General features: G+C 66.9%; 109 protein-coding genes (2 of these 109 running past the window's edge). 61 read left to right on the forward strand and 48 right to left on the reverse strand.

The window, feature by feature from the left end; translation table 11 throughout:
• The 4 genes in view from PGN37_RS06300 to PGN37_RS06315 are tightly spaced (at most 4 nt apart) and all read right to left on the reverse strand, a layout consistent with a single transcriptional unit that may run on beyond the window.
• A protein-coding gene (locus PGN37_RS06300) for an ABC transporter ATP-binding protein (protein ID WP_335330170.1) crosses the window boundary here: on the reverse strand, positions 1-223 show its 5' portion. It extends 584 nt beyond the left edge of the window; only the first 223 of its 807 coding nucleotides appear in the window; it begins with the start codon at positions 221-223; its stop codon lies off the left edge, out of view.
• 3 nt (positions 224-226) lie between these two features.
• A complete protein-coding gene (locus PGN37_RS06305) occupies positions 227-1,279 on the reverse strand; it encodes a FecCD family ABC transporter permease (RefSeq protein ID WP_335330171.1) in 1,053 nt (350 codons plus the stop codon).
• Positions 1,276-2,328 (reverse strand): FecCD family ABC transporter permease, encoded by a 1,053-nt coding sequence (locus tag PGN37_RS06310; RefSeq protein WP_335330172.1) that lies wholly within the window; start codon positions 2,326-2,328, stop codon positions 1,276-1,278. Before PGN37_RS06310 ends, PGN37_RS06305 begins: the two co-directional genes overlap by 4 nt.
• Before the next feature lie 4 nt (positions 2,329-2,332).
• Positions 2,333-3,145, reverse strand: coding sequence for a siderophore-interacting protein (locus PGN37_RS06315; RefSeq protein ID WP_335330173.1), 813 nt, complete (start codon positions 3,143-3,145; stop codon positions 2,333-2,335).
• Between the two features lie 192 nt (positions 3,146-3,337).
• On the opposite strand from PGN37_RS06315, the gene PGN37_RS06320 reads away from it, so the two are divergent.
• Positions 3,338-4,555, forward strand: coding sequence for an ankyrin repeat domain-containing protein (locus tag PGN37_RS06320; protein WP_335330174.1), 1,218 nt, complete (start codon positions 3,338-3,340; stop codon positions 4,553-4,555).
• Here the strand turns inward: PGN37_RS06320 and PGN37_RS06325 are convergent.
• From PGN37_RS06325 to PGN37_RS06335, 3 genes are read right to left on the reverse strand one after another with little or no spacing between them, the layout of a single operon-like run.
• Positions 4,533-5,513, reverse strand: a complete 981-nt coding sequence (locus tag PGN37_RS06325) for an SIS domain-containing protein (protein ID WP_335330175.1) — start codon at positions 5,511-5,513, stop codon at positions 4,533-4,535. The genes PGN37_RS06320 and PGN37_RS06325 overlap by 23 nt on opposite strands.
• Positions 5,510-6,727, reverse strand: coding sequence for a glucosamine kinase (locus PGN37_RS06330; protein WP_335330176.1), 1,218 nt, complete (start codon positions 6,725-6,727; stop codon positions 5,510-5,512). Before PGN37_RS06330 ends, PGN37_RS06325 begins: the two co-directional genes overlap by 4 nt.
• Positions 6,724-8,037 carry a glycosyltransferase gene (locus PGN37_RS06335; RefSeq protein WP_335330177.1) on the reverse strand — a complete coding sequence of 438 codons (1,314 nt, stop codon included), beginning with the start codon at positions 8,035-8,037 and terminating at the stop codon, positions 6,724-6,726. The genes PGN37_RS06330 and PGN37_RS06335 overlap by 4 nt, the downstream gene beginning before the upstream one ends.
• A gap of 61 nt (positions 8,038-8,098) precedes the next feature.
• Between PGN37_RS06335 and PGN37_RS06340 the strand changes: the two genes are divergently transcribed.
• Complete coding sequence (locus PGN37_RS06340) at positions 8,099-8,923, forward strand: alpha/beta fold hydrolase (protein WP_335330178.1); 825 nt, start codon at positions 8,099-8,101, stop codon at positions 8,921-8,923.
• Positions 8,924-8,928: 5 nt separating this feature from the next.
• Here PGN37_RS06340 and PGN37_RS06345 read toward each other — a convergent pair whose 3' ends face one another.
• The 3 genes from PGN37_RS06345 to PGN37_RS06355 are packed head-to-tail and all read right to left on the reverse strand — an operon-like array spanning position 8,929 to position 10,701.
• Positions 8,929-9,753 carry a PHP domain-containing protein gene (locus PGN37_RS06345; RefSeq protein WP_335330179.1) on the reverse strand — a complete coding sequence of 275 codons (825 nt, stop codon included), beginning with the start codon at positions 9,751-9,753 and terminating at the stop codon, positions 8,929-8,931.
• Positions 9,753-10,157, reverse strand: a complete 405-nt coding sequence (locus tag PGN37_RS06350; protein ID WP_335330180.1) for a nuclear transport factor 2 family protein — start codon at positions 10,155-10,157, stop codon at positions 9,753-9,755. The genes PGN37_RS06345 and PGN37_RS06350 overlap by 1 nt, the downstream gene beginning before the upstream one ends.
• A 37-nt stretch (positions 10,158-10,194) precedes the next feature.
• On the reverse strand, positions 10,195-10,701 hold the full coding sequence (locus PGN37_RS06355) for a GAF domain-containing protein (RefSeq protein ID WP_335330181.1): 507 nt from the start codon (positions 10,699-10,701) through the stop codon (positions 10,195-10,197).
• 188 nt (positions 10,702-10,889) lie between these two features.
• Between PGN37_RS06355 and PGN37_RS06360 the strand changes: the two genes are divergently transcribed.
• Together PGN37_RS06360 and PGN37_RS06365 are read left to right on the forward strand one after the other, a co-directional pair.
• Positions 10,890-11,801: a manganese catalase family protein gene (locus PGN37_RS06360; protein WP_241207531.1), complete on the forward strand. Its 912-nt coding sequence runs from the start codon at positions 10,890-10,892 to the stop codon at positions 11,799-11,801.
• A gap of 344 nt (positions 11,802-12,145) precedes the next feature.
• Entirely contained in the window at positions 12,146-12,406 is a 261-nt protein-coding gene (locus PGN37_RS06365; protein ID WP_335330330.1) for a hypothetical protein, read from the forward strand.
• An 80-nt stretch (positions 12,407-12,486) separates the two neighbouring features.
• On the opposite strand, the gene PGN37_RS06370 is transcribed toward PGN37_RS06365, so the two are convergent.
• Complete coding sequence (locus PGN37_RS06370) at positions 12,487-14,094, reverse strand: phytoene desaturase family protein (RefSeq protein WP_335330182.1); 1,608 nt, start codon at positions 14,092-14,094, stop codon at positions 12,487-12,489.
• The gene (locus PGN37_RS06375) at positions 14,084-14,563 is read right to left on the reverse strand and encodes an SRPBCC family protein (protein ID WP_335330183.1); all 480 of its coding nucleotides are present in this window, start codon (positions 14,561-14,563) and stop codon (positions 14,084-14,086) included. The genes PGN37_RS06370 and PGN37_RS06375 overlap by 11 nt, the downstream gene beginning before the upstream one ends.
• Before the next feature lie 88 nt (positions 14,564-14,651).
• Here PGN37_RS06375 and PGN37_RS06380 point away from each other — a divergent pair, with 88 nt between their 5' ends.
• Positions 14,652-15,479 (forward strand): peptidoglycan recognition protein family protein, encoded by an 828-nt coding sequence (locus PGN37_RS06380; protein WP_335330184.1) that lies wholly within the window; start codon positions 14,652-14,654, stop codon positions 15,477-15,479.
• On the opposite strand, the gene PGN37_RS06385 is transcribed toward PGN37_RS06380, so the two are convergent.
• Entirely contained in the window at positions 15,463-17,706 is a 2,244-nt protein-coding gene (locus PGN37_RS06385; RefSeq protein ID WP_335330185.1) for a molybdopterin-dependent oxidoreductase, read from the reverse strand. The genes PGN37_RS06380 and PGN37_RS06385 overlap by 17 nt on opposite strands.
• A 73-nt stretch (positions 17,707-17,779) precedes the next feature.
• Between PGN37_RS06385 and PGN37_RS06390 the strand changes: the two genes are divergently transcribed.
• Entirely contained in the window at positions 17,780-18,382 is a 603-nt protein-coding gene (locus PGN37_RS06390) for a TetR/AcrR family transcriptional regulator (RefSeq protein ID WP_335330186.1), read from the forward strand.
• On the opposite strand, the gene PGN37_RS06395 is transcribed toward PGN37_RS06390, so the two are convergent.
• Positions 18,364-19,353 carry an SDR family NAD(P)-dependent oxidoreductase gene (locus tag PGN37_RS06395; RefSeq protein ID WP_335330187.1) on the reverse strand — a complete coding sequence of 330 codons (990 nt, stop codon included), beginning with the start codon at positions 19,351-19,353 and terminating at the stop codon, positions 18,364-18,366. The two genes, PGN37_RS06390 and PGN37_RS06395, sit on opposite strands and share 19 nt — an antisense overlap.
• Before the next feature lie 170 nt (positions 19,354-19,523).
• Between PGN37_RS06395 and PGN37_RS06400 the strand changes: the two genes are divergently transcribed.
• Entirely contained in the window at positions 19,524-21,503 is a 1,980-nt protein-coding gene (locus tag PGN37_RS06400) for a DUF7064 domain-containing protein (RefSeq protein ID WP_335330188.1), read from the forward strand.
• An 8-nt stretch (positions 21,504-21,511) separates the two neighbouring features.
• On the opposite strand, the gene PGN37_RS06405 is transcribed toward PGN37_RS06400, so the two are convergent.
• The 3 genes from PGN37_RS06405 to PGN37_RS06415 form a co-directional block, all read right to left on the reverse strand.
• Positions 21,512-22,129 (reverse strand): flavin reductase family protein, encoded by a 618-nt coding sequence (locus PGN37_RS06405; protein WP_442932872.1) that lies wholly within the window; start codon positions 22,127-22,129, stop codon positions 21,512-21,514.
• Positions 22,130-22,270: 141 nt separating this feature from the next.
• Positions 22,271-23,602, reverse strand: a complete 1,332-nt coding sequence (locus PGN37_RS06410) for a hypothetical protein (protein WP_335330190.1) — start codon at positions 23,600-23,602, stop codon at positions 22,271-22,273.
• A complete protein-coding gene (locus PGN37_RS06415; protein WP_335330191.1) occupies positions 23,592-25,658 on the reverse strand; it encodes a hypothetical protein in 2,067 nt (688 codons plus the stop codon). Before PGN37_RS06415 ends, PGN37_RS06410 begins: the two co-directional genes overlap by 11 nt.
• Before the next feature lie 59 nt (positions 25,659-25,717).
• Here PGN37_RS06415 and PGN37_RS06420 point away from each other — a divergent pair, with 59 nt between their 5' ends.
• The 6 genes from PGN37_RS06420 to PGN37_RS06445 all read left to right on the forward strand — a co-directional run bounded on the left by PGN37_RS06420 (position 25,718) and on the right by PGN37_RS06445 (position 30,929).
• Positions 25,718-26,473 carry a ribonuclease T2 family protein gene (locus PGN37_RS06420; RefSeq protein ID WP_335330192.1) on the forward strand — a complete coding sequence of 252 codons (756 nt, stop codon included), beginning with the start codon at positions 25,718-25,720 and terminating at the stop codon, positions 26,471-26,473.
• Between the two features lie 132 nt (positions 26,474-26,605).
• Positions 26,606-27,433: a serine hydrolase gene (locus PGN37_RS06425; RefSeq protein WP_335330193.1), complete on the forward strand. Its 828-nt coding sequence runs from the start codon at positions 26,606-26,608 to the stop codon at positions 27,431-27,433.
• 83 nt (positions 27,434-27,516) lie between these two features.
• Positions 27,517-28,209 carry a DsbA family protein gene (locus tag PGN37_RS06430; protein ID WP_335330194.1) on the forward strand — a complete coding sequence of 231 codons (693 nt, stop codon included), beginning with the start codon at positions 27,517-27,519 and terminating at the stop codon, positions 28,207-28,209.
• Positions 28,210-28,303: 94 nt separating this feature from the next.
• A complete protein-coding gene (locus PGN37_RS06435) occupies positions 28,304-29,566 on the forward strand; it encodes a L,D-transpeptidase (protein ID WP_335330195.1) in 1,263 nt (420 codons plus the stop codon).
• A 71-nt stretch (positions 29,567-29,637) separates the two neighbouring features.
• Positions 29,638-30,015, forward strand: coding sequence for a BlaI/MecI/CopY family transcriptional regulator (locus tag PGN37_RS06440; RefSeq protein ID WP_335330196.1), 378 nt, complete (start codon positions 29,638-29,640; stop codon positions 30,013-30,015).
• Positions 30,012-30,929, forward strand: coding sequence for a M56 family metallopeptidase (locus PGN37_RS06445; protein ID WP_335330197.1), 918 nt, complete (start codon positions 30,012-30,014; stop codon positions 30,927-30,929). The genes PGN37_RS06440 and PGN37_RS06445 overlap by 4 nt, the downstream gene beginning before the upstream one ends.
• A gap of 25 nt (positions 30,930-30,954) precedes the next feature.
• Here PGN37_RS06445 and PGN37_RS06450 read toward each other — a convergent pair whose 3' ends face one another.
• Genes PGN37_RS06450 through PGN37_RS06470 form a run of 5 tightly spaced genes read right to left on the reverse strand, consistent with a single transcriptional unit; the run spans position 30,955 to position 35,654 of the window.
• Positions 30,955-31,662 (reverse strand): NADPH-dependent F420 reductase, encoded by a 708-nt coding sequence (locus tag PGN37_RS06450; RefSeq protein ID WP_335330198.1) that lies wholly within the window; start codon positions 31,660-31,662, stop codon positions 30,955-30,957.
• 17 nt (positions 31,663-31,679) lie between these two features.
• Positions 31,680-33,110, reverse strand: coding sequence for a wax ester/triacylglycerol synthase family O-acyltransferase (locus PGN37_RS06455; RefSeq protein ID WP_335330199.1), 1,431 nt, complete (start codon positions 33,108-33,110; stop codon positions 31,680-31,682).
• 51 nt (positions 33,111-33,161) lie between these two features.
• Positions 33,162-33,953, reverse strand: coding sequence for a coniferyl-alcohol dehydrogenase (locus PGN37_RS06460; protein WP_335330200.1), 792 nt, complete (start codon positions 33,951-33,953; stop codon positions 33,162-33,164).
• A complete protein-coding gene (locus tag PGN37_RS06465; RefSeq protein ID WP_442932862.1) occupies positions 33,946-35,493 on the reverse strand; it encodes an acyl-CoA synthetase in 1,548 nt (515 codons plus the stop codon). The genes PGN37_RS06460 and PGN37_RS06465 overlap by 8 nt, the downstream gene beginning before the upstream one ends.
• 5 nt (positions 35,494-35,498) lie before the next feature.
• The gene (locus PGN37_RS06470) at positions 35,499-35,654 is read right to left on the reverse strand and encodes a hypothetical protein (protein WP_335330201.1); all 156 of its coding nucleotides are present in this window, start codon (positions 35,652-35,654) and stop codon (positions 35,499-35,501) included.
• A gap of 262 nt (positions 35,655-35,916) precedes the next feature.
• Between PGN37_RS06470 and PGN37_RS06475 the strand changes: the two genes are divergently transcribed.
• The 6 genes from PGN37_RS06475 to PGN37_RS06500 all read left to right on the forward strand — a co-directional run bounded on the left by PGN37_RS06475 (position 35,917) and on the right by PGN37_RS06500 (position 42,679).
• Entirely contained in the window at positions 35,917-37,188 is a 1,272-nt protein-coding gene (locus tag PGN37_RS06475) for a PucR family transcriptional regulator (RefSeq protein WP_335330202.1), read from the forward strand.
• 178 nt (positions 37,189-37,366) lie between these two features.
• Entirely contained in the window at positions 37,367-38,782 is a 1,416-nt protein-coding gene (locus PGN37_RS06480) for a cytochrome P450 (RefSeq protein ID WP_335330203.1), read from the forward strand.
• A gap of 4 nt (positions 38,783-38,786) precedes the next feature.
• Complete coding sequence (locus PGN37_RS06485) at positions 38,787-40,430, forward strand: FAD-dependent oxidoreductase (RefSeq protein WP_335330204.1); 1,644 nt, start codon at positions 38,787-38,789, stop codon at positions 40,428-40,430.
• A 93-nt stretch (positions 40,431-40,523) separates the two neighbouring features.
• A complete protein-coding gene (locus PGN37_RS06490; protein ID WP_335330205.1) occupies positions 40,524-40,934 on the forward strand; it encodes a TIGR03618 family F420-dependent PPOX class oxidoreductase in 411 nt (136 codons plus the stop codon).
• A gap of 47 nt (positions 40,935-40,981) precedes the next feature.
• Positions 40,982-41,698 (forward strand): DUF3060 domain-containing protein, encoded by a 717-nt coding sequence (locus PGN37_RS06495; RefSeq protein WP_335330206.1) that lies wholly within the window; start codon positions 40,982-40,984, stop codon positions 41,696-41,698.
• Between the two features lie 42 nt (positions 41,699-41,740).
• Positions 41,741-42,679 (forward strand): alpha/beta fold hydrolase, encoded by a 939-nt coding sequence (locus tag PGN37_RS06500; protein WP_335330207.1) that lies wholly within the window; start codon positions 41,741-41,743, stop codon positions 42,677-42,679.
• A gap of 454 nt (positions 42,680-43,133) precedes the next feature.
• Here the strand turns inward: PGN37_RS06500 and PGN37_RS06505 are convergent, their stop codons facing one another.
• The gene (locus tag PGN37_RS06505) at positions 43,134-43,427 is read right to left on the reverse strand and encodes a hypothetical protein (protein ID WP_335330208.1); all 294 of its coding nucleotides are present in this window, start codon (positions 43,425-43,427) and stop codon (positions 43,134-43,136) included.
• A gap of 2,007 nt (positions 43,428-45,434) precedes the next feature.
• On the opposite strand from PGN37_RS06505, the gene PGN37_RS06510 reads away from it, so the two are divergent.
• The 6 genes from PGN37_RS06510 to PGN37_RS06540 all read left to right on the forward strand — a co-directional run bounded on the left by PGN37_RS06510 (position 45,435) and on the right by PGN37_RS06540 (position 55,086).
• On the forward strand, positions 45,435-50,681 hold the full coding sequence (locus PGN37_RS06510) for an Ig-like domain-containing protein (RefSeq protein ID WP_335330209.1): 5,247 nt from the start codon (positions 45,435-45,437) through the stop codon (positions 50,679-50,681).
• A 191-nt stretch (positions 50,682-50,872) separates the two neighbouring features.
• Positions 50,873-51,160 carry a hypothetical protein gene (locus PGN37_RS06515; protein ID WP_335330210.1) on the forward strand — a complete coding sequence of 96 codons (288 nt, stop codon included), beginning with the start codon at positions 50,873-50,875 and terminating at the stop codon, positions 51,158-51,160.
• Between the two features lie 286 nt (positions 51,161-51,446).
• A complete protein-coding gene (locus PGN37_RS06525) occupies positions 51,447-51,923 on the forward strand; it encodes a GNAT family N-acetyltransferase (RefSeq protein WP_335330211.1) in 477 nt (158 codons plus the stop codon).
• Positions 51,924-51,943: 20 nt separating this feature from the next.
• Entirely contained in the window at positions 51,944-52,960 is a 1,017-nt protein-coding gene (locus PGN37_RS06530; protein WP_335330212.1) for a serine hydrolase domain-containing protein, read from the forward strand.
• Positions 52,961-53,409: 449 nt separating this feature from the next.
• Entirely contained in the window at positions 53,410-54,312 is a 903-nt protein-coding gene (locus tag PGN37_RS06535; RefSeq protein WP_335330213.1) for a PPE family protein, read from the forward strand.
• 180 nt (positions 54,313-54,492) lie between these two features.
• A complete protein-coding gene (locus PGN37_RS06540; RefSeq protein ID WP_335330214.1) occupies positions 54,493-55,086 on the forward strand; it encodes a TetR/AcrR family transcriptional regulator in 594 nt (197 codons plus the stop codon).
• 91 nt (positions 55,087-55,177) lie between these two features.
• Here PGN37_RS06540 and PGN37_RS06545 read toward each other — a convergent pair whose 3' ends face one another.
• From PGN37_RS06545 to PGN37_RS06565, 5 genes are all read right to left on the reverse strand, one after another.
• Positions 55,178-55,942, reverse strand: coding sequence for a hypothetical protein (locus PGN37_RS06545; RefSeq protein ID WP_335330215.1), 765 nt, complete (start codon positions 55,940-55,942; stop codon positions 55,178-55,180).
• Positions 55,939-57,558, reverse strand: coding sequence for a phytoene desaturase family protein (locus PGN37_RS06550; RefSeq protein ID WP_335330216.1), 1,620 nt, complete (start codon positions 57,556-57,558; stop codon positions 55,939-55,941). The genes PGN37_RS06545 and PGN37_RS06550 overlap by 4 nt, the downstream gene beginning before the upstream one ends.
• Before the next feature lie 153 nt (positions 57,559-57,711).
• On the reverse strand, positions 57,712-58,131 hold the full coding sequence (locus PGN37_RS06555; RefSeq protein ID WP_335330217.1) for a RidA family protein: 420 nt from the start codon (positions 58,129-58,131) through the stop codon (positions 57,712-57,714).
• Positions 58,128-59,159, reverse strand: coding sequence for an acetamidase/formamidase family protein (locus tag PGN37_RS06560; RefSeq protein WP_335330218.1), 1,032 nt, complete (start codon positions 59,157-59,159; stop codon positions 58,128-58,130). Before PGN37_RS06560 ends, PGN37_RS06555 begins: the two co-directional genes overlap by 4 nt.
• A 146-nt stretch (positions 59,160-59,305) precedes the next feature.
• Positions 59,306-60,499, reverse strand: a complete 1,194-nt coding sequence (locus PGN37_RS06565; protein WP_335330219.1) for a benzoate/H(+) symporter BenE family transporter — start codon at positions 60,497-60,499, stop codon at positions 59,306-59,308.
• A 48-nt stretch (positions 60,500-60,547) separates the two neighbouring features.
• Between PGN37_RS06565 and PGN37_RS06570 the strand changes: the two genes are divergently transcribed.
• Together PGN37_RS06570 and PGN37_RS06575 are read left to right on the forward strand one after the other, a co-directional pair.
• On the forward strand, positions 60,548-61,075 hold the full coding sequence (locus PGN37_RS06570; RefSeq protein WP_335330220.1) for a helix-turn-helix domain-containing protein: 528 nt from the start codon (positions 60,548-60,550) through the stop codon (positions 61,073-61,075).
• Between the two features lie 43 nt (positions 61,076-61,118).
• Positions 61,119-62,795 carry a GMC family oxidoreductase gene (locus PGN37_RS06575; RefSeq protein ID WP_442932873.1) on the forward strand — a complete coding sequence of 559 codons (1,677 nt, stop codon included), beginning with the start codon at positions 61,119-61,121 and terminating at the stop codon, positions 62,793-62,795.
• A gap of 21 nt (positions 62,796-62,816) precedes the next feature.
• Here PGN37_RS06575 and PGN37_RS06580 read toward each other — a convergent pair whose 3' ends face one another.
• Entirely contained in the window at positions 62,817-63,479 is a 663-nt protein-coding gene (locus PGN37_RS06580) for a TetR/AcrR family transcriptional regulator (RefSeq protein WP_335330222.1), read from the reverse strand.
• Between the two features lie 177 nt (positions 63,480-63,656).
• Here PGN37_RS06580 and PGN37_RS06585 point away from each other — a divergent pair, with 177 nt between their 5' ends.
• The 10 genes from PGN37_RS06585 to PGN37_RS06630 all read left to right on the forward strand — a co-directional run bounded on the left by PGN37_RS06585 (position 63,657) and on the right by PGN37_RS06630 (position 71,409).
• Entirely contained in the window at positions 63,657-64,082 is a 426-nt protein-coding gene (locus PGN37_RS06585) for an MmpS family transport accessory protein (protein ID WP_335330223.1), read from the forward strand.
• Positions 64,079-66,964, forward strand: a complete 2,886-nt coding sequence (locus PGN37_RS06590) for an MMPL/RND family transporter (RefSeq protein ID WP_335330224.1) — start codon at positions 64,079-64,081, stop codon at positions 66,962-66,964. Before PGN37_RS06585 ends, PGN37_RS06590 begins: the two co-directional genes overlap by 4 nt.
• Positions 66,961-67,266, forward strand: a complete 306-nt coding sequence (locus PGN37_RS06595; RefSeq protein ID WP_335330225.1) for a DUF732 domain-containing protein — start codon at positions 66,961-66,963, stop codon at positions 67,264-67,266. Before PGN37_RS06590 ends, PGN37_RS06595 begins: the two co-directional genes overlap by 4 nt.
• A gap of 35 nt (positions 67,267-67,301) precedes the next feature.
• Positions 67,302-67,733, forward strand: coding sequence for a DUF5078 domain-containing protein (locus PGN37_RS06600; RefSeq protein WP_335330332.1), 432 nt, complete (start codon positions 67,302-67,304; stop codon positions 67,731-67,733).
• Between the two features lie 60 nt (positions 67,734-67,793).
• Entirely contained in the window at positions 67,794-68,702 is a 909-nt protein-coding gene (locus tag PGN37_RS06605) for an LLM class flavin-dependent oxidoreductase (protein ID WP_335330226.1), read from the forward strand.
• A gap of 78 nt (positions 68,703-68,780) precedes the next feature.
• Positions 68,781-69,389: a TetR/AcrR family transcriptional regulator gene (locus PGN37_RS06610; protein WP_335330227.1), complete on the forward strand. Its 609-nt coding sequence runs from the start codon at positions 68,781-68,783 to the stop codon at positions 69,387-69,389.
• A gap of 193 nt (positions 69,390-69,582) precedes the next feature.
• Positions 69,583-70,062, forward strand: a complete 480-nt coding sequence (locus PGN37_RS06615; RefSeq protein WP_335330228.1) for a Clp protease N-terminal domain-containing protein — start codon at positions 69,583-69,585, stop codon at positions 70,060-70,062.
• Between the two features lie 66 nt (positions 70,063-70,128).
• The gene (locus PGN37_RS06620) at positions 70,129-70,278 is read left to right on the forward strand and encodes a hypothetical protein (protein WP_335330229.1); all 150 of its coding nucleotides are present in this window, start codon (positions 70,129-70,131) and stop codon (positions 70,276-70,278) included.
• 173 nt (positions 70,279-70,451) lie between these two features.
• Entirely contained in the window at positions 70,452-70,841 is a 390-nt protein-coding gene (locus PGN37_RS06625) for a hypothetical protein (protein ID WP_335330230.1), read from the forward strand.
• Positions 70,842-70,845: 4 nt separating this feature from the next.
• On the forward strand, positions 70,846-71,409 hold the full coding sequence (locus PGN37_RS06630) for a GNAT family N-acetyltransferase (protein ID WP_335330231.1): 564 nt from the start codon (positions 70,846-70,848) through the stop codon (positions 71,407-71,409).
• Here PGN37_RS06630 and PGN37_RS06635 read toward each other — a convergent pair.
• Positions 71,396-72,094 carry a GntR family transcriptional regulator gene (locus PGN37_RS06635; protein ID WP_335330232.1) on the reverse strand — a complete coding sequence of 233 codons (699 nt, stop codon included), beginning with the start codon at positions 72,092-72,094 and terminating at the stop codon, positions 71,396-71,398. The two genes, PGN37_RS06630 and PGN37_RS06635, sit on opposite strands and share 14 nt — an antisense overlap.
• Positions 72,091-72,621, reverse strand: coding sequence for an HD family phosphohydrolase (locus PGN37_RS06640; protein ID WP_335330233.1), 531 nt, complete (start codon positions 72,619-72,621; stop codon positions 72,091-72,093). Before PGN37_RS06640 ends, PGN37_RS06635 begins: the two co-directional genes overlap by 4 nt.
• Positions 72,622-72,730: 109 nt before the next feature.
• Between PGN37_RS06640 and PGN37_RS06645 the strand changes: the two genes are divergently transcribed.
• The 6 genes from PGN37_RS06645 to PGN37_RS06670 are packed head-to-tail and all read left to right on the forward strand — an operon-like array spanning position 72,731 to position 78,412.
• Complete coding sequence (locus PGN37_RS06645) at positions 72,731-73,846, forward strand: TIGR03364 family FAD-dependent oxidoreductase (protein ID WP_335330333.1); 1,116 nt, start codon at positions 72,731-72,733, stop codon at positions 73,844-73,846.
• Positions 73,846-74,529: a phosphonatase-like hydrolase gene (locus tag PGN37_RS06650; RefSeq protein WP_335330234.1), complete on the forward strand. Its 684-nt coding sequence runs from the start codon at positions 73,846-73,848 to the stop codon at positions 74,527-74,529. The genes PGN37_RS06645 and PGN37_RS06650 overlap by 1 nt, the downstream gene beginning before the upstream one ends.
• Positions 74,530-74,532: 3 nt before the next feature.
• Positions 74,533-75,573 (forward strand): 2-aminoethylphosphonate ABC transporter substrate-binding protein, encoded by a 1,041-nt coding sequence (locus PGN37_RS06655; protein WP_335330235.1) that lies wholly within the window; start codon positions 74,533-74,535, stop codon positions 75,571-75,573.
• Between the two features lies 1 nt (position 75,574).
• Positions 75,575-76,744 carry an ABC transporter ATP-binding protein gene (locus PGN37_RS06660; RefSeq protein WP_335330236.1) on the forward strand — a complete coding sequence of 390 codons (1,170 nt, stop codon included), beginning with the start codon at positions 75,575-75,577 and terminating at the stop codon, positions 76,742-76,744.
• 38 nt (positions 76,745-76,782) lie between these two features.
• On the forward strand, positions 76,783-77,640 hold the full coding sequence (locus PGN37_RS06665) for a 2-aminoethylphosphonate ABC transporter permease subunit (RefSeq protein ID WP_335330334.1): 858 nt from the start codon (positions 76,783-76,785) through the stop codon (positions 77,638-77,640).
• Positions 77,615-78,412: an ABC transporter permease gene (locus PGN37_RS06670; RefSeq protein ID WP_335330237.1), complete on the forward strand. Its 798-nt coding sequence runs from the start codon at positions 77,615-77,617 to the stop codon at positions 78,410-78,412. Before PGN37_RS06665 ends, PGN37_RS06670 begins: the two co-directional genes overlap by 26 nt.
• Before the next feature lie 40 nt (positions 78,413-78,452).
• On the opposite strand, the gene PGN37_RS06675 is transcribed toward PGN37_RS06670, so the two are convergent.
• The 6 genes from PGN37_RS06675 to PGN37_RS06700 all read right to left on the reverse strand — a co-directional run bounded on the left by PGN37_RS06675 (position 78,453) and on the right by PGN37_RS06700 (position 85,022).
• Complete coding sequence (locus PGN37_RS06675; protein WP_335330238.1) at positions 78,453-79,748, reverse strand: sensor domain-containing phosphodiesterase; 1,296 nt, start codon at positions 79,746-79,748, stop codon at positions 78,453-78,455.
• A 185-nt stretch (positions 79,749-79,933) separates the two neighbouring features.
• Complete coding sequence (locus PGN37_RS06680; RefSeq protein WP_335330239.1) at positions 79,934-80,290, reverse strand: VOC family protein; 357 nt, start codon at positions 80,288-80,290, stop codon at positions 79,934-79,936.
• A 106-nt stretch (positions 80,291-80,396) separates the two neighbouring features.
• The gene (locus PGN37_RS06685) at positions 80,397-82,631 is read right to left on the reverse strand and encodes a catalase (protein WP_442932863.1); all 2,235 of its coding nucleotides are present in this window, start codon (positions 82,629-82,631) and stop codon (positions 80,397-80,399) included.
• A 186-nt stretch (positions 82,632-82,817) separates the two neighbouring features.
• Entirely contained in the window at positions 82,818-83,840 is a 1,023-nt protein-coding gene (locus PGN37_RS06690; RefSeq protein ID WP_335330240.1) for an LLM class flavin-dependent oxidoreductase, read from the reverse strand.
• Positions 83,841-83,904: 64 nt separating this feature from the next.
• Entirely contained in the window at positions 83,905-84,597 is a 693-nt protein-coding gene (locus PGN37_RS06695) for a helix-turn-helix transcriptional regulator (protein ID WP_335330241.1), read from the reverse strand.
• Between the two features lie 20 nt (positions 84,598-84,617).
• Positions 84,618-85,022: a nuclear transport factor 2 family protein gene (locus PGN37_RS06700; RefSeq protein WP_335330242.1), complete on the reverse strand. Its 405-nt coding sequence runs from the start codon at positions 85,020-85,022 to the stop codon at positions 84,618-84,620.
• Positions 85,023-85,110: 88 nt separating this feature from the next.
• On the opposite strand from PGN37_RS06700, the gene PGN37_RS06705 reads away from it, so the two are divergent.
• Positions 85,111-85,815 (forward strand): VOC family protein, encoded by a 705-nt coding sequence (locus PGN37_RS06705; protein ID WP_335330243.1) that lies wholly within the window; start codon positions 85,111-85,113, stop codon positions 85,813-85,815.
• A gap of 32 nt (positions 85,816-85,847) precedes the next feature.
• Positions 85,848-86,198 (forward strand): nuclear transport factor 2 family protein, encoded by a 351-nt coding sequence (locus PGN37_RS06710; protein ID WP_335330244.1) that lies wholly within the window; start codon positions 85,848-85,850, stop codon positions 86,196-86,198.
• A 17-nt stretch (positions 86,199-86,215) separates the two neighbouring features.
• Here PGN37_RS06710 and PGN37_RS06715 read toward each other — a convergent pair whose 3' ends face one another.
• Positions 86,216-86,365, reverse strand: coding sequence for a hypothetical protein (locus PGN37_RS06715; RefSeq protein WP_335330245.1), 150 nt, complete (start codon positions 86,363-86,365; stop codon positions 86,216-86,218).
• A gap of 162 nt (positions 86,366-86,527) precedes the next feature.
• On the opposite strand from PGN37_RS06715, the gene PGN37_RS06720 reads away from it, so the two are divergent.
• The 4 genes from PGN37_RS06720 to PGN37_RS06735 all read left to right on the forward strand — a co-directional run bounded on the left by PGN37_RS06720 (position 86,528) and on the right by PGN37_RS06735 (position 91,013).
• Positions 86,528-87,337, forward strand: coding sequence for an LLM class F420-dependent oxidoreductase (locus PGN37_RS06720; protein ID WP_335330246.1), 810 nt, complete (start codon positions 86,528-86,530; stop codon positions 87,335-87,337).
• A 131-nt stretch (positions 87,338-87,468) separates the two neighbouring features.
• Positions 87,469-88,746 carry a sensor domain-containing phosphodiesterase gene (locus PGN37_RS06725; RefSeq protein ID WP_335330247.1) on the forward strand — a complete coding sequence of 426 codons (1,278 nt, stop codon included), beginning with the start codon at positions 87,469-87,471 and terminating at the stop codon, positions 88,744-88,746.
• Positions 88,747-88,788: 42 nt separating this feature from the next.
• Positions 88,789-89,628, forward strand: coding sequence for a bifunctional hydroxymethylpyrimidine kinase/phosphomethylpyrimidine kinase (gene thiD / locus PGN37_RS06730; protein ID WP_335330248.1), 840 nt, complete (start codon positions 88,789-88,791; stop codon positions 89,626-89,628).
• A 110-nt stretch (positions 89,629-89,738) separates the two neighbouring features.
• Positions 89,739-91,013, forward strand: a complete 1,275-nt coding sequence (locus PGN37_RS06735) for a S1C family serine protease (RefSeq protein WP_442932864.1) — start codon at positions 89,739-89,741, stop codon at positions 91,011-91,013.
• 2 nt (positions 91,014-91,015) lie between these two features.
• Here PGN37_RS06735 and PGN37_RS06740 read toward each other — a convergent pair whose 3' ends face one another.
• Both PGN37_RS06740 and PGN37_RS06745 read right to left on the reverse strand, forming a co-directional pair.
• On the reverse strand, positions 91,016-92,050 hold the full coding sequence (locus tag PGN37_RS06740) for a zinc-dependent alcohol dehydrogenase family protein (RefSeq protein ID WP_335330250.1): 1,035 nt from the start codon (positions 92,048-92,050) through the stop codon (positions 91,016-91,018).
• 31 nt (positions 92,051-92,081) lie between these two features.
• Entirely contained in the window at positions 92,082-92,546 is a 465-nt protein-coding gene (locus PGN37_RS06745; RefSeq protein WP_335330251.1) for an SRPBCC family protein, read from the reverse strand.
• Positions 92,547-92,607: 61 nt separating this feature from the next.
• Between PGN37_RS06745 and PGN37_RS06750 the strand changes: the two genes are divergently transcribed.
• A complete protein-coding gene (locus tag PGN37_RS06750) occupies positions 92,608-93,165 on the forward strand; it encodes an FKBP-type peptidyl-prolyl cis-trans isomerase (RefSeq protein WP_335330252.1) in 558 nt (185 codons plus the stop codon).
• Positions 93,166-93,308: 143 nt separating this feature from the next.
• Here the strand turns inward: PGN37_RS06750 and PGN37_RS06755 are convergent, their stop codons facing one another.
• Entirely contained in the window at positions 93,309-93,980 is a 672-nt protein-coding gene (locus PGN37_RS06755; RefSeq protein WP_335330253.1) for a TetR/AcrR family transcriptional regulator C-terminal domain-containing protein, read from the reverse strand.
• Positions 93,981-94,034: 54 nt separating this feature from the next.
• On the opposite strand from PGN37_RS06755, the gene PGN37_RS06760 reads away from it, so the two are divergent.
• The gene (locus PGN37_RS06760; RefSeq protein ID WP_335330254.1) at positions 94,035-96,050 is read left to right on the forward strand and encodes an amidase; all 2,016 of its coding nucleotides are present in this window, start codon (positions 94,035-94,037) and stop codon (positions 96,048-96,050) included.
• A gap of 31 nt (positions 96,051-96,081) precedes the next feature.
• On the forward strand, positions 96,082-98,964 hold the full coding sequence (locus PGN37_RS06765) for an aminotransferase (protein ID WP_335330255.1): 2,883 nt from the start codon (positions 96,082-96,084) through the stop codon (positions 98,962-98,964).
• Positions 98,965-98,983: 19 nt separating this feature from the next.
• Here the strand turns inward: PGN37_RS06765 and PGN37_RS06770 are convergent, their stop codons facing one another.
• Positions 98,984-99,853 (reverse strand): MurR/RpiR family transcriptional regulator, encoded by an 870-nt coding sequence (locus PGN37_RS06770; RefSeq protein ID WP_335330256.1) that lies wholly within the window; start codon positions 99,851-99,853, stop codon positions 98,984-98,986.
• Between the two features lie 5 nt (positions 99,854-99,858).
• Positions 99,859-100,653, reverse strand: a complete 795-nt coding sequence (locus PGN37_RS06775) for a class II glutamine amidotransferase (RefSeq protein WP_335330257.1) — start codon at positions 100,651-100,653, stop codon at positions 99,859-99,861.
• Positions 100,654-100,780: 127 nt separating this feature from the next.
• Here PGN37_RS06775 and PGN37_RS06780 point away from each other — a divergent pair, with 127 nt between their 5' ends.
• From PGN37_RS06780 to PGN37_RS06805, 6 genes are read left to right on the forward strand one after another with little or no spacing between them, the layout of a single operon-like run.
• On the forward strand, positions 100,781-102,109 hold the full coding sequence (locus PGN37_RS06780; RefSeq protein ID WP_335330258.1) for a glutamine synthetase family protein: 1,329 nt from the start codon (positions 100,781-100,783) through the stop codon (positions 102,107-102,109).
• A gap of 16 nt (positions 102,110-102,125) precedes the next feature.
• Positions 102,126-103,640, forward strand: a complete 1,515-nt coding sequence (locus PGN37_RS06785) for an APC family permease (protein ID WP_335330259.1) — start codon at positions 102,126-102,128, stop codon at positions 103,638-103,640.
• Positions 103,637-104,944, forward strand: coding sequence for an aspartate aminotransferase family protein (locus PGN37_RS06790; protein ID WP_335330260.1), 1,308 nt, complete (start codon positions 103,637-103,639; stop codon positions 104,942-104,944). The genes PGN37_RS06785 and PGN37_RS06790 overlap by 4 nt, the downstream gene beginning before the upstream one ends.
• Positions 104,931-106,106, forward strand: coding sequence for an amidohydrolase family protein (locus tag PGN37_RS06795; RefSeq protein ID WP_335330261.1), 1,176 nt, complete (start codon positions 104,931-104,933; stop codon positions 106,104-106,106). The genes PGN37_RS06790 and PGN37_RS06795 overlap by 14 nt, the downstream gene beginning before the upstream one ends.
• Positions 106,107-106,111: 5 nt before the next feature.
• The gene (locus PGN37_RS06800; RefSeq protein WP_335330262.1) at positions 106,112-107,566 is read left to right on the forward strand and encodes an aminotransferase class I/II-fold pyridoxal phosphate-dependent enzyme; all 1,455 of its coding nucleotides are present in this window, start codon (positions 106,112-106,114) and stop codon (positions 107,564-107,566) included.
• Between the two features lie 3 nt (positions 107,567-107,569).
• A complete protein-coding gene (locus PGN37_RS06805; protein ID WP_335330263.1) occupies positions 107,570-108,049 on the forward strand; it encodes an AAA family ATPase in 480 nt (159 codons plus the stop codon).
• On the opposite strand, the gene PGN37_RS06810 is transcribed toward PGN37_RS06805, so the two are convergent.
• A complete protein-coding gene (locus tag PGN37_RS06810) occupies positions 108,036-108,473 on the reverse strand; it encodes a VOC family protein (RefSeq protein ID WP_335330264.1) in 438 nt (145 codons plus the stop codon). The two genes, PGN37_RS06805 and PGN37_RS06810, sit on opposite strands and share 14 nt — an antisense overlap.
• A gap of 35 nt (positions 108,474-108,508) precedes the next feature.
• On the opposite strand from PGN37_RS06810, the gene PGN37_RS06815 reads away from it, so the two are divergent.
• Entirely contained in the window at positions 108,509-109,279 is a 771-nt protein-coding gene (locus tag PGN37_RS06815) for a hypothetical protein (RefSeq protein ID WP_335330265.1), read from the forward strand.
• Here the strand turns inward: PGN37_RS06815 and PGN37_RS06820 are convergent.
• Positions 109,266-109,883, reverse strand: a complete 618-nt coding sequence (locus tag PGN37_RS06820; RefSeq protein WP_335330266.1) for a dihydrofolate reductase family protein — start codon at positions 109,881-109,883, stop codon at positions 109,266-109,268. The two genes, PGN37_RS06815 and PGN37_RS06820, sit on opposite strands and share 14 nt — an antisense overlap.
• A 138-nt stretch (positions 109,884-110,021) precedes the next feature.
• Between PGN37_RS06820 and PGN37_RS06825 the strand changes: the two genes are divergently transcribed.
• On the forward strand, positions 110,022-111,206 hold the full coding sequence (locus tag PGN37_RS06825; protein WP_335330267.1) for a lycopene cyclase family protein: 1,185 nt from the start codon (positions 110,022-110,024) through the stop codon (positions 111,204-111,206).
• Between the two features lie 6 nt (positions 111,207-111,212).
• On the opposite strand, the gene PGN37_RS06830 is transcribed toward PGN37_RS06825, so the two are convergent.
• The gene (locus PGN37_RS06830) at positions 111,213-112,640 is read right to left on the reverse strand and encodes an HNH endonuclease signature motif containing protein (RefSeq protein ID WP_335330268.1); all 1,428 of its coding nucleotides are present in this window, start codon (positions 112,638-112,640) and stop codon (positions 111,213-111,215) included.
• 192 nt (positions 112,641-112,832) lie between these two features.
• Positions 112,833-113,630 (reverse strand): YihY/virulence factor BrkB family protein, encoded by a 798-nt coding sequence (locus PGN37_RS06835; protein WP_335330269.1) that lies wholly within the window; start codon positions 113,628-113,630, stop codon positions 112,833-112,835.
• A 3-nt stretch (positions 113,631-113,633) separates the two neighbouring features.
• Here PGN37_RS06835 and PGN37_RS06840 point away from each other — a divergent pair, with 3 nt between their 5' ends.
• Complete coding sequence (locus PGN37_RS06840; RefSeq protein ID WP_335330270.1) at positions 113,634-114,365, forward strand: CDP-alcohol phosphatidyltransferase family protein; 732 nt, start codon at positions 113,634-113,636, stop codon at positions 114,363-114,365.
• Here PGN37_RS06840 and PGN37_RS06845 read toward each other — a convergent pair.
• Positions 114,268-114,479, reverse strand: the 3' portion of a protein-coding gene (locus tag PGN37_RS06845) for a phytoene desaturase family protein (RefSeq protein WP_335330271.1). The gene runs 1,333 nt beyond the window's last position; only the last 212 of its 1,545 coding nucleotides appear in the window; the start codon falls outside the window, past its right edge; it ends in the stop codon at positions 114,268-114,270. The genes PGN37_RS06840 and PGN37_RS06845 overlap by 98 nt on opposite strands.

Consider the following 114,479-nt stretch of genomic DNA (forward strand, 5'->3'; position numbering starts at 1 on the left):
TGGTGTGCAGGCTGGCGATGTCCGTGCCGTCGAGGACGACTCGTCCGGAGGCGGGGCGCAGCAGCCGGGCCAATCCGCGCAGCAGCGTCGACTTCCCGCACGCGTTCGGACCGACGATCATCGTGATGCGTCCGTCCGGGATCGCCAGGGTCAGGTCGGTGACGATCGCAGTGTCGCCGTAGCCCAGCGACACGTCGTCCGCGCCCAATCGGCTGTCAGTCATGATTCACCGCTTCCGTGACTGGGTGACGAGCAGGTAGATGAGATAGCAGCCACCTAGGGAGACGGTCACCACGCCGACGGGTAACTCGTTGTCCGCGAACAACTGCTGGGCGATGACGTCACTGACCAACAACAGTGCTGCACCCATGACCGCGGCGGGCACGAGCGCCACGCCTGGGCTCGCCGTCAACCGCCGGGCCAGCTGCGGTGCCGCGAGAGCGACGAACGTGATGGGCCCGGCGGCCGCGCACGCTACGGCGACCAGCCCGACGCCGACGACGAGGTAGGCCGCCCGCGCGCGGTCGGGCTTGAGCCCAAGTGCCCCCGCGGCGTCGTCGCCGAGTTGCAAGACCGGCAGCTGAGGACCTAGGGCGACGAGAGCCGACACCAGCAGTGCCACACAGACGGTCATCGGAATCACCTGTGCCCACGTCAGACCGCTCAGCGTGCCTTGCTGCCAGATGGCTGCGGTGACCGCGGTGTGGTGATCGATCTTGATCACGATCCACTGGTTGACCGAGTTCAGCACCGCACCGATCGCGATACCCACGACGATCAGCCGATAGCCGGCGACTCCGCGCTGAAAAGACAAGGCGTAGACCACGACCGCGGTCACCAGTCCGCCGACCAGCGCACCGGCGGCCACCGGGTAGTAGCCCGCTCCGACGGTGGCGATCACGGCGAGCGCGCCGGTGTAGGCGCCGAAGTTGACGCCCACGATCTCCGGACTGCCCAGCGGATTTCCGGTCACCGCCTGGAAGATGGCTCCCGACAGACCGAGTGCCGCACCGACCAGCAGGGCCATCAGCATGCGGGGCAACCGCCACTCCAGGATGACGACCCGGTCGAACGAGGTGTTGGAGCCGGTCAGCACCGACACCACGTCCATCGGTGCGACGTGATACTTGCCCAGACCCACAGCCAGCAGCGCGGTCAGCAGGATTCCGGCCAGCAGGAGGGCCACGGTGATCGCGGCCCGTCGAGAGGTGCGCACCGTGATCCCGCCGACGCGCACCACGTGGTGGCGCCGACGCTCCGCATTCTCGACCGTACTCATTCGCGGACGGTGGCCCGTCTGCGAATCAACCAGATCAGCACCGGGGCCCCGACGAAGGCCGTCACGATTCCGGCGGGTAGCTCCGACGGTGCGATCACCACGCGGCCGACGATGTCGGCGGCCAGCAGCACCGCAGGTGCGACCACGACGGCATAGGCCAGGATCCATCGCCAGTCGGGCCCGGTGAACCGGCGGACGGCGTGGGGCACCATCAGGCCCACGAAGCCGATGGGTCCCGCGCCGGCGGTCGCAGCGCCAGCCAGCAGCGTCACGGCCACGAGGCTGAGCCCCTGGGTCCGAACGACGTTGCCCCCCAAGCTCGTGGCCAGATCGTCGCCGACGGCGGCCACGTTGAGCGAACGGGCGACGACCAGGCACAGCGCCGCGCCCACCGCGATGAACGGGCTGATCGCCAGAGCCACCTCGAGCGGCCGGCCGTCGAGGGCGCCGGCGTCCCAGAACCGCATGTTGTCGAACGCCCGGGGATAGCGCAACCGCACCGCGAAACCGAGCCCGTCCATCACCGCGCCGATCGCGACGCCGGCGAGTAGCACGCGCACCGGGGTCGCGGCCGCCCGTCCGGTCATCCCGATCAGGTAGACCAGCATCATCGCGAACAGGGCGCCGGCGAACCCGAACCAGATGTAGGTCCAGATCCCCTGAAGTCCCAGCAGGGCGATCGCTGTGACGATGAAAAGTGCTGCGCCGGCGTTGATCCCGAGAACCTCTGTGTCGGCCAACGGATTGCGTCCCACGCCCTGGATCAGCGTGCCGGACAGTCCGAGCGCTATGCCTACGAGGACGGCCAGCACTGTGCGAGGGATGCGCAGGTCTCGCACGATCCACTCGTCGCCGGTCGCCTGGCCGGTGGCGGCGACTGCCTGCCACACCGTTGTCAGGGACACGTGCTGGGTGCCGATTGCGAGGCTCACCACGCACAGCACGCCAAGCAGCACGGTCGCGGCGGCGAGTCCGACAGCGTTGCGGCGCGCCGAAACTCGGCGGGGGAGCGGCCGGGGCGTGGGGCGCGCCGGGGCGTCGACGACCACGCGGCTAGAGCCCGATCCGTTCGCAGACCTCGTCGAACTCCTCGAAGGCGACTTTCTCGTCCTTGCCGGCGGCCAGGGCACGCTCGTAGACGGTCAGCGCCTCGTCGCCGCTCTCGGCAAACCGGGCGTCCCAGGCCTCGGAGTCCACCCGCCAGTAGCCGGTGATGTCGTAGCGGTCGCGCTGCCATCCCTTGGAGCGGAGGTCTTTGCGTACTGCCCGGGATTCCGCGGCCTCGCCGGCGAACCAGCAGTATCCACGGTCGGGGGGCATCGGGAGGGCGCGCACGGTGTCGGCCAACGCGCTGGGACGTGTTCCGTTTCCGGTGCCGACCAGCGGCACCACCGTGACGCCGTCGCGGCGGGGCAGGTAGTCGAGATCGTCGGACGTCGGCACCTCGGCGATGACGGTCGCCGCGATCCCCGTGGGCAGTTCCTCGACGATACGGGCCGCCGCCGGAAGCCCGGAGAGGTCGGTCACCACCACCTGCCACCGGGTGTCTGCGGGTGGCCGGTACCAGGCCCTCGCGTGATCGAGGACGACTCGCTGCCCCGCGTGCGCGGTCGTCGCCCAGGACGACCCGGGTCCGTGACGATGCAGCGCGATGTCGAGGGTAAGCAGTGCACCCTCGTGGTGGCGGACGGAGTAGTTACGGCCTTCGCCGTCCGGGTGATCTCGCGGCGAGAAGTAGACCCCGACCGCGGCATCGGCGTCCGACCTGACCTGCAGGGCGTCGGGATCGTCGACGTGCAGCACGATGCGCCGCAGCCGGGTGCTCAGCGTGCGGGTGTCGACGACGGAGGCGTAGGAGTGCGACACATAAGTGAGGCTAACCTATATTCCATTCTCCTGGATCGCCCGGTGGCCGCCCCCCGGTATGCTGGCCGCGGGCGCGCAGGACCGCCCGACGTCCGCTCGAAGAGGCTCAGCCTCCCTGCAGAACCACCGATCGGCCCCACCTCTTCTCTCGCCCGGTCTCGCGGACGTCGGGCCAAGTGAGAGGAGGCTGCCATGGCCAGCGCTCTACCCGACAATCCCTCGCTGCCTCGCCTGCGTGCCGACGCCCGCATGCTTCAGCGGCGCGCCAGGGCCGGTGACGCCGAGGCTGAGGCCGTCATCCGGCGCCACCACCCCCGCCCCGATCTCGCACTGCAGCGTGTGGCGCTGCACGACGCACAACTGGCTCTGGCCCGGCGGTACGGATTTCCGGGGTGGCCCGCCCTGGTTCACTATCTCGAGGCGGCCGGCGACCTCAGTGTCGATCCGAGCGGCATCGACGAGACGGCGCTCGACGCGGCCGGCCGGTTCTGCGCGCTGGCGGTGCTGACGTACACCACAGAAGATGCCCCGCCGCGGTGGACGCAGGCCGCAGACATCCTCACCGCGGTGCCCACGGTGCCGGACCAGCACGTGTGGGCCGCAGCTGCGGCCTTCGACGTCGACGCTCTACGACGTCACCTGAGCGCCGATGCCGCATCGGCATGCTCGAGCGGCGGTCCGTTGCGCTGGCCACCGCTGATGTACCTGTGCTACTCGCGTGTCCCCGTCGACAGAACCGCCGACGACGTCCTCGCCGCGGCAACGTTGTTGCTCGACGCGGGCGCCGATCCGAATGCCGGCTACCTGTGGCGGGGAATGACCCCTTCCTTCACCGCGCTCACGGGGGCGTTCGGGGAGGGAGAACAGGGGCCCGGCCGGCAGCCGCGTCACCGTCAGGCCCCAGATCTCGCGGCACTGCTGCTGCGCCGGGGCGCGCACCCTGCCGATCATCAAGCGTTGTACAACAGGATGTTTCGGCCCGACGACTCACACCTGGAGGTGCTGTTCGATCACGGTGTGGCCGACGCGGATCCGAGTCCGTGGGAACGCAGGCTCGGGGTGGCCATGGAGTCGCGCGATCAGATGTGGCGACGTCAGGTGCAGTGGGCGGCCGAGCACGGGTTCGCCGACCGGCTTGCCCTGCTCGAGCGACACGGCATCGACGTGTCCGGCGTCCACGTGCAGACCCCGGTCCTCCCCGACGATCCGAACGCCCGTGACGAATCCGGAGCCACCCCGCTGCACCACGCGGCCTGGGCGGGCGACCTCCCGCTCATCGAGCGACTGCTCGCCGCCGGCGCCGACCTGTCAGCCGTCGACGGCCGCTTCGGAACAACGCCGAGGCAGTGGGCCGAATACGCCTACCAGACCGACGCCGCGGCGCTGCTCAGTCAGCGGGCTGCTGACTGACCTGCTGCCACCGCCGCCCCGCGATGAGTTCCGGCACAACGACTTCGGTGAGCAGAGCGATGTCGTCGTCGGAGTCCCCCGGGTAGCGGAGCGCATACCGCGCGCCGGGAACATCCCCACCCACACCGACCACGGTGCTACCTCGCGCGTCGGTCCATTCGGCCAGCTGCGCCTCCCATGGCGAGCCGGAGAACACCAGCAGTCGGTAGTCGGTCGTCTTGGTGAGGTAGACGTCGACGTGGCTCCAGTCGCCGGTCTCACACGCCGCGGCGGTAAGGCGCGGTCCTTCGCGCACCATCAACGCGCCCTGCTGAGCCGAACAGAGGCGGTGTGCCGGCGCGGCGAGGTAGGTGCCAGTCGGCCCGAGCAGCAGCTCGGAAACCTCAGGTAACCAGTCGTCTTCGGTCTCCAGAAGATGTGTGCTCGCCGCCGCGGCGCCGTCGATCGATGCTGCGAGGGCTGCGGTACCGACGCCGAGAAGGTGGCATTCCAGGGCCAGCAACAACGCCAGGGTGTGCTGATAGCTGCGGCACGCGACGCCGCCGTCCTCGACGCCGGCCTCGAGCGTGACAACCGCATCGCAGCGTTCGGTCAGCGCAGAGCCCGCCGTGTTGGTCAGTGCCACGGTGGCCGCATCACCACGCAGGCGGGTCAACGCATCCAGCGTTTCGACGGAACCGCCGCTGGCCGATGTCGCCACGACCAATGTCCGTGGACCCCAGTCCGGCAGCAGCGCCGACGAGGCGAGCTCCGCGGCGGCCGTCACGCCGCGGGCGCGCAACCGGGCCGCGGCCACCGTGCCCGCGTAGGCCGACGAGCCCATGCCGAGCAGCACGATCCGCTCGGTGTCGGCGGGTACCACGGCCGCCCACGGGTTGGTCTCCGCCAGCATCAGCGCCAGCCGCGCCAGCACCTCGGGCTTGCGCTGCAGATCGGAGACAAAGGCATCGGGTTTCACTGTCGCTCCTCATCGGGCGGGGCGGGGTCGTCGAGTAGCGCGGGCAAGGCCGCATCGGGCACGTACATCCACCGCGGGAGATGCTGTGCCGCATAGATCATCTCGCGCATCACCTGGATGAGACGCAGCGCGCGTAGCGGGCGTGGGTCGACGAGGTGTCCGTGTCCTGCCTCCCGCAGTCGCGCCGTGTAGGACTCGAGGAACACCCGGCGCGTCGTCGATTCCACCGCGTGGAGTTCTCCGGGGTCCAGCTCTGTGTACCGGCGCGCCACGATCGCCACGTGCGCCAGCGATTGCACCATGCCGGCGACGTCGACGACCGCCGGGATCGGGTACATCCGTTCGGGCGCCGTCAGGACCGGATTGCCGTCGAAATCGGTGACGAACAGCTTCTCGCCGCTGCGCAGTATCTGCCCGACGTGCAGATCGCCGTGCCCGTCGATCACTGCGGTGCCCGTGAGCGACGACAGGATCGACAGCTCCGCGGCCACCTCCTCCCGACGCGTCCGAAGCACGAGAACGCTCTCGGATTCGCTGAGCGCGCAGGCGGTCTCGAGCGTGGCGAGCGCCGCGGTGTGCCACCGGTCAGCATCCCCGGAGGTGGCGGTCGATGCGGTGGACGCCAGCGCATCGTGCATCTCGGCGACGAGCACCCCCAGCTGACGGGCCGTCGCCACGGACGCATCCGGGTCTTGCTCGAGCGTCGCGCCCGTCATCACCTCCACGGCCCAGGTCCACCCGTCGACCGCGCCGGGAAGGTATTCGTCAACGTAGGCCGCCACGGTTTCCGCGCGGTCCGGCGGCTGCCACGTGATCAGGCCCCACGGCTCGGGCATACCGGCGAAGCCGGCGGCGCGCAGCGCGGTGATGCGGCGCGGCGCGGGGTGCGGGCCTTCCTGCAGGTGGATCGCCCACTTGACCACGGCGGCATCACCCACGATCACCGACTCGTTGGTCTGGTCCACGTTCATCGGCCGCTCACCGTCGGCAGCACGGGCCGTCCACGACCGTACCCGGAAGTTGCCGAACTGACGTTCTTTCGGTTGCGCAGCAAGCATTTTCAGCACCGCGGCCGACGTGCCGTCACCGGGTCGCGCGCGCCGAATGCCGTCGGCCATCGGCAGGGCGGATCGGGCGGGTCCGTCGGCCACGATGGCCAGTCGGTGTCCGTCCGGCAGGTCCATCCAGTCCAACGGGTCGGGCGGCGCGCTCACCGGTGGGTGTTACCCACCTGTTCGATGACATCGGCGCCGACCCGCAGTCCGTCGCGCTGTCGAATCGCCGCGCCCAACGAGGCGAGGCGTTCGCGAAGCCCCGTGTCGGCCAGTAGACGGTCGACGGCGGAGGTGAGCTCGTCATCGGTGAACCGGTAGGTGTCGAGCCGGATGCCCCAGCCGAGTTCGTCGATCCGCTGAGCGTTCTCGTACTGGTCCCAGAACAGGGGAAGGACGATCAGCGGTTTGCCGAAGTGCAGTGTCTCGGTCACGGTGTTGTTCCCCCCATGCGATATGACCAAGTCGACCTGGGGGATGACCTTGGTCTGCGGCAACATCTGCTCACCGACCATGTTGTCGGCCAACGCGATTCGATCGGCTTGTGGCCCCTTGCTGACGATGTAGCGATGCGGGGTGGCGCCCAGGACGTCCACCAGTCGCTGCATCAGGTCGACATCGGCCCCGCCGAGAGACCCCAGAGACAGGTAGATCAGCGCACTGTCAGCAGGCCGGTCGGCGACCTGCGCCGGAACCGCGTAGGCCTCGTCGGTTTCGCGGACGCTGGAATCCATGCGGGTCCAGGTGTCGTCGAGCGGGCGTAGGCCCACGTAGTCGGCCTCGGCGGGGTAGACGTACAGGTTGGCCGCGTTGTCGCGCGGCATGAACTCCAGATCCGGCAGGGGAGCGGCACCCTGATCGCGTGCCCAGGCACTGAACTCGGTCCACATCGGCCGCAGCACCCGATCGAATTCCGCACGGTAGGAACGCCATTGCGCGGGATCGCCGCTGGGCAACCCGGAGAACGGCGGCGGCACATCGGCGCCCGGGATCTCCAACGGGCTGCACGACACGATGCGGACGAACGGAACCCCCGCGGTGACCAGCGCGGGGAAGAGCACCACGTTGTCCTCGACGATCACGTCGGGCCGGTGCGTGGCGATGATCTCGCGCAGCCGCGGCTCGCAGTAGCGAGCGCCGTCGAGGAGTGCCTGGAAGGTCGGTCCGATGAAGCTCGACAGCTGGTCGATCGTGGGCTTGCGGAACTCGGGCGCCGTCTCGGCGATGAACTGGGTCCAGAAGGCGCCGGCATCCTCGCCTCCGGCATCCGGCGCAGGTTCGGCCAGATCGACGAGTTCCTCGACGAAGCCGAGCGGGGCGATCTTGCCGGCCCAGGACGATTCGGCCGCGAAGACGATCCGGTGTCCGCGGTCGCGCAGAATCGACGCCAGACCGATGCATTGATTGGTCGGTCCATAGGCTGATTCCGGCCAGAACATGATCGTCAGCGGGGTCTGCGATGCGGTCGTCACCGGCACAACCTACCTCCGGGAGAGGTGGTGGACCTCGCTGATACGGAGTAGTTTTTCGGGGATGCCGACTATCACCACCAGCGACGGTGTCGAGATCTTCTACAAGGACTGGGGGACAGGTCAGCCCATCGTGTTCAGCCACGGCTGGCCGCTGTCGGCGGACGACTGGGACGCCCAGTTGATGTTCTTCCTCGGCCACGGCTACCGGGTCATCGCCCATGACCGGCGCGGCCACGGCCGCTCGGCGCAGGTCGGCGACGGTCACGACATGGACCACTACGCTGACGATCTCGCGGCGGTGGTTCAGCATCTCGATCTGCGCGAGGCTGTCCACGTCGGCCATTCCACCGGTGGCGGCGAGGTCGTGCGCTTCCTGGCCCGTCACGGCGAAGAGCGGGCTGCGAAGGCGGCCCTGATCGCCGCGGTGCCGCCGCTGATGGTCCAGACCGACGCCAACCCCGGGGGGCTACCCAAGTCGGTGTTCGACGATTTCCAGACCCAGGTGGCGACCAACCGGTCGGCGTTCTACCGGGCCGTTCCCGAGGGGCCTTTCTACGGCTTCAACCGTGACGGGGTCGACCCGATCGAAGCGGTCATCGCCAACTGGTGGCGCCAAGGCATGATGGGCGGCGCCATCGCCCATTACGACGGCGTGGTCGCCTTCTCCCAGACCGACTTCACCGAGGATCTGCGGCGCATCCAGCTGCCGGTCCTGGTGATGCACGGCGATGACGACCAGGTGGTGCCCTACGCCGACGCGGGACCGCTCTCGGCCGAGCTGCTGCCCAACGGAACCCTGAAGACCTACCCGGGGTATCCGCACGGCATGCCGACCACCCATGCGGATGTCATCAACGCCGACCTTCTGGACTTCATCCGGTCCTGACCCGGTCAGCGCCGCCAGAAGTCGAACGGGTCACGGCCAGGGCGGAATCCGGCCGCCTCGACGACGTCGACGGCGAGCTCGAAGCGGTTGCCGACGTGCGCGGGCTGGTGGGCGTCGCTGCCGAACGACACTGCATCGCCGCCCTCCTGCCACCACCACCGCACGAGATCGACTGACGACAAAGGCGATTTGGTGTTGATCTCCAGCGCGCGCCCCGTTCCGGCGAGCGCGGCGAACACCGTCCGGTAGTGCTCCTCGAAGTCGGTCTCGCGGTAGGCGCCGGCCCGGTCGGCGGGCCAGTAGCGGCGCGGGTAGTCGCAGTGTGCGAGAACGGTGAACACATCTGACCGCTCGATCAGCGTGACCATGTCGGCGAAGTAGCGGCTCACCAGTTCGTAGGGATCGTGGTCGGCGAACAACCGTCTGCTGATCCCTTCGAGGCGGCCCGCCACCGGGATCCCGTGCAGACTTCCCAACACCCGGTCGAACTGCCCAGCGGCGAGGACCGCTGCGACGCTGCCGGAAAACCAATGAGGCTCACCGGCTTCGATCCCCGACAGGATCCGTAGACCAGGGAACATGTCACGGCAGCGCTCGACGTCGGCGAGGTAGCCGTCGATGTCGAGCGGCGCGACGCGGGGCCGGTCAGCGACCGTCAAACCGTGGGCCGACGCGTCGTCGTCACCCCACTCCGTGAAATCCACGTGCTCGGTGAAGGCCACCGCCGGGATACCCAGCTCCACCGCGCGGCGGCACGTGGCCTCCATCGTCGACGTGTCGGCGGTGTCCCAGGACCACCGCGTGTGCACGTGATTGTCGGAGGGCAGCATCAGTCCGTACGAACCGCTTCGAGGGCCTCGCGCTGGATGCGATCGAATTGAGCGCCCATCGCCTCCGCCAGTGCGGTCGCTCCCGAGAGCGGCCGCACCATGACCATCAGGTCGTCGATCAAACCGTTGGCGTCGACGTGGAGGAAGTCGCACCCGGTGATCTTCTTGCCGTCGACTGTTGCCTCGAACAGGAGAGCGTGATCGGGACTGGCGGCGTCGCCGATCTCCCTGATGTAGCGGAAGTCGGCGAACACGCGCATGACTGCGCGCAGGATCGCCGCGGTGATCGGTTTTCCGGTGTAGGGCTTGAACGCGACCGGGCTGGTGAACACGACGTCGTCGGCGAGCAACAACTCGATGGCGGCTGCGTCGCGCGCCTCGACGGCCTGACGGAACGGATGCATACCCGAACGGTAGCCAACGCGCCGCGCGCGACGACGGTCACCCGGTCCGACTCTGCTGGCTCTGGCATCCGTCGATATCGATCGCGACCGCCTCCGCGAATGCCGACAGTGCCGTATCGCCTCCGTGGCGGAACGCGTTCCTGGTCGTCGAATACAACAGGATGGTCCCCAGCTGGCGATCCGCAACGCAGAGTGGCGCGGTCACGACGGAGCGGACCTCCTGCCGACGGGCGTGTGTCATCCACCCGGCCCACGCGAGGCGGGTGACCGAGCATTGGGCCCGCCGTACACACCCGTGAGCCCAGGCGCTGGCACTGGGGTTGTCTGGGTGCTCATCGTGCAGCGCGGTGAGGCGCTCGGCGACGTGGTCGCTGCCCACGGAGGTGATTCGGCGACCGTCGGTCGCCATCAGCGTGATGCCGCAGCCGGTGAAGCCGGGAAAGAGCTGCGCGCCTTCGCGAGCCACAGCCCGCAACAGCGACATCACCGGTGACGGCACAGGCACGGTCGTGGGCGTCCGTGGACGCATCAGTGCGGTTCTCATGGGGCCACCTCGCGTTGACATCACTGTCGGGCCGCTACCCGAGCGATTGGCGCGCAAACGTCTGGCATCGACTGCAGGAATTCGGTTTAGTCCCCTCGCCACGGGTATCTCGCTCGTACCGCCGGTGCAGCGCCGCCCTGTCGCCGTCCGGTAATTCTTTGCTGTTTCTGCGATGTGGAGTCGACCCGATGTTCCGTCATACCGATTACCTGCAATTCGATGTCAAGCCCGAGAAGCCCGACCCCGTATATGCGCGCAAGCTCCAGGAGCTGCTCGGCGGAGCGTTCGGCGAGATGACCGTGACGATGCAGTACCTGATGCAAGGCTGGAACTGTCGCATGAAAGGCAAGTACAAAGACCTGATCATGGACGTGGCGACCGAGGAGATCGGTCACGTCGAGATGATCGCGACGATGTGTGCCCGGCTCCTCGAAGGTGCACCGGCCACCGATGCCACCGAGAACGCGCTGGGTGATCCCGTGGTAGCCGCGGTGATGGGCGGCATGGACCCGCAGCAGGCCATCATGTCCGGTGGCGCGCCCACGCTGTCGGACAGCCAGGGCTCGCCGTGGAACGGGAAATTCATTGTGGCGTCGGGCAATCTGCTGGCCGACTTCTACGCCAATGTCGCTGCCGAGGCGCAGGGTCGGGTGCAGACCGCGAGGTTGTGGCACATGACCGACGATCCCGGCGTGAAGGCAATGCTGAAGTTCAACCTGGCGCGGGACACCTACCACCAGAACATGTGGCTGTCTGCGATCGAGGAACTGCAGGCCGACGGTTTGGAGGGCGTCGTGGCACCCAACGACCTGTTCGACGAGGAATTCGACGAGCACGCCTCCACGCTGTGGCACCTCTCGGACGGTGCCGACGCCGACAAGGGCCGATGGGCGCACGGGCCGCTGCCCGACGGTCGTCACACCGGTAAGTTCCTCGCCGATCCGCAACCACTCGGTGACCTGCAATCGGGTCCGCCGCCGGATCCGAAGCTGTACTGCACGTATGACGGAGCGATGGGCGAACCGCGCACGCCCGCCTTCGGTACCGAGAAGGGCGTCATGGGCAAGCTCAAGGACGCCATCGACCCGGACAAGACATAGCGCTGACGTGCGTGCCATGACCTATCGCGGGCCCTATCGGATCCGTGTGGAGGACAAAGACGTTCCCGCGATCGAGCATCCCAACGACGCGATCGTACGGGTGCAGCGCGCTGCGATCTGCGTGGGTGGGCCAGCTCCTCGGTGGAGAATCTCGCGTGGGAAGACGGGGTCACGGTGCCAGGCTTGGCGCAGACGTCGGCGCTGAGTTCCGACGGGTTTCGAGGGTGCGCTCCCCGGCTATGGCTGGGGGACACGACAGTGAGAGGAGATCAGTGGTGAGCACTGACGATGCCACGGACACCACAGCCAACGATCTGGGCGGCAGTGACGACCTGCTCAGCCCGATGGAGGGCACGGACTCCGACGAGGTCCGCAACGATGACGGTGACGAGGTGGTGGATCCGCCCGAGAGCTGGAGTGGGGCAGACAAGTTCGGTATGTCGGCCGAGGAGCAACGTCAGGGTGAGAGTCTGGACCAACGACTCGCCGAGGAAGTGCCCGATGTCGGTGCGAGCGACGCCCCACCTGTCGGAACTACCCAACCCGACGGACAGATCGACGGCACCCCGGAAGACGGCGACTCGCTGTTCCCGGTCGTCGAGTAGCCGCAACCGCCGCGGGATAGGCTTCCTGGTCGTGAAATCCGCGATGTCGCAGCCGTGGCTTCTCACTGGCGAGCGGGCGTTCAGCCGAGAAGGAGCCGTCTCACCGCACGATTGAGCCGACGGCGCGGCAACCCCAGCGCGCCGTCGGAGGCCAGTGCCGCCCGAGCGGCGTTGCGACCGCAGACTCCGTGCACGCCGCCGCCGGGCGGGGCACCCGCGCTGCCGAGAAAGACGTTGTCCAGCGGCGTGGTCGGCCCGCCCTGGCCGGGCAGTGGACGAAAGATCAACTGCTGGAACAGCTGTGACGTCCCGCCGTTGACTGCCCCCGCATGCAGGTTCGCGTCGCTGCGTTCGAGATCCGAGGGCCGCTGGATCACTTTGCCGACGACATGGCCGCTGAACCCGGGGGCGTGACGTTCCAGCACCGCGTCGACGGCGTCGGCCAACTGTTCGGCGCTGTCGTCGTCGCTGCGGCCGCGCGGCAGGTGGGTGTACGCCCAGGCGCTCTCGGTGCCATCGGGGGAGCGCGTGGGGTCAGCCGTCGTCATCTGGCCGAACAACAGGAACGGCTGCGTCGGCACGGTCGAGGTGTTCAAGTCCGCCATCCACCGGATCAGACCGTCATGGTCAGCGCCCAGGTGCACGGTGCCGGCACCGGCCAGGCTGCGCGAGCGCCACGGGATGGGGGCATCCAGGGCGTAGTTGACCTTCAGGACCGGGGTGTCCCAGACAAAACGATCCAGGTGTCGCTGCGGCCCCTCGGGAAGGACGTCGCCCGGAAGCAGGCGCCGATACAGTTGCGGCGCTGAGGTGTTCGCGATGACGGCGCGACGGCATCGAATGACCCCGCCGTCGACCAGATTCACTGCGGTCGCGCGATGCCCTCGCACGTCGATGCTGTCGACCTCGCGTCCGCAGTGAAGGCGGGCTCCGGCCGCCTCTGCCCGCCGCACCAGTGCCGCCGTCAACTGACCGGCACCGCCCACCGGCACCGGAAAACCGCCGTCCTGAGCGAGCATCAGCAGCAGGTAGCCCATCACGCCGCTGGCCGGCGCATCGACGGGCACGTCGGCGTGCATCGCATTGCCCAGCAGCAGGAGCTGGGCGGCCTCCCCGTCGAACAACTGGCGCGCCATCTCGCCGGCGGGAAGCAGCAGCAGGTGCAGCAGGCGCAGGGCGTCGGCGGTGCCGAGTCGCCGCAACAACCCGGCAGGCCCGCGTACCGGGGGAAAAGGCGCGAACAAGGTGTCGAGCAGTGGCTTCTTGATCCGCTGATACTGCTCGAAGGCCGCGATCCAGCGGTCACCGTCGCCGGGATGGAACCGCTCGAATTCGGCTGCGGTGCGGTTGATGTCGCGATACAGGACGGGTGCATCGTCGTCGTCTGCGCTGCGCGCGTGGCCGACGACTGCCGGTGCGTGGCTCCACCGCAGGCCGTGATCTTCGAGGGCGAGGTCAGCGAGCGCGGGCGAAGCGACCGACAGGGGATAGAAGGCGCTGTACAGATCGCTGATAAAGCCCGGCGTGAGCTCGGCACTCTTGACGGCGCCGCCGGGCTCGTCCTGTGCCTCAAGCACCACGACGTCCCAGCCCGCGTCGGCGAGTAGGGCTGCGGCGACGAGCCCGTTGTGCCCCGAGCCGATGACGACGGCGTCGGCGGTCTCGGTACGCGACAGCTCAGCTGTCATCGCGCGTGCGGCGCTCGGCCATCGCGGCCAGTCGCCATGTGGTCTCCCGATTGCGGGGGAACGCAGCGGCCAGCGCCACCTGCTTGGGCAGCAAGTTCAGCGGCGGCGACACCGGCACCTCGGCCATCTCGATGCGGCAACCGCCGCCATCGAGGTCGCTGAGGCGAAGGGTGACCCGCGCCTTGCCGAACGGTCGGCCATTGGCGATCAGGACGAGTTTCCGTTCGGGATCACAGGATTCGACGACGGTGCTGTCGTTGAGTACCAGCGGCCACACGCCGATGGAGTGGTGGATGGTGCTGCCCGGCGCGGGCCACGTCGCGTCGACGGCGCGCATACGGCTGTTGCCCACCACCCACTGCGAATAGGTCCAGCCGTCGGCGATCACGTCCCAGACGTCGTGGCGGGATGCTGAGGTGTCACGCGCGACGACCGGCGTGCTCTCGATGTCCTCGGGTTCTGTCGTCACCGAGTCGAACTACCCCCGCCCTCGACGGCCAAACGTGGCCCCGTCTGGTTCCATAGGGGCCGCATTCGGTGAAGGAGAGGTGTCGGCAATGCCCGCGGTGTGGAACGGTGATCCGCTGTGGCTCGCCGATGTGTTGCGCGCCGAAAGCCTCGATGTGGCGGAGTTCCCGGGCTGGCGCGGCCGCGGTCACGGCGATTTCGCCGACATCCGCGGCGTGATGGTGCACCACACAGGCTCGGATGCTGCGTCAGCGGAATCCATCGCACGTGGCAGGCCCGATCTGCCCGGTCCGCTGTCCGCGCTGCACATCGCGCGCACCGGCACCGTGACCGTGGTGGCGGCGGGGGTCTCCTGGCACGCCGGCGAGGGCTCGTACCCGTGGTTGCCCGTCAATGGCGCGAATCGGCACATGATCGGCATCGAGTGCGCGAACAGCGGGACGAGCCCGACGGCGCCGCATCGCACGCACTGGCCCGACGCTCAGTACGTCGCTCTGGTGCGGAGCTGCGCGGCGATCTGTCGTCGGCTGGGTCGATCGGCCGACCGGGTCATCGGGCACAAGGAGTACGCCGGCCGCGCCCAGGGAAAATGGGATCCCGGCGCGATCGACATGACGGTTCTGCGCCGCGACATCGCCGACGCTCCGGCCATCCCGCGGCCGCCCGGCGACGAGTACGCCGACATCCTGCTGCAGCGCGGATCTCGCGGTCCGCAGGTCGCCGAACTGCAGCGCCGCCTCAAAGCCGCCTACGCCGGCTACGCGGGGGAGCTCGTGGTGGACGGCGTCTTCGGGCCCCATACCGAAGCCGTTGTCAGGGAATTCCAGCGCCGCACACCAGGTCTGGCGGTGGACGGCATCGTCGGACCGGCGACGGCCCGGGCGCTGCGGCTGCGTGTGGTCAGCGTGTCCGGCTGACCTCGACCGGGATGCCGTTGAGTGCGCCGTTGCCCGACGGTTCGTCCAGGAAGTCCACGGGCGACAGCACGTTGGTGTTGACGCCAGGGGAGCTGTTGGCCACGCCCAGACGGGTGCCCGTCTTGCCGTGGCCCCAGCCGTGCGGCATCGAGACCACGCCGCGTTTGATGTCCTCGGTGAGCTCGGCGGGCACGTCGATGCTGCCGCCGGACGACGTGACGGTGACGACATCGCCGGCGGCAATCCCCCGCAGGTCGGCGTCCTCGCAATGGATCAGCAGCGTGCAGCGGTCGCGGCCCTTCATCAGCGGTCCCACGTTGTGCAGCCAGGAGTTGTTGGAGCGCAGGTGCCGACGGCTGACCAGGACGAGGCCGGCCGGCGCGCGGTTCAGCCGCCGAGCGAGCCGCGGCAGATCGTCGGTCAGGTAGGGCGGTGCCAACCGGATCTTTCTGTCGGCGGTCCCGAGGATGTCCGGGACGCGCGGCACCATCGGGCCGAAATTGATCCCGTCGGGGTGCTCTCTGAGCGTCGCCAAGGTCAGTCCGCCGGGATTCTCGCCGTAGCGGTCTCCAAAGGGGCCTGTACGCAAGGTGAGGTCGAGGATGCGTTCGGGCCCACCATGCTCGTAGTGGGCCCGCACCGTCGCGCCGTCGAGTCCCTGGGTGAAGCACAGGTAGTCGAAGAAGCCGTCGTCGATCGCGCCGACGTCGACGTCCTCGGCAGGTGTGCCGGTGCAAAGGCCGGTGAGCCGGATCAGGATCTCCCATTCGTCCGGTGCCGATGGATCCGGTTTGGTGAACACGGGCGGCGAGTAGTTGGCGACGCTGTTGACGGCGAAGTGCAGGATGAGGTCGTCGTGGTGCGGCTGCTCCAGAGGCGACGGCCCCGGCAGGATCACGTCGGCGTGGCGGGTTGTCTCGTTGAGCCACAGGTCGATCGAGATCATCGCGTCGAGCAGGGGGAGTGCGTCGTCGAGGCGGTCTCCGGCCGGGGTGGACAGGACCGGATTCCCGGCGACGGTGATCAGCGCCTTGATCTGGCCCTCGCCGGGTGTGGCGATCTCCTCGGCCAGACATGACACCGGGACCTGTCCCAGCACTTCCTTCGCGCCGCGCACCCGTGTGCGGAAGCGGCCGAACTCGGCGGCACCGTCTTCGAGGCCGGGGATGGGTTGTACCGTCACCGACCAGGCCGCCGCGGTGGGGAACATGGCCCCGCCCGGGGTGTCGAAGTGTCCGGTGAGGATGTTGACGACGTCGACGAGCCAGCTCGCCAGGCTGCCGAACTCCTGGTTGCAGGTCCCGATGCGGCCGTACACGACTGCGCGAGGTGTGCTGCTCAGTTGCCGAGCCAGCTCGCGGATGCGGTCGGCGCTGATGCCGGTCACCGCGGACACACGTTCGGGCGGCCAGTCCGCGGCGAGGGAGCGCAGCGTCTCGACCCCGCCCAGGTGCGGTTCCAGCGCCCCGAGTGTCACCAGATCGTCGGCGAACAACGTGTGCACCACGGCGAGGAGCAGCGCGGCGTCGGTGCCCGGGGTGATGGGAAGCCATTCGTCGGCGCGCTCGGCGGTTCGGGTGCGGACGGGGTCGACGACGATCACGCTGCCGCGACGGCGGACACCCTCGATGAGACCCATGACGTCGGGCGCTGCGAGCAACGAACCCTGTGACGCAGCAGGATTGGCGCCCATGACGACGAGGAGGTCGGTGCGCTCGATGTCGGGTACGGGGAACGTCCACCAGCCGCCGTACATCAGATGCGACGACAGGTTTTTCGGCCATTGATCGACCGTGCCGGGCGAGTAGGTCAGGGGCATTCCCGAGAGTCCGAGAAGCACTCCTGCGTAGCGCGCCAGCGAGAACGAATGGGCAAGCGGGTTGCCGGTGTAGGCGGTGACGGCAGCGATCCCGTGTTCGGCGATGACGGGCGCCAGCAGTTCGGTGCACCGTGCGAACGCGGTGTGCCAGTCCACCTCGCGCCATTGCCCGTCGATTTTGATCATCGGCGTCCGGATCCGGTCGGGATCGTCGTGCACCGCGCCCAGGGAGGCACCCTTGGGGCAGATGTGGCCGTGGCTCCATACGTCGTCCCGATTGGGCCGGATGTCGCTCACGCGGCCCTCGTTGACCCGAATCTGCAAGCCGCACATGGCTTCACACAGTGGACACGTGTAGAGGTGAAGTCCGTCTTCGCCGATGCCCGCCAGTTGGTCAGTGTCCGTCATCGAACCCCCTGTGTCGTGACACACTGTATCGACAATCGGCGGATGGGGGTGAGCTTTCGTGGATGGATCTGCGGTGGACAGAGCGGCACCGAGCGCACGGCGACGCAACGGGTCGCGCCGCGACCCGGCGATCGATGTGTCCGTCCTCGAGGCCGCCCGCGCCCTGTTGGTGACGCGGGGTTACGCGGCGACGTCCATCGACCTGATCGCTGCGACCGCCAAGGTGAGCCGGCCGGCCATCTACCGCCGCTGGCGCACCAAGGCGCACCTCATCCACGAGGCGGCGTTCCCGGATCTCGGCGCGGCACCCCAGGAGGACGACCTGGCGGCGGAGATCACCCGCCTGTGCCGAGGTGCATTGGCCATGTACGCCGATCCTGTTGTGCGCGAGGCGATTCCGGGACTACTTCAGGGTCTGCGGCTGGAACCGGCGATGCGCAGACTGATCAACGACCGGCTGGAAGCTGCGGCGCGCCGCAACCTCGCCGAACACCTGGCGCGCTCCGACGCCGCTCGACCCGGCGTCGACGCCGATACCGTCATGGACATCATCGCCGGGGCAGCGTGGTACGCGGTATGTGTGCGCAAGGTGACCGACCTCGACGATGCGGCCGCGAAGCTGGCGGACCTGGTGCTCGGCGGGGTGCTCCACTCCCCTCAGAGCCGCCCGACCTGACGGAGACCTTCGGCGGTGTCGGCGATCGTCTCGGCCGGATCGCGCCAGTGCAGCCCGAAGTCGCGCGTGCTCGGCGCGTCGTCGGAGGCCGGCATCTGTGTGTAGTACTGCATGGCTGCGGAATTGATCGGCGTCTCGAACGGAAGGAACGGACCCACGAGGTCGAAGACGCGGCCGGCGCTGCGCAGCGCCACATCGGGCACCGGGACGACGGCGAGTGTGCGGTTGGTGGCGCGACCGATCATCTGCGCCAGCTGATCCACCGACACACGCTGACCGCCCGCCATGTAGCGCCGTGGCCCGCGACCCGGCTCGAGGAGCGCGACATGCAGGTCGGCCAGGTCGCGCACGTCGATGACGATCCAGCCGGCCCCACGGCCGGGCACCGCATGCATCTTGGCCGAGGCTTCCACGCCTTCGGCCGCCTCGCCGAACTGATCGCCCGCGGGCGGACCGAGCACCATGCCGGGGTAGGTGATGTTCACCGGCGCGCCGCCGTCCTGCAGGCCACGCGCGTACGCCTCCACGGCGGCCTTGGAGCGGCCGTAGCCGTCGCTGCCGCCCACCACCGGTAGGTCGGCGTGCAACACGTCGAGGTCGGGGCGGAACAGTGCCGTGAAGCTCGAGACGTGCACGATCGGGTCGATTCCGGCGGCCGCGGCGCCACCGAGGACGTTGCGCGCGCCCTCGAGGTTGGTGTGCAGCATCTCGTCGGCCCGGCTCGGATCGGTCGACACCATGGCCGCGCAGTGGATCACGGCGTCGCAGCCCTCGAGCGCGGCTTCCGTGCTCTCGCTGTCGGCGATGTCGCCGAGCACGTGGTCGTCGATGTCCACGCCGATCTTCGCCGCGCTGGTGGCCAGCCTGCCGGCGTTGCGGACCAGGAAGCGCACCTGGTGTCCGGCGTCCTGCGCGGCCTTCGCGGTCCACGCGCCGACGAAGCCGGTGCCGCCGGTGATCAGTACTTTCATGTGCCCTCCGATTCCACGACGCGCCCTATACCCGTTTTCCGTCCGCGCGCCCCAGGTGGGAGCGCCTGATCATGATCAGGTTGCCACACCGCCCGTAGCGGAGTTGACGGCCGTCAATTGGTTTGTCGGATGTGTCCTTCGCGGCGACCCTGCTGCTATACGTTGACCGGGTGTCCACGCCGCAACCGCTCCTGGAAAGCCCCGCCGACCTGACCGTCGAATGGCTCAGCGCCGCACTCGAGCGCGACGTGTCGAGCTTCTCGGTCACCCGCATCGGCACCGGACAGATGAGCGAGTGCTACCGGGTGGACGTGCAGTACGCGTCTGCAGGCGAGGGTCCGGCATCGGTGGTCCTGAAGGTGGCCGCGGCCGATCCGAGTAGCCGCCAGACCGGTCTGGCGATGGGGCTCTACGAGCGTGAGGTCCGTTTCTACACCGACGTTGCACCGGGTCTCGGTGGTCCGGTCGCGCCCTGTCATCACGCGGCGTACGACAGCGCGACGGGGGCCTTCGATCTGCTGCTCGACGACGCCGCTCCCGCGACTGTGGGTGACGAGATCCGCGGGGCCACCCGCGATCAAGCGGACCTGGCGATGCAGCAACTCGGCCGGGTGCACGCTCCGCTGCTGGGCGACGAGGCGCTGGCCGACGCGGCGTGGCTCAACCGGGAGTCGCCGGTCAACCAGGGACTGATCAGTGCGCTGTACGCCGGCTTCATCGACCGCTACTCCGACCAGGTGTCGCCTGAGCATCGCGCAGTGTGCGAGCAGTTCGTGGGTGCATTCGACGCGTACACGGCAGCAGAGGCCGAGAACGGTCGGCGCGGCCTGGTACACGGCGACTTTCGGTTGGACAACATGTTGTTCGGCCAACCGGGTGCCGACCGACCGTTGACCGTCGTCGATTGGCAGACGGTGACGTGGGGCCCGGCGTTCACCGATGTGGCCTACTTCCTCGGGTGCGCTCTGCCCATCGACGAGAGGCGCGCCCGGTACGACGAGTTGCTCGCGACCTATCACGATGCCCTCGGCGGCTCTGCCGGTGTTTCTGTGGACGAAGTGCGCGAGGGGGTGCGGCGGCAGAGCTTCTTCGGGGTTCTGATGGCCATCGTGTCACCGATGCTGGTGGAGCGGACCGCTCGGGGTGACGAGATGTTCATGGCGATGATCGCGCGGCACTGCCAGCATGTCCTCGACACCGATGCGCTGTCGCTGCTCCCGCCGCCGTCCACGCCAGAACCGTTGCAGCCGAACACGTCCGACGAGGGACGGCACACGCCGACCGACGAGCCGCTGTGGAGTGAGAGCTGGTACTTCGACTTCGTCGACGCGGCCCAGGAGGTCGGCGGCTGGTTCCGGCTCGGTCTCATCCCCAATCAGGGCCACGCGTGGGTGAACGGTCTGCTGTGCGGCCCGGGCCGTCCGACTGTGGCGGTGCTGGACTTCGAGGCACCGTTGCCCGACGACCACACCGTGGTGGCTGCCGATGGTGCCGAGTTCACCATGGAGGTCGCCGAACCGCTCGTCCGCTTCTCCGTGACCCTGCGCGGCCGGGGGGAGGCTCATGACGATCCGGGCGCGCTGCTGCGCGGCGAGGCGGGCAGGCCCGTCGATGTCGCCGTGGACCTCGAGTGGACGAGCGACGGGACGCCCTTCCAGTACCGGGTGTCGCCACGTTACGAAATCCCGTGCCGGGTCTCGGGCACGGTCACGGCCGACGGGCACACCTACGCCATCGCCGACATCGCCGGGCAGCGCGACCATTCCTGGGCGTCGCGGGACTGGTGGGGGATGGACTGGGTGTGGAGTGCGCTCCATCTCGACGACGGGACGCATCTGCACGGTGTGGACATCCGTATCCCCGGTGCACCCGCGCTGTCGGTGGGGTACTGCCAACGCGGTGGTGAATCACTGGTCGAGCTGACCAAAGTCGAAGCGCGCGAGACTGTCTGGGACGGTGAGCGTCCCGTTTCGGCTGTGGTCGATTACGACGGCCTCACCGCGACGATCACGACCGTGGGTCATGCTCCGGTGCTGCTGACCTCTCCCGACGGTCGGCTCAGTCGATTCCCGCGGTCCTGGGCCACGGTCACCACTGATGACGGTCGCACCGGGACCGGGTGGATCGAATGGAATCGCAGCCAGGGCTGACGATCTCCTCAGCTGGGGCGGTTCATCTCGAACCGCGCCTCTGGCAGCACGTCGAAGTAGGTCGCCGGTCCGCCGGCACGCAGGATGGGGCGCGCTGCTGCGGTGTCGTAGACGCCGTCCACCAGGTACTGCCGGTCGATGTGGACGGCGACGACCTGGCCCAGCACCAGCCACGTGTCTACCGGCGAGCTGTCCCGGTCGTGAAGCTGAATGAGTTGCGTCAGAACGCATTCGAAATTAACGGGGCTCTCGAGAACCCGTGATGGCTTGACCTCGACGGAGTCCACGGGGGTGAGGCCGCCCAGGGTGAACTCGTCGACGTCGGGGTCTGCGCTCGCCGCGGTCTCGTTCATCGCCTCGGCGACCGGGCGGCAAGCGAGGTTCCACACGAACTCGCCGGTGGCCTCGATGTTGGCGACGCTGTCCTTCCACCCGATCGAGGCGAAGCCGATCACCGGCGGGTAGTAGTTGAATCCGTTGAAGAAGCTGTAGGGGGCCAGGTTCGGTGCGCCCTTTGCGCTCACGGTGGAGATCCAGCCGATCGGACGCGGCCCGATGATGGCGTTGAACGGATCGTGGGGGAGCCCGGTGCCGTCTGCGGGGCGGTAGAAATGCGCATCGGACATTGCCATCGGGGCAGTCAATCACAGAGTGGGTGCGCGGGAGAAAACGCCGAAAAAGAGAGACCGAAAGCCGCAACCTCTGTGGTCTCTCGCTGTGACCGCACTACGTGCAGGATCCGCGCGGACTCACGCTAACACCACGAGTCATCGCGCGTTGCGCAACTTCACCAGTGACACGAGCCCCATGTCGTAGAGCGCCGCGGGCGGGAATTGCCGGAAGCCACGAACACCTGAGGTCCGAGTGCCGGCCTGCACGATCTTGCGCGCAACCCGGTAGTCCAGATCCTTGAGCGAGCCTCTGTCGGTGGTCGCGTCGAGTAATGCCGACACACCGGCGACGGCAAACGGATTGGTGACATCGAGCATGACGTTGGTCGCCACGATCAGGTGGTGGATGCGTCGATCGGGGGTCTCGTCCGCGAGTGTGGCTGCGGCTCCGTCGATTCGGGCGGCGATCCGGGCCACCAGACGCCCGAGCCGGTGAGGCCCCAACGCCACCGTGCCGTCGAAGAGCACCGACATCCCCAGGCAGTCGATGCGATCACGACCGCGGTACGCGGGGTCGACCTGGCAGGGCTGGCCGTGGCCACTGAGTGCAGTCCGCAGATCTTTCGAGATCTTTCTCTTGACTCCGAGCTGGCCGACGAGCACGTCGATGCGTCGGTCCGCCTCGTGAACAGCACTCAGGTCGGGATGCGCGACCAGGAAGTCATCGTTGTAACGGGCGTAGAACACACCGTCGATGTCGGTGATCGCCTCGTCCATGGGCACCACAGCAAGATTGCCGAGTACAGGAACCAGTGGCGTGCCCATCGCCACACCGTTGAGTCGAGTGAATTCCGAGCCGTCCTCACCGCGCACGACTGGTCGGACCAGCGAGGTGATCAGATTCCATGCAGCGCAGCCGATCTGGCCCGAAGGTGTGCCCAGCGAGGCGACCTCACGCACCATGCTCCACAGTGCGGCGTCGGGGCCGACAGGAAGGTTGTCTCCATACTTCTCGAAGTCCGACTGGAGTACGTAGAGCAGCGTACCGCGAGGTCCTCCCCGGCGGCGATGCTCCCGCACGAACGCGGCGAACGCGCGCATCGCGGAGAGATTGGTCAGGCCGGGGAGGTAGGAGTACACGCCGGGCAACCCGCGGCAGCGGGCATTGTGCGACAACAGTCGGAACAACGCGGAGCCCACGACGTGGTCGACGAACGCTGCCGTGTGTGCGGTGCGACGCTTCCCACCGGTCTCCAAGAACCATTGATCGACGGGTTGGGGTCGGTAGGTGGCGTCGGCGATGCTGGAGGCGATGGCACGGGCCAGGGCGCGGCGGTCGGCGGCGGCCGTGAAGTAAGTGATGTGCGGGTGGAACTCTGCGTGACCGAGACCGCGCTCGGCACGCTTGGTGTAGATCCGCAGAATGGTCTCGTCGTAGGTCGTCGGATCGATGAGCCGCCGCTCGATGTCGACGGGTTCAAGAGACACGGTCGACACCACCTTCGGGCCACTCGCCCAGACGCCATTTCCGCAGTGTCTGCAGCCACCCACGGAACTGCTCGGGTTCCGGGTCGGGCGGGAGAACGAAAACCATCCGCACCCTGTTGTGGTGGAAGATGGGCGAAAGCCACCGGTGCGCAACAGAAACCACCAGCGCGTCGTCATCGAGGCTGCGCACCGCCGCGGGCAAGGTCATTGCCAGCAGATCGTCGTCGAGCCTTCGCAGCTCCTGCCGACCACTGCGGGTGCCTACGTCGGCTGCGATACCAGCTGGGAACCTGGACAGGAATTCCGGTGTCAACGTGCGCGGATTCGTCGGCGGCTGCGGCACGCCGGTCAGACCGGCCAACCATGTGTCGTCGACGACGCGGTGCAGCGCTGCGCGACCGTTGTCCGCGCAGTCGCTCCAACACCGTCCGCGGTGCACTGCCCCACCGGTGACGTCCTGGAGCCACAGGTGCAGGCGCGGCTGATCTTCTGGTCCGCGCTCGTAGAAGATCACTGATGTCGCAGACGTGAAGGCCAGAAAACCCCGGCCGTGCAACGCCTGTCGCAACATGTCGACGGCAGCTCTGCGTTGCCGGGCCGGGATCCATTCGGGAACCGAGACCGTCCCGGCCCGCACGGGGCCGGGTTCCTGCGCGATGGCGCGCAGCCAATCCCCCAGGGGCAGTTGGCTCGACGGCGGGGGAGACCGGTCCTGCAGGTGTTGCACGTTGATGTGGACGACGAGCAGGACGAGCATCGCCGCAGTGAGTTCCACGAGATCGGATGCGGGGTTGACGTCGATCCACACCAGCACGAACAACAGACCAGAGAAGACGATCGTCGCGTTGAGCGCACGGAACCGGCCCTCGGCGAACAATCGGATCTGATAGGTGCCGATGAAGCTGCGGGCGAGGAACAATGGGAGAAGGGCGATCAGGAAGGTGAGCGGTACATCGGGCAGGACGAAGACCCCGAGACCGACGGCAAGCGCCCAGAAGTAGACGGTGACCAATGGGGTGACCCACAGCAGCCGATGGAAGAACCACACGCGGTACTCCCGAAGTGCTGGGATGCGCCGTAGCCGTACGAAATCGAAATAGAACACGGCGGTGGTTTCGTAGGCACCCCGCAGCAGCGGCAACACCAGGTAGAAGAACTGGAAGGCGTCGATGTCACGCCATGCCTCGAACCCGGCCGTCAGATCGTAGGAACGAGTGCTGGTGCCGTAGATGCCGGCGATCGCCAGCACGGCTACGGCGTCCAGGCGCAACCCGAGACCAGCGAGTGTCGCCTCGACCGCCTGCCGCAAGGGCAATGCCGGAAGGCGTTGATGCCGTGGGCGCCACCGAGGAGTCAGTCCGTTGAGTCGGTACAAGCGCAGCGTGTAGTGCACTGTGATCCAGATCGAGATCGCATTCGATACGACGATCGCGATGATCACTGCGGCGGTCGGGTAGAACAGCGCGCCGATGCCGAGAACGCTGACCTGCGCGACGGCCGGCGCGAAGAGCGTCCACGGCGGGCGAAAGATCCGTTGAGTGGCGAACATCCCGGAGTGCAGCACTCGCAACGGAATTCGTGCTGCCAGCTCGATCAACACCAGAAATGCGTAGAGGCGCCCCAGGGGGTCGTCTCCAGGTGGAGCCAATGCCAGCAGCGCGGTCGAACCGGCGACAGTCACAACGCCCGCCGTGAGGTAGGACAACCGCAACCACGAGCCGATCTCGGTGGCGACGGCCTCGCGATCACCAGACACCGAGAATGCACGCAGCCGTTCTCGCATGATCTCGAGAAGTCCCCACCACGCACCGCTGACGATGAGGCTGCCCACCCGCAGAATCATCACCGTGAACGCGGCGAGTCCTCCCAGACTCGTAAGGATGATCAGGAACTCGGCGACGTGGACGACGAACGTGATGCCGTCCACGAGAAGGGCATAGCGCAGGCGATACCAGAAGTAGCTCAACATCTTTCCGGTCAGCAAGCACGCATACAGCGACACCGTGCGGTGGTCCTCGCGTCCCGTCCGCTCGAACCACCGGTCGATGTCGTTCACCCGGAAGTCCTCCTGTCGGCACGCTGCTGTGGGAGGCTTGCCCTGTAGAAGGGTGCACCATGGCGCGAGGCGACGTCGCCGTAATGTCGATTTCAGCTGCGCTGGTGGCGATCGTGGTCGCCGCCATCACGTACAGCGTCGTCGCCCTCGACGCAAAGCCCGATCCGTCGGCGATGGTGACCGACGACTCCTCGAGCTGGCTGGTGCTGACCTGGGCGCCCAGCTTCTGCGTCACCGAACCCACCAATCCGGGATGCACATCGGGAGACGCGCAGCGCGCGGGTCAGACGATGCTGCTGCACGGCTTGTGGCCCCAGCCGCCGGACCGACGATATTGCGGCCTCGCGCCCGACGTCGAGGAGACGGCGTTGCCGCGCGTCGACCTCGATCGCGCGGTCAGTCAGGATCTGGCGGCGACGACGGTGAACTCCGCATCGCTGAGCCGACACGAGTGGTACACGCACGGCACGTGCTCGGGTGTCTCTCCGGACAGCTATTTCGGCGACGCCACCGCACTGACCCGGGAAGCTCGCTCGGCGTTCGATCCGATATTCCGCGATGCGGCGGGAGCTCGGTTGACCCTCAACGCACTTCGCGACCGCGTCGACGAGGAACTCGGTATCGGTGCGGGCGGGCGGGTGGGGCTCGGCTGCCGCAAAGCCACCGGTACGGGGTCGCTTGTCGTCGAGGTCCGGCTGTCGTTACCGCCCGTGGTCGCACTGCGCGACGGCGATCGGGTGCGGTCGTTGTCGGAGCTCCTGCAGGCGGCACCACCGATACCGGCACAGTGTCGGCACGGCAGCGTGCCTGCCTGATCGCTGCGTCACGACAGCTTCAGCCGTCGGTGTCCCCGCTCGTGCTACACATTTCTCCGTAGCCGAATAGTAGGAGACGTGATGGCAATCGGTCGGACTCAGCGCTGTGCGTTCCGTACTGTGCGCGCGACGATGCAGCTACTGCTGGCTCCGACCGTGCTCCTCCTCGCCGTCGTACTGGGGTCCTCGGTGCACGCTGAGCCCGCGGCCGTGAGTTCCTGCGCCCCGGCCGACCAGGGATGCGAACTCGCGAGTCGCTTCGAGAATGCGCAGCGGTATCTCGCAGGGCGGCCCGGAACGACCGGGTTCGTGCTTCGAGACCGACTCACCGGCGCCCGGTATCGCAATGCCGATGCGGCAACGCCCATCTGGACCGCCTCGACGATCAAGCTGGCGATGGTGGCCGATCTGCTCTTACGTGAGGAATCCGGCGCAGTACGGCTGACCGCGACCGACAGGCAACAGATGACCGACATGCTGCGCCGCTCCGACAACGCGGCCGCCGACGCGCTGTGGTCTCGCTACGGAGGTCCGTCTGGCGTGTTCAACGCCGACTTCGTCCGGTACGGCATGTCTACCGTGCAGCCGCAGGCCGGTTTCAGCGATGTCTATCCCTACTGGGGCTTCCAGAAAGCCACCGCGGACGACTTCGACGCGATCATGAATGTCGTTCTCACACGACTGAGTCCGACCAACACCGCCGCGGTCGTCGCCGAGATGCAGCGAGTCGTCGATGACCAGCGCTGGGGAGTGTGGGGAGCCGGTGCGGACATGACGCCCGGCAGCAAGAACGGCTGGTCCTCTGAGGCGGGTGGCTGGGTGGTCAACTCCGTCGGTTTCGCCGGGCCGCAACAGCGCTACACCCTGGCGATCATGAACAACCTCGCGGACGAGGGCGGCTACGACGACGGAGTGGAGACCACGACCCGTCTCAGCCAGATCCTTCTCGGGGCGATCTAGCTGGCTCGGTCGACGGGGTCACGTCGTCGCGTCCTGTAATCTACTAAGTGAGATAGTAGATTGAGCGAAAGGCGACGACGTCGATGCAGCAGAGGACGCGGTGGTGGCTCACCGGCATCGTCGTTGTCGTGATCGCCGTCGTCGGGATCGTCGTGCTGAACGTACGGAGTTCACCGGCGCCGGGTCGGGTGGATGCACAAAGTCAGGTTGCAGTCGACTCGCTGCCGGGCGATTCCGCTCCTCCCGGAGAAGTGGTTCGCGAGAGCAGTCGACGACTCAACACCGTTCCCGACAGCGACGTGACGTTCGTCGAGTTCCTCGATTTCGAGTGCGAGGGATGCCGGGCACTGTTCCCGGTGGTCGAACAGCTACGTAGTGACTACGGAGACCGGGTGAACTTCGTCATTCGGTACTTTCCGCTGCCGGGGCACGTCAACTCCGAGCGGGCCGCTCGAGCGGTGGAAGCTGCTGCGCAGCAGGGCAAACTCGAGGACATGTACAAGAAGATGTACGAGACCCAGCAGAGTTGGGGCGAGCAGCGCGTTCCCGCCGATGCGGTGTTCCGGGGTTTCGCCTCCGACATGGGTCTCGACATGACCGCCTACGACGCTGTCTACAGCGATCCAGCGACAACCGCTCGTGTCCAGCTCGACGTCGCTGACGGAAAGGCGCTCGGCGTTGTCGGCACACCGTCGTTCTTCGTCGACGGCACCCGTATTCAACCGAGGAGCTATCAGGACCTCACCGACGCGCTGGACAAAGCACTCGCGGCCTGACCCCGCCGAGCTGTCGGGTCGAAGTCCCGGGTGTGAACATCTACTATTCGGGTACGTAGGTGAAAAGCGTTGACCGACACGACGGATGCGTGGGATGCAGTTGCGATACAGAGGTGGGATCGTTGCCACGAGCCTCGCGCTCGCCGCGGCCGTGCTCGTCACGGTGTCCCAGAGTTCCGCGACGCGTGGTGCCGCCGGGTCCGGGCAATCGGCCGAGACGAGCGAACGCCAGCCGTCGGTCACCACCTCGATGCCCATCTCGATCGCCATCTCGCCGCGGCCGGGTGCACTGAACATCGGAGTCGTCGGGGCGGTGAAAGTGACTGCCACGTCAGGAAAACTGACCGACGTGCGCATGCACAACGAAAGTGGCCGCCCGATCGCCGGGCGAATCGTCGGCGAAGGCAGCGGGTGGGAGCCCACGGAGAAGCTCGGATACGGCCGGACCTACTCGATCGTCGCCACCGGCCGCGGCACTGACGATCGCACCGCGACTGCGGAATCGCGGTTCTCGACCGTCGTGCCCCGTCACCAGGCCGCTGTCACGGTGGGGAGCACGTCCGGTGCACGGCTGGCCGATGGAGGAACCTACGGCGTCGGAACCGTCATCGTCGCCGCGTTCGACCGGCCGATCGTGGATCGCGGCGCCGCTGAACGGAGTCTGACGGTGACGACCTCTCCGAAGGTGGAGGGGGCATGGAACTGGATCACCGATCGCAAGGCTCATTGGCGGCCTCAGCAGTACTACCCGGCCGGCACCCGCGTGTCCGTCGACGCTTCACTGTACGGAATCGACCTCGGCGGTGGAACTTTCGGCGAGGCAGACCGCACGGTCCGATTCTCCATCGGAGAATCCAGGGTCACGATCGCCGACGACGCGACCAAGCAGGTGAGCGTGTACGAAGACGGGACGCTGCTGCGCATGATGCCCACCTCGATGGGGCGCGGAGGAACAGAAACGGTCGGCGGCAAGACCATCGCGTTCTGGACGCAGCCCGGCGTGTACACCGTGATGGACAAGCAGAATCCGGTCTTGATGGACTCGTCCACCTACGGACTGCCGATCGACTCGCCGTCGGGGTACAAGATCAGCGTCCCGTACGCCGTCCGCATCAGTCCTGACGGCATCTATCTCCACGAGCGTGAGGCCACTGTGTGGGCCCAAGGGAACACCAATGTCTCCGCAGGCTGTCTCAATCTGAGTCTCGACAACGCGAGATGGTTCTACGAATTGTCCCGACCCGGTGATGTGGTCGAAGTCCGGAACACGGGCGGTGCACCGCTGGAGCAGTGGCAGAACGGCGACTGGAGCGTGCCGTGGTCGCAGTGGGTCGCCGGTAGCGCTCTGCGATCCTGAACGGTGATGCGTTGCGGCACCCACCGCTACCATGAGCGGAAACGCACACCCAGAACGCGAGGAAACATCCGGTGCAGCAGCGAGGATTCGGCGACCTGGAAGCCGCGGTCATGGACTGCATCTGGGCCTACGACGGTGAGGTCACCGTTCGCGACATCTTCGACGAGATGACGACGCAGAGGGACATCGCCTACACCACGGTGATGTCCACGATGGACAACCTGCATCGCAAGGGCTGGCTGGATCGTCGGCGAGTGGGGAAGGCGTACAGCTACTGGCCCACGATGACACGCGAAGAGCGGTCGGCCAACCTGATGCGTGAGGCGTTCCAGTCAGGCGGCGACGCCGATCTCGTGCTGAACTTCTTCCTCCGGCAGATGGACGACGGCGAGGCCGCCCGGCTGCGCGCGGCATTGCGCAAGGTCGCGCGCCGTTCCCGCACATCATGAACGCCGCGCTGTGCGTTCTCCTCTACGGGGCAGCCGTGGTGTGGTTGGCCCCGCCGCTGCTGCGTAAGGTCTCCCGCGCGGCAGGTGACCCACGGCTGCTCATTGCCATGTGGCTGACGGCCATCGCGATTGCGCTGGCATCGTGGGTGGTCGGCGTGGCCGGTGTGACCACCGAGGGTCTGGGTCGGCACGCGGCAGCTCCGTTGCGCTACTGCCTCGACGCTGTTCTTGCGGTCAACGATCTGGGCTGGGCCGGCCACCTCGTCTTTCTCGCAGGAAGTGCAGCCGTCCTCGCCACCACGGTGGTGATCGCGCGCCGTCTCGTTCTGGCCATCAACAAATTGGTGGCGGGGAGTCGTAGGCATGCTGATGCCGCCCACATCCTGGGCACTCCGTCGGGCATGCCCGGTGTCGTCGTCGTACACAACGACCGGCCGGCCGCGTACTGCGTCGCGGGGCGTCCGGACGCGATCGTCGTCACCAGTGCTGCGGTGTCGACACTGGGGGAGCGGGAGCTCGATGCCGTGTTGGCGCATGAACGCGCACATCTGGCAGGCCGCCATCCCCAGATGATGATGGTGCTTCGCGCGCTGGCGGGCTCGCTTCCACGCCTGCCGTTGTTCCGGGCCGCCACCGAGACGGTCGGGTCGCTGTTGGAGATGCGTGCCGACGACGCGGCAGTCCGGCGATACGGAAGTGAATCCGTCCTGGGTGGTCTCATCAGCCTTGCAGGTGCGCCACGCGCACCGGGCGGTGCGCTCGGAGCAGCCGACACCGCGGTTCTGGACCGGGCTCGACGCCTGGCCACTCCGGCCGCGGCCGGGGCGTTGCTGGCCGAGCGTCTGATCTCGAGCGCGATGATGATCGGACTCGTCGTCGCGCCGGTGCTCATTTCGCTGGCGTGTCACCCCTGACGAGTCCGCGCCATTCGATCGCGATCTAGGCGCGGGCGCTCCATTCCGGTGTGCGCTCGGGGGATGCTTCGGTCAGGGCCTTGACCGTCTTCTCCGCATCGAAGTCCTTGCCGTACACCGGAGTTCCGGGCTGTTGGCGCCACGATTCAGAAATGGGACCGGCGTGGACAGGTTCGAAGCCGAGCTGATCGACCACGTCATGTACGAGGTCGCGGCCGGCTCCGTCGTCGCCTGCGATCGGGAGCGCGATGCGATTGGCCGCACCGCTGGGCTTTCCATTCTCGAGCAGATGCTTCCACCAGATGCCATTGAAGACTTTGAACACCGGCGCGCCGATTGTTTCGGCGACCCAGGCGCTTTCGACCTGACCGTCCTCGATGCCGGCGATCTCACCATCGCGCTGCTGCGGGTAATAGTTGTTGGTCTCGATCACCGGGGCCCCCGGCTTGCGCGCATCGACAATGCCCGGCGCGAGGTCCGGAACGTTCTTCTGCGGAATGCTGATGACGACCAGATCGGCGTCGGTCGCGGCGTCACGCGCCCAGACAGCTTTGGCACCCGTCTCGGTCGCCAGTTCGGCGAGGGTCTCCGGCGATCGCGAGTTCGCGACATACACGTCATGGCCGAGCTCACGGAGCCGACGAGTGAGCGTTCCGCCGATCAGGCCTGCTCCGATGATTCCGATGCGCACAGTGGGCCTCCTCGATGACGTTGTGTCGACTTTGTCGCGCAACGTCGGATTCGCGGGCGCTATTCCGCGGAGAGTGCGTCGTCTGAACACTCAGTGACGAGCGCGAGGAGATCGGCGAGCTCGTCGTGGAATTCGTCGATGAGCTCCCATCCGTCGGGAAGGGAGGCCGAATCGCCGACGATGCCGATGTCGAGCCCGTCGTCGTAGCTCACGACAGTGATGTTGAGGGTGAACCCGTCGAAGACGACGCTCAACGGATAATGAGCCAGCAGCGGAGCGCCCAGGCATGTCTGTTGCATCGGTGGACCGGGGACATTGGAGATGATGAGGTTGACCGGCGGGCGGACGAGCGGCGACGAGATCAACCGCAGGAGCCCGCGCGCGGCGACACCGAACACCGGAGCGGGGATCGGTACGTTCACATCCTCGAGCAGCGTGGGCGAGGCCTGCTGTGTTCGGACCTTGGCGCGCTTCAACGTCTCGTGTGCGAACGCCAAGCGTTCGCGCGCATCAGCCAGATGTGTGGGGATGGGTGCCACGATCGACGAGATCGCGTTGCCGAACCGATCCGTCGACTCGGGTGACCTGACCGAAACGGGGTTGTAGGCGACCAGGGGAGTGGAGGTGAGCTCGCCGGTGGCTGCGAGCCGGCGGCGAAGTGCACCCGCGCACAACGCGATGACGACATCGTTGACCGTCACTCCGGCAGCGTTCTTGATGTCCTTGACATCCTGCAGCGGCACCGTTGTCCATGCGACTGATCGGCCCGCCGACAACCCCGAATTGAACCGTGTTCTCGGCGCGTCGAGGCGCGCGGCGTTGAGGTCGAGGCGCGCCATCTGAGAGACGGTCTGCACACCGGGAAGGGAACGCAAGACAGGCACCTGATCCAGATTGGCCAGGCTGCCGCGAGCGTGGCGCAACGCCTTCACGCGGCGCAGTGGACCCACGATGATCCCTCGCGCTGCGAGGAGGAACTGGTTCGGTTCGTCGGTGTGGCGGCTGCCCTCGTCGGCCGACGGAACGGCCCCGTCCAGGATCGCCGCGTAGATGTGGGCCGCGGAAATGCCGTCGCTGATCGCGTGGTGCAGCTTCGTGACGACCGCGGTCCGCCCCGCCAATCCGTGCACGACGTACATCGCCCAGAGCGGCCTGCTGCGGTCCAGCCGGTTGGCCATGATCTCGGCCACCGTGTCGGCCAACACCGAGTCGTCGGCCGGTTCGGGCAGCGTGATCTCGTGGACGTGTTCGTCGACATCGACGTCACCGTCGACGAACACCGGGTGGTCGAGATTGAGAGGGACCGTGACCACTTTCCACCTCAGTGGCGGGCAGCGGTCGATGCGCTCGCGCAGCCGGGCACTCATCGTGGCCGCGGTGATCGGGCGGTCCGGTCCGGTCTCGTAGATGGCCAGTCCGCAGTACTGAGCGCCGAAGTTGCCGCTTTCCGCGGCCAGGAACTGCGCGTCGAGTGCCGACAGCCTGCGCATCACAACACCTTTCGTCGATAGGGAACTCACGTTCGGGCGGGGAGCGACGACTCAGATCTGCGGCATGGGAATGACCCCGGTGAGAACAGACCCTGTCACTCCGCCATCGACCACCAGTGCGTGACCGTTGACCCAGGAAGCATCATCGGAGGCCACGAACATGATGGCCTTCGCGACATCATCGGCGGTGGCGTGGCGCCCCAGTAACCTCTTGAGGCCGTCCAGGGTCTCCTTGCCCATTGACTCCTCGAAATCTGCCAAGATCGGTGTCTCGACAGGGCCCGGGAGAACAGCGTTGATTCGTATTCCGTTGTGGGCAAACAGGAAACCCATTGCCAACGCGTAGACGGTACTCACTTCCTTGGAGAAGTTGTAGGCGTTGCCCTCCTGCGGGTGCTCGGCGAACCACGCCAATCCCTCCTCGAAACTCGCGGTGGCGAGTGCTTCTCCTATCGCGTCGAGGCGGGCCGGCCAGTTGTTGCCTGCGATGGACGACACGACGGTGATCGACCCCCCGGGGGTCAGCCGATCGAAGAACGCCTCCGAGATTTCCCGAACCGCCAACGCGTTGACAGCGAAGACGACGTCGGCGGGCAGAGTGCGAGGCACGCCGGCGACGTTGACCACGGCGTCGAACCGACCCGCGCATCTCGCGACGGCGGCGTGAATGCTGTGGGGATCTACCAGGTCGACCTCGATGTGTTCGGCGACGGGGGCCGATGGGGCATTGCGGTCCAGGCTGGTGACCTCGGCTCCGGCGGCCGCAAGGCGGCGGGCCAGAGCGTCGCCGATTCCGGATGCGACGCCGGTGACGACGTAGCGTTTGGAGGACAAGTCAGGCATGGCCTTCGCCTTTCGCGTAGTGCTCGACAAGCGTCCGTTTGACGAGCTTGCCGGTGGCCGATCGCGGGAGCTGGTCGACGAAATCGACGGTGCGGGGAACCTTGTAGTGTGCGATCGAATCGCGCACATGCCTGATGATGTCGTCGGCGACCTCAGGCGACGGCATGACGTGATCGCGCAGTTGCACCACGGCTTTGACTTCCTCACCCATCTCGGCGTTCGGTACCCCTATGACGGCGACGTCGTGCACTGCTGGATGCAGGGCCAGGGTGTTCTCGATCTCCTGCGGGTAGATGTTGACTCCGCCCGAGATGATCATGAAGGCCTTGCGATCGGTGAGGTAGAGGTACCCGTCGTCGTCGGTGTAGCCGAGATCGCCCACAGTGCACCATGATCGGTGGCGAGGATGTCGACTCGATGCCGTCTTGTCCGGATCGCCGTGATACTCGAAGGGGGCGGCGTCCCTCTCGAAGTAGACCGTCCCGACGTCACCGGGCGGCAGTTCGTCGCCGTCGTCGTCGCAGATGTGAAGTGTGCCGATGACGGCCCGACCGACCGAGCCCCGCTTGCGCTGCCACTCCTCGGTGGTTATCAGTGTGGTGCCGTGTTGCTCGGTGGCGCTGTAGTACTCCACGAGTATCGGCCCCCACCAACGGATCATCCGATCCTTGACCTCCGGCGGGCAGGGGGCACCGGCGTGTACAGCCAGACGCAGGGATGAGACGTCATACGCGGTCCGTGCCGCAGCCGATAGCTGAAGCATCCGGACGAACATAGTCGGTACCAACTGGGCCACCGTCACACGAAACCGCTCGATTGCAGCCAACGCGTCGTCGGCGTCGAAACGCTCCATCAGGACCACGGTGCCCCCCAACGCGTGGACAGCTGCGCACCATTTGAGGGGGGCGGCGTGGTAGATCGGCGCCGGGGAGAGATAGACGTCGTCGGGGCCGACAGCGAAACCGTGTTCCAGAAGTGTGACGAAAGGGTCGGCGGCGTCGTCGGTCGTCGCAGGTGCGCGAAGCGGTTTGATGCCCTTGGGACGGCCGGTGGTGCCCGACGAGTAGAGCATCTCGACGCCCCGGCGCTGGGAGGTGAGCCGCTCGCCTTGGCCTGCCACCAGATCGTCGTAGGAGCGGTACCCGTCGATGTCGCCCCCGATGCAATACCAGTGCTCGACGCCGTCGACACGGGCTGCGAGAGCGGCCGCCAGCCCAGCCACGTTCGCGGAGGCGAACACGACCTTGGCGGCGCTGTCGGACACGATGTAGGCGGCTTCGTCGGGGGCCAGATGGCGATTGACGAACGTGACGTACAGACCGGATCGTACTGCGGCCCAATACACCTCGAATGCTTCGGCGCGATTATCGGTCACGAGCGCGATTACGTCGCCGTCGCGCACACCCACCTTGTGGAGCGCCGCGGCGAGGCCGGCGGACCGTTCGTCGAGTTCCCGGTAGGTCAGAACCCGGCCTGTCCCCGCCATCACCACGGCCGGACGGTGAGGAGCCTCGCGAGCGTGAATGCTGGGATCCACCATGGCACTCACCTGACGGCGCGGTCGGCGATGGCAGTCGACGTTTCCTGGCGTCGAGTGGCCGCCCGGCGACGCAGTGTGCCCAGCGCGTGGCAGACAGACACCGCGGCCGGAATCAGGATCGGTGACAGCACGATGGTGATGGCGACGAGGATGGAGATCACGATGTGTTTTCCCTTCGCTGGGTCGAATGGGTTCACCGTCTCGAGAAGCCGGCACATCGGTGAACGGTGTGTCCCGGCGTCGTCTCGACGGATTCGACGCTAAGGAGACGAATGCGTGACAGCTATGTCGCCCGCCGACGACGTTGACGCGGCGGAACTGAGACTTTTGTTGCTGACAACCAAAGGCGCTGTCCCGGCACCCGTGTGACACGCTTTCCGCAATCGGCTGTTCGTTCACGGCGGGCATGACTACTATCACGCCGTGGGCGACGGCGACGGTCAGCGCGGGGCCCTGGTCGAGCGGTCCGCAAGTGCCATCGTTTCCGGACTGGAAGACGGCCTCCCGGAGATCGCGTCGGCCATTCAGACTCTGCTCCACAGCGAGTTGCCTGAGGTCAGTGCCGATCCCGAACTCCTGGGCCTGATCTACGACGCGGTGCGAGGAAACCTCGACGCGTTCCTGCCGATGGTGCGATACGGAATACCTGCGGAACGAGTCGAGCCACCCACCGCCGCACTCGAACACGCACGTCGTATCGCTCAGCGCGGCGGAGGAGCCGACTCGCTCATTCGCGGTTACCGCCTGGGACATCGGGCGATGATGGAGTTCCTGCTACGGGAGATCCGCGCCGCGAACCTCGACACTCAGTTGGGTCTCGAGGTATTCGAGCGGCTGACCCTCTCGTCGTTCCGCTTCATCGATCGACTCTCGGACCTGGTCTTGTCGGCTCATCAACAGGAACGCGATCGGTGGTTGGCCAACCGCAACCGGTTGCGTGCGCTGCGCGTGCGAGAGCTGCTGAACGGCGACGACATCGACATCGACGAGGTCAGCACGACCATTCGTTATCCGCTCCGTCGACATCACCTGGCCCTCATGGTCTGGTCGCGTGACTCCGCTGGTGAGGAGGAGTTGGCTGCCATGGAGCGCTGCGTCGGTGAGCTCGCGCAGCATCTGGGAGGTGGCGAACGGCCGCTGTTCGTCGCCGCGGATCACGTGACGGCGTGGTCCTGGATTCCGCTGTCCACCACACTGGAAAAGTCTGTGGGCGAACACATCCGAGACTTCGTATCGGGCCGCCGCGCTGCGCCGTTCATCGCCGCGGGCTCGGTTCTCGAGGGTGTCGAGGGATTTCGCCGCTCCCACCAGCAGGCGTTGGTCGCCCGGTCGGCGGTCATCGGGTCCGCCGCACCGGTCCCTCGGGTCACCTCGGCCGACGATCCGGGTCTGTTGATCGCCGCGCAGTTCGGCGACGACCTCGGCTATTCGCGGTGTTGGGTGCGTGACGTCCTCGGGCCGCTGGCCAACACGACCGACAGCGATGAGCGGATGCGCGAAACTCTCCGGGAATACCTGCGCCACGGCTCGAGCTTCAAGTCGACAGCCGAGCACATGCATCTCCACGTCAACTCCGTGAAATACCGTGTCCAGAGAGCGGTGGAACGCCGAGGACGGCCTATCGACCACGATCGCCTCGACGTAGAAGTTGCCCTGCTGCTGTGCTACTGGTTCGGTTCAGCGGTGCTGAGCTGAGGCCACTGCTTCGTTCCCTCGGTCACTTCGGGTTTTGTCGGCAGAAGCCAAAGCCGGTGTGCGGGCATCGCGATTGTGTGTCGTCGGCGGACGAAGCCGCGCAGGCGCAGCGCTCCTACTGTTCTTCCGTATTCGTCACGGAATACGTTGTCACAGATCTGTCGAAGGAGCGCAGGCGATGAGTACCACATTGGTCCGGCAGGCTCGCAGGGGAGCGGCGAAGCTGGCGGATCACGTGCCCTCACCGGTGCGGCCGCTGGCCGAACCGCCTGCTGAGTCGGGTCTCGAACCTGTTCTCGGGAGCCAAGGCCTACCGGTGCTCGGCCACGTTCTGCAGTTCCTGTCCGACCCGATCACCATGACACGCAACCGATACGCAGCGTTCGGCCCGGTGAGCTGGGGCGGCTTCCTGGCAACACGGGTCGTCTGGGTGATGGGACCCGAAGCCATTGCCGAGGTGCTCAACAACCGCGACAAAGCCTTCGCCAACGGGCCTGGATGGGACTACTTCATCGGCCCGTTCTTTCACCGTGGCCTCATGCTGCTGGATTTCGAGGAGCACCTGCACCACAAAGAGATCATGCAGCAGGCGTTCACGCCAGCCAGGCTGCGTGGCTATCTGGACACCATCAATCCACGGATCGAGAAGGCGATCGCGGGATGGGAGTCGGGAAGCAGCTTCCCGCTCTACGACGAAACCAAGCAACTCCTGCTCGATGTTGCTACCGAGGTGTTCGTCGGCGCGGAACTGGGGGAGGACGCCGACCGGTTGAACAAGGCCTTCATCGATACGGTCGTCGCGGGGCAGGCCTACGTTCGCGCCGACATTCCGGGAGGCGCGTGGCATCGCGGCATCCAAGGGCGGCGCCTGCTCGAGCGGTACTTCCGCGAACAGATGCCGGCCAAACGGGGGAGCGACGACAACGATCTATTCAGCGTTCTGTGTCGGATGCGCTCCGAGAATGCCGACTCGTTCAGTGACGAGGACATCGTCAACCACATGATCTTCCTCCTGATGGCCGCGCACGACACCAGCACCATCACCGCGGCGATGATGGCGTACTACCTTGCACAACACCCGGAGTGGCAAGACCGCGCACGGGCCGAATCACGCGCCCTCGGAAAGTCGGTCGCCGACTTCGACGACCTGGCTGAGCTGACGCTGCTCGATCAGATCTTCAAGGAGACGCTTCGGCTCAACCCTCCCGTCGGTCTGGTCTTCCGTCAGACGGTGAAGGACACGTCGATCCTGGGGCGCTTCATACCGGCGAAAACGCGAATTGCGTTGCCGTTCTACGGCAATCAATATCTCGAGCGAGGCTGGAAGGACGCCCGGGTCTTCGATCCGGATCGCTTCTCCCCGCAACGCGCCGAAGACAAGTCGCACCGATTCCTGTGGACCCCGTTCGGCGGCGGCGTCCACAAGTGCATCGGCCTGTACTTCGGCGGTATGGAGGTCAAGGCCATCCTGCACCAACTGCTGCTCAACTTCCGCTGGAGCCTGGAGCCGGGCTACGAGCTCCCCATGGACTACGGCACGGGGTTGCACCCGGCCGACGGACTGCCGGTGCGTCTCGAACGGCTGGAGGACTGAGCCGATGCCGCACGTGATCACCCAGAACTGCTGCAACGACGCCGGTTGCGTGGAGGCGTGTCCGGTCGATTGCATCCACCCGCGCCCCGACGAACCGGGATTCGCCACTGCCGAGATGCTCTTCATCGATCCGAAGGCCTGCATCGACTGCGGTGCCTGCGTGCCGATGTGCCCTGTGGAGGCCATCGAGCCCGCTGACTTCCTCGCGCCGGCCAAGAAGCGGTACGAGAAGATCAATGCCTTCTATGCCGCCCAGCACCCTGAGCCTGCGGCCCGGCCCACGGTGTCCAAGGTCTCGGTCGGTGGGCCACCGGTCACGGGTGCGGTGCGGGTCGCTGTCGTCGGTGCGGGCCCCGCCGGCTTGTTCGCCGCCGAGCATCTGCTCGCCGAGCTGGGGATCGATGTCGAGGTCGACGTCTACGACAGACTTCCGACTCCCTACGGGTTGATTCGCGCCGGTGTCGCGCCGGATCACGTCGCGACTAAGGGTGCGTCGAATCCGTTCCGCTGGACGGAGACTCGGACCGGGTTTCGCTACCGCCTCGGTGTCGAGGTGGGCGCGGACCTCAGCCACGACGAGCTCAGGTCTCACTACCACGCCGTCATCTACGCCACCGGCGCCACGAACGACCGCAGCCTGGGGATCCCGGGTGAGGATCTGCCCGGCAGCCACGGCGCCACGGAGTTCGTCGCCTGGTACAACGGCCACCCCGACCACGCCGACCGCACCTACGATTTCTCGACCGACCGCGCGGTGGTGATCGGCAACGGTAACGTCGCGCTCGACGTCGCGCGGATTCTGCTGGCTGATGTCGACGCGCTCGCTGCGACCGATATCGCCGACCACGCCCTGGAGGCGCTGCGGTCCAGCGCGATTCGCGAGGTCGTGGTGCTGGGCCGGCGCGGTCCGGCCGAGGCCGCCTACACGAGTCCGGAACTGTTGGGCCTCAGCGAGGTCGAGGGCGTCGACCTCGTGGTCGACCCTGTCGATCTCGGTGATGATCACGATGCCCCACTGAAGCTGCATCTTGCTCGCGAGTTGGCCGAACGGCAGGCTGGCGGGAATTCTCGACAAATCCGGCTGCGCTACTTGAGGTCTCCGGTGGAGATCCTGGGTTCTGATCGGGTCAGCGGCGTCCGAGTCGTCCGCAACGAACTCCGGCCAGGGCCGGATGGTCGGGCGGTCGCGTATCCCACCGACGATCACGAAGTCGTCGAGGCCGGCCTCGTTCTGCGCGCGGTCGGCCATCACGGGAATGCCTTGGACGGCGTGTCTTTCGATGCGGCGCGGGGTGTGATCACCAACGAGGACGGACGCGTGGTCGACGCCGACGGGACCACACTGCCCGGTGTGTACACCACTGGCTGGGTCAAACGTGGCGCCTCAGGTGTCATCGGGACCAACAAGAAGTGCGCGGCCGATACGGTGGCCAGACTGCTCGACGATGCGCGCGCCGGAAGATTGCCCGAACCCGATTCTGATCGCCGCGCCATCGACGCCCTGATCGACAGGCGACGACCCGACTGGGTCGACCTGCAGGGGTGGCAACGCATCGACCGGCATGAGCGAACCGCAGGCCAGGAGCAGGGGCGTGTGCGCGCCAAAGTCACCGATGTCGACGAGCAACGACGACACGCCCGCACATGACGGACGCGGCGGTAGCCGCACATATCGACTTCTCCCGAGATGTCGCGTCATGATGGTGGGGGTGACGTCCGCACCGACATGAAGGGAACCATCATGAGACTCGACGCCGACGCGCGCGCCATCATCGGCGACGGGGCCGACGCCACGCTGGTCACCCTCAACGCCGACGGAAGCCCACAGGTGTCGGTCGTCTGGATGGTGCTGCAGTCAACGCCTGACGGGGACGAACTGGTCACCGCTCATCTGGCCGAGTACCAGAAGACCCGCAACATCCGCCGGGATTCGCGTGTGGCAGTGACGATCTTGTCCAGGCAACCGCACCCGGGAGTTCCGACCCCGTATTTGACCGTGGCTGGGGAGGCTCGGGTCGTCGAAGGTGGTGCGCCCGAACTCCTGACCGATCTGGCGGAGGTCATGCTCGGCTCGAGCGAACATTTTCCGCCGAAGGATGCTCCACCGGGACTGCTGACCAGAATTCGTATCACCAAGGCGCGCATCATCTGAGCGCCATTCGCTGACGAGCCGCCGCGCCCATTGGCTACGGTCCCCTGATGACACGAGCCAATCTGGTGGGCGGTATCGGCGCGGGAGTAGGTGCCTGCGTCGGCGGTGCGGCCGCACTCACCGCGGTGCTACCGACGACGGCACTGTGGACCAGTCGATTCGTGTGTGGCGGGCCAGGCGAACTCATGGTCAACACCGCCAATTACAGCTACAAGCCGGGCCAGTCGGGAACCAGCATCGGGTTTCAGTGCGTGACAGATGGCGGGTCCCGTGACGCAGGCTTCTGGGCGATCACCGGCCTGCAGACGCTGCTGGTCGCGCTCCTCCTCGGCGGCACTCTCGCCATCGTTCTGGTGGCGCGACGCCATGCGGCCAAGCAGACGCGCAATCCGGCGCGGGAGCTTGTCGTCGGCGGCGCGGGCCTGGCGGCGGTGATCGCCGGGACTGTCCTGCTGGTGCATGCCGTGACGAGTGCGGGAGGCCCGGTGCAGATGCCGCACGGTGGCAGTCTGACCGTCCACGGCAACGGTAAAAGCCAGTCGATCGCGTGCAACGACGGGAGCCTGACCGTCAACGGTCGAGACGAGACGGTCACGGTGACCGGGCACTGCACTGAGCTGTCGGTGGACGGTGTCATCCATCACGTCACCGTCGATTCCGTCGACATGATCGACGTCAACGGGCTCGACAACGTCATCACCTATCGCTTCGGCACCCCGCGGGTGACGAACAGCGGGTTTCGGAATGTCGTGCAGAAGGGCTGACGGGACGCGGGTCGGTGTGACGCCTAGTGCCATGATCTTCGGGTGACCGAAGAGGCTTCTGGGACCGCGTCGGACCAGGCGGGCGCCATCGCGCCGCTCGATATCGCCGGCTCGGGTGTGTTGCCGCCGGTCGAGCCCAAGGTGCGCCAGGCGTTCCGGTGGTTGGAACGGCTGGCGCCCTGGATGGGGTCGCGCTGGGCGGTAGAGCTGTGGTGCACACCGCCGGTGCTGGAATCAGCACTGCGAATGCCTCCCGGCGTGGGTCCGGGTGAGCCCGTGGAAGCCTACTGGGGTAACAGGCATCGGGTGGTGGGCGAGCAGTGGGGTGACGGGCCGCCGGTGTACCTGGTGCATGGCTGGGGCGGTCAGCGCGCGCACCTCGCGGTGTTCGTCAAGCCGTTAGTGGAGAGAGGTTTTCGGGCGATCGCCTTCGATCTGCCCAGCCACAACGCATCCGAGCCGGGGGAGCTGGCACCTGGGCGCACGACCGCGACTGAATGCGCCGACGCGATTGCGGCGATGATCCGGACGCATGGTGCGGCGCACGCGGTGGTGGCGCATTCCTTGGGGGCAAATGCGACTGCACTCGCCGCGGCCGACGGTGCACCCGTCGGGCGATTGGTGTTATTGGCACCGATGGGCGACTTTCCCTTGTACTTGGATCTTTTCGCCGCGCGCCACGATTTCGGTCGGCGAATCCGTGCTGGTTTGCACCGTCGCCTGGAGAAGCGGATCGGTATGCGGTTGGTGGAGACCAACATGTCGCACCTCGGTCGCCGCGCCGACTATCCGCCGCTGCTGCTGATTCACGACCCCGACGACCCGGACAGTCCATACGCCGCTACGGCGCGGCTGTCGAAAACGTGGCCTGGTGCTCAGCTGATGACCACTCGCGGGCTGGGCCGGCTGGCGCATTACCGGATCTTGCGCCACCGCCCGGCGATCAACGCCGGGATGGAATTCATCGGCGCGCCCGAATAGACCCATGAAAACGCAGCCTGCGACGTCCCGCCGCAAACCACCATTGCGTCACAGTGACGAAATGGCCTGTCTCGGTGGAGGCATGGGGTCGCAAAAGCGTCAGGTCGAGACCGGCCACAGGTCGTCGACCGCGGATGGGCGCGGAGTTCGTACGACGCCCGGCATGCAGCGGTAATCGAGGATTGGTATCCCTGTCTGTCCGTTAGGAACGCGCGGCGAGAAGCGGAGAGCTATCAGGTTCCCGGATTGCTCTCACTTGGTTGCGTACCGGACGCCTGAGTGTCGTGGACATCAGTGACGTACCGGACGCCCGAGTGTCGTGGACATCAGTGACGACCCTGGGCTGACATGCAGATTGTTTCTACCGATAAGCCACATTATGTCAGGTGGAGTACTGCATACTGCCCTGCGCACCAACGGGTTTGAGCTCCACCACCACACACCCTGTCCTGACCTAACTGATGGTGCCCCGTTCCAACGCCCACCGATGCTCGAAGGGCAATACCTCGGCGACGATCTCGAAATCAACGTCGTAGTGCAGCAAAGTCACATCATGGGCGTTGCCAAGGGTGGCGATCAGTAGGTCGGCCGTGCCGACGGCGCAATGACGACCAGTGCCGGCCAGCGATCGCTGCGCATCCAACGCCGCCTGCCAGTGTTCATCGTTGGCCGACAGGTACTCGTATGCGCTGTAGAGCGCCTCGGCATCCAGCTGAGCGGTGGTTACGATCAACCCGTGCCGCGGCACTGGTGTCGATGAGATACCGCGCTACTACCGCCACGGACGCTCAAACCGCGGCGCATCTGACGATCACGGTCCGACAGTAGCCATGCCGTCGTCGCCGCCGATTCGATCGCCGTACGACACTGGGCAAGGATCGACGTCGTGTGACTGTCACGCGACTTTGGTCGCCACTCAATCAGTTGTGCAGTCGCGCAGAGACAGTCGATCGCGTTCGGATCGCCCGACGCTTTCCGACCATTGCCGATCCGGTCGTTTTCGACTGCGTCGCAACGCTTTCGCTCGCCGTCCCCGTGGCGCGGACTTCTCGCGCTTCGCATCGGCGTGACCGTGTGGAACTGGCCCACCAGCGGATTGCGTCGCCTGCGAGAACGTGCGAATCATGTTGCGACAGCTCATGAATTCGGTCGGCGCTATCGCGAGGTACTCTCGACTGCCGTTTACCGCAGCGACCCGTTGATAAATCAGCTCACCACCGATCGATTGGCCCTACCCCGGGCCCCTCTCCCCCGGCAGTCCGCGCCCCGACCGGCGAGCACTCGCCACGCTGGTCGAGGAAGCGAGCGGTTATCGCGACCCACCCCGCAAGATCGCCTACGGGCGGACCGCGCGACGCGAGCCCGGGTTCGGGCCCGACTGACGCCCCCAGGCACCGGCCAGGTGCCGCCGCGAACCGCTCAGCAAATCTGGCACCGGCACTTCTGCTCGCCAGTTACTCGCGGTCGCGAATGGTGCTACCGGATCAGCCCGAGCAGCCGCGAAGGTGTTACCAGCCACGCCCCGCGCCACCATGGCACGCTACGTCAAACCGATTAGCCACAGAGCCACCACACCTTGCCACTCTCTAGTGGCATTTCCATGAATGTGTCACTTCTTTCTTGCGGATGCAGGCATCCAACCTGGACGTTGGCTGAAAGTGTCCAGTTCGGAGGGCTGTCAGGAGCCTGAACGTGACTTTTTTAACCTTGGCGAAAATTTGTTTTGCAATCGGCTCTGCAGTTGATCTAGACGGTGTTACCTTTGCTCAGCTTCCTCGGGGAGGCCCGTTTACAAGGAGCGGGCAAACGCGGAAGCGCAAACCTCTCGTCACGTTGTTGCGCTGCGCCGTTGCCCGGTGCGTGGCTCAAACGCGCCTTGAGCAGCGCCACCACCACTACTCATCTCCGGGCTAGAGCGAATAGGGGATCGCCGTGAACATTGAGTCTGTGTCCGCTGTCGAGAACGCGACAGATGAGCACTCGAAGCTGGGCGGTTACGCCAAGAACGTCGGCCGGATCGGCGCGTTGGCCGTAGCACTCGGAGTCGGGTTCGCCGTCGCCAGCGGCGCCGGAGCCGGCGTGGCCCGCGCCGACGCTGATTCCTCGGCCTCGGATTCGGGCAGCGATTCGTCGTCCGACGCGTCCGCGGCCGGGCGGTCGCGGACCTCCTCGGGCGATGCGTCGTCGTCCGGTCGGTCACAGGAGTCGTCCGACTCGGACTCCTCGGAAAGTTCTGACAGCTCCAGCGATTCGGATGCCTCCGACGACGACGCGACCGGTTCCGACGACTCGACCGACCCGGACGAGGACGCCGGTGTCGACGAGCCTTCCGACGGGGATGAAACGACGGAGGCGGGCGAGGAGACCGACGAAACACCGGTCGACGAGACCCCGGTGGATGACGGACCCGCCGTCGAGCCCCCCGTGGACGTCGTCGTCGATGACGAACCGGTGGTCGAGCAGCCGCGTTCCGGCCATCACAGCCCACGGGTCGAGCCCACCACGTCGACCGGCACCGGCACCAGCACCAGCGCCTCGAATAGCACCGACACAGACACCGACCAGGCTGCAGCCGAAGAGGTCGCGGAGGACTCGGCCGGTCAGCCCAATACTCCGGCACCCGCACCGAGTGTCTCGACCACAAAGACATCCGGCGATTCGCGCACGGACGTCGACGAGACCGCGGTCGAGGAGACCGACACGGTGATCTTCACCGCGACCGGTACCCCCGAACCCGAGCACCCCCGACTCGCCGATGGAGCCGACCACCCTGTGGGCCTGGCTGTCGATGGCGGGCCGCGAGGTGCAGCGCAACCGGAAGCCGGACCTCACGCCCTTCAGGGTGATTCACGTCAAGGTCGACGAAGTCGGCGACGCCAGCGATCCGCTCGTCTTCGGCGCCACCGACAAGGAAGGCGACACCCTCAGCTACTGGTCGGCCAAGAAATTCCTCGGCCCGCGCCACGGCACGGTGACCATCGACCAGGCCACGGGAACCTTCACCTACACTCCCACAGCTCAATTCGCCCTCACCGGCGGCAAAGACCGGTTCCTCGTCCGCGTCGGCGATCGCGAGGACGGTGACCTGACGACCTTCGCGGGTTGGCTGCGCGCCGCGGTGCACCGTGACTACGAACTGGTCACCGTCGTCGTCGAGCCCACGGTTCAGAAGCCGGTCGCGAAGGACGACAACTATGTCGGGTCCGAGGACGACGTCGTCACGGGCAACGTGCTCGCCAACGACTCCGACCCCGACACCCCCGCGAAGGATCTGAAGGCTGCGTTGGGTGAGGGGCCAGCACATGGCACGATCACGCTCAACAGCGACGGCACGTTCGTCTACACCCCCACCACCGATTTCAATGGGACCGACAGCTTCACCTACACGGTTTCCGACGGTGTCGAAACCGTCACGGCCACAGCGAGTATCACCATCCGGGCGGTCAACGACGCCCCCACCGCGACCGACTCGAACTTCGGCATCAGCGAGGACGGCACCCTGGAGGCCGGCCTCAAGGGCGCCGATCGTGACGGCGACCCGCTGACCTACACGGTCGGCACCGAACCCAAGCACGGCTCCGTCGTTGTCACCGGCGACCGATTCACCTACACCCCGACCAAGGATTACAACGGCACCGATTCGTTCACCTACGTGGTGACCGATGCGGCCGGAGCCGCGGTCACGGCGACCGTCACCCTCACCGTCGGCGCGGTCAACGATGCACCCGTGGCGGGCAACGACTCCTACACGGTCGATGAGGACGACACCCTGACCGTCGGCGCGGGGGGCGGCGTCCTGGCCAACGACTCCGACACCGAATCGGATCCGCTGACCCCCGTGGTCGCCACCGATCCTCGGCACGGGTCGGTGACGATGAACACCGACGGGTCGTTCGTCTACAAGCCGAACGCGGACTTCAACGGCACCGATTCGTTCACCTACACCGTGGGTGACTCGGCGGGAGGGACCGCGACCGGGACCGTCGTCATCACCGTGAAGCCGGTCAACGACGCCCCCGTGGTCGGAACACCGACGGTGGGTCAGCCCAACGCCGTGACCGGTCAGATCACCGGCTCGCTCCAGTTCGAGGACAGCGAGGGCGACCGCCCGGTCTTCGGGACCTCGGGAACGAGCGCCAAGGGCGGCACCGTCACCGTCGACCCGCTGACGGGTGCCTTCGTCTACAAGCCCGGCGCCGCCGCGCGCCACGACGCCGCCGCCGACAACGCCACCGACGCCGACAAGACCGACACCTTCGACATCACCGTCGATGACGGCAAGGGCGGCATCACCACCGTGTCGGTGACCGTCGCGATCGTGGGTCAGAACGCCTCACCGACCGGCACGGTCAGCGTGGGGCAGCCGAACAGCTCGGGTGCGGTCGGCGGCGCGATCACCGTCGCGGACTCCGACCAGGATGCGGCCGTCTTCACCGCGTCGGCGTCCAATAAGGGCGGCACAATCGTCATCGATTCCGCCACTGGTGAATTCACGTACGTCGCCAGTGCGGCTGCCCGCCACGCCGCGGCGGCCGATGGCGCGAGCGACGCTGACAAGACCGACACCTTCACCGTCACCGTCGACGATGGCCACGGCGGCGTGACCACGCTGTCGGTCACCGTGGACATCGCCCCGGCCAATGCCGCCCCCACGGGATCGTCGGTCTCCGGGACACCCAATCCCACCACCGGCGTGGTCGCCGGCACGGTCACCGTCACCGACGGTGACAACGACGCACCGCGATTCAGCGTCAGCGGGATGTCCGACAAGGGCGGCACCGTCACCATCAACGCGCTCACCGGACAGTTCACCTACCAGGCCGGCACCTCGGCACGCCACGCCGCGGCTGCCGACGGAGCCTCTGACGCCGACAAGACCGATACGTTCACGGTCAGCATCGACGACGGTCACGGCGGCATCACCACCATGACGGTCAGCGTTGCCATCGCACCCGCCAACACAGCACCAACCGGGACAGTCACGGTCAAGGGCGGACCCAATGCGGCGACCGGTGCGGTCGACATCGGATTGACGGTCAACGACGACGACGGCGACGGTGCCGTGGTCACGGTGTCCCAAAGCGACAAGGGTGGCACCGTCACTTACGACGCGGCCACCAAGACCTTCACCTACACCCCCACCGCTGCCGCGCGACACACCGCCGCGGCCAACGGGGCCAGCACCGAAGACCAAACCGACACTTTCACCGTCACCCTCGACGACGGCCACGGCGGCATCACCGTCCAGACCGTGTCGGTCGCCATCCTCGGCGCCAACCAGGGTCCCACCGGCAGCGTCACCACCGGCACCCCCAACCCGACCACCGGCACCGTCAACGGCACGGTCACCGCCACCGACTCCGACGGAGACACCGCGACCTACAGCGCCACCGGCACCTCGGCCAAGGGCGGCACCGTCACGATCGACGCGGCCACCGGACAGTTCACCTACACCGCATCCGCAGCAGCCCGTCACGCGGCAGCAGCCAACGGTGCGAGTACCGCCGACCAGACCGACACCTTCACCGTCACCCTCGACGACGGCCACGGCGGCATCACCGTCCAGACCGTGTCGGTCGCCATCGCACCCGCCAACACCGCACCCACCGGAACGGTCACGGCCAACGCGCCGTCCGGAGCCAACGGGGCGGTCACCGGAACGGTTTCGGTCAGCGACGCCGACGGCGACACGATGACGTTCACCGCCCCCGTGCGGTCGGTGAAGGGCGGCACGGTCAGTATCGACCCGGTCACGGGCGCCTTCACCTACACGCCGACGGCGGCGGTGCGTCACGCGGCGTCCGCGGTGAACGCCTCCGCAGCAGACAAGAGTGATCTCTTCACGGTCACGGTCGACGACGGTCACGGCGGCACGACCACCCTCACGGTGAGCGTGAATCTCAGCCCGGCCAACAATGCACCGACTGCAGTGGTGGTCGGAACCAGCTTCGCCAACGGCGATTTCACGACGACGCTGACCGGTTGGACCACGCTGCTGCAGCGCATCCGGATGGGTGTGGACTCCGTGGGTGGTTGGCTCACCCCCACCGACCCCACCAATGCGCCCGACGGCGGTGTCGAAGCCAGCGCCATCAGCTTCGGGAACTACATCGCCAACGTGGTCGCCGGCCGCGCCGTCCTGCAGTCGATCCTCAGCGGCGTCCTGAACACCCCCGTCGGCAGTGGCGGTGTGGTGCACGGGCCGGTGATCGTGTCCGACGACGCTGTGCCGATCCAGGCCGGGGCTGTCGTTCACTTCGACTGGGAGGCCAGTGGCGGTGACGACGCCTACGACGTGCTCGGCTACATCGTGGACGTCAACACCGGTGCGACACACATCATCCTGGATGCGACGGGATCCTCGGCCGCCGACGTGAAGCCCATCACCGGGGTCGACTTCATCGTCCCGACTGCCGGTGTGTACAAGTTCGTCTTCGTCGCCGGCTCCTGGGATGCCACGCGGGGCCGGGCCGCGGGTGCGAGGCTGAGCATCGACAACGTCACTGTGACAGGCAATTTCGTCCCCAACAGCACCGGCGTCATCACCGGCACGGTCGTCGGGAGCGACGGTGACGGCGACGCGGTGTCCTACGGCTCGTCGGGAACGAGCACTAAGGGCGGCACCGTCACCATCGACGCCGTCACCGGGGCGTTCGTGTACACCCCGAGTGCAGCCGCTCAGCACGCGGCCGCTGCCGCCGGTGCCACCGCGGCGGACAAGGTGGACACCTTCATCGCGCTCGTCGACGATGGCCACGGCGGAGTGACGCAGGTCCCGGTCACCGTCACCATCACCCCGGCCAACGTCGCGCCGACGGCCCTCGCCTCACCCGGCACCCCGAGTGCGTCCACGGGCGTCGTCGCCGGAACGGTGATCGCCACCGACGGTGACGGGGACGCCACCACCTTCAGCGGTCCGGCCACCTCGGTCAAGGGCGGCACCGTCACGGTCGACTCGGCGACGGGTGCCTTCACCTACACACCCACCGCAGCGATCCGTCACCTTGCCGCCGCAACGAATGCGACGGCCGCCGACCTGATCGACTCGTTCCTGGTGACAGTCAGCGATGGTCACGGTGGCACGTCCACCGTGTTCGTGAGCCTCGACATCGCACCCGAGAACACGGCGCCCACTGGCGGTTTCACGGCGGGCTCGCCGGGCGGATCGCTCGGGCTGGTCAGCGGAGTGGTCACCGGCAGCGACGCAGATGGTGACACCCTGGCCTTCGGGGCGCCGCTGACCTCGACCAAGGGCGGCACCATCACCATCGATGCCGGCACCGGTGCGTTCACATACGTTCCGACGGATCAAGCCCGCCAGGATGCCAGCGCGGCGGGTGCGACCGCTGCCGATCAAGCAGACTCTTTCGTCGCGACCCTCGACGACGGACACGGTGGGGTCACGGCTGTGGTGGTCACGGTGCCGATCGGTGCGATCGTGGGACCCGCACCGCCCCCGCAGGGCTGCCCGCAGAATTGCGTCGGTGCGACGGTGACCTTCACCGGCGGTACGGCGTACTTCTCGAACGGGACGACGGGGACCACGTCCAACAGGGGGCTGCTACAGAACGTCGACTACTACGTCGAGAACGGGTACGTCTTCGATTACATCGGCGGTTCAGGCGGCGACATCGGCAACTATTACGGAACCGGTAACGATGTCATCCACGGTCACTGGAACAACGGTGACATGACCTCCATCGAGATTCGGAAGGACGGGGGCGGGGTGTTCGACTTCGACTACTTCGTGCTCACGTCGAACACGGATCAGCCGGGCGGGCCGGCATCAGGGAACGAGAAGACCTACGTGCAGGGCTTCCTCAACGGAGTCGCCACCGGCGCTCGGGTCCTGTTGTCGCCGGAGGACTGGGGTTTCCCTGCCGTCTCCGTGTCCATGGGAAGCGAATTCAACGGTGTGGACAAAGTCGTCTTCACCAGTGAGAACCCCGGTTTCTCCTGCTTCGGAATGGACTCGTTCTACATCCGCACCACCCAGGTCTAGCGGTCCCCCCCGCTGGAAACCGACCGCCCCGGCCACCGGCCGGGGCGGTTCGGCGTCTCCGCCAGGTCAGGCTCCATCGACGCGGCGCCGCGCGGGTTCCCCGGCCGCCGTCTGTGTACAGACCGGCTAGAGGTCGTCCCGCCGCGAAGGAGTCCACCACGTCGTCGTCTCCGTCCGACCAAGCCAAGGAGATGCTGGCCAAGGCCAACCCCGAGGTCATCAGCACCGTGCACTCCGACGGCCAACCGTTGTCGGCCGCCACCTGGTACCTGCTGCGCGGCGAGGACATCCTGGTCAAACATGGACGAGGCCGAAAGCGATTGCAGGACAGTAGCTTCGCAGTCGGGGAAGCCGCTGGCTACGTCGGCCTCATCGAAGGCCGTTGTGTTTGCGCCACCGTCACCCTGATCGGACGCTCGGCGCTCCCGCGCGACGCCAGACGGTGGCTAGGATTGACGTTCCTCGGGTCAACTTCGTGACTTGTCGGCCGAGTGGTGCTCTGCGACAGCGATCCGGTGAAGCTTCACTACTCATGGTGTCTGGCACGTGCGGGAGCAGCGCCGTGTTCGTCTCGGCGTTCTGCGCTGAGCAGGGCATCTCGCCAAAGTCGTTCTACGAGTTCCGTAAACAACTGACATCAGAAGGGTCGGCCGCGGCACTGCAGCCTCGGACCCGACGGCCCAAGGCCCGTCCACCGGACACCTCGCCCCGCAGGAAGTGAAAACCAAGGTGTGGGCGGCACCGGGGGTCTGCAAGAATCCGGCGATGACACGTGCGCGCATCGCCTTTCGCGCGGCGAGAGCCGATGATGGCTCCTTTGTGGTCGAGATGGCGCGTCACGCCTGCGTCATTGAAGACCGGCCTCTTCCCGGCCACGACGATGAAGAAGTGATGGAAATGCTCCCGCCGGCCGGAGTAGTACCGATCGTCGCCGAAGATCGCAGCGGCACACTAGTTGGTGCGGTGTGGACCTATTACGGCACCCCACCGCTGCGCTGTGACGCGGCGGGTGTGCCACTGCCCGAGCTGTGCATCGCGGTCGCCCCCGAGCACCGTGGTGCTGGTATCGGGGGCATGCTGCTCGACGCACTCTTCGCTGACCTCGCTGATAGCTATGCCGCGATGTGTACCAACGTCCATATGCGCAATCCCGCCAAGCGGCTCTATGAACGCAAGGGCTTTCGGGTAGTCGGGCAAGGCAACGGTCCGCTGGGCCTGGCGTTGGTCAAGGATCTTCGATGAAGTGCTTGCATCTGAGGTCGGTGGAGCGCTACCGCGGGGTCTGCCCACAACTTGGACCCGCGACGGGCGATCGGATTCTGATCGACCGCATCGAGGCCATGGCGCAAGCGGCTGGCTGTCGCGACCGCATCAGCGTCGTGCACCTCCATAAGGGGACCCGCCGTGAGGCGCACTTTGGAGCGGGACCCGACACCGTGTACGAAATCGGCTCCCTCACCAAGACCATGACGTCGCTGCTATTCGCAGAGGCCGTCGACAGCGGGCTGTTGAGGCCCGACACCACCGTGGGAAGCCTGCTCGATCTCGACGACAGCGACGCCGCCGGCGTGACGCTGGAAGAGTTGGCCAGTCATCGGTCCGGGCTGCCGCGCATCGCGAATGGTGTGAAGGATCGCATCACCGCCGCTGCGGCCGTCGTTCGCCGCCGCAATCCATACACCGCCGACCTTCCTGGGCTGCTCGCGCACGCAAAGTCGATGAAGATCGTTGCCAGAGGCCGCTTTTCCTATTCCAACGTCGGCGCAGCGCTACTCGGTCACGCCGTGGCCGCCCACGCCGCAGTCACGTATTCCGACCTGCTGCACCGTCACCTATTCGACCCGCTTGGCATGCGGCAGTCCACTATCCCGCTGGTCGCCCATGACCTACCCTCCAACGCTCCCACGGGGTGGAATGCCCGCGGCAGAGCCGAGCAGGCGTGGACGATGGGCGCATACGCACCCGCCGGTGGCGTGCGCTCGACACCGGATGACATGGCTCGCTTCGCGCAAGCACTACTCGACGGCTCGGTACGGGGTCTGGCCGCGCTTACACCACGCTGGGACGCCGACGGCCAGAGCAGAGTGGGCTACGCGTGGTTCACCGATCGCATCGACGGGTCGGACATCACGTGGCACAACGGCGCGACGGGTGGCTTTGCCAGCATGCTGACGCTCGACCGCACACGTGCCGCGGCAGTCATCGTCTTGGCCAACACCGCGGTAGCACTGGATGACATCGCGATATCGCTACTGCTCGACGCCGCACGCCGCCAATAGGACAGGGCGACTCCCCTGACGATAAGGCGACCGCTGGGCTGGACCAAACGGGCCTTGGAGTCTCGGACGGCAACAAACTTCAACGGCAGCCATATTCCAGTGCACCCGCCCCCAGATTTATTCGTGCACACGGCAGCAGATCTGAACTGCCACCGCCGCCGCGGTGATTCCAGGGCACAGAACCCGTAACTCTCCAATTCGTTGATGCGTCGCTGCAGTTCGAACTCATGCTCGAGGTCGGCTATCCCGCATGACCGATCACTGTGGCCGCAGCTCTCCCCCGGGCACGTTCACATCTGCGGGCAAACCGTCTCCGAACTGGTCGCCAACCGTGTTAGCGTCGGTTTGCTGGGCCGCGGCTCGGTTCAGGGTTGGGGGCGATGATGAGATCTCGGCAATCGCGTCGACACGACGGCGCATCACATAGGCGTTCACTCCGAGAGCCCGCCGTGTGGCTGGGTGCCGGAGTATTCGCGCTGGGCGCGAGTGCCGCTCTCGCCGGCGGCTCGGGCGTTGCTCACGCGGACACCGCGGATGCGAGCATCTCCCATGCGGTGCATCACGCGACTGCGACTAAGACGCCACGTTCAGCGTCTTCGACAAAACGCACGACTTCCCGCAGGCCCTCGCCTGATGAGCGGCACGATACCCGCGTCCTCCGTCTGCGCTCTCGTGGAACCCACCACGACGGCGGAGACGATGCCGGCCAGTCATCGCCAGCAGCTGAAAAGGCGCCCCACACTAGAGCAATTCGGCTGCACGCGACTGACTCGGCAAGCGATGAGATCACCGAACGGATAGAAGCCCAAACTGCTGCCTTCAACGAAGAGCAAGCGGCACTCGGGGCGCAGAAGAAGACGTTCGCCGACGACGTCGAAGAAGCCATCGCCGACAGGGGCACGGCTCCCCCGGAGGTCAACTCGAACCGATGGCAGACGGGCGTGGGCACCGAAGCCCTGCTGTCGGGGGCGGCGACATGGAATGGGCTTGCCCGACATCTCAATTCCGCAGCTGGTGCCTTTGATCATGTTGCCGACAACCTGGGCGGATCAACGCGGGTTGGATCGGTGGTGTCATCGGCGGCGGAGTCCTATGCCGGATGGTTGGCCACAACAGCGGGCCATGCCGAGAATGCGGCGGCGCAGGCACGGGCCGCCGCAATGAGCTACGAGTCCGCGTTCTCCGCCGGTGCTGCGCCTCCGACGCTGTCGATCAATCGGGCGGAGCTGACTGCACTGATCGCTGCGAACTTCTTCAGCATGAATGGGCCCGCGATCGTCGCCACGGAAGTCATGTACCTGGAGATGCTGGCCGGACGTGTTCCGACAACTCAGACATCGGCCCCGCGGTGACCCGGCTCTGACACCGGACTACCTCGCTACACAGGTGTGTGCCGATCGCCGGAACGGCGCCCCATCTTGTGCGCTGTTCAACGTCGTGGTTCGTCGGGGATACTGGTGCGATGGACGGAATCGCGAACGTTGAGCGCTGACGCGATCCCGTCGGGCCGAAGGGACCGACGGAAGGCCGAAGTGCGACAGCGCCTGTTGACGGCAGCGCGGTCGACGATCGCCGGATCGGGCATCCATGCTCTGCGCATCAGCGACGTGACAGCGCGCGCGGACGTGGGATTCGGAACCTTCTATACGTACTTCGAGAACAAGGATGCGCTTGTCGAGGCCATCGTCGCGCAGGCTCTGGAATCGTTGGCGTCGATGATCGGTCAAGCAGCGCAGGATGAGTCGGATCCCGCGGTTGCCGCTGCGGCCGCGTATCGCCGATTCTTGCGCTTCGGCTGGAAGGAACCCGAACTGGCGAGTGTTCTCGTGGACCGTTATCACGTGGAGGGTCAGTTCGAGGAAGCCGTGCAGCCATGGGCCACAGACACATTGAGACGAGGGATCAGCTGCGGGCGGTTCGACATCCCGAACGTCGAATTGTGTCTGTCATCGGTGGCCGCCTCGGCGGTCGCCGCCATCAGGGCGATTCTGTCTGGTCGTCTCGAGCCCGGTCCTGCGGTCGAAAGTGCCGGCGCAGAAATGATGTTGCGTTCTTTCGGGGTCGACGCCGAGGAGGCGCGATCGATCGCGAATCTCGATCTGCCGGCGCTGGCAGCGTATTCATGAGTCGATCTCCAGTCGCGGAGCCAGGCGCGGAACCTCCTGACTCGCTTGCAGTCTCGATGTTCGGCGGCACGTCACCGACGAGTGTTTCGGCCTAGTCGGGATCGCCGCTCTCGTACTGTTGCCGTATCGCACGCAGCAGTGCCCACGTCATGATCGGATACCAGATGCCGAAGGCCGCCGCCGGGATCCAGAATCCGATCAATCCCGTCCACGCCATGAGTCCGTCGCGGAAGAAGATGATCATGTTCGCCGGCAGCAGCAAGACACCCACCCACAGAGTGAAGAATCCCACCCACCGCGGAAACACCTGTACAGCTGGCCGCCGTCTTAGCGTCGTGATGACGATCGCCGCGATCTGACCGATGATCGGTGGCCACGGCAGGATCAGCATGATGTAGCTCATGTCGTTGAGCATCTGCGAGAGCTCTGGCGAGCGTTCCGGTCGAAAGGCCGTGACGATGAAGATCAACATCGGAATCAGCAGCACTGCGGTGATGATGATGCCGCAGATCAATTGCAGCGCAGACATGAGCGGCTGCCTCGGCTCGGCTCGACGCATCTGGACGCTGATGACGAGATAGAAGGGCAGCGTCAGAGTGATTCCGATCATGCCCAGGCTGAGGCCGACCTTGTGTAGCACTGGGTTCTGTGCGAGCGCAGCTGCTATCTCCGCGTGCGACTCCGCAGCGGAGATGAGTGGGATGAAGCCGCCCATGATCCCCCACCCACCAAAGAGCAGAATGACGAAGGCGACGCCGCACCACGCACTGAACATCTGGAATCGTCGAGACAGTTCAGCGTCCGCGATCAACGTGTCCTCGTCGAAAGTGGCGGCACGAAGTTGGGGTGCCGTCACTTCGCGACCCGGAGTTCGCGCAGTGCCGTCTGGGCGGCGAGCTTTCCCGGAAGCGCACAGACCCCGCCCACAGGATGAGTGCCGGCCCCACTGAGGTAAAGGCCATCGATCGGCGTGCGGTAGGCGCCGAGGCCCGGGGCCGGCTTCATCGGTCCGAACCGAGTGATCAAGGGGTCGACGTGGTAGACGTTGCCCGCTGGAGCGTTGAATCGCTCTTCGATATCGGGCCCGCCGAGCACCTTTCGGTCGATCTCCAGATCATCGAGTCCGTCGTAGTACTCGGCACAATTGCGCAGCACCGAGTCGCCGACCTTGTCGCGCACGTCTTCCCACGGTTCATTGGGTGTCACCGGAATGACTCCCGACCAGAGGTAGAAAGTACTTTGGCCCGTGGGGGCCTGTGTCGGGTCAACAGCCGACGGGATCATTGCGCAGCTCACGGGCACCGGGTCCGGCCATTCCCCGCGCACGACGGAGTTCCATCCCGCGTCCTGCTCCTTGAGCGTGTGCCAAGCAACGAGGTGGCGCCGCAGATCGATGTCGTTGCCGCGCCACTTCTCATGGCGCGCCATGGAGACCTCACCCGATAGCGCGACGTTGATCTTCAACGATGTCGCATGGGTCTTACGAATGGGTATGTCCTGCGCGCGAATTGACATCTTTCGGTCCAAGGTGCCCTCGGGCAGTAGCTCGTTGAGCGTGATCACCGGGTTGCAGGTACTGATGACGCCGACCCTCGGACGCACGAGCTTGTCGTTGTCGAGTCGCAACGCTGTGACGCGGTCATTGCTGACGACGATCTCGTTGACCCGAACGCCGGTGTGGATCGTGCCGCCATGAGCGAGCAGACAGCGGCTCATCGCAGCCGGAAGGGAGCCGGTACCGCCTATGGGCATGAGGTTCGGCGTCTTCTGGACGATGCCGAGGTAGATCATGGCCCACGCCGTCATATCAAGTCGCATCTGAGAGAACGCTGCCATCGCTGCCAGCGCGCCTTTGGGAAGCTCCGACTCGAAGGTCTCGTCGAGGAACTCGGTGTGCGACGCCGTGGCGAAATGTCGAAGGGACCACAGGCGTTTCGGATGACGCGCAGCTCGGGCTACTGCCGATGCCATCTCTTTCGTCCAGGGGCGGAGGGGATGCGCCTTCATGTATGCCACGACGAGATCCATCGCAGGGTCCAGAGCATTCGCCAGGTCGAGCCAGGCTTGCGCATCCTTCTTCGAGAACCTGCGCAGTTCGTCGGCAGTCCTGCTCGCGTCCTTCCAGATCGCCAACGAGCTCCCGTCGGGCGCTAGCTGAACGTGTGCCGGGTCGACAGGAACCATCCGCAGCCCGTATTTGCCCAGCTCGAGTTCCTCTGTGACACCGGAGAGGCCGAAGATCCCTGTGGCTTGGATGGCACCCTCGTTGAACAGGTGTCCTGGCGCATCGGCGAAGAGTGGGTTGGTGGTCGTCATTCCCCCGATCCGCGGTGACGCCTCGAGAACGGCGACGCTGTGACCTGCCTTCGCGAGGTAGCAGGCTGCAGTCAATCCGTTGTGGCCCGCACCGATGACGACGTAGTCGGGTGAGTGAGGTACGTCGGTGCCGGCCGAGGGTGTGAGCTGGTGCATAGGCCGATTGTTGATGAATCTGAATTAAAAATCAATATTGATTCGTCAATCGATTTCCCGGGTTCGTCGGTCGAGGGACCCGGTTGTCGTCACGCGGTGGCAGATCACCTGCGTCTACGCACACGGCTTGCGCCACTAGGCCGCCGCCCAGGTTTACGTCGAACCCCACCCGCCGCTTCGCCAGCACACCCAGTCGATTTCGACGCGGGCATCGACCGCCAGGCCGGTCACCCCGACGCAGGTCCGTGACGGCAACCGGTCCGGAAACCAGGCGGCATACGCAGCGTTGAACGCCTGATACTCAGACCAGTCGGTGAGATACGCCCGCACCGAGATCACGTCTGCCAGTTCCCCACCGCACAGCTGCGTCACCCGCATCAGATTGGTCAGCACCTGGTCGGTCTGGGCGGCGATGTCCTCACTGACCACCGATCCACTGGTGTCGGTGGGCATTTGGCCTGTCACATAAAGCGTCTCGCCGGCGGCGGTGGCGTGCACGAAAGGAGCGACCGACGGCGGCACTCCGTCGGCGGGAGTGAATGAGAAGGGGCGAATCCCACCCGCTGCGTTCATGCCGCTCTCCCCCATGGGCCGGCGAAGGACCGTTTGTCGATCCGCGCATGTACGCCCTGACGCTGGTCGACCACTTGAGTGACGGTGAAGTCCACCGCCACGGACATGTAGGAGTACGCGTCGGCACGGGAGAGACCGTAAAGCTGCTGCAGGAGATCGAGGGCGCGGACTGCTGCCGCCCGCATCGCTGCATCGAGGCTGTCGCCGAAGCCATGGACGAGCAGTTCGGTTGTCGTCTCCAGCACTGGAACCGTGAACGGCAGGTCGCGACGTACCGTCAGCCGCAGCAGCCCGTTCAACGACGCCTCCAATGCGGTGCCGCTGATCTCGCCGTCCCCTTGGGATACGTGTGGGTCACCGATCGACAGTAAGGCGCCGGCGACGTGGACGGGGTAATACATCCGGCCGCCGACGCCGATTCGCCAGTTGTCGATGTTCCCTCCGTGGTCGCCGGGTGGCACCGATGACACCCGTCCGGTAGCTGCCGGTGCCACGCCCATCGTGCCGAAATGCGGTCGCAGCGCGACGGCCACTCCGGGCAGCGCCGGTTCGCGTGTGACGCTTGTCGGTTCGACGACCGTTCCCGGTTGGTCGGCCAGCGCCGTCGTGGTCCAGTCGTAGCCGAAAAGCGCACGTCCTCGCAGCGCGGCGATGTCGAGTTCGTAGATGGTGACGCGTTCGGCGCCGGTGAGGTCGTAGAGATAGCCCCAGTGCGCGGCCAGGTTGGAGCCGTAGGGCAGGCGCGGGGTGGCCTCGAGAATGTCGACCTGCAGCACGTCGCCGGGGAGTGCCCCGGCGACCGCGACGGGACCGGTCAGAAGGTGCGGGCCAGGTCCACGGTCGTCGACCTGATCGAAGACTGTCTGAATATCGCTGTCCATCAACAGGTCCGGAGCATCTCCGGCATGGTGGGTGAAGGTCTCGACGGCCACGAGGTCGCCTGAGTTCACCGTGAGCACCGCCGGAAGAGCTGGATCGAAATATCCCCAGTGCACGGTCGCCGGGGTGGCTGGCAGGACGTGATACATCGGGACATCATGCCAGGGGTGCCGGTGTGCCGCAGGGTGAGCGATTCACCTTTCCCTGTGCACATCGCGGGGTGTCGCGGTAGCGCCAAAAGTGTTGCGTGTCAGTTGTTCACGATCGCGACCCGGCATGCTGTCGACGTCGTGGGTCAGGCTCGAGTGCGCGCTGTTCGGCGAAACAACCAGTAGACGACCACCCCGATGAGCAGTGCCCAGAATGCCGCGCCGACCCCGGCTACCGTCGTGCCGGAGGCCGCGACCACGAGCGTCACCGCAGCCGGTAGGCGTGCCGACTCGTCGGACATGGCGCCGGTGCACGCGCTGGCGAACGCACCCAGCAGCGCTACCCCGGCGACGGCTTGTACGAGCCCGGTCGGCGCGGCGAGCACGACCGCCGTCAATCCCGACAAGGTCAGACCCAATGCGCAATAAGCGATTCCGGTCGTGACTCCGGCTATCCAGCGACGGCGTGGATTGGGATCCGCATCCGGTCCGGCAGCCAACGCGGCGCTGATGGCGGCGAGGTTGACGGCGTGACCGCCGAACGGGGACGCCAGCAGGGAGGCTACCCCCGTGACCGTCAGCGCCGGACGCCAGGGAACGTGGTAGCCGAACCCGGCCATGACGGCGACACCCGGGATGTTCTGCGCGGCCATCGTGACGATGTACAACGGAAGGGCGATGCCGGTGACAGCCGCCACCGTGAGGCTGGGCGCGGTCACCTGCACGAGCGGAGTCCACGACGAGGCCGCGGGCACGGTGTGCTCCCGCACCAACGTCACCGCCAACACGAGCAGGGCGGCGCCGAACGCCGCAGGTACCGCCCAGCGGGGCCGCGTCGCCGCCACGATCAGCCACACCAGTAGCACCGGCGCAATCGCCACCGGATCGCCGGCCAGAGCGGTCACCGGAGCGATGCACAGCGGCAGCAGCACCCCCGCCAGCATCGCCTGGGCGACGGAGTGGGGAATGCGGGCCACGGCGCGAGCCAGCGCCGGCCACAGACCAGTGGCGAGCAGCAGTATCGCGGTGACGGCGAAGGCGCCGACCGCCGCAGGCCATCCCCCTGCCGCCGCGCCGGTACTGATCAGCAGCGCAGCTCCCGGCGTCGACCACGCACAGGTGATCGGCATCCGAAATTTCCACGACAACAGCATCGTCGCCGCACCCATCGCCACGCTCACCGCCAGCAGGCCCGACGCCGCCTGTCCCGAATCTGCTCCTACTGCACGTAATCCCGCGAGCACCACCGCGAACGACGAGGTGAATCCGACGAGCGCGCACACCACACCGGCACCGACCGGCACCGCCTTCGAGACGTCCTGATCCACTCGCAAACCCATCGTTCGGTAAACGGAACGCGTTCCGCAAACAGAACGTAGCATGGTCGGATGAATTCCGAAGACGTCGGTCGCCGGCTTCGCGAGCTCCGGTCCGAGCGTGGACTCACGTTGTCCGAACTCGCTCGTCGCGCCGGCGTCGGCAAGGGATCGCTATCGGAAATCGAAGCGGGTAAACGCAATCCCACCATCGAGACCCTCTACTCGCTCTGCGCACCCCTGGACGTACCTCTGACCGCGCTCGTCGGCGAGACACCCGGCGCTCGCTCAGCAGCAGACGGCGGAATGCGGACGGTGCTGCTGTCCGTGCGGCACCTGGCCCGCGTCACCGTCGAGGTGTTCCGACTGGAGTTCCCCGTCGGTGCAGAGCATGTCTCGCCATCTCACGGCGCGGGCACCCGCGAACACCTCACAGTGGTGGACGGTCGGGTTCTGGCCGGACCCGTCGGTGAGGAAACCCTGATCGAGGCGGGGTCGACACTGAGTTGGTCGAGCGATCGGCGTCATCGCTTCGCCGCCGTCGACGGCGCGGCCGAGGCGGTGGTAGTGATTACCACCGGGCGACCGCACCGAAAGTGATCAGCAGGAGCGCAATGGAGGAACGGTGACCGAAACCGACCCTGTGGCTGAATTCGACTATGTCATCGTGGGAGCAGGCAGCGCGGGCTGCCTACTCGCCAATCGGCTCAGCGCCCACCCCAGTCACCGGGTGCTCCTGATCGAGGCCGGCGCCCAGGACGACTGGTTCTGGATCAAGGTCCCGGTGGGATACCTGTACACGATCGCCAACCCCCGCACCGACTGGTGCTTCACCACGGAGCCCGATCCAGGCCTGGCCGGCCGCAGCATCAACTACGCGCGCGGCCGCGTCATCGGCGGCAGCTCGTCGATCAACGCCATGATCCACATGCGCGGCCAGGCAAGCGATTACGAGCTGTGGGCACAGGCCACCGGCGACGAGCGGTGGCTGTGGGGCGGCCCAGACAGTCCCGGTGACACCCTGCAGATCTACAAAGAACTGGAGAACTACTTCGGCGGAGCTGACCAGTGGCATGGCGCGGACGGCGAGATCCGCGTCGAGCGGCCACGCGTGCGTTGGAAGATCCTGGACGCCTGGCAGGCCGCCGCCGCCCAGTCGGGCATCGAGCCGATCGACGAGTTCAACCGCGGCGACAACTCCGGCAGCGCGTACTTCCACGTCAATCAACGCCGCGGCCGGCGATGGTCGATGGCTGATGCGTTCCTGCACCCCATCGCCCACCGATCCAATCTGACGGTCTACACCCAGACCCAGGCGCTGCGGGTGCTGACGGACGACCAGGTCCGAGACGATCAGCGCCGCGGTGCGTGGACCGACGCGCGGCACCGCGCCACCGGTCTGCGGTTGCTCAGAGACGGCCAAATCGTCGACGTCCGAGCCCGCCGCGAGGTGATCCTCAGTGCCGGGGCCGTCGGTTCGCCTCACCTGATGCAGGTTTCGGGGCTGGGCCCCGCCGAGCTGCTCGCCCGGCACGACGTGCCGGTGGCCGTCGACCTGCCCGGGGTGGGCGAGAACCTGCAGGACCATCTGCAGATTCGCTCCGTCTACCGCGTCCAGAACGCCCGCACCGTCAACACGTTGTACCGGAACTGGATCACACGGGCCGGCATGGGAATTCAGTATCTGCTCATGCGTTCGGGACCTCTGACGATGCCACCATCCACGTTGGGCGCGTTCGCCAAGAGCGAGCCCGGGTTGGCCAGCCCCGATCTGGAGTGGCACGTGCAGCCCTTGTCGCTGCCGAAGTTCGGCCAACCCTTGCACCCGTACGGCGCCATCACCCCTTCGGTCTGCAACTTGCGGCCCACCTCGCGTGGCCATGTACGTCTGACCGATGCGGATCCGTTGATGCACCCGAAGATCTCCTGCAACTACCTGTCCACCGAGGCCGATTGCGACATCGCCGTGCGCGGACTGCGGATGACCCGGGAGATCATGGCGTCACCGGCCCTCGCCCGCTATCGGCCGGAAGAAGTCTTACCCGGCCCACGACGGGTCAGCGATGACGACCTGCAGGCCGCGGCTCGTGAATTGGGAACCACCATCTTTCACCCGGTGGGCACGTGCGCGATGGGTGCGTTCGACGCACGCGGCGTGCCGCGGTCTGCCGCCACGGTCCTCGACACCGACTGCCGTGTCCACCGCGTCGCCGGCCTTCGGGTCATCGATGCGTCGGCGATGCCGACGATCACGTCGGGGAACACCAACGCCCCGGTGATGCTGATCGCCGAGCGCGCGGCGCGTGCGATGCTGCACTAGCGCGCACTGCCTGTGGCGACGCTAAGCCTGACCCGCCCCCGGCTGCCAGGTCGACATCGCGGCTTCCATCTCGTCCTCGCTCAACGGTGCAACCGGCAGCGGCGCCTGCCCCGGATGGCAGCGCAATCCCTGCAACAGCACCCCGACATAGCGCCGCCACAGATCCGGTGACACCTCGCCCGCATACTCACTCACCGCGCCCGCCATCAATCCGCACAGCGGCATATCGGTCGCCGACACCTCGGGCCGCAGGTACCCGTCGCGCTTGGCGCGCTCCACCAACTCCCCCACCGGTGGGTGTAACCGGGTGCGCCCGGCATCCACCCGTCCCCCGCAATACGCCCGGCTGAACGCGATTTCCCGCAAGCCACGGTCCGTCGCCGTCAATTCGCACATCTTCCACATCCACCAGGACAGCCCCTCCCAGGAGTCCTCCGACTCCAGGGCGGTTTCGGCGAGCGCGACGAGCTGATCGATGCCGTCCTGGAAGATCGCTTCGAACAACTCCTCTTTGGTGGCGAACCGTCGATACACCGTTCCCACACCGAGACCTGCGTGGTGGGCGACCTCGTTGAGCGTCGCGTCGAGCCCCCGCGTCGCACACAGATCTCGGGCGGCCTCGAGGATGCGTCGCCGGTTGCGCTCGGCATCCTTGCGCAGGCCACCGCCGGTTTTGTCAATCACGAACGCCAGTTTAGTGACGTCCCTTACTAAAACGCCACAACCGGATTGACTCTATCCACTTGTGGCCTTAGATTCCCTAACCAAGATCGCTGGCCACCTGGCGGCTCGCGGTGTCCCCCACCCGAAAGGCATGACCTTGCCTGCAGTATTCGCGCGCCCAAAATCGTTGAGCCGCAGGTGATCACCGTCGTCAAGCGGGTGTGGCTGCCCGTACTGATCGTTGTCGCCGTGGTCGTCGGCGGGCTGGCGGTCTCGAACCTCCGCTCAGTCTTCGGATCGCACGGCGCAATTGTCACGCCGATCGATGCTGACACCGCCGAGAACTTCAACCCCAAGGTCGTCGTCTACGAGATCTTCGGCACCGGCTCCTCTGCGACCATCAGCTACGCCGACCTCGACGGAAAACCGCAGCGCACGGGCGACGTGAGCCTGCCCTGGAGCCTGCGGCTCGAGACGACGTTGCCGTCCGTGATGCCCAACATCATGGCCCAGGGCGACGGCCGATCCATCACCTGCCGCGTCACCGTCGACGACGAGGTCAAAGACGAAAGGACGGCCGAAGGCATGAACGCCGCCACCTACTGCTTGGTGAAGGCCGCATGACAACCAGTACGGACGAGGCGCGCACCGATGTCTTGCCTCGGCACGCGGCCGTCAAGCGCCCGCCGCTGCCGCGCTTCATCCGAATGTTCGCCATTCCGATCGTGCTGGGTTGGATCGCGATCGTCGGACTGCTCAACACCGTCGTGCCGCAACTCGAGGAGGTCGGCAAGCTCCGCGCGGTGTCGATGAGCCCCAACGATGCGCCGGCGCTGATCGCGACCAAGCACGTCGGCCAGAAATTCGAGGAGTACGACACCAGCAGCTCGGTCATGATCGTCCTCGAGGGCGCCGACAAGCTGGGTCCGGATGCACACACCTACTACGACGAGATCGTCCGCAAGCTCAACGCCGACCCCACGCATGTCCAGCACGTGCAGGACTTCTGGGGCGACACGCTCACCGCCGCAGGCGCTCAGAGCATCGACGGCAAAGCGTCCTACGTGCAGGTCTACATCGCCGGTGACCAGGGCGAGGCGCTGGCCAACGAGTCGGTGCAGGCTGTTCGTGACATCGTCGACCAGACGCAAGCACCGCCCGGTGTCAAGGCGTACGTCACCGGCCCTGCCGCACTGACCACCGACCAGAACATCGTCGGCGACGCCAGCATGAAAACCATCGAGGGCGTGACCATCGGCATCATCATCGTGATGCTGCTGATCGTCTACCGGTCGGTCGTCACGATGCTGGTCACGATGTCGATGGTCTTCGTCGGTCTGCTGTCGGCGCGCGGCATCGTGTCCTTCCTCGGGTTCTATGACGTCTTCGGCCTGACGACGTTCGCGACGAGCATGGTGGTGACGCTGGCCATCGCCGCCGCCACCGACTACGCGATTTTCCTGATCGGCCGCTATCAGGAAGCGCGCCGCTCCGGAATGGACAAAGAGTCCGCCTACTACGACATGTTCCACGGCACCGCCCACGTCGTGCTCGCCTCCGGCATGACGATCGCCGGCGCGACGCTGTGCCTGCACTTCACCCGGTTGCCGTACTTCCAGAGCATGGGAATCCCGCTGGCGGTCGGCATGTCGATCGTGGTCGCGGCCGCACTCACGCTGGGCCCCGCCCTGATCTCGATCGTGACTCGCTTCGGAAAGGTGCTGGACCCCAAAGGCAAACGACGTGCCCGCGGCTGGCGTCGGCTCGGCGCGGCAACGGTCCGCTGGCCAGGCGCCATCCTCATCATGGCCATCGTGACGTGCTTGGTCGGTCTGCTGGCGCTGCCCGGTTACCACACCACGTACAACGATCGCATCTACCTGCCGACTGACGTGCCCGCCAACATCGGGTACGCAGCGGCTGACCGACACTTCTCCGACGCGAAGATGAATCCCGATCTGGTGATGGTCGAGGCCGATCACGACATGCGCAACCCGGCGGACTTCCTGGTGATCGAGAAGGTTGCCAAAGCCCTTGTGCGCGTGCACGGTATCGCGTCCGTCACCACGATCACCCGGCCGGACGGCAAGCCCATCAAGCACGCGTCGCTCGCATACACCGTGGGTCAAAGCGGCAACGGTCAGATCATGAACAACGATTTCCAGCAGAAGGTGCTCGACAACACGCTGCAGCAGGCCAACGAGATGCAGGTGACCATCGACTCGATGACCAAGATGCAGGGCATCACGCTGGAGCTCGCCGACGTGACGCGCCGGATGGCCGACAAGATGCACAACACATCGATCAATCTCAACGAGGTCCGGGACCATCTCGCCGATTTCGACGACCAGTTCCGGCCGTTGCGCAACTACTTCTACTGGGAGCCGCACTGCTTCGACATCCCTATGTGCTGGGCGCTGCGGTCGATCTTCGACAGCCTCGACGGCATCAGCACGATGTCCGACGACTTCGCCGACATCGTTCCCGATCTGGACCGAATGGCGCAGCTGACGCCGCAGATGGCCGCGCTGATGCCGGCGATGATCCAGACGATGAAGAATCAGAAGCAGATGATGCTCAACCAGTATCAGGCGCAGAAGATGCAGCAGGATCAGAACATCGCCATGCAGGAGGACAGCACGGCGATGGGCGAGGCGTACGACACGGCCCGCAATGACGACACCTTCTACCTGCCGCCGGAGGCCTTCCAGACTGCTGACTTCCAGCGCGGCATGAAGCTCATGATGTCACCGGACGGGAAAGCAGTGCGCTTCACCGTTTTTCACCAGGGTGACCCGTTGACCGAGGACGGCACGGAACGGATCGAGCCGATGCGTGTCGCCGCCGCCGACGCGATCAAGGGCACACCGTTGGAAGGATCGACGGTCTATGTCGGTGGCAGCGCGGCGATGTACAAGGACATGCAACAGGGTGCCGATTACGACCTGCTGATCGCTGCCGTCGCGTCGCTGATCCTGATCTTCCTGATCATGGTGATTCTCACCCGGGCAGTGGCGGCGGCCGCCGTCATCGTCGGCACTGTCGTGCTGAGCCTGGGGACCTCGTTCGGGTTGTCAGTCTTGCTGTGGCAACACATCATCGGTATTCCACTGAGCTGGATGGTGTTGCCGATGTCGGTGATCGTTCTGCTCGCGGTCGGGGCGGACTACAACCTGCTCTTGGTCTCGCGCATGAAGGAGGAGATCCATGCGGGCGTCAAGACCGGGATCATCCGGTCGATGGCCGGCACCGGATCTGTGGTCACCGCAGCGGGATTCGTGTTCGCGTTCACGATGATCGGCATGATCGTCAGCGACATGATCGTCATCGGGCAGGTGGGCACGACCATCGGCCTGGGCCTGCTCTTCGACACCCTGATCGTGCGGTCGCTGATGACGCCGTCGATCGCGGCGCTGATGGGCAAGTGGTTCTGGTGGCCGACGCACGTGCGCCCACGGCCGAAGCCGAAACCGTGGCCGCGCGCCGCGCAGGAGGTGACAGTGTGAGGCACCTCGCGATCGGCGCTCTCGTGGCGCTACCAATCATGCTGGCGCCCAACGCCTCAGCCGACGTGGACGCCGATTTCGCAGCCCAGATGCAGGTTGTGGGGATATACGGACAGAGGGACTACAACGCATGGTTGGCGAAGATCACGTGCACGCGATTGGCAACCGGAGTCGATGCCGACGCCCGCGCGTCCGCCGCATTCCTGTTCGAGAATCTGGACGCGACCACCGACCAGGTGTGGCAGTTCCTCGGTGCGGGACTCCGGGCGTACTGCCCCGAGAATCTGGCGAAGCTGTCATGAGTGCGCATGACCTTCGGTGGGTGATGCGCGCACTGATGATGATCCTGGCCGCGGCGACGGTGGCGGCACTGGCTGCGCCGCGGGCTCTCGCCGATTCCACCGACGATTATCCGATCCCGCACCGCATCATCGTCACCACCTGTGACGTCGAGCAGTACATGGCGGCCGCCCGCGACACCAGCCCGGTGTACTTCGAGCGCTACATGATCGACCGGAGCAACCGCCCCGCCGACATCCAGCAGATGGCCTTCGATCGCATCCACTGGTTCTTCTCGCTCGACCCGGTCGCGCGGCGTCAGTACTCCGAGGACACCGCGACCAACGTGTACTACGAGCAGGTCGCGACCCGCTGGGGCAACTGGGCCAAGTTGTTCTTCAACAACAAGGGCGTCGTCGCGCATGCCACCGATGTCTGCATGAACTACCCCAAGGGCGACATGTCCGTGTGGAACTGGGTGGTTCGCTGAGACACCGTCCTGGGTGCCGCCGTGCGGTCGTGCACCGGCAGTGGACTCTAGACTGGCCGAGTGCGATTCTCCGTGTGGCCGTCGACGACCAACCCCTGGGACGACGTACTCGAATTGGCGCAGTTCGCCGACGACGGATTCTGGCATGCGCTCTACGTCGCCGATCACTTCATGTCCCCCGGCGACAAACCTGGCCGGACGAGCGACTGGCTGGAGGCCACCGCGGTAATGGCCGCGCTGGCCACCGCCACGTCGAGAATTCGACTCGCAAACCTGGTGCTGTCGATGACGTTTCGGCATCCGGCTGTGTTGGCGAACCTCGCTGTGACGGTCGACCACATCAGCAGGGGCCGCTTCACGCTCGGCCTCGGCGCGGGTTGGCAGGACACCGAGCACGAGCAGTACGGCTTGGAACTGGGTGAGCCCAAGGAGCGGGTCGACCGGTTCGCCGAAGGGCTCGCCGTCATCTCGGGGCTGCTGACACAGGAGACGACGACATTCGACGGGCAGTATTACCAGCTGACCGACGCGCTGTGCGAGCCGAAGCCCGTGCAGTCGCCGCTGCCTCTGCTGGTCGGCGGCACGGGCCCACGGATGTTGCGTCTGATCGCGCGCCACGCCCACGAATGGAATCAATGGTCGGCACCCGGTGGTTTCGGTGAGCGCTCGGCCGCACTCGACGTGGCGTGCGAGAAGGAGGGCCGCGACCCGGCCACGGTGTGGCGCTCCACGCAGGCCGTGGTGATCGTCACCGATTCGCCCGAGGCAGAGGCCGCGGCGAAAGCCGCTGCGGAGTCGATGCCGCAACCGGTGGTCTACGGACCGCCGTCGCGTATCGCCGAGGCCGTCGCGACCTGGCGCGACGAGGGCGTCGACGAGGTGATCGTCCCCGACTTCGCAATGCCGCGCGGTACGGCTCGTCTGGATGCCTACCGCGCGCTGGCCGAGGCATTCGCGCCGCTGGCCTGAGGACGACCGTCAGTGCGTCACCGCCCTGCTGCCAACACCGACTCCCACGCGCGCGCCGAATGCTATATATGAGCCGCAATGGCTGATGACAGCGGCGGTGGCGGCGGCTTCACGAATCACGAGCGCATTCGTGACGCGGCCCTCGAGTTGTTCTCAAAGCGCGGGGCCTCATCTGTGACGTTGCGCGACGTCGCCGACACTGCCGGTGTGTCCGTGGGTCTGGTCCAGCACTACTTCGGTTCCAAGGACCGACTCATCGAGGCCATCGATGGCCACGTGCTGACTGTCGTCGCCACCGGTTTGTCGGCGCCGTTGCCTGAGTCGGCTCCCCGGGCGGTGGATGAACTCGGCCTGAGGGTGCACGCCCTCATTGCCAAACACCTGCGCGAGGTGGACTACTTCGCTCAGATGATCGTCACGCACTCGGCCGCCGGATCAGCATTCTTCGACGCGATGGTCGAGATCATCAGGAGCCATTGGCAGAACGTTGCTGATTCCAGCGCACACGGAGCCGATCTCGACGTGACCTGGGCAGCGCTGAATCCGCTCACGCTGGCGCTGGGCGCGGTCATCCTCCGTCGACACATCGATCGCCAGCTCCCCACACCGTTCACCAGCGAAGCGCAACTGACTCGGTGGGAGACCGCGGTAAACCGCCTGATCAGCCGGGGACAACTCCCAGACTGAAGCAGCTCGCTCGGCCGGAAGGAGCGGCCGACCACGAGGGTCGATCGGCCACGTCTGTGCCTTCATCCCAGCGCGCGATCGGTCCGGTGCCGTGCGATAACGTGCCAGCAAAGCAATACGACGATATTGTTGCTGAAGGCCCCGCGATGCGCCGAGTCGGCGCGCTCCACGACGGGGTGGAACGAGGTCTCGAATGCAACAAGCTCTGAGCAGGTCGTCACTGCCGCCGGACGACATCCCGATCGCAGATCTCGCTTGGGCGCTGTCGCGCCTCGACGCCGCAGCAGAGTTGGTGGTCAATCGCGCGCACGATGAGGCGCACCACCGCCACAGTGACCACATCGGCAGCCTGCACCTGCTGCTGGCGCTGATGACCGACGACGATCCTGTCGTGCGCGCTCTGCGATCCCGGGGGATCGATGGTCAGACGATCTCCGTCGGCGCCGAGCACGCTCTGGGGCCGCGGCAGGAGCCGCGCTTCGTCCACCTCATGTACGGCCCCAACGCCAAGGCCATCATCTTTCACGCCGCTCGCCGAGCGCAGAACAGCTCGGGCGCTGACGCCTCCCCCCTGCACTTGTGGTGGGCGCTCAGCCGAAGCCCTCATTCACGCGCGGGAGCACTTCTGTTCAGCCTGAACCAGCTCGACTACGTGCAGCGGCGAACGCAGTAGTCCCGCTTGGATTCGCTACCTCCTGCATTCCGCTTCTCGGGCTCGTCGAAGGTGGACAATGGCGACATGTCCGCCGCAGTCTGGATCGTCATCGGGGTGATCGCCGTCGGCACCGTCGCGGCGGGTTTGGTGCGGATGCGGGCATGGCTACAGAAGCCGGTTCCGCCGGAGGTCATCGAAGCCGCCCACCGCGACGACGACAAAGACGACACCTGAGTCGTTGGCCCAGGTGAGCGCCGGCTCTCCCCCGCTTCGGGCGGACCGTTCACTCTGCGCCGACGTCGCAATGCTGCAAGAGTTGGCGAATGTCGGGTCTACGCGCCATCTCCGCGGTTTGCGGTCGGCGTCTATGCGCTGCAGTTGCCGCCGGCTCTGCAGTCCTGCACGCGATGATGGTGGTCCACGCCGGCAGCCCTGCAACAGCCGTGCTGATCGTCGCCATGGCGGCGGCGTGCCTGTTCTGCGCCTACGAGATGTGGCGAGCGTGCGGACCGCGGACGTGGGCGGTGGTGGCAGTCATGAATCTGGCCATGATCGCTGTGCACTGGTCCATGCCCGCCCACCATCACGGCACCCCAGTTCCGTTTCCCGACCAGCCGATGCCCGCGCTCATGGGGCTGGCGACGGCGGTGTCCCTGACTGAGGCGGTGATCGCCGCCTCGGTGCTCTACGCGGTCACGCGACGACGGGACCTGTCGGTCCAGAACGTCGAGTCGGGTTCGAGTGCGGGGCACCCGTGGAAAACGGGTCGACGTGAGGATCCGCGTCAGGTGCAATGACTGCATGAGCGACGCCACGTCGGACCGGAGGTTCCTCAGTCGGCGGTTGATGTTGCGCGAGTTCGTCGACACCGACGAGGCATCGGTACACGCCTATGCCTCAGACCCGATCGTCACCACGTTCATGGAGTGGGGTCCCAACAGCGTCGAGGACACCCGTGCTTTCCTCCGGGCGGCGATCGACCATGCCGCGTCACCGGTTCGCGCCGACTACGACCTCGCGATCACTGACGTGAGATCGGGCGCGGTTCTCGGCGGAGCGGCGCTGTCGGTGACCAACACGGAACATCGGCGCGGTGAGATCGGCTATGTGCTCCATCGCGACCACTGGTCGCAGGGATTGGCCACCGAGACCGCAGTGATGCTGCTGCGGTTCGGTTTCGACGAGCTCGGGCTCAGAAGGATCAGCGCGACGTGCCACCCGGAAAACCGCGCCTCTGCTCGGGTCCTGCAGAAGGCCGGCCTGGTCTTCGAAGGCCGCATGCGGAGTCACATGCTGGTTCGAGGACATTGGCGAGACTCTCTGCTCTACGCGATTGTCAGAGACGATCTGCTCAGCGATCGATGAGCGTCGCCTCGAACGCCACCCGGTCGCCGCGGTAGAGCGCCCGCACGACTTCGATCGGCCGGCCGTCGGTGTCCACCGAACGGCGGTTGAGGAGCAACATCGGCATCGCCGTCGTGGACTCCAGTAATCCTGCCTCCCGCGGCGAAGGCAGCACCGTCTCGATGCGCTCGGTCGCCTCGCCGAACACCACGCCGTGCTCCCGAATTGCCGCGTAGAGAGATGTTGTCGGGTCGAAATCCTTTGACAAGTAGGCGAATCGATGGAGCGGCAAGTAGCTGCTCTCCAGGCCGATCCGCGCGCCGTCGGCGAGCAGCACTCGCTCGAGATGCATGACCCGCGCTGTCGGTGCGACGTCGAGCGCGGTGGTGATCTCGGCGTCGACGGTGACGTTCTCCCATCTGACCAGCAGACGCCCGGGGACGCGGCCCATCCTCTGCGCGCCCTCGGTGTAGGACTTCAGCGAGAGCGGCTGGACGAGCTTGGGCCGCGAGACCACCGTGCCGCGACCACGTCGCTCGATGCGGCCTTCGACCAGGAGTTCGTGCACGGCTTGGCGCACCGTGTCGCGGGCAACGCCGAACCGCAGCGCCAGTTCGCGTTCCGGCGGGAAGGCGTCGCCTTCGCGCAGGCCGGCAAGGATCTCGTCGAGGCCGGTGCGCACCACGTACGGTTTCGGCATGCTCATCGCGCCAACCGCCGCGCGATCGCCAAGACAGTGTCCAACGACGCGGCCTCTGCGCCGGGGACCTTTGCCGCGTCGTCGAATCGTCTGAGCCGCAACGCATCCGCATGCCACGGGTGGGCGGCGAACGCGGGGTCGACAGCAGCGCCGCCCTGCTCGCTCAACGAGTCCTGGGACACAGGACTCAGCGCCGCGGCGTAGTCGGCGTCGATCGCCGCGAGATGGCGCTTGGCGGCCACGTGGGCACCAGCGAGCCAGGCCACCCGCTCGCCGAAACGTGGCCGCAGCCAACGGCTCGCCAGCTGTGAGTGATCAGCGACGCCAGGCCCGCCCAGCAGCGGACTGTGGCCGATGTCGTGCAACGCCGCAGCGAGAAGGAGCTCGTCGTCTGCATCGTCGTCTCGTGCCCGGGCGGCGCACTGCAGAGCGTGGTCCCATTCGTCGACGTCGGCCTCGTCCCACACTCCCCGAAGAGACTCCAGGACGTCGGCCACCTCCGCAGTCACGAGCTCGGATCGATGCTGTGTCACACCCAGACCATACCCTAGATTGGTCTATACCAATTGTTCACCTTCTGTTCCCACCCCCTCTATCGCGGGGCTGCGGTGGCGACGCCAACGAAAGGTTGTCTCGATGTCCATGCGGGTCACGATCATCGGCGGAGGCGTCCTCGGGACGTCTCACGCCTGGCACGCAGTCCACCGCGGACATGAGGTCGTGCACCTCGAACGCGAGGCAGAAGCGCGCGGGGCAACGGTGCGCAATTTCGGGCTCGTGTGGGTCTCGGGCCGATCGCCCGCCGAACTCGATGCCAGCCTGCGTTCGCGTCAGCTGTGGCAGGAGATCGGAGCGCAGGTGCCCGAGGTCGGGTTCCGTCCCTGCGGGTCGTTGACTCTCCTGCGAACCGACGCCGAAGTGGCGGTGGCCGAGGAGGTCAGCGCCCGTCCCGACGCGCTGCAGCGCGGCTTCTGGTTGCTCGACGCAGACGAGGCGCGCGCGGTGAACCCGGCGCTGCGCGGCAAGTTCCTTGCCGCCCTGCACTGTGAGCGCGACGCCGCGGTGGAATCCCGCCAGGCACTCCCCGCGCTGCGCGAGCGTCTTCGGGCCACCGGTCGCTACACCTTCCACGCGGGTACCGAGGCCCGCGCCGTCACCGGCACCCGCACGGTCGACGATCGAGGCGGTGTGCACGATGCCGATGTCGTCATCGTGTGTGCCGGCGCTGCCCACGGTGGCCTTGCGCGCGAGCTCGTCGGGGAGATGCCTGTGCGCCGGGTGCGCCTGCAGATGATGCAGACCGCTCCCCTCGACGAGCCGCTGACCACCGCCATCGCCGACGGTGACAGCTTCCGCTACTACCCCGGATTCGCCGGACGTGCGCTGGACACGCTGCGGCGCAGCGAGAGTCAGGACCCAGTCGCCGCCGGGCACCACATGCAGTTGCTCTGCGTACAGCGCCTGCACGGCGGCCTCACCATCGGCGACACCCACGCCTACTCCGAACCGTTTCCTTTCGACGTCGACGAGGCGCCGTATGCCTATCTCGTCGGAGTCGTCGAAGAGCTCCTGGGTCGTCGACTACCGCCGGTGCGCCGCAGATGGGCGGGCGTCTACAGCCAGTGCCTCGATCCCGGTCAGCTCGTCCATCGGTCGCGCGCCGGCGACAACGTGTGGGTGGTGACGGGACCGGGTGGTCGAGGGATGACGCTCGGCCCCGTGATCGGCGAACAGACCGCAGATGAGATCGGATTGTGATGACAGACAACGCTATTCAACTCGCCGTCATCGACATGGCGGGTACCACCGTTGCGGACGACGGCCTCGTGATCGAGGCGTTCGAGTCGGCCGCCGATGCCGGCGGTCTACCGCCCGAGGGGCCACAGCGTGAGCATGCGCGGCAGTACGTGCTCGACACGATGGGTCAGTCGAAGATCACGGTGTTCCGGGCTCTGTTCGACGACGAGACCGCGGCGCAGCGCGCCAACACGGCGTTCGAGCAGGCCTATGCGTCACTCATCGCGGCCGGGCGTGCCGAGCCGATCCCCGGTGCCGCCGACGCTCTCGGCCGACTTCGGGATGGCGGCATCCGTGTCGCGCTCACCACGGGGTTCTCCCCCGACACCCAGGCAGCGCTGCTCGAGGCCCTGGGGTGGCGGGACATCGCCGATCTCGTCCTCGCCCCCGGTGACGGCGTCCGTGGCCGACCGTTTCCCGATCTCATCCTCACGGCGTTGATCCGCACCGGCGCCGACAGCGTACAGGCGGTCGCTGCTCTGGGCGACACCGCGAACGATGTCGAAAGTGCCTTGCGTGCCGGCTGTTCCATTGCCGCCGGAACGCTCACCGGTGCTCACGACGAACCTCGCCTCGCCGCGGCAGGCGCCACCCATGTCGTCGCCACCGTCTCCGATTTCGCCGACCTCCTCTTGAAAGGCTGACCCATGACACTGCGTACCGCGGCAGCGGCCCTGCTCGCTGTCACTCTCGCGCTGTTCACCGCGGCCTGCGGCGGCACGGGATCCTCTGGATCGGGCGGCGGCACGACGCTGACGGTCTACAGTGCCGACGGACTGGGAGGGTGGTACGACGGCACGTTCAAGGCCTTCACCGACCAGACCGGCATCAACGTCAACGTCGTCGAGGCGGGCTCCGGCGAGGTGGTGTCGCGCGTGGAGAAGGAGCAGTCCAACCCGCAGGCCGACCTCCTCGTCACGCTGCCGCCGTTCATCCAGCGGGCCGATGCCTCGAAGCTGTTGCAGCCCAGCGGCATCGACACGGCGGGTATCGCACCGGACCAGGTAGGGCGGCAGGCCACGTACGTGCCGATCGTCGACAACGCTCTGAGCTTCATCGTCAACCCGGACGCGAATCCCAAGCCGGCCACCTGGGACGACCTGCTTCGCCCCGAGTTCAAGGGCAAGCTGCAGTACTCCACTCCCGGCCAAGCCGGTGACGGCACCGCGGTGCTGGTGCTGCTGCAGCACCTCCGGGGCAAGCAGGCCGCCCTCGACTACCTCAAAGCCCTGCAGGCCAACAATGTCGGACCCTCCTCGTCGACGGGCAAACTGCAGCCGAAGGTCAGCAACGGTGAGCTGATGGTGGCCAACGGCGATGTGCAGATGAACCTCGCCTCCATCAAGGACGACAAATCGCGATTCGAGATCTTCATCCCGGCCGATGCGACGGGGCGGCGGACGACGGTGTCATTGCCCTACGTCGCGGGGGTCACCGCGGGGGCGCCGCACGCCGAGGACGCCAAGAAGCTGTTGGCCTTCCTGATCTCCGACGACATCCAGAAGACAGTGCCGGCGGACGCCCTGGGCATGCCGGTGCTCGACGCGCTCAAGACCTCGGGCGACGCCGGACCGGGCACCCCCGCCGGCGTCCTGCACGGGGTCGACGTGTGGGTGCCGGACTGGAACGCTGTGCTGGCCGACCTCGACGCCGACGTCACTGCCTACCAGAAGGCGACGGGCAGCTGACATGGCGCAGACCCGGCTGGGTCCTCTCCGGCGACGCACACAGACGCCGAGGCCGGACGCCGCGACGCCGGCGATCGTGTTCGATCGCGTGGGGGTGACCTACGGCCGCGGCCGCAAGACCACCACCGCCCTGGTCGATTTCTCGCTGCGGGTGGCCGGCGGCGAGACGATCGCCCTGCTCGGACCCAGCGGGTCGGGCAAGTCGACTGCGTTGGGAGCACTTGCCGGTTTCGTGCGGCCGACATCGGGCTCGGTCCGGCTGGCCGGTCGCGATGTCACCGACCTCCCGCCGGCGCGCCGCGGCATCGGCGTCGTGCTGCAGTCGTACGCGCTGTTCCCCCACATGACAGTCACCGACAATGTCGCCTTCGGACTGCGGGCCCAGCGGACGGCGCGCCGAGAGGTGGCACCGAGGGTGGCCGAGGTCCTCGAGATGGTCGGCATGGAGGGCTTCGGATCGCGGCTGCCCCGGGAACTCTCGGGGGGACAGCAGCAGCGCGTGGCGATCGCGCGGGCGCTGGCGATCCGACCGGCCGTGCTCCTGCTCGACGAGCCGCTGGCCGCGCTCGACGCGTCGCTGCGCCAGTCGATGCTCACCGAACTCCAGCGCCTGAAAGAGGCGCTGCCCGAGACGGCCATGCTCTACGTCACCCACGATCAGTCCGAGGCGCTCGCGCTGGCGGACCGCATCGTGGTGATGAACAAGGCGCGGCTCGTCGACGTCGACACCGCCGAAAACCTGTGGAAGCGTCCGCCCAGTAGCTTCACCGCAGCCTTCCTCGGTGGTGCAAACCTGTTGCCCTGCAGCGTCGGACGCGTCAGCGGCACGTCGGCTCTGGTCAGCCTCGGTGCGCGCACCGTCAACGCCGAAGCCCCTCATCCCGAGATCGGCCAGCCCGACTGGGCGCCGGGTTCGCCCGCCCTGCTGTGTGTTCGGCCGCACGCGCTTCAGGTGGTCTCTGCCCGCGAACGCAACGCGCTGACCGCGACGGTGTCGGCCGCGGTGTGGCGCGGTGCGGTCACGCGCCTGGTGGTGGTGCTGGACTCGCTTCCCGATGTCACGGTGCAGGTGGACGTGCCGGGCCACACACCCTTCGAACAGGGCAGTGTCGTCGGAGTGCGGCTGCCGGAGCCCGCCGGTGTGCTGGTCACCTCGGGACAAGCCGCGTGACAAGGGTTCTCGACGAACAGCTTCTCGACGAACGCGGCATTGAGGCCCCATCTGGGCCGCTGTCCCGCGCCTGGCTGTGGCTCCTGCCGCCGCTGACGGTGGTGCTGGTGATCGCCTGCTACCCGCTGATGCGGGTGTTCTCCGAGTCCCTGCGCGGATCGTGGAGCGAAGTGCTCGGTTCGCGGCTGTTCCGAGATGCATTGTGGCGCACCGTCAGTATCGCGACCGCGTCGACGGCCGGATGCCTCGTGCTCGGTCTTTTCCTCGCGGTGGTGCTCGCCTTCGTTCCCTTTCCCGGCTCGGCGCTGGTGGGCCGCCTGATCGACACGGTGCTTGCTCTTCCGTCGTTCCTCATCACGCTTGCGTTCACATTCCTCTACGGCACGGCCGGTGCTGTGAACGCCGCGGCGTCTGCGATCACGGGCGACACGGCCGAGCCGTTGCTCGACTTCCTGTACACACCAGCGGGTGTGATCGCCGCGGAGATCACCTTCTTCACGCCCTTCGTGGTCCGGCCCCTCTTGGCGGCGTTCTCGCTCATCCCCCGCGCTCAACTCGATGTGGCTGCAAGCCTGGGGGCCTCGCCCTGGAGAGTGTTGCGATCGGTCGTGCTGCCCGAGGCCTGGCCCGGGCTCGCCGCCGGGGGCAGCCTCGTTCTGCTGTTGACGCTCAACGAATTCGGCATCGTACTGTTCACCGGCGCCAAGGGGGTCATCACGCTCCCTGTGCTCGTGTACACCCGTGGAATCGTGACATTCGATCTGCCTGGCGCTGCTGTCATCGCGTCGGTGCAGGTGATGGTGTCGCTGGCGCTGTACGCGCTCTACCGCACCGTGTTCGCTCGACTGACGGCACGAAGGGGGGACGGCGATGTTGCTGTGGAGTGCACGCGGTAGACGCCTGACGATCGCGCTGTTCGGGCTGGTGGTCGCCGTGGTGTTCGTCCTGCCGCTCGGAACGGTCGTGGTCGCAGGCCTGGCGGGGTCGTGGACCGGCCCGCTGCCGTCGGACCTGGGATTCGCGCGGTACGGCACGGCGCTGTCCGGCGAGGACCTTGCGAGCCTGTCGGTGAGCCTGCAGACAGCGCTCGCCGCGGGCGCCCTCGCCGTGATGGCCGGAACCTGGGCGGCGCTGGCCGCGCAGGACGTGCCGCCATGGCTGCGACGGATCACCGACGCGGTGTTCCACCTGCCCATCGCCGTACCGTCGGTCGCGATCGGACTCGGCGTGTTGATCGCCTTCAACGACAAGCCTTTATTGCTCGGCGGAACGAAATGGATCGTCGTTCTCGCGCACACGGTGCTGGTTCTCGCATTCGCCTTCAGTGCCGTGTCCGCGGCACTCGACCGTCTCGACCCCGCCTACCGGCAGGCGGCGGAATCACTCGGCGCGAGTCCGGCGCGCATTCTGCTGCGGGTGACGCTCCCTCTTCTGCTACCGGCACTCGGTGCGGCGTCAGGACTCGCGGTGGCCCTGTCGATGGGTGAACTCGGCGCCACGGTGATGGTCTATCCCGCAACGTGGAAGACGTTGCCGGTGACCATTTTCGGGTTGACCGACCGTGGACAGGTCTTCCAGGCGGCGGCCAGTACGACGCTGCTGCTGGCCGTCACACTCGTGACCCTCGTGGTACTCGGCCGCATCCGGGGCCGGGCATCGCTGCGCTGAGCAACGGGTGCGCACCCGTGGTGGAGGGCCCGCGGAAATGTCAGGTGTTGTCGGCGGGCCACGGCTGCGGGCGGCCGAGAAGATAACCCTGGCCGTGCGAGACGCCCAATTTCACCAGTGCGTCGAGTTGGTTGTCGTTCTCGATGGCCTCGGCAATGGTTTGTGCGTCGATCTCGTGGGCGAGTTGCACGATCGCTGTGGTCAGCACCCGACGAGCCCTGTCCTTGTGGACGTCGGCGGTGAACTGAGCATCGATCTTGATGATGTCGGGACGTAGCCGCAGAATCTGGAGCAGGGTCGAGTAGCCCGCGCCGACGTCATCGATGGCGAGGACGATTCCACTGTTGCGCAGCGGCGCCAACGCAACGAGCGCGTCGTCGGGGAACTTCTCGTGTTCGGTGAGCTCGACGATCACCGGGCGTCCGGCGGAGAGCAGGAGATCCTGGGCCTCAGGAGAGGCAGCCGCGAACGGGCTGAGGTTGACAGCGACCGGAAGGTCGCGACGGATTGCCTCACTGAATTCGAGAATTGTTGCCAGGGCGTGGATCTCGAGATCGATGCCGCGGCCTGACCGGCGCGCGGAAGTGAACCATTCCTCGACGTTGCGTTCCGGTGCTCCGGGGAATCGACTGAGAGCCTCCACACCGACGGTTTCGCGCGTCTTCAGATCGACGATGGGTTGGAACACCGGCACGAGCGCGCCCGGCGTGAAGAGGTCGTCAAGTCGATGGGCGGTGGCGTCGTCATCGATCTTGTCGGGATAGAGCAGTTTGGCCACGAACCCTTCCGTGCTCGTGACGGATCGGCTGTCTGTCTGACCGGTGCGGTGCTGTGCGTACAGATCGTCGAAGAGGCCTACGAGATCGGTCTGTGTGTTGATCAACGTTCCGACGAAGTTGCTCAGCGATGTGATGGCAGCGATTGCCGCATCGTCGAACGCGTTGTGTTCGCGCGCCACGACGGACACTGCCCCGATCGGTTCACCGTCGCGCAGCAACGGTGTCGCGATCCACGAGCGGATGTCGAGTGCCGCGCTGAGAGCTTTTGTCCTCAGCGGTACGCGGGGGTCTGCGCCGATGTCGTGGACGATCTGGGCGCAGCGCGTGTCCATGGCAAGCTGTTGAAAGGCTTCCGAGCGCGGAATCGATTGGCCCAGTACGCTCGACACCGCACCGTGCGCGGCGACGATGAGAAGCTGGTTGTCGTTGGCCGGGTCGCGGAGCGTGATTCCAGCACCCGAGGCCGCCGGCGTGTACAGGCACATCTGCTCCGCCGCGCGACGCACCAACGAGACGGGATCCAAAGACGCAGCCAAGGTCTCGACCAGCCTCTGCACCTCGTCTCCCCTGTCTCCCGGCTGACCCGACCCAGTAGCACGGGGTCAAGGACAAGACCCCGCGCAAGATCACGATCATAGGACACAGGCGGCTGCCGTTGGTGTCGTAAACGCTCGCCAATTCGTCGGTTACAGAGAGGCAATATCTGACGACCGTGTGACAGGTCGGAGCTGCCAGTGGTGGGTCAATCCGACGGCGGCTCGTACACCTGGAGATCGTTGCCTTCGGAGTCTTTGAAGGAAGCGATCCGACCCCAGGGATGGTCGCTGATGTCGCCGACGAAGGACACACCTTCGGCTTTCAAGCGAGCGACCTCATCCTCGATACCGCCGTCCGGTTGGAACGTCAGCAGCGCGCCGCCGCCGCCGTCCGCACCCGACGACTCCCGAGCATTGAGGCCGATCATCAACCCGTTGGCATCCAACTCGGACCACTGGTCGGTCTCCTTCTTCACCTCGAGACCGAGTGTGTCGCCGTAGAAGCTCAATGCCCGCTTCATGTCTTTGACCGGTAACCACACCGTTGCCACGCCTGACGCCATGTCCTGCACCTCCATTGGTTGTCATCTGTCCCACATGCGATACCCGGTGATGGCGCTGTGAGTCCTGGATACTTGTGACGTCTCGGCTCATCAGCGCCGTCGGAGCTCAGACCGTGACGTCACGGCTCCACACCCGGTGCTCGCCGAGGCTCTCGATCAGTGAGGTGGCGAGCGCGGAGGCCTCAGATCCGCTCAGTACCCCCGCGGCGCCGTCGGCCACACCGGTCCGCGTCAGCAGTTCGGTGCCCTGCGGCAGTACTGCGATCCCCTTGAAGTGCCGGAACACCTCATCGACGAGGATCTTGGCCTGCACGGTGCCGGGTGACCCGGCGATCACCAGGGCATCGAATTCGATCGAGCGCGCGGTCGCATACGTGCGAGAAATCGGTAGGCTGCCGCCTTCGTGGGAGAGCGTGCCGCCGTGCGGCGCGACCACCAGCGGTACCAGCTTCGCTGCTCCGAGCGCGTCGACCACAGTCGAGACGTCTCCGAGGTCGGAGTCCGGACCGACGAGGACGCCGATGTTGCGGCCCTCCACCGGCCACTGCCGGCCCACCTGACTCACCGCCCGGCTCAGCACCGTCGGTTCGGTGGGCGGCACGGCGGGTGCGGGTGGCTCCACGCCGAGCCCTGCGGCGACCGTCGCGCACAGCTCGGTGTCGATGTTCGCCAGCACCGCCACCTGTCGTTCCTTGATCGCCTGCTCGTAGCACTTGCCCAGTTCGAACGTGTACGCGTCGGCTACGTGGGCCTGCTCGACGGGAGTCAGGCTGCGGTAGAACATCGTCACCTGGCTGAAGTGATCATCGTAGGACGCCGGAGCCGCACGAACTTTCGTCGATTCGGTCACCACGGCCGGCGCCTCGATGAATGCGCCGGCATCTGCACCGGCGAAGAACGGACATCCGCCGTCGAGTGAATTCGGTTGGTAGGGAGCGACACCCGGATGCACACCGTGTTGATGGAAGCCGTCTCGCAGCATGTCGTTGACAGGTGCATGCGGCCGATTGATCGGGATCTGACCGAAGTTCGGTCCACCCAGTCGGCTGAGTTGTGTGTCCAGATACGAGAACAGTCTCGCCTGCAGCAGCGGATCGTCGGTGACGTCGATCCCGGGAACGAGGTGTCCCGGATGGAAGGCCACCTGTTCGGTCTCGGCAAAGTAGTTGGTGGGATTGCGATTGAGTTCCATGGTGCCGATCACCTGAACCGGCGCCAGTTCCTCGGGCACCAGCTTGGTGGGGTCGAGCAAGTCGATGCCTTCGAACATCTGATCCGGGGCATCCGGCATGACCTGCACACCGAGGTCCCACTCGGGGTAAGCGCCTTTCTCGATGGCATCGGCGAGGTCGCGGCGGTGCAGATCGGGATCCATCCCGGCCGCGATCTGCGCCTCCTCCCACACCAGGGAGTGCACGCCGAGACGTGGCTTCCAATGGAACTTCACCAGCGACGTGGAACCGTCTGGACCCGTGAGCCGGAAGGTGTGCACGCCGAAGCCCTCCATCATGCGGTAGGACCGCGGGATGCCCCGGTCGGACATGTTCCACATGGTGTGCGCCTGAGCTTCGGTGTGCAGGGACACGAAGTCCCAGAACGTGTCGTGCGCGCTCTGAGCCTGCGGTATCTCCCGATCGGGGTGCGGCTTGGCGGCGTGCACGACGTCGGGGAACTTGATGCCGTCCTGGATGAAGAACACCGGGATGTTGTTGCCGACGAGATCGAACGTGCCCTCGTCGGTGTAGAACTTCGTCGCGAAGCCGCGGGTGTCGCGCACGGTGTCCGCTGATCCGCGAGACCCCAGAACTGTCGAGAAGCGCACGAACACATCAGTTTTCGCGCCCGACTTCAGGAAGCCCGCGGTGCTGATCTTCTCCGCGGCGCCGTTGGCGTGGAACACACCGTGGGCGGCCGCGCCACGGGCATGGACCGCGCGCTCCGGGATTCGCTCGTGATCGAAGTGGGTGATCTTCTCCCGCAGGTGATGATCCTGCAGGAGCGTGGGCCCCCGCCGTCCGGCCTTCAGGGAATGATCGGTGTCGTACAGGCGCGCACCCTGGGCGGTGGTCAGGTACTCCCCCTGCTGTCCGCGGGCAGTCTGACCTCCACCGACGGCAGTGCCTGTCGCGGTGCGGAGCTCGGGTCCGCCTTGGTCCGGCTTCGGCGGCAGCGGCTCGCGCGCAGACGTCGGCTCCTCGAAGGGGGCCGGTTCCGGCCCCGGTGCGCCGGGGATGTAGCTCGGACTGTGCTGTTGCATCCGTTCGGCGACTTCTACGACTTTGTCTTTCGCGTCCTTGACGACGCTCTTGATGGTTTCCTTGGCTCCGCGGTCTGCGGCCATTGCGCCCCCTCTGTCGTGGGCGGGCACCACTGCGTGGGCCCACTCGGGTCGACCGCCCGGCTTCCCGCTGCGATACCGGCTAAACGCCGGGTCGCTGATCTAGCGGTGAAGATCCACTACGAGTTCGGGGCTTTGTCTCGAACGAATCTGAAAGGGGGAGTCCGACCGTGGCCGTCACCGAATCCGTCACCGCCACCCGAGCTCTGGCGCGACATGGGTGAGCACGCTGTCGATCACGTGCGCGTTGTAATCGACGCCGAGCTGATTGGGGATCGTCAGCAGTAGCGTGTCGGCCGCGGCGACAGCTTCGTCCTCGGCGAGTGCGGCGATGAGCTTGTCCGGCTCGCCCGCGTAGGTTTTCCCGAACCGGGCTTTGCCTCCGTCGAGGAACCCGACCTCGTCGGTGCTGTTGCGGCTGTGCCAGAACAGTTGCTTGTCCAGATCATTGACGATCGGAAAGACGCTGCGGCTCACAGAGACACGCGGTTCGCGCTCGTGGCCCGCCGCGCGCCACGCGTCCCGGAAACGCTGAATCTGCTCGGCCTGCAGCTGATGGAAGGGCACGCCCGTGTCTTCGGTCAGCAGGGTGGAGCTCATCAGGTTCATCCCCTGCTGGGCCGTCCACTCCGCGGTGGCTCGAGTACCTGCACCCCACCAGATCCGCTCGCGCAGCCCTGGCGAGTGGGGCTCGACTCTCAGCAGACCGGGCGGGTTCGGGAACATCGGGCGGGGACTGGGCTGCGCGAAACCCTCCCCCCTCAGCACGTCGAGGAACACCCGCGTGTGTTCTCGCGCCATCGCTGCACCGTCGGGGTCGCCGTCGCCGGGTTGGTAGCCGAAGTAGCGATAGCCGTCGATCACCTGCTCGGGCGATCCGCGGCTGATGCCGAGCTGGAGTCTGCCGCCGGAGATCAGGTCGGCAGCACCCGCGTCCTCGGCCATGTAGAGCGGATTCTCGTATCGCATGTCGATGATGCCGGTGCCGAGTTCGATGCGATCGGTGCGGGCGCCCGCTGCGGCCAGCAGCGGGAACGGCGAGCCGAGCTGCCTCGCGAAGTGGTGGACCCGAAAGAACGCACCGTCGGCACCCACCTCCTCGGCGGCCACGGCGAGTTCGACCGACTGCAGCAGCGCGTCTGCCGCGGAGCGCACCTTCGAGTGCGGGCTGTCTGACCAGTGCCCGAAGGACAGGAAACCGATCTTTTTCACAGCCCCCTCAACCACCTGAAGACGGACCGAATTCCCCGGCGGTGTCTCGCCACGTCGAGCTCGATCACCGGAGCCGGCGGGTGCGCCACCGAGAAAGATCCGCATCGAGTATCGCGGGGTCTCGTTCGGGAAAAATTTCGTGGGTGATCTCCACATGCCGGATGCGGTCGAGGTGGAAACCACGGATGCCGTTGCGGAGCCGACACCATCCGACGAACACCCAGGCATCACCACCGCGCAGCAGTCCCATCGCCTCGACGTCCCGCCGGGTCCGAGTACATCCGTCTTCGGCGACGTACTCCAGCCGCACCACCCGGCGGGCGGCGATCGCTTCGGGAACGAGCGCGATCGCCGCCACCGTCGGAGCTTCGGCATCGATGACGAACATCGATGCCAGCGCTTCGTCGACCGGGGCCAACTGGTCTTCCCCGCTGACCGCGAGAACCTTGGCCCGAGCGCGCCGCGCCGCTGCTCCGTAAGGCGACGTCTCGAGTAGGGCGAGACCCGCGAGCACGGCCAACGACTCCGCGGCCGTCAGGTTCAGCGGGGGTAGGGAGTGTTCGCGAAGGATCGAGTACCCGCCCGCCACCCCGCGATCGGCGTAGATCGGGACGCCCGCCAGCTGAAGCGATTGGATGTCACGCTCGATCGTGCGCTTGGACACGGCGAATTCCTCGGCGAGCCGTGCGGCAGAGAGCGGCCGGCGCGCACCCCGCATGAGGTCGACCAGTGCGTACAACCGTTCGGCCCGCCGCATGCCTCGAGTCTCCCCCGGCCTCAGGCGCGGTGCGGCCGTGTTCCGCCCACCGACCACACCTCGCGGATCAAGCCGTCGTGCGTGAAGTCGAAGACATCCACTCCTCCGGCACTGATGTCTCCGTCTCGTACATCCCACAGCAACCGCCCGTGCGACCCGTCCACGGCCCGACTCACTTCAGTGAAGACCACATCGGGATGGCGCTCGCGGTACGCATCGAGGAATCGAGCGAAGCTGTGGGCGCCGAGGACGCCGTCGCCCGGATTGGAGCCGTCCGTCTCGGAGTTGAGGAAGTGAATTCGGAAATCGCCGCTGCAGATTCGACCGGCGATCTCGCCGCCGCTGTTCCACATCGTCAGCCACACTGCGAGCGCCCCGTCCGCGGCTGCCCTGTTCGTCGTCATCGTTTCTGCGTTCTCGGTCATGTGAACAGTGTTGGACAGCGCTGCGACAACGGTGTGTCGGCATTTCACCAGGTTTGTCGGTTCGGGCGTGAGCGCTACCGTCGTGTGCGTGGGTGTCGACCGCATGACCGTGGTGGTGCAATCGCGGAATCCGCTGCCGCTGGGCGAGTTCTGGGCACACCTGCTGGAATGCGATCTCAGCGCCGACACGGATGACTGCGTGGTGGAGGTTTCCGACCGCGCTGTCCTGCTGTTCCTCCGGTCGACTGTGGCGCACCACGAGTCCCCTCGGCAGCACCTGGACGTGGCCTCGGCATCACCGACGCACCAGGCCGAACTGGTCGAGCGTGCACTGGCCCTCGGCGCCCGGCATGTCGACATCGGTCAGGGTGACGTGCCGTGGCGTGTGATGGCTGACCCCGACGGCAACGCGTTCTGCATCCTCGAACCGCGCGAGGACTATCTCGGCTGCGGTCCTCTCGCGGCGGTCGTCACGCACACCAGGGATCCGCTGGCCGTCGGCCGGTTCTGGGCTGCGCTGGTCGACGCACCAGCGATCGGAAGCCATCCCGAGTTCACGTCCGTGCGATACAGCCCGGCCGGGCCGGCGTTGGAGTTCGTCCGACACCCGAACCCCCCGAACGGCCCAGGGCGGCTCCATCTGCGATTGGCCGTCACGGGTCCACTCACTGAACCGTCGCCCGGCGCCGATGCCGCGGACCCGTGTCCCGTCTGTGGGGAGTCGTCCGTGGTCGCGACCGATCCGGAACGAAACCAGCTGTGCGAGTCCGGCTATCTGCCCGAAAAGCGGTAGACGACGGCGCATTCGGCTGGTTAGCGTGCCGCATGGGGATCGATGCGGAGATGTTCAGCCAGCGGTGGGTCGATGCGTGGAACGCCCACGACGTGGACGCAGTCCTCGACCATTTCGATGACGCCGTGGTGTTCACCTCACCGGTCGCCGCGCAGGTGCTTCCGGCGACCGGTGGCCGGGTCGAAGGCAAGGCGGCACTCCGCGATTACTGGGTTCGGGCGCTGAGTCTGCGGCCCGATCTGCATTTCACCGTCGAGGCCGTCTACGAAGGGGTCGACGTCATCGTCATCAATTACCGAAACCAGCGCGGCGGACTCGTCAACGAAGTCCTGCGCTTCGCGGGCGACCTCGTCGTCGAAGGGCACGGGACGTACCTCGTGTGATGGCGCCTCTCTCGGGATCAGCGCTGTTCGTTGGCGTCTCCCGGGTGGGGGACGTTGTCGTCGTCGACATAGGCGGTGTGCTCGGTGTCGACGCCGTCGTGATCGCGCGGGCCGTCATTCGTACCGTCTGAGTCGACCGCGTCGGCAGCGTCGCTGGGCATCGTCATGTCGTGGGGTCCTCTCGTGGTACGGCACCGTGTCAGTGCCGGTTCGCCGCGAGAGTGCCCCGTCTGGGCGATGCTGAACCCGCGACGCCGTTCGGGTCGGAATAAACCCGGCACCTCACGAATTGGCTGAAGAGTCGCCCCTCCCCCGACTCAGGAGCAGCCATGACCCGTCCCGTCCGTGTAGCCGTGCAGATCCAGCCCGGCGGTACGCCCGACTACCGCAGCTGGCGCGATGCCGTGGTCGCCGCCGACGATCTCGGTGTCGACGTGATCTTCGGTTACGACCACTTCCACCGCCCGGTGATGGACGCCCTGGTCGACGGCAAACCCGTGCTGGCCGAGGTGCAGCCCGATGTCGCCAACTTCGAAGGATGGACCGCGCTCGCGTCGTGGGGCGAGATCACCTCGCACGCCGATATCGGTCTACTCGTCACCGGCGTCGGCTACCGCAACCCGGACCTGCTCGCCGACATGGCACGCACCGTCGATCACATCAGCGGCGGTCGGCTCATCCTCGGACTCGGCGCCGGATGGTACGAAAAGGATTACACCACTTACGGGTACGACTTCGGCACCTTCGGATCCCGCTTCGACCTCTTCGACGAGAGCCTGATCCGCATCGAAAACCGGCTGGCCGCACTGATTCCGCCGCCGGTGCGCGAGCTGCCGATCCTCATCGGTGGCACCGGACCCAAACGCTCTCTCCCTGCCGTCGCCCGCCATGCCGACATCTGGCACGCGTTCGCCGAACTCGACACATTCCGCCGGCTCAGCGATCGGGTGGACGAGCTGGCTGCGACATACGGCCGCAGCGGAGCGGACATCGAACGCTCGACGCTCTGGCAGAACAGGCGCACGGCCGACAGCTTCCGCGAGGCCGGCGTCACGCTGTTCCAGACCGAACTCACTGCTGACGACGGATACGACCTCGCTGCTCTCAAGGATGTCCTCGCCTGGCGCGACGACGAGTGATGCGTGTATTGACACTCCCTGCGACACTTCGCTGATACGTTGGCTGCAGCCAAAAATGGCTGCTGGCAACGGGGAGGACACCAGTGATGCGCTCTAGCCACGAGAAATGCGGACCTCGCTAGGCTCCGACGTTGCAAAACCTCGTCGCCGCGATCAACGCGTCCATCGATCCTTCAGCGCTGATGCAGAGGATCGCCGAGCAGATGTGCCTGCTCACGCCGAAAGCCGACGGAGCGGCAGTCAGTCTGTTGACGCCCGAGGACAAGTTCGTTGTCGTTTCCGCCCACGGTCTGGTCGAACCGCTGCTGGGGCTGACTCTGCCCCGGGAGGGCACGTTCCAGGGGCGGGCCATCGCCACCGGGCGTCCGCAGATCAGTCTCGACCCGCTGGCTGATGCCGAGCTGACCGACGAGGTCCGCGTCATCGGTGCGCGCCTCGGCATCGGATCCCTGGTCGTGATCCCGCTCCTGCACCGTGGCAACGGGATCGGGGCACTGAGTCTCACAGCTGCAGATACGTCCAGGTTCACCGAGCGCGACATCGCCGCGATGGAGGCAACCGCACGGTTCATCTCGGCTCTGATCGGGTCACACACCGAACTCGCGTCGATGCTGGACGACTTCCTCGGCGATCCTCACCACGAGGGTCGCGATCTGGCCGCGCAGTTCCTGGCGTCTGTCCTGCTTCCCGACATGGCCCGTGAGGATGCGCTCCATCAGCGCGTGAACGATCTGCTGGCAGCGCCGTCACCGCTGAGGGCCGTCTATCAGCCGATCGTGGAGCTGGGCTCGGAATCGGTCGTGGGCTTCGAAGGGTTGTGCCGGTTCCCCAGCGGTGCAGAACGATCGCCCGCCTACTGGTTCGACGTCGCCCGTCGCCTCGGGCGCGGTGTGCCCCTCGAGTTGGCCGCCCTGTCCACGGTGCTCGCGGGGGTCGGAACTGTCCCTCCCGACTGCTTTCTCGCCGTGAACGCCAGTCCCTCGACGGCGATGGACGCACGTCTGCACGATGCGTTGCTGGCTGCGGATACGCCCCTGGTGCTGGAGATCACCGAGTACGAGCCTTTTCCCGATGGGCTGGCTGACGCTCTGAAACCTCTGCGGGACAGCGGTATTCGACTTGCTATCGACGACGCCGGAGCGGGATACGCGAGCTTCAAGCAGATCCTGCAGCTGAGGCCAGACGTGATCAAGATCGATGGATCGCTCACGTCGGACATCGATCGCGATCCGGCCAAACGTGCCCTTGTGATTGCCATTGTCCGGCTCTGCGCAGAGACGGGAGCCATCACGATCGCCGAGGCCATCGAGAGACGTGACGAGCAGGCCACCTTGTCGGAGCTCGGCGTGCAGTGGGGACAGGGGTATCTCTTCGGCCGGCCGGGGGCGCGTCACCCCGACGCGTCGTAGATCAAGGTCGGGGCGCCGACCACCCCTTTACAATCACCCGTGATGACGAACCGTCTTCCGCTGACCCCACCCGGGCAGACACCGCGCCGCGTGATGACGATCGCGGGTTCGGACTCCGGTGGCAGCGCCGGCCTGCAGGCCGACATGCGTACGTTCGCGATGCTCGGTGTGCACGGCTGCGCTGCGGTGACGGCTGTGACGGTACAGAACTCTTTGGGCGTCAAAGCTTTTCACGAGATACCCGTGGAGGTGGTCGCCGCGCAGATCAGCGCGGTGGCCTCCGACATCGGGATCGAAGCGGCCAAGACCGGCATGCTCGCCTCCACTGCGATCATCCAGGCGATCGTCGCCACCTGGTCGGCCGACAAGCTCACCGACACAGTCCCTTTCGTGGTCGATCCGGTGTGTGCCTCCAATGCGGGCGAGCCGTTGCTGCACCCCAGTGCGCTCGATGCCATGCGCGACGACTTGATTCCGTTGGCCACGCTGGTCACGCCGAACCTCGACGAAGTACGCCTCTTGGTGGGCATCGATGTCGTGGACGCCGACACCCAGCGCGACGCGGCCCGGGCGTTGCACGCGCTGGGACCGCAGTGGGCGCTGGTCAAAGGAGGCCACCTACGCACGTCTCGCGTCAGCTCGGACCTCCTCTTCGACGGTTCGGAATTCCACGAGTTCGCTGCGGCCCGCGTGGACACCCGGGATGACCACGGTGCCGGCGACACCCTGGGTGCGGCGATCACGGCGGCGTTGGCGCACGGCCAGTCGGTTCCCGACGCGGTGGCGTTCGGCAAGATGTGGGTGACCGAGTGCATCCGCGAGGCCTATCCCCTCGGTCACGGACTCGGTCCCGTCAACGGCATGGCCAGCCTGTATCGCTGACGCAAACTTCTCGGTGTTTGCTGAGTGTGCTCTCAGTGCGGTCTCAGATGCCGTGGGCAGGGTGGCATCAACCGACTTCTTGATGCCAACCTTCGAAGGGAACACCACCGATGGCGACCCCGCCCCCACCTGCCCCGCCCCATCATTATTGGGCGCGCGGAAGCTGGCCCGCCCCCCACAACCCGCAGCCGGGCAGCGCGGCACCGTGGCCGCAACCGCCTGCGCCGGGTGGGCCGCACATGCCACGCCGCAACCGGCAGTCACGCACCCCGCGTGGTCTGGTGCTCGCGGGCGCTGCGGCCGTCGCCATCGCCGGCGGCGGCATCGGCGCCGCAGCCGCGGTAGCCGTGACCGACCACCAGCCGTCGGCAGCCACGACACCGGCAGCGGCATCCGCCCAGGCCGTGAAACCCGCTGCCAACGCTGCGCCCGGTTCGGTGGAGGCCGTCGCCGCCAAGGTGATGCCCAGCGTCGTGAAACTGCAGATCGCCGCAGGTCAAGGTATGGCCGAAGGATCGGGCATCGTGCTCAGCCCGGACGGGTTGATCCTGACCAACAACCACGTCGTGGCGCCTATGGCCCAAGGCGGTGCGGGTGCACAGCCCGCGGCCTTCGACAGCGGTGACTCGTCGGCGACGGTCACGTTCTCCGACGGACGCAGCGTGCCGTTCAGCGTCGTCGGCACTGATCCCACCGGTGACCTGGCCGTCGTGCGCGCCGAGGGTGTCACCGGCCTCACGCCGATCACCATCGGCTCCTCGAAGGACGTCAAGATCGGCCAGGAGGTCGTCGCCATCGGATCTCCACTCGGCCTCCAAGGAACGGTCACAAAGGGCATTGTCAGCGCACTGAATCGACCGGTGGCCGCTGGTGACGGCGAAGGCAGCGCCCCCGTCGTCCTCGATGCGCTGCAGACCGATGCCGCCATCAATCCCGGCAACTCGGGTGGACCGCTGGTGGACATGAACGGAGATCTCATCGGCGTGAACTCGGCGGGCGCCAGCATGGGTTCCGGATCCGGCGGCGGGTCGATCGGCCTCGGCTTCGCGATCCCGTCCGACCAGGCCAAGCGCATCGCCGACGAGTTGATCTCCTCCGGCACCGCCAGCCACGGGTCGCTCGGGGTGCAGCTGGGCGACGCGTCCGGTGACGGCGCGGACACCGGTGGTGCGGCAATCGCGCAGGTGGCCGCCGGAAGTCCCGCCGCTGCCGCCGGCCTGTCCAGCGGAGCGGTGATCACGAGGATCAACGACCAGATCATCGACGGACCTGAGGCCCTGGCGGCGGCCGTGCGCTCCAAGGCGCCGGGTGATCAGGTGTCTGTCACCTACCGCGACGACTCCGGGGCGACCCGGACCGCGCAGGTCACGTTGGGTAGTGCCTGAGATCAGGCGCCGGGGTCGATGATCGTGATGCCGGCCGGCGACGCCGTGTCGACGGCCGGCAGAGCTTCCGCGGCCTCCTCGAGGCTGATCGTTCGTTCGATCAGATCCTGCGGTCGCAGCTCGCCGCGGTCGATCATCGCCACCATCGGTGGGTAGTCCGCGGCCGCCATTCCGTGGCTGCCCGACACGGAGAGCTCCCACGCGATCACCCGATCCATGGGTAGGCGTGGATGCCCGCCGACCGGAGGCAGCAAGCCCACCTGCACGTGACGACCCCGCCGGCGAAGGCTGAGGATGGACAACGCGCACGCCGACTCGTGCCCCACCGCGTCCACTCCGACATGACTTCCGCCGCCGGTGATCTCGTGGATCTGTGCTGCTGTCTCGGCGCCGGCGATGGCGGTGTGGTCAGCGCCGAGAGCTTCGGCGGCGGCCAGTGCGCCCGCGGTGCGGTCCACCGCGATCACGTTGGCGCCCAACGCTTTACCTATCATCACTGCGCTCAAACCGACGCCGCCGGCTCCGACGACGGTCAACCACTGTCCGCGCTCGAGTCCACCCACCGCCGTGAGAGCACGGTACGCCGTGGCGAATCGACAGCCGAGTCCCGCGGCGGCCGCGAAGTCGACAGAGTCGGGAAGCCCCACGAGGTTGGTGTCGGCGGCGGGCAGCGCGACGTATTCGGCGAACGATCCCCAGTAGGTGAACCCCGGCTGCTCCTGCCGGGGACAGACCTGGGCGTTCCCGGATCGACACCACGTACAGACACCGCACCCGCAGACAAACGGCACGGTCACCCGGTCGCCCACCCGCCACGAGCGGACCTCTTCACCGACCGCCTCGACGACTCCTGCCAACTCGTGGCCTGGAACGTGCGGCAACGCGAGCGTTTCGTGACCCGCCCATGCGTGCCAATCGCTACGGCACAGCCCGGTGGCCTGCACCGCCACGACGACGCCGTCCGGCCGTGGGCTCGGATCGGGAACAGTTCGGACAGTGAGGGGGCCGCCGATACTGTCCATCACCAGTGCGCGCATCAGCTCAGTCTGACGCGGGCAGGCCGACGAATCAGGACGAGGTTTCGGCCGCCAGCCGAGACAGCGTGTCGGCCAACTGATCCTCGGTCACCAACGGGAACTTGACCTTCTTCAGCAGATCCTTGTCGGTGACCTTGGACCAGTCATAGGTGTGACGGACCAGTGTCGCGTTGGGGCCCTGAGCGTCGATCTCCCACAACCATTCCCAGCCCGGAGGCTCGGTGCCGGCGGGAGCGGTCTGCCATGCCAGCAACTTGTCCTTGACGTACCCGGTGACGTGATTGTCGGTCTTGTACTCGCCACCCATGTGATCGCCGGCCATGTTCATCGTGAACACATCACCGACCTTCTGGATGCGGTCGGCATGGTGGACACTCCGGACGAATCCCGACCCATCGAGGGCTGGATGCCGATTCGGATTGGACAGGACATCGAAGACAGCGTCGGCGGATGCGTCGATGGTCCGTTCCACTGTCACCTTGTTGTCGTCGCTCATGCCTTCCTCATTGCCCAGACCCACCACGTCCTCAAACCTGCGGGACGGTAGCGTGGCACGAATGCTTCTGCGCCGTCTGCCGTCCTCATTCGCCGTCGCCGTCTGTGTCGGCTCGACCCTGGCCCTGACCGCCTGCGGGTCCTCCGAGGCGCAGGCAGCGGCATGCCCGACAGCCGCGCCGAGCAGCGCGACCGCTGCCGAATGGACGCTCCCCGGCGCCACCGGCAGCGTCGCCGTCACCGGCTCCACCGACACCGCGGCGCCGCTCGTCACCGTCACGCCACCGTTCACGGTCACCGAAACCCAGGTGCACACGCTGCAGGCCGGGTCGGGCGCCGTCGTCGGCGACGACGCAACAGTGTCGGTCTGCTACCAGGGTGTCAACGGACGCGACGGGTCGGTGTTCGACAGCAGTTACCAGCGTGGCACTCCGGTCGACTTCCCGCTGGGCGGCGTGGTGCCCGGTTTCCAGAAGGCGATCGCCGGTCAACATGTCGGCTCCACGGTGGCGGTCGCGATGACGTCGGCCGATGGCTATCCCAACGGCCAGCCCGCCGCAGGCATCCTGCCCGGCGATTCCCTGGTCTTCGCGATCAAGATCCTCGACGCCACCGCCTGAGCGGGCCATCCTGGCGATCCGGGCCCACCCGCACCCGGATTCGCACCCGGTCGCCGTCGTCGACGCCCTCGGCACGACGCAGCGCTACTTTCAGCGGAACCAGGTAGACGTCGGCCTCGAACTCCGACTCCACAGGCGTCAGCTCAATTCCGTGAAGGTCTCGCCGAGGCGACCAACATCGCCAGCCCGCGCTCGAACGCCCGGGTCGCGATCGGGTCCGCGGCGTCGTGGTCGTCCAACGTCGCGTAGGCGGCGGTGAAGCGCGGGAACCGCTCCTCCTGCCCGGTCGGGTCGAACATCACGGCGGGTCCCGACATGTCGAGCACGCTGCCGAGGATGAACGACTCGAACGCCGTCAGCAGCGGCAGGACCTCGTCGGTCGGCCACCCGGCGGCCTCGGCCGCGACGGCGAAATCCTCGTACTCGGCGAGCAGCACCGGCGCCGATGCTCGGGTCGTCATCAGCAGCGGAATAGCGCGAGAGTGGCGCGCGAAAGCACGGCGGTACGAACGCGCCCACTCGGCGAGGCCCTCCTCCCAGGAGCGTTCGCGGAGCGGCCGCGAATCGATGCGCTCCGACACCAGGGCTCGGACGTCTTCAATCATGGCGGCGCGGTCCGGGACGTGGTTGTAGAGCGACGTCGGGTTGACGTTCAGCTTCTGCGCCACCCGTCGCATGCTGGCGCCGTCGACGCCATGACGATCGATGAGCGCCAGCGCGGTGCGGGCGATCAGATCCCTGTGGAGGAGCGGACGAGGTGGTCGAGCGATGGCGTTCTCCTCTCGGGCTCGGGAACGCGAATCCTTCCCGAGCATAAACCGACAGTGTATGTTTTACCGCGTGTCGGTCGAATGCACAGGCTCCAGTACATGACATCCGGTGATTTCACGGTCGTCGATGCCGACCTCGCTGCCGTGCGCGGCGCTCTGGACAGCGGCGCCGTGACGAGCGTCGAGCTCGTCGCCCGCTACCTCAACAGGATCGGGCACTACGACCGCTCCGGAATCCTGCTCAATGCGGTTCCGGTACTCAATCCGGCGGCGTTCGACGAGGCGCATGCCTCGGACCGGCGCCGGGCGCGCGGAGAGTCCCTCGGACCAATGGACGGAATACCGTTCACGGCAAAGGCCAGCTTCAAGGTTCGCGGCTTGCCGGTGACCGCCGGTTCACCGGCATTCGCCGATCTCGTCGCCGATGACGACGCGTTCGCGGTCGGCCGACTGCGCTCGGCGGGGGCCGTCTGCCTCGGGCTGACGAACATGCCGCCGATGGCTGCCGGTGGCATGCAACGAGGGCTCTACGGTCGCGCCGAGAGTCCCTACTGCGCAGACTATTTGACGTCTGCCTTCGGTTCGGGATCGTCGAACGGCTCGGGAACGGCCACCGCGGCGAGCTTCGGCGCCTTCGGCCTCGCCGAGGAGACCTGGTCATCAGGCCGTGCCCCCGCGTCGAACAATGCGCTCGTCGCCTACACCCCGTCGCGGGGTGTGATCTCCATCCGCGGCAACTGGCCACTGGTCCCGACGATGGATGTCGTCGTCCCCCACACCCGTTCGGTGGACGATCTGCTCCATCTCCTCGACGTCATCGTCGACGACGATCCGGTGCGCGACGGGGACCTCTGGCGGATGCAGGAATGGGTCGAGATTCCTGCCGCCTCGGCCGTGCGACCACCGTCGTTCACCGACCTCGCACCGCTGCCCCTGGAGGGCTTACGCCTGGCGGTGCCGCGGCTCTACATCAACGGCGATCCCGACAGCGCCTTCCCGATCCGCACCCGCGACTCGGTGATGACGTTGTGGCGGGCCATGCGCGACGATCTGACCGCCGCAGGCGCCCACGTCATCGAGACCGACTTCCCAGTCGTGGAGAACTACGAAGGGCTGCATCCGGATTCGCGCACGATGGTCGAACGCGGTGTGGTCCCCGCCGAGTTCCTCGACCGTGAGGTGTGGGATCTGTCGATGTGGGCGTTCGATGCCTTCCTCCGGTCGGTGGCCGATTCGGGGCCCGACGATCTCGCATCCGTGGACGGGTCGCTCATCTTCCCCGCACCGACGGGGGCCCTGCCGGACCAGTACGGATTCTTCCCGTTCGACATCGCCTACGACCTCGCGGAGTACGTCGACCGGGCGCGCGCCGGCATCGTGCCCTTCGACCGAATCCCCTCGGTGGAAGCGGGAATGCGGGGTTTGGAAGAGACCCGGCGCACAGACTTCGAGAAGTGGTTGTCCGACAACGGCTTCGACGCCGTCATCTTCCCTGCGGCTGCAGACGTCGGTCCAGCCGATGCAGACGTCGACGCCGCCTCGGCCGAGGTCGCCTGGCGCAACGGTGTCTGGGTGTCCAACGGCAACCTGGTCCCCCGCCACCTCGGCATTCCCACGGTCACCGTGCCGATGGGCACGATGGACGACACCGGCATGCCGGTCGGCCTGACGCTCGCGGGGCCCGCGTATTCGGACACGACGCTGCTGCGACTGGCCCGCGCCGTCGAGGGCCTTCGGCCGCGGCGCACTCCCCCGCTGCGCACCCCCGCGCTGCCCGGGGAGGCCGTGTTCGACACGTCGTGCCACCCGGCCGACGGCGACATGGGCATCCACGTATCGCAGGTAGCGACCCTTCCCGGCGACGACGGCCGCACCACGCTCACCTTCCGGGTGGACGTCGATGGCGAATTCCCTGCGGAGACCACTGCTTTCGTCGATGGTGAGCGGGTGGCCCTCGACGAGATGACGGGTTCGTGTGTGCTGCCCGCCGGGCGCCATGACCGCGCGCACAGCGAATGGCGCCCGCCCTACGGGCCGCTGATCGTCGTCGTCGCCCGCCGCGAGGACGGAGCTGTCGCGGGTGCGATGGCGACCACCGTAGGCTCACCGCTCTGACCCCCATCGTCGCGCCGAGAAGAGGCATCTGATGACCGAGACCGAGGTGTTCGACTTCTTCGCGCACGCCGAGTTGCCCGCCCCGGGCCTCGCTGTCGACGAGGTCCGCCGCCATCTGCAGGAGTCCTTCTCCGCGGCTTGCGACCTCAAAGAACTGGGGAGTCAACAGGATCAGAATTTCCTGCTCACCGATCAGGACACACGCGAGCCGATCGGCGTGCTGAAGCTGACCAACCCGGCCTTCTCCGAGGCGGAGATCGACCTGCAGAGTCTGGCTGCCGACACCGTTGCCGAGCGCGAGCCGACGCTGCGCATTCCCCGCGTCGTCCTCGGGGCTGACGGCCCGATGTCCGCGTGGTGGGACACCTCTGCCGGTCGACTGCATGCACGCGTCCTCGAGTTCGTGGGCGGCACGACGCTGATGGGATCGGGCTACCTCTCTCCCGCGGCCGTGGCACGGATGGGCGAACTCGCCGCGAAGGTCAGTGTGGCGCTGTCCGATGTCACGCACCCGGCAGCGGGCCGCGTGCTGCAGTGGGATCTGCGCCACGCTGATCGGGTGATCGACACGCTGCTGCGCGACGAGCCGGACGCCCACATCCGCGACCTCGCCGTCTCGGTTGCCGATGCTGCCCGGAGCCATCTCACACCCGTCGCATCCCGGCTTCCCTTGCAGCTCGGCCATTTCGACCTGACCGATGACAACGTCGTCGCCCCGCACGGGCCGTGCGCCCTGCCGGACGGCATCATCGATTTCGGCGATGTCAGCGAGTCATGGGCGGTCGGCGAGATCGCCGTCACCGTCTCGTCGCTGCTCCACCACGACGGGCTGACCCCCGTCGATGCGCTGCCCGCCATCAGTGCATTCCATGCGCGGCGTCCTCTGACCGAGGACGAGGTCGACGCGCTCTGGCCGCTGGTTGCGCTACGCGGCGTGGTGCTCGTACTCAGCGGCCGGCAGCAGGTCCGCATCGACGCACAGAACGCCTACGCCGATTCGGCGCTCGATCGCGAGCTCCTCATCCTCGAGCAGGCGATCAGTGTTCCTTTCCCGGTGATGAGCACGCTGATCCGCGACGCGGTGGACCTGCCCGTTCGCCCCGGACCGGTGTGGAGCGGACCGCCGGTGATCGCCGGCCTCACCGGAGCGACGGTGCTCGATGTCGGTACGACAGCGCCGGTGAACGACGAGGGACGGTGGACGGAGGAGTCGACGCTGGGCGAGGTCGCTGCGACCGCCCTGTCCGAAGGTGCTTCCGCCGTGGTGATTCCGGCATGGCGCCCGCGGCTCACCGGTGCCCCGATGCGCACACCCGCTGCCCCGACGACCGTTTCCACCGCGCTCACGGTCTGGCTCGCGCACGACACCACGCTCGACATCCCTGCGGGTGCAGAGCTCAACCACACCGACGACGGCGTCGTGATCTCGACGGCCGATCACGTGGTCCGGCTGACGGGGTTCTCCCCCAACGGAATCGCACTGCCGGCGAACACGCGAATCGAGCTCCAGCACACGCGCGTGAGTGAGGACCCGGTCCCGCTGCTGGTCGATGCCCGCTCCGTAGGCGGTTGGCGCCGCCTGGCCGGTGACCCTGGCCCGCTGATCGGACTTCCGCCGCAGGCAGGCCAGCGGCGCGACGACACGCTCGTGCGCCGACACCGGGTACTCGCCGACGTCCAGGAGCACTACTACGCCGAGCCTCCCCGGATCGAACGCGGCTGGCGTGAATACCTCGCCGACACCGACGGCCGTGTCTATCTCGACATGGTCAACAACGTCGCGTCCGTCGGGCACGCCCATCCGAAGGTGGTGGAGGCGGCCAGCCGGCAGATGCACCTGCTGAACACCAACTCGCGCTTCAACTACGGCGTGATCGCCGAGTTCGCCGAGCGGGTCTCGGACACCTTGCCCGAGGAGCTCGACACCGTGTTCTTCGTCAACTCCGGTTCGGAGGCAACAGATCTCGCGATCCGCATCGCGATGGCCGCCACGGGCCGTGCCGACATCGTCGCGATGCGGGAGGCTTATCACGGCTGGACGTTCGCCAGCGATGCGGTGTCCACGTCGATCGCCGACAATCCGAATGCGCTGTCCACCCGGCCGGCATGGGTGCACACCGTCGACGCCGCGAACGGCTATCGCGGAGTACATCGCGGCGCCGACGCCGCCAGGTACGCGCCAGAGGCCGTAGCGGTGATCGACGGGCTCGCCGACGTGGGGACACCGCCCGCGGGATTCATCTGCGAGTCGTACTTCGGCAACGCCGGCGGTGTCGCATTGCCCGACGGGTATCTCGATCAGGTGTACTCGGCGGTGCGTCGGCACGGCGGCGTCGCGATCGCCGACGAGGTGCAGGTCGGCTACGGGCGTCTCGGCGAATGGTTCTGGGGATTCCAGCAGCAGGGGGTCGTGCCCGACGTCGTGGCCGTCGCCAAATCGGTGGGCGCCGGACAGCCGATCGGCATCGTCGTCACCCGCCGTGCGATCGCGGCACGCTATCGCTCGCAGGGGTACTTCTTCTCCTCCACGGGCGGGTCGCCGGTGTCGTCGGCGATTGGCCTCGCCGTCCTGGACGTGATCCAGCACGAGGGCCTGCAGGAGAACGCCCGCGTCGTGGGGGCGCATCTGAAGAACCGGTTGTCTGCGCTCTCCGAGTCGCATCCGATCGTGGGAACCGTGCACGGCTCGGGTCTCTACCTCGGTCTCGAATTCGTCCGCGACACAGAAACACTCGAGCCTGCCACCGAGGAGACCGCGGCGATCTGCGACCGCCTGCTGACGCTCGGGGTGATCATGCAGCCCACCGGCGACTACCTGAACGTGCTGAAGATCAAGCCGCCCCTGTGCGTGTCGAGGGAATCGGCGGACTACTTCGTCGACTGCCTCGATCGCGTCCTGGCGACGGGCTGGTGAACCGGCTGACGACCCTGCGTCAGGTCTGATCCAGCACCTCTCCTCGCCGCCGCTCCTCCCACAGCGCCATTCGGGTGCGCGCCGGCTCGCCGATTGCATCCATCACCAGCGGGATCAGCAGTTCGGTGAGCAGAAATCCTGCCGACATGCTCTGGTAGACAGTGCCGACCGTGCTCGAGGCGGCCAGCACGACCTCGGCGTCGGGTGCCACCGGGCAGGCCATGTCGTCGGTGATGAGCAACAGGGTCGCCCCGGCCCGATGAACGACGTCGGCGAGTTCCGCGGCGCTGCGGTGATAACGGTGATAGTCGAAGAGCACGACCACATCTCGTCGGCTGAGGTCCATGATCGTGCCGAGATCGGTCCCCTTGGGGTCCGAGAGTAACCGCACGCCGGGCCGCAACTGCTCGAGATGCGCTGCCAGATAGACGGCCAGGAGGTGGGAGAACCGGCCGCCGTGGAGATGCAGTGGCCGCGTGGTGTCGGCCATCAGCGTCACCGCGGCCTCGAGCGTCGCCACCGGCAACTGCGCCAGCGTCTGCTCGGCGCGCTCGTTCTGCGTACGTGCCTGATGCAGGAGTCGTTCGAGGTGGCTCCCGGCCGGAGGAGGCGCATCGGCGAGCCGGGTCAGTGGCCCGCTCGACTGCCGGGTGAGTTCGGCGCGCAATGCCACCTGCAGACCGGCGAACCCGTCGTATCCCAGTGACTGCGCGAAACGCAGCACCGTCGGCGGGCTCACCTCGGCCCGTTCTGCGAGCCGGGCGGCGCTGCTGAGGCCCGCGCTGGGATAGTCGGCCAGCAGTGCTCTGCCCACCCGACGTTCTGCGCGGCTCAGCCCGGCCAACGCGGCACTGGTGCGCGCGGCCACCGACTCGCTGTGTTCGGTCATGGCGGTCAATCTGCCATGATCGGCCGCACCGTCATCGACAGATCGTCGAGCACGACCTCCGCGACGCTCTCGGGCGGCAGCGGCCGCCACGGCAGATCGCCGAATCCGGTGGAACCGATGACGACCGTCCCGTCGTCGAGACGGGCGACGCGCAACGAGAAATAGTCCTCGAGATGTTCGGCGGGCAGATCGGTCGCGCTGATCTCTTCGATGTCCTCGTCCAGCAACACACTTCGAGCATGCGCGTGCACCGCGATGAGCCGACCCTCCCCCAGCACCAGCGCGTTGAGGCTGGCGTCGGGGTAGATGCCGCGCAACGCAGCGACCGCCCGCCGCACGGCCTCGGCAAGATCGGGGGCCGTTGGCCGGTACTGGCGAATCAGCGCGAAGTAGCGCTCACTGTCGGTGGTGCCTTTCAACGTGGCCATCATCGAGGGGTCCAGCAGCTGGTCGAGCATGGCCATCGGCTTGATCGAGCCGTTGTGGGCCATCGCCAGCCCATCGGCTCCGAACGGGTGGGAGTTCTCCGGCCTGACCGCCAAGCCGTTGGTCGCCCAGCGCAGGTGGACCACCGATGCGCGTGCCGACTCCTTGACCGCCGTGCCGAAGACGGGATCACCGATCGCGCTGTCCGGTGAAACCTCCACGTGCGGAACGTCATCGGGCTCGAGCATAGAGGCGACGCCCCACCCGTCACCATGGATCTTCGTCAGCGCGAGGAAGTCGGTTAGTACCGCCTGACCCACGACATCGGCCACCGAGGTCGGTTCGGCCGACGCAACACCCAACAGCCGGCACATCGGCAACCCCGTTCGTCGGATCTAATGAATCGATCATAAACAGACAAAGTTAAAGACTCTGAAACATTTATGACATAGCGTGAACGTGACCGCCACCGCCCGAGGAGTTCCGAGGAGTTCGTTGCCCATGCAGGACCCCGACGTGACCGCGTACGCCGACACGCTGCGCGAGGAGGGCGTCGCGATCATCGCGGGCTCCGTCACTGACCTCGCGGGCGTGACCCGGGCCAAATACGTACCGACATCACGGCTCGGGGCGTTCACCCGGTCCGGGATGGGGGTGTCGCCGTCCTGGAGCGTGTTCTGCGTCGACAGCGGTATCGCTTTCACCCCGACGATCGGGGTCGCCGGTGATCTGCGGATCCGGATCGACCCGGAGGAGGTACGGGTCGTCGAGGACGGGGTGGGATGGGCGCCGGGCACGTTGACCGATCAGCACGGTCGACCCGCACCCCTGTGCACCCGGACCCGGCTCGTCATGGCCGAACGCGCAGCCGCCGAGCAGGGCCTGCAGGTGCAGATGGGTGCAGAACTGGAATGCACGATGCTGGCCACCGATGCCGGCCCCGCGACGACCGAGCCGTGGTCGCCCTACGGAATCAGGACCTCGCTGGACCGCTCGGGCTTCCTGGTCGACCTCGCCGTGAGCGCGCAGCGCGCCGGCCTGTCCGTCGAACAGCTGCACACCGAGTACGGACATGACCAGCTCGAGATGTCGTTGGCCCCGGACACGCCCGTCGCCGCGGTGGACGCCGTCATCCTGGCGCGCATCGTGCTCAGCCGCGTCGCCTCCCGCCACGGTCTGCGAATCTCGTTCTCACCGGTGCCTTTCGACGGTGCGGCCGGCAACGGGGCGCACCTGCACCTCTCCCTGTCCGATGCGCAGGGGCCGCTGCTGTCCGGAGGTACCGGACTCCACGGTCTGCGCGGAGCCGGCGGGCACGCGATCGCCGGTGTCATCGACACCCTGCCGGACCTGATCGGTGTCTATGCCGGCTCGGTCGTCTCACCGCTGCGCCTCAAACCCGGCAACTGGGCGGGCGCCACCGCGTGCTGGGGGCTCGAAAACCGAGAAGCAGCCGTCCGTTTCGTCGCTGCCACACCCGGTAACCCGCACGGGGCGAACATCGAGTGCAAGCTCATCGATCCCAGTGCGAACCCCTACCTGGCCGCCGCGGCGTTTCTGGGGAGCGCCCTGCGCGGGATCGATCGCGCCCTGGAGCTGCCGGAGGAGATTCCGGAGAATCCGGCCCAGTCGGACTTCTCGACCCGACCGCTGCCGCTGGCCCAGCGGGAGGCGCTCGACGCGATGGAGACCTCGCAGGTCGCCGCCGAGCTGCTGAGTACCGACATCGTGGACGCGCTTTTGGCCGTGCGTCGATACGAGCAGAAGACCTACGGGGACCAACCGCCAGAACAGATCTGCGACGCCGTCCGGCTCGCCTGGACCTGCTGAGATGAAGGAGACATCCGTGACCGCAGGAACATCTGATGCGCCCGATCAGATCCCGCACCGCCGACTGCCGTTCTGGGTCGCGCTCGCGTTGTCCGTCGCGCTCGTCGGCCCGACGCTGGCCATGTCGGGCAACGGCCAGGGACTGATCGGGACCGTCGGCAAGTCCATCCCGCTGGTGTTCCTCATCGGCCTGGTCGGCGTCTCCCTCGTCGGGTACAGCTTCGTGCGCCTGACACGGCACCTGAACCACGCCGGCTCCGCCTACGGACTGGTGGGCGGCACCATCGGCCCGCGCACCGGGTTCTTCTCCGGCTTCGCGATGCTGGGCGCCTACTGGGGGTTCTCCATCGGCACGCTGGCGCTGACCGCGGCGTTCGTGAACTCGTTCATCGCCGCGCTGCAGCCCGGCGTCGACGATCCCTACCAGGTGCCCTGGTTGATCGTTGTCGTCATCGGCGCGGTCATCTCGTTCCTGCTGTCCGGCCGCGACATCCAGCTTCTCGCCAAGATCCTGCTGGCCATCGAGGGCATCGGCATCCTCGCGATGATCGTGCTCGTGGTCGCGATCTTCGCCAAGGGTGGCGCGCCCACCACGGGCATCGACTTCTCGGTGTTCTCCTTCTCCGGCGGCGACGTCTCCAGCTCCGCGGTGCTCGCCGGCGTGGTGGCCGCGTTCCTGTCGTGGGCGGGTTTCGAGGCGTGCGCCTCCATGGGCGAAGAGACCGACGACCCGAAACGCAACATCCCCCGCGCCCTGGCCGGCACGCTGATCCTCACCGGTGTGCTGTTCGTCGTGGTGATGTTCGCCCAGGTCGTCGGATTCGGCACCGACGCAGCAGGTTTAGAAGCATTCCAGAGTTCGGGCAACACGCTCGGCGACCTCGGCGGGACCTACATCGGCCAATGGTTCTCCCTGGTCATCATCTTCACCGCGGTCGTGTCCGCGTTCGGCTGCCACCTCGCCACCTCGGCGACCTCGGGCCGGATGCTCTACGCCTTCGGGCGCGACGGCTTCGGCCCGAAAGCGCTGGCGCACATCCACGCCGACACCGGCGGCCCCCGTCGAGCCACCTGGCTCGTGGTCGTCGTCGCCCTCGTCGTCGACCTGATCTGCGGCGCCACCGGCTGGCCCGACATGGGCACCGGGAACGACGCGATCGACGCCTACTTCCTGTTCGCCGTGGCGGGTTCGGTCTGCCTGATGGTGTGCTACCTGCTCGTCGAACTCGCCGCCGCCTACTTCGTCGGAGCGCCGAAGTTCATGCCGGTACACAACGGCGCCGGCAAGATCGCGGGCCTGGTCCTGCCCCTGCTCGGCGCGGTCGTGATCGTCACCGTGCTGTGGTTCAACGTCAAAGACGCCGAAAGCTGGTCAGCAGCACCGCTGCTCGGCCTGTACTGGTGCGCCCTCGGCCTCGTCATCGCCGTCGCACTCTCGGGCATCGCCAAACGTGTCGGCGAATCACTGGCGACGGAACTGAACATGGGCTCGGACGGGGCACCCACCGCTGACTCCACCCGATCTGCGTGAGCACGCTCTACGCCCGCGACGAGGCCGTCATCGCCGGCATCGAGAAACTGCGCTTCTTCCCGCTGGAAGTGGAGTCCGGGCACGGCTGCATCCTCGTGACCCCCGACGGCCGCGAACTGCTGGATCTGTCTGCCACGTGGACGGCCTCCGGGTTGGGACACGGCCATCCCGCGGTCGTCGACGCGGTCAGCCGCGCCATCCGCACCGCACCCGGTTCGGGGGGACTCTCCGCGGTTCACCCCGACTCCGTCGGCCTAGCCGAGGACCTACTCTCCCTGGTGCCCGGCAGCGGCGAGCGACGGGTCTACCTCGGCCACGCCGGGTCCGACGCCAACGACGTGGCGCTGCGCGCGTGCCGGCACGCCACCGGACGGAAGACCGTGGTGGCCTTCGAGCACAGCTACCACGGCGGTGTCGGTGTCGCGATGGGCGTATCCGGTGTGCACGTCGATGCCGGCGTGCCCGCCGATCCGGAAGCAGTGTTCCTGCCCTATCCCAACCCGTTCCGGCCCGGGCCGGAAGGCATCGATGCCGATGTCGCGCAATGCCTTTCGCTGGCCGAACAGCACCTCGCCGGCGGCCGGGTGGCCTGCCTGATCGTCGAGCCCATCCTCTCCGACGGCGGCCTCGTGGTGCCGCCAGACGGGTTCCTCGCCCAGTTGCACCAGATTTGTCGGCGCCACGACGTCCCGATGATCTGCGACGAAGTGAAGATGGGCCTGGGTAGGCCCGGCACTCTGCACGCATTCGAGCACGACGGCGTCGCGCCCGACATCGTCACCTTCGGCAAGGTGCTCGGCGGTGGACTCCCCCTGTCCGCAGCGGTCGGACCGGCCGCGATCCTGGACAAGCCCCCGGCCGCCGCGCTGCTGACCACCGCGGGCAACCCGGTGTGCACAGCGGCTGGACGCGCCGTGCTCAAGACCGTGGTGGAAGAAGGGCTCGTCGAGAACGCCGCCATAGTGGGAGCCGTGCTCGCCGATGCCCTGCGCGCCCTCGTCGATGCCCCCGGCGGTGACCGCATCGGCGACGTCCGCGGTCGCGGGTTGGCGATCGGGCTCGAGCTCGTCGACCCCGCCACCGGTGACCGGGACCCCCGGCTGGCCGCCGCGGTGGTCTACCGTGCCTGGGAGCTGGGTGCGGTCGTGTACTACGTCGGTGGGAACGTCCTGGAGATCACCCCGCCGTTGGTGCTCACCGAAGCGCAGGCAGCGACGGCGGCGGACATCCTCGGGACGGCCATCGCCGATGCGGCTGCCGGAAAGGTCGACGCGGAGGAGGTCGCGCAGTATGCCGGGTGGTGAGCTGGATGACGTGTTCGCGGGAATCGAGGCGTCGGTTCCCGACGGACTCGCCGACCACCTGCGGACGGTCTCGCTGATCGACCACCACGTGCACGGCACGTTCACCGAGGACATCGACCGGGCCACCTTCGAGTTCTCGATCAACGAGGGGTCCAACGACCCGGTGCCGCCGTGGATGACCAACTTCGACTCGCCACTCGGGTTGTCGATACGACGTTGGTGCGCACCACTTCTCGGCCTGCCGGCGCGGACCGACGCGGAAACGTACTGGAAACGCCGCTGTGAGTTCGGCGCCGACGAACTGGCCGCGACGATGCTCCGCGCCGCCGGCGTCTCACGCTGGATCGTCGACACCGGCTTCAAGGGCGACCTGCTCACCTCGCACCATCGACTGGCCGAGCTCGCTGCCGGACGATCGTCGGAGATCGTGCGACTCGAGCGGGTGGCCGAGGACCTTCTCGACAGCGGAACGTCCCCACAGGACTTCCCCGACGCGATGCGGGCCGCACTCGCGGCCGCAGCGGCCGACCCGACCGTGGTGGGCACCAAGACGATCGTGGCCTACCGCACCGGATTCGACATCGACTGGACCCGGCCAGGTGACGCCGACGTCGTCGCGCGCGCGGGCGCGCTGGCGGCTCGCCAAGGCCCCTCGCGCATCGACGATCCGACGCTGATCGCGTTCGGCGTGCACGAGGCAGCCGCACACGGACTACCCCTGCAACTGCACGTCGGTTTCGGTGACCGCGATCTCGATCTGCACCGGTGTGACCCGCTGCTGTTGCTTCCCCTGCTGCGGATCATGCCGCCGGTGCCCGTACTGCTGCTGCACTGCTACCCCTTCCACCGCCAGGCCGGCTATCTGGCACAGGCTTTCGACCACGTGAACTTCGACGTCGGCCTCTCGATCAACTACCTGGGTACGCGGTCCACCGGTCTGGTGGCCGAGGCGCTCGAAGTCGCCCCGTTCGCCAAGCAGCTCTACTCCTCGGACGCGTTCGGCCCGCCCGAGCTGCACGTGTTGGGCTCGGTGCTGTGGCGCCGCGCCATGGGTGTCGTGTTGGGCGACTGGATCCGGTCGGGTGACTGCGCAGAAGCCGACGCGATCCGCATCGTCGACATGATCGGCACGACGAACGCGCAACGCGTCTATGGACTTTGACGTCGATGAGCAGTGACCACAGCCGGGCGCCGCTGCTGGAGTCGCTGCGGTCGTTCGTCGAGCGCGATCAGGCGCCGTTCTACTCCCCCGGTCACAAGGGTGGCCGCACCTTCGATCCGTGGTTCCGGGCCAACGTCGCGGCGCTGGACCTGAACAACCTGCCCGACACCGACACGCTGCACTGTCCCGAGGGACCCATCCTCGCGGCCGAGCAGCTGATCGCCGACGCCTGGGGTGTACCACAGAGTTTCGTGATGGTGCAGGGCTCCACCGGCGGCAACATCGCCGTAGCGTTGACCGCACTGCACCCCGACGAACCGGTGCTCGTCGCGCGCAACGCACACAAGTCGGTGCTCGCCGGGCTCGTCCAAGTCGGCGCCCGGCCGATATGGCTGGAACCCCGGTGGGACGATCGGTTCGGCGTCGCCCACGGGCTCGACGTCGCCGTCGTCGAGAAGGCACTGTCCGAGACCGGTGCGCGCGCACTGTGGGTGCTGCACCCCACGTATTACGGCACCACCGGGGACATCGTCGCCCTGGCGACGCTGTGCCGGGAGCGTGGAGTGCGTCTGCTGGTCGACGGAGCGCACTCGCCGCATTTCGCCTTCCATCCCGACTTGCCCACTGCCGCAGAGCGTTCCGGTGCCGCAGCCACCGTGCAGTCGGTGCACAAGATCCTCTCCGGACTGAGCCAGGCCGCGGTGCTCCACGTCGACACTGCGCAGCTCGACGAGGCGTCGGTGCGGCGCTCGCTGCAACTCGTCCAGACGACGAGCCCGCACTTCGCGATCATGGCGTCGATCGACGTGGCGCGCCGGCAGATGGTCACCGACGGGCGAGCCCTACTGGACGACGCGCTGAGCCGGGCGCGCGGCGCTGCGGAAAAGCTGGCGAAGATCCCGGGGTTGACGGTGCTGCGACCGCAGGATCTCGCCGGTGCCGGGACAGGACTCCATCAACTGGACGAGACGAAGCTGTTGATCGGCGTGACCACTGTCGACGCCGACGCCCGCGACATCCTCTCGCGCCTCAACCGCGTGCACGGCGTGCAGCCCGAACTCGCCGGCACCGGACATCTTCTCTGCATCAGCACGATCGGAAACACCGATACCGACTTCGACCGGCTCACAACCGCTTTCGCGGAAGTTTCCGCGCATTTCGGGCAGCGGCGCGGCGAGATCGCCGGCACGTGGACCGCCGACCTGCTCGCCGTGCGACCCGAGGTGGTGCTCACCCCGCGCGAGGCCTTCTTCGCTGCCCGGTCGACCGTCGCGCTGGCCGACTCCGTCGGTCGCATCGCCGCCGAGGCCATCACTCCGTATCCCCCCGGCATCCCGCTGGTGATGCCCGGTGAGCGGCTCAGCGCCGACGTCATCGGCCTACTCAGTGCACTTCGCGCGGCGGGCAATCCGATCAGCGCTTCGGACCCGACGCTGGACTACGTGACGACGGTGCGCTGAGCCATGCGGGAGCACGCGGCGGTCCTGATCACCGGAATGTCGGGCGCGGGCAAGACCACGGCACTGAACGGACTGGCGCAGCGCGGCTTCGCCACCGTCGACACCGACGACGGGCCGTGGATCGAGCTCGTCGACGGCGAACCGCTGTGGCGGGAGTCGCTCATCGATCAGCTGCTCGAAAAGCCCCGTACTGCAGCACTGTTCGTGGTGGGTACGGTGGCCAACCAGGGTGTGTTCTACGAGCGTTTCGACGCCGTCGTCCTCCTGAGCGCGCCCAGCGCAGTCACCTTCGCGCGCATCGCGACCCGAACCGAGAACCCCTTCGGGAAGACCGAGTCCGAGCGTCGTCAGATCGCGCGCGACATCGCCGAAGTGGAGCCGTTGCTGCGGCAGGCGGCGACGCATGAGATCGTCACGACGTGCCCGGCCGACGAGGTCGTCGACAGACTGGCCGCCATCGCGGCCGCGGTCACCCGCCGGTGAGTTCCTGCGCGAGCATCACCAGAATGCCGCTGGGGCCTCGGATGTAGGTGAGCTTGTAGACGTCCTGGTAGTTCGCCACACCACGGAGGGGATGGCACCCGTGCCGGGCCGCAATGGCCAGCGCTTCGTCGAGGTCGTCGACGGAGAAAGCCACGCGGTGCATGCCGATCTCATTGGGCAGCGTCGGCTCGGTCGCGATCGCGGTCGGGTGGATGTACTCGAAGAGTTCGAGCCTGCCGTGGCCGTCCGGTGTCTGCAGCATCGCGATCTTCGCGTGATTGCCGTCGAGTCCTACCGCGGTGTCGGTCCACTCACCGCTGACGGTGTCACGACCCACGAGCGAGAGACCCAGATCGGTGAAAAAGGCGATCGCCGCATCGAGATCGGATACCGCGATGCCGACGTTTTCGAGCCTGATGGCCATGGTAGGCATGCTACGGCGACTGGAAGGGAGACTGCGTGCGCCGCATCGTGATTCTGAGCGGTATCGCGCTGATCTTGCTTGCGGCGTTTGCCGTCGCGCCGGCCCTACTGGTGGGCAACGGACTCGCCTCCGTGAGCGGCAACGCGCCCCTCACGCACGCGTTCGCCGTCGAACTCACGACATTCTGGAACGCGGACGCATCCGGTGTGACACCCGCGCTCGCCGACCTGATCGACCTTTGGCGCCGGTGGCACGCCCTCAAAGTCGTGATCTCCGTGCTCTTCACCGCGACGACTATCGCGCTGTCCGCGACGTTGTGGAGGCAGTTCCTCGCGCCCGGTGTGTCCGCGCGGCGACGTTGGGTCAGCGGAGCGAGCGCTGTGGCGACGAGCATGCTGATCCTGTGCGGACTCGTTGCGATAGCCGCCAATGTCCAGGCCACGGCGGCGCCGCTGTCGGCGCTGTTGCCGCTGCTGCCCTCCGATCCCCTTCCCGGTGATCTCCGGAGGGCCATGAGCCAGATTCGCGACGGACTCACCAACGCCGACAGCGCTTTTGCCGATAGACCCGCCCTCGCCGTGATGATCGACAGTCAACGCACGTATCTTGCGGCGCTGGCCGCGGCGGCCACCGGGTCGGCGATCGTCTGTGCGGGGTGCGCCGGGTATGCCGCGCGCCGGCTCTCACGCGGTCTCGGGATCGCGGGGGCGGTGGTGACCGCTGCTGTCGTGGCCGCCGCCGTGCTGGCGTGGATGTCTGTCGGCGACGCCGTCGACTCGCTGCTGGGTGTGTTCACGGTCGGTTGACACCGAACCGGAGGTGGACGACTCCAGGTGCCTCGAGCACGCGTTCGAGGCGCAGGGCGGGATCGCCGAGCGGGAAGCCGTCGAAGAGCCGCTCTCCGGAGCCGAGTAGCACCGGGTTGAGCTGCAGGTCGATCTCGTCCACCAGACCGGCACCGATGGCCTGCCGCGCACACGACGCACCGCCCGCGATCGAGATGGCGCGGTCGCCGGTCACCGTTTCGGCCTGCGCATAGGCCGCCTCGATCCCCTCGGTCACGAAGTGGAACGTCGTGCCACCAGCCATCTCGATGGGGTCGTGCGCGTAATGCGTCAGCACGAACACCGGGCAGTGATACGGCGGCTCGTCTCCCCACCACCCCCGCCATCCGGAATCGTCCCAGGGACCGCGAATCGGACCGAACATGTTGCGGCCCATGATGACCGCGCCCATTCCGTCCATCATGTCGGACACCACCTGCCGATTCGCGGGGTGCTCCTTTTCCGGTCCGAGATGCCACCCGTGCAACTGTTCACCGCCGATCCCGAGTGGATGGTCTCGGTCCTGATGCGGGCCGGCGACGAAGCCGTCGGCAGAGATCGACATCGACAGATGTGTTCGGGGCACAGCTTCTCCGATCAAGGGTGCGGGCGGTCGCCATAGTGACTCACCCGACCGGCAGAACTCATCGTCGCCGGAGAATCTGGTGGACGCGTCAGCGGTTGCGGCTGACAGCGCGGTGGCCGGACCGGCACGATAGGACCAATGGACGTGTGCGTGGTCGGGGCCGGCCCGGCGGGAGTGGCATTGGCTGGGGCGTGTCAGCGCCTGGGTCTGACCACGGCTCTGGTCGACGTGGCGCCGGAGCGGCCCTGGACGGCGACCTACGGCATGTGGGCGCCCGAGCTGCCGCCCGACCTGCCGGCCGACGTCGTCGCCGCACGCGCGGCGGGCAGGGTGGTCGCACTGACCGACCGGCTCCTGGGCTGGGAGTACGCCGTCCTCGACGTCCCCGCCCTGCAGTCACACCTGTCCGGCGGGCTCGACGGAGTGCGCGTGTGCTCCGGACGCGTCGTGGGGTCCCCGCAGCCTGGCGTCGTGGCACTCGCCGACGGCACGGAGATCCGGGCGTCGGTCGTCGTCGACGCCGGAGGCCAGGCCCGACCCCTGAACACGCGGCGTAGAGGTCGGGAGCGCGCCGCCCAGACCGCCTACGGAATGTTCCTCGACGAACAGGCCGCCGCGCCGCTGATCGTCCCGGGTGAAGCCCTGTTCATGGACTGGCGCCAGGAGCACGGCGAAGACGGCTGGCCGACATTCTTGTACGTCATCCCCCTCGGCGGCGGCCGCGTGCTGGTCGAGGAGACCTCGCTGGCCCGACGGCCGGGCCTACCGCTGCCCGTCCTCCACCGCCGCCTCTGCGCCCGCCTCGCCCGCTACGGCATCGTCCCTCCCGACGACGCGCCGGTGGAGCGGGTGGCGTTCACCGTGGACCATCCTCGGCACCGCGCTGCCGGTGTCCTGGGGTTCGGCGCCGCCGCGCCGCTGATCCACCCGGCGACCGGTTTCAGCCTCGCCACATCGCTGCGCCTCGCGCCTCAGGTGGCGGCGGCGGTGGCGACACACCTGCCGCGCGGGCCCGAGCGCGCGATCGCCGCCGCCCGCGACACGGTGTGGCCGCGCAGCGCCCGGGTCGTCCATCATCTGCGCCGCGTCGGGCTGGAAGCTCTGCTCCGGATGCCGCCCGCCGAAGTCCCCGCGTTCTTCGAGCAGTTCTTCGAGCTCCCCGACCGGCACCGCTGGACGTACCTCACCGCGCGCGACGACATGGCAGGCAACGTCGCAGCGCTGACCCACCTCTTTCGGGAGTCCAACCGGCAGCTGCGCGGTCACCTCGTCAGGCCCGCGCTGCTGCCCCCGCTGCCCAGCAACGAGCGCGTTCTCAACTAGCGGCCCTCAGGCCACTTGATCGTCGGGTGGTGCGGGTCCGCCGGGTTCCGACGGGTCGGCGGCTTCCGTCGGACCTTCCTCCACCTCGTCAGGGCGCAGGAGGCGTTCGGGGGTGTGGTGGGTGTTGATGCGGGTTTGCCCGGTGTCCAGGTTCGGTGGTGGGGTCCATTCAACTTCGTGACGGGCGTTCATCGACGTGGTCCAGCCGCCGGGTGCGACGGCGCGGTTATCCGGTGGGCAGGCCAGGCCGAGGTCGTCGATATTCGTCAACCCACCGTCGGCCCAATCGGCGGTGACGTGATGGACCTGGCAGCCATACGCCCCGACCGGGCAGCCGGGTTTGGTGCAGCCACCCTCACGGGCGATCAACATGATTCTTTGCGCCGCTGAAGCGGTGCGCCGCGCCCGGAACAGGTCCAGGGCGGAGCCGGTGGCCCGGTCGAAGACCGCCAAATAGTGGGACGCGTGGGCGCCCATCCGGATCACGTCCTTGATCGGCAGCCGCGTGCCGCCACCAGTAACGCCGATCCCGGCGCGGGATTCCAAGTCTTGCAAGGTGGTGCGCACGATCACCGTCACCGGTAACCCGTTGAGCTGCCCGAGTTCCCCGCTCATCAACGCGATCCGCCCGACGGCGAGCAGGGCGTCATGTTGGCGTTGGGCCAGGCTGCGGTGATCATTGTCGATCTGTGCCTGCGTCGGGGTGCCGGAGATGCACGGCTCCTCGTCGTCGGAGTTGCACATGCCCGGGGCGGCGTATTTGGCGAAGATCGCCTCCCACACCGCCGCAGCCTCCGGCGTCAAATCCGCCCACCACGCCGTCATCCCGTCCCGACCCTGACGCGACTTCTTCACACCCCTCTTGCGGGTGCGTTCGGTGTCGTCGGGTTCGGGCCCGTCCTGATCGAGCAGAAACAGCTCGAGATCGGCAGCGTCCTGGGTGGCTTTCGGACCGGCCCCGGTGGCGATACGCACTACGTCGGCTTCGAACTGATCGCGCGTGGTCGTATCCACGAAGCCGGGCAGCTTGTCGACGGCTTTACGGATGATCTCCACATGCTCTTGAGTGATCCGACCCTGCTCTTGGGCCGCCGCGGTCGCCTCCAACACCGGCGGCAACGGCGTTCCGGTCAGCGACACCCGCGGTGCGAGCAAGGCGGCCTCGGTCAACCGACGGTTCGCCTCCGGGCCACTGATGCGGTAGCGGATGGCGAGGACGTCTTTCCAGTTCTTGGCGCCCATCTTCTGCGGGGTGGTCTCGACCTGCAGCCGCGCTAGCGCCCGATTGCGGGCCGCCGGCAGCCGGCACCCGGCTGCTTCGATCTCGTCGAGCAGCTCGACCACGTCGGCGGCGGTCGCGAGGTCCAGATCGGCAGCGAGCACGCCATCGACCGCGGCCCGTAGGACCGCCACCGCCTCCCGCACCCCAACCATGATTCGAACATACGTGCGACCACCGACAGATCTCGATGTCGCTCGACGTCACCTCTGAAGACATCGTTGACGGTTCGGAGAATCATGTTGGTTTCACTGCTGCCGTGCGCGGTGCCGATCTTCTGCACCAAGCACGGCGTCTCTCGATTCCTCGTCGAGCACACCCGCCTCGAAGCCGTCCCGGTCAGACGCCTAGTTCATCTGATCGAGCACCACGGTCGCCCGGAACCCACACAGCACCAGGATGTGCATGATGTAGAGCCACAGCGCCAGCGCGGTCACCGCGCCCACGATGGGCAGACCACCGAACGGAGCAGACCACGGGATCGGGATCGCCAGGAACAACACGAAGCCCTGCAGGAAACCCGACAGGATCGAGCCGGTGGCGAACGCGCCGATCGCCAATGCGCGCCACCCGATGCGACCGGGCCCGATGAGCCCGAACACCCCGAGCAACGCTGTCGACACGGTCACCCACACGATGTGGAAGGCCACGAACACTCCCCACACCAGCGACCACCCGCCCGCTGTGTACAGCGGTCCGACGTACGGCGCCGACAGCAGCACCACCAGGACCAGGAACGGTGCCACGGCCGCCACCCCCAGCAGGCCGGCCCGACCCCGCCACCCCGTCAGCGAATCCGGCTCCGCCGACATCTGAACGAAAGCCCGCCGCAGCCCCTCCCCGTACAGACTCGCGGGGAACAGCACGACCAGCGCCTGCACCCACGACATCGACAGCGCCACCCGGGTCAGGGTGCGCAACGCCTCCGGAGTGCCGTGCCCGCCGGGTAACCCGTCGATCGCCGCCGTCATGGCCGTGGTGACCGTGTCGTGGCCCGCCAGAGCGCCGACGGCCCACAGCGCCGCCAGCGCCAGCGGCACCAGACCGATGACCCCGAAGTACGTGGCGCCGGCCGCCCACAGCGCGAGATCGCTGCCCGGGAACGTCGTTCGGACGCCCGAGGCGAACTGCCGCAATCGACTCACGGCATGTCCTCCTTCGGTCGCGGGCCGCACTGGCAGGCTGACACCATGTGCCTTGACATACCCGCCAGACCCGGCGGCGACGATGCAGGGTGGTCGCAGCTGCACGGCGGCGTGCAACCGTCACCGGTGGTGCGCGGGTGGTTGCGCATCATGCGGGCACTGTCCGCGGGACCGGTCTCCCGCATTCCGCCGGACGTCCTGTCGCTGGCAGGAGTGCTCGCCCTGGCAGCGGCCTTGGCCGCCGTGGTCGTGCTGGGATGGCCGGTCGCCGTCGTTCCCCTGGTGCTGATCGCCGGAGTGCTCGACGGGCTCGACGGGGCTGTTGCGTTGGGTACCGGCCGGGCCCGCCCGATGGGCGCGCTCGTCGACTCGGTGGCCGACCGTATCGGTGATCTGCTGCTCGGCGCCGTGTTGTACGCGCTGGGCGCGCCGCTGGGCTGGGTGCTCGCGGCGGTCACGTCGGTGATGTTGCTCGAATACGTACGGGCCCGCGCACAGGCGATCGGCATGCCGGGTGTCGGAGCCGTCACCGTCGCCGAGCGTCCGACCCGCCTCATCGTGGTGGCGCTGGCGGCAGGGGCGGTCGCGGTGCTGCCGTCCGGGGCGCCGGGGCTGGGCTGGCAGTGGGCAGGAGTGTTCACGATCGTGTGGACCGCGGTCGGCGTGGTCGGGATGGCTCAGCTGCTCCGCGGGATTCGCCGGTCGATGCCCGCGAGGTTCCCGCCGGACCGATGAGACCCGCGACGATCTCGGCCGACATCAACACCAGAGGGATGCCGCCGCCGGGGTGAGCCGACCCGCCGACCAGGAACAGGCCGGGGATCGGGCTGCGGTTGGCAGGGCGGCGAA

The sequence above is a fragment of the Mycobacterium kyogaense genome, from assembly GCF_036946525.1.
Taxonomy (GTDB): Bacteria; Actinomycetota; Actinomycetes; order Mycobacteriales; family Mycobacteriaceae; genus Mycobacterium; species Mycobacterium kyogaense_A.

What these genes read in the sequence shown, in the direction of transcription:
- PGN37_RS06305 (WP_335330171.1), bottom strand. Translation starts at nt 1,279, where the DNA reads ATGAGTACGGTCGAGAATGCGGAGCGTCGGCGCCACCACGTGGTGCGC.
- PGN37_RS06320 (WP_335330174.1), top strand. Translation starts at nt 3,338, where the DNA reads ATGGCCAGCGCTCTACCCGACAATCCCTCGCTGCCTCGCCTGCGTGCC.
- PGN37_RS06340 (WP_335330178.1), top strand. Translation starts at nt 8,099, where the DNA reads ATGCCGACTATCACCACCAGCGACGGTGTCGAGATCTTCTACAAGGAC.
- PGN37_RS06345 (WP_335330179.1), bottom strand. Translation starts at nt 9,753, where the DNA reads ATGCTGCCCTCCGACAATCACGTGCACACGCGGTGGTCCTGGGACACC.
- PGN37_RS06350 (WP_335330180.1), bottom strand. Translation starts at nt 10,157, where the DNA reads ATGCATCCGTTCCGTCAGGCCGTCGAGGCGCGCGACGCAGCCGCCATC.
- PGN37_RS06355 (WP_335330181.1), bottom strand. Translation starts at nt 10,701, where the DNA reads ATGAGAACCGCACTGATGCGTCCACGGACGCCCACGACCGTGCCTGTG.
- PGN37_RS06360 (WP_241207531.1), top strand. Translation starts at nt 10,890, where the DNA reads ATGTTCCGTCATACCGATTACCTGCAATTCGATGTCAAGCCCGAGAAG.
- PGN37_RS06365 (WP_335330330.1), top strand. Translation starts at nt 12,146, where the DNA reads ATGGAGGGCACGGACTCCGACGAGGTCCGCAACGATGACGGTGACGAG.
- PGN37_RS06370 (WP_335330182.1), bottom strand. Translation starts at nt 14,094, where the DNA reads ATGACAGCTGAGCTGTCGCGTACCGAGACCGCCGACGCCGTCGTCATC.
- PGN37_RS06380 (WP_335330184.1), top strand. Translation starts at nt 14,652, where the DNA reads ATGCCCGCGGTGTGGAACGGTGATCCGCTGTGGCTCGCCGATGTGTTG.
- PGN37_RS06385 (WP_335330185.1), bottom strand. Translation starts at nt 17,706, where the DNA reads ATGACGGACACTGACCAACTGGCGGGCATCGGCGAAGACGGACTTCAC.
- PGN37_RS06395 (WP_335330187.1), bottom strand. Translation starts at nt 19,353, where the DNA reads ATGAAAGTACTGATCACCGGCGGCACCGGCTTCGTCGGCGCGTGGACC.
- PGN37_RS06405 (WP_442932872.1), bottom strand. Translation starts at nt 22,129, where the DNA reads ATGTCCGATGCGCATTTCTACCGCCCCGCAGACGGCACCGGGCTCCCC.
- PGN37_RS06420 (WP_335330192.1), top strand. Translation starts at nt 25,718, where the DNA reads ATGGCGCGAGGCGACGTCGCCGTAATGTCGATTTCAGCTGCGCTGGTG.
- PGN37_RS06425 (WP_335330193.1), top strand. Translation starts at nt 26,606, where the DNA reads ATGCAGCTACTGCTGGCTCCGACCGTGCTCCTCCTCGCCGTCGTACTG.
- PGN37_RS06430 (WP_335330194.1), top strand. Translation starts at nt 27,517, where the DNA reads ATGCAGCAGAGGACGCGGTGGTGGCTCACCGGCATCGTCGTTGTCGTG.
- PGN37_RS06435 (WP_335330195.1), top strand. Translation starts at nt 28,304, where the DNA reads ATGCAGTTGCGATACAGAGGTGGGATCGTTGCCACGAGCCTCGCGCTC.
- PGN37_RS06445 (WP_335330197.1), top strand. Translation starts at nt 30,012, where the DNA reads ATGAACGCCGCGCTGTGCGTTCTCCTCTACGGGGCAGCCGTGGTGTGG.
- PGN37_RS06455 (WP_335330199.1), bottom strand. Translation starts at nt 33,110, where the DNA reads ATGCGCAGGCTGTCGGCACTCGACGCGCAGTTCCTGGCCGCGGAAAGC.
- PGN37_RS06460 (WP_335330200.1), bottom strand. Translation starts at nt 33,953, where the DNA reads ATGCCTGACTTGTCCTCCAAACGCTACGTCGTCACCGGCGTCGCATCC.
- PGN37_RS06465 (WP_442932862.1), bottom strand. Translation starts at nt 35,493, where the DNA reads ATGGTGGATCCCAGCATTCACGCTCGCGAGGCTCCTCACCGTCCGGCC.
- PGN37_RS06480 (WP_335330203.1), top strand. Translation starts at nt 37,367, where the DNA reads ATGAGTACCACATTGGTCCGGCAGGCTCGCAGGGGAGCGGCGAAGCTG.
- PGN37_RS06485 (WP_335330204.1), top strand. Translation starts at nt 38,787, where the DNA reads ATGCCGCACGTGATCACCCAGAACTGCTGCAACGACGCCGGTTGCGTG.
- PGN37_RS06490 (WP_335330205.1), top strand. Translation starts at nt 40,524, where the DNA reads ATGAGACTCGACGCCGACGCGCGCGCCATCATCGGCGACGGGGCCGAC.
- PGN37_RS06495 (WP_335330206.1), top strand. Translation starts at nt 40,982, where the DNA reads ATGACACGAGCCAATCTGGTGGGCGGTATCGGCGCGGGAGTAGGTGCC.
- PGN37_RS06510 (WP_335330209.1), top strand. Translation starts at nt 45,435, where the DNA reads ATGGAGCCGACCACCCTGTGGGCCTGGCTGTCGATGGCGGGCCGCGAG.
- PGN37_RS06515 (WP_335330210.1), top strand. Translation starts at nt 50,873, where the DNA reads ATGCTGGCCAAGGCCAACCCCGAGGTCATCAGCACCGTGCACTCCGAC.
- PGN37_RS06525 (WP_335330211.1), top strand. Translation starts at nt 51,447, where the DNA reads ATGACACGTGCGCGCATCGCCTTTCGCGCGGCGAGAGCCGATGATGGC.
- PGN37_RS06550 (WP_335330216.1), bottom strand. Translation starts at nt 57,558, where the DNA reads ATGCACCAGCTCACACCCTCGGCCGGCACCGACGTACCTCACTCACCC.
- PGN37_RS06555 (WP_335330217.1), bottom strand. Translation starts at nt 58,131, where the DNA reads ATGAACGCAGCGGGTGGGATTCGCCCCTTCTCATTCACTCCCGCCGAC.
- PGN37_RS06560 (WP_335330218.1), bottom strand. Translation starts at nt 59,159, where the DNA reads ATGTATCACGTCCTGCCAGCCACCCCGGCGACCGTGCACTGGGGATAT.
- PGN37_RS06565 (WP_335330219.1), bottom strand. Translation starts at nt 60,499, where the DNA reads ATGGGTTTGCGAGTGGATCAGGACGTCTCGAAGGCGGTGCCGGTCGGT.
- PGN37_RS06570 (WP_335330220.1), top strand. Translation starts at nt 60,548, where the DNA reads ATGAATTCCGAAGACGTCGGTCGCCGGCTTCGCGAGCTCCGGTCCGAG.
- PGN37_RS06590 (WP_335330224.1), top strand. Translation starts at nt 64,079, where the DNA reads ATGACAACCAGTACGGACGAGGCGCGCACCGATGTCTTGCCTCGGCAC.
- PGN37_RS06600 (WP_335330332.1), top strand. Translation starts at nt 67,302, where the DNA reads ATGATGATCCTGGCCGCGGCGACGGTGGCGGCACTGGCTGCGCCGCGG.
- PGN37_RS06610 (WP_335330227.1), top strand. Translation starts at nt 68,781, where the DNA reads ATGGCTGATGACAGCGGCGGTGGCGGCGGCTTCACGAATCACGAGCGC.
- PGN37_RS06615 (WP_335330228.1), top strand. Translation starts at nt 69,583, where the DNA reads ATGCAACAAGCTCTGAGCAGGTCGTCACTGCCGCCGGACGACATCCCG.
- PGN37_RS06620 (WP_335330229.1), top strand. Translation starts at nt 70,129, where the DNA reads ATGTCCGCCGCAGTCTGGATCGTCATCGGGGTGATCGCCGTCGGCACC.
- PGN37_RS06625 (WP_335330230.1), top strand. Translation starts at nt 70,452, where the DNA reads ATGATGGTGGTCCACGCCGGCAGCCCTGCAACAGCCGTGCTGATCGTC.
- PGN37_RS06630 (WP_335330231.1), top strand. Translation starts at nt 70,846, where the DNA reads ATGAGCGACGCCACGTCGGACCGGAGGTTCCTCAGTCGGCGGTTGATG.
- PGN37_RS06635 (WP_335330232.1), bottom strand. Translation starts at nt 72,094, where the DNA reads ATGAGCATGCCGAAACCGTACGTGGTGCGCACCGGCCTCGACGAGATC.
- PGN37_RS06645 (WP_335330333.1), top strand. Translation starts at nt 72,731, where the DNA reads ATGCGGGTCACGATCATCGGCGGAGGCGTCCTCGGGACGTCTCACGCC.
- PGN37_RS06650 (WP_335330234.1), top strand. Translation starts at nt 73,846, where the DNA reads ATGACAGACAACGCTATTCAACTCGCCGTCATCGACATGGCGGGTACC.
- PGN37_RS06655 (WP_335330235.1), top strand. Translation starts at nt 74,533, where the DNA reads ATGACACTGCGTACCGCGGCAGCGGCCCTGCTCGCTGTCACTCTCGCG.
- PGN37_RS06660 (WP_335330236.1), top strand. Translation starts at nt 75,575, where the DNA reads ATGGCGCAGACCCGGCTGGGTCCTCTCCGGCGACGCACACAGACGCCG.
- PGN37_RS06670 (WP_335330237.1), top strand. Translation starts at nt 77,615, where the DNA reads ATGTTGCTGTGGAGTGCACGCGGTAGACGCCTGACGATCGCGCTGTTC.
- PGN37_RS06680 (WP_335330239.1), bottom strand. Translation starts at nt 80,290, where the DNA reads ATGGCGTCAGGCGTGGCAACGGTGTGGTTACCGGTCAAAGACATGAAG.
- PGN37_RS06685 (WP_442932863.1), bottom strand. Translation starts at nt 82,631, where the DNA reads ATGGCCGCAGACCGCGGAGCCAAGGAAACCATCAAGAGCGTCGTCAAG.
- PGN37_RS06695 (WP_335330241.1), bottom strand. Translation starts at nt 84,597, where the DNA reads ATGCGGCGGGCCGAACGGTTGTACGCACTGGTCGACCTCATGCGGGGT.
- PGN37_RS06700 (WP_335330242.1), bottom strand. Translation starts at nt 85,022, where the DNA reads ATGACCGAGAACGCAGAAACGATGACGACGAACAGGGCAGCCGCGGAC.
- PGN37_RS06710 (WP_335330244.1), top strand. Translation starts at nt 85,848, where the DNA reads ATGGGGATCGATGCGGAGATGTTCAGCCAGCGGTGGGTCGATGCGTGG.
- PGN37_RS06715 (WP_335330245.1), bottom strand. Translation starts at nt 86,365, where the DNA reads ATGACGATGCCCAGCGACGCTGCCGACGCGGTCGACTCAGACGGTACG.
- PGN37_RS06720 (WP_335330246.1), top strand. Translation starts at nt 86,528, where the DNA reads ATGACCCGTCCCGTCCGTGTAGCCGTGCAGATCCAGCCCGGCGGTACG.
- thiD (WP_335330248.1), top strand. Translation starts at nt 88,789, where the DNA reads ATGACGAACCGTCTTCCGCTGACCCCACCCGGGCAGACACCGCGCCGC.
- PGN37_RS06735 (WP_442932864.1), top strand. Translation starts at nt 89,739, where the DNA reads ATGGCGACCCCGCCCCCACCTGCCCCGCCCCATCATTATTGGGCGCGC.
- PGN37_RS06740 (WP_335330250.1), bottom strand. Translation starts at nt 92,050, where the DNA reads ATGCGCGCACTGGTGATGGACAGTATCGGCGGCCCCCTCACTGTCCGA.
- PGN37_RS06745 (WP_335330251.1), bottom strand. Translation starts at nt 92,546, where the DNA reads ATGAGCGACGACAACAAGGTGACAGTGGAACGGACCATCGACGCATCC.
- PGN37_RS06750 (WP_335330252.1), top strand. Translation starts at nt 92,608, where the DNA reads ATGCTTCTGCGCCGTCTGCCGTCCTCATTCGCCGTCGCCGTCTGTGTC.
- PGN37_RS06755 (WP_335330253.1), bottom strand. Translation starts at nt 93,980, where the DNA reads ATGCTCGGGAAGGATTCGCGTTCCCGAGCCCGAGAGGAGAACGCCATC.
- PGN37_RS06760 (WP_335330254.1), top strand. Translation starts at nt 94,035, where the DNA reads ATGACATCCGGTGATTTCACGGTCGTCGATGCCGACCTCGCTGCCGTG.
- PGN37_RS06765 (WP_335330255.1), top strand. Translation starts at nt 96,082, where the DNA reads ATGACCGAGACCGAGGTGTTCGACTTCTTCGCGCACGCCGAGTTGCCC.
- PGN37_RS06770 (WP_335330256.1), bottom strand. Translation starts at nt 99,853, where the DNA reads ATGACCGAACACAGCGAGTCGGTGGCCGCGCGCACCAGTGCCGCGTTG.
- PGN37_RS06775 (WP_335330257.1), bottom strand. Translation starts at nt 100,653, where the DNA reads ATGTGCCGGCTGTTGGGTGTTGCGTCGGCCGAACCGACCTCGGTGGCC.
- PGN37_RS06780 (WP_335330258.1), top strand. Translation starts at nt 100,781, where the DNA reads ATGCAGGACCCCGACGTGACCGCGTACGCCGACACGCTGCGCGAGGAG.
- PGN37_RS06795 (WP_335330261.1), top strand. Translation starts at nt 104,931, where the DNA reads ATGCCGGGTGGTGAGCTGGATGACGTGTTCGCGGGAATCGAGGCGTCG.
- PGN37_RS06800 (WP_335330262.1), top strand. Translation starts at nt 106,112, where the DNA reads ATGAGCAGTGACCACAGCCGGGCGCCGCTGCTGGAGTCGCTGCGGTCG.
- PGN37_RS06805 (WP_335330263.1), top strand. Translation starts at nt 107,570, where the DNA reads ATGCGGGAGCACGCGGCGGTCCTGATCACCGGAATGTCGGGCGCGGGC.
- PGN37_RS06810 (WP_335330264.1), bottom strand. Translation starts at nt 108,473, where the DNA reads ATGGCCATCAGGCTCGAAAACGTCGGCATCGCGGTATCCGATCTCGAT.
- PGN37_RS06825 (WP_335330267.1), top strand. Translation starts at nt 110,022, where the DNA reads ATGGACGTGTGCGTGGTCGGGGCCGGCCCGGCGGGAGTGGCATTGGCT.
- PGN37_RS06830 (WP_335330268.1), bottom strand. Translation starts at nt 112,640, where the DNA reads ATGGTTGGGGTGCGGGAGGCGGTGGCGGTCCTACGGGCCGCGGTCGAT.
- PGN37_RS06840 (WP_335330270.1), top strand. Translation starts at nt 113,634, where the DNA reads ATGTCCTCCTTCGGTCGCGGGCCGCACTGGCAGGCTGACACCATGTGC.